Below are 115343 nucleotides of genomic sequence, written 5' to 3' on the forward strand. Positions count from 1 at the left end.
AACCAGCTGAACTACCAGACCTCAACCCTTCTCCTCAGAAGGTGTGCAAATATAGCGTTTGTTTACGTATCTGCAAAGATTTTTTGAAAAAAAACTAATCTACTTGACCGTCTTTCATCTTCTCTGCATTCTCCGCAAACTGCAATGCATCGATAATACCTTGAATATCACCGTCCATAATTGCCGGTAAGTTGTACATCGTCATTCCAATACGGTGCTCCGTTACGCGACCTTGTGGGTAGTTATAGGTACGAATTTTTGCCGAACGGTCTCCAGTAGATACCAAAGTTTTTCTTTTTGCAGCGATGTCGCCGTTCTTTTTGTTCAACTCGAGCTCGTAAAGTTTGTTCCGCAACATCTCCATCGCTAACTCACGGTTGGCTAATTGGGAACGTTCTACCTGACAAACCACAACGATACCACTTGGTTTATGCGTCAACTGCACTTTTGTTTCAACCTTGTTGACGTTCTGTCCACCAGCACCACCTGAACGGGATGTCTGTAATTCAATATCACCCGGATTGATCTCAACATCGACATCTTCAGCTTCAGGAAGAACTGCAACAGATGCTGCAGAAGTATGTACACGACCCTGTGTCTCCGTATCCGGAACGCGTTGTACACGATGTACACCTGATTCGTATTTCAATTGTCCGTAAACGTCTTCACCGATGACTTTTAAGATCACCTCCTTATAACCGCCAGAAGTTCCTTCGGTAACGTCCATTACTTCGTTGCGCCAGCCTTTGGTTTCGAAATAACGTGTGTACATGCGGTAAAGGTCGCCAGCGAATAAGGCTGCTTCATCACCACCTGATCCACCACGAATTTCGATAATGGCATTTTTCGCATCTTCAGGATCCTTAGGAATCAACATTAAGCGAATTTCTTCTTCTTTTTCTTCTTTTGCTACGTATAAAAGATCCAATTCCTCTTTAGCCATCTCACGAAGTTCTTGATCCTTCTCGTTCATGATGATGTCCTTATTGGTATCAATATTACTCACCATATTTTTGTAAATATGGTACTGATCCACGATTTTGCCCAAATCTTTGTACTCTTTATTCAATTTGGCAAAACGTTTCATATCTTGCATGGTATCAGGGTTGCTCAATTCAGCTTCCACTTCTTCCCATCTTTCTTTTATCGCTTGTAATTTATCTAACATATATCAAAAATGCTTCTTCTAGGAATGTATGACCTAGATTACTATTGAGTGTACAAAAGTAAGGAAATTTTGTTGCTTTTAAACAACCTAGCCTGCTATTAATGAGAGGAAACTGCTTTTAGTCCCACGATGGAAGCAATCAGCGTGAAAATAAAGAATATGCGCCAAAAATCTGCGGGCTCCTTAAAGAAGATGATCCCCATTAAAACGGTACCTACTGCACCTATTCCGGTCCAAACAGCATAAGCTGTGCCTAAGGGAAGTGTCTGTGTAGCTTTGATCAATAAGCCCATACTTGCAAATAAGAATACGACAAAGGCACCGTACCAGAGCCATTGCGCATTTCCGGTCGCATCTTTGGCTTTACCTAAGCAGGTCGTAAAGCCGATTTCACATAATCCACCCAATATTAAAAATACCCAGTTCATATCTTTTTTGATTTTTTGTTTCGATACAAAGATCCGGCTTTAGGGCGATAATAATTTTTACAAATGTTAAAAATTTGTGTGAATATTTGCGCGAATCCGGCTTAGGGTAACCTGACTGACACCGAGATAGGAGGCGATGTAACCAAGTTTGATCCGTTGAATATATTGAGGGTATTTTTGAAGTAACTCGGCATAGCGCTCTTGGGCAGTATTAAAGAGCTTGGACATGGTTCGTTGCTCGGCCTTGATAAATTCAAGTTCAGCCATCTTTCTTCCCCAGTTGGCAATGGCAATATCACTTTCGTAGAGATCAAAAAGTTGCTTTTGGTCTATCTGATAAACAACACTGTCCTCCAAAAGGTCTATATTTTCATAACCTGGGGTATCATGGACATAACTATTCATGGATATGAGCGTTCCACCGGGTGAAACAAAATCCAGGGTAATCTGACGGTTGGCCGTCTCGTAGTAAACGCGGGCTAATCCGGAAGCCAGAAAATAGAGATTTTTTTGAATTTTGTCCTGTTCGATCAGCAGGCTATTTCTTTTCGCTGTGATTTTCTTACTGACCTGCTCCAATTTTACAGCACTTTCAGGCGTTAGAAAGTGGTAACCGTTCAGGCAATCGGATAAAGAAATTAGGATTTGCTCGCCCATTTTTCCAAACGTAAAGTTTCACCATCCCATACTGCATAGGTATGGTAATTGATCCATTCCCCTAAATTTAGAATACGGCTATTGGAGTTGAGTTCAACATCATAAGGAAGATGTCTATGGCCAAAGATATAATAGTCGTGATGTTGGGTTGACTCCAGCTCCTTTGCATAGCCAATCAGCCATTCTTTGTCTTCACCCAAAAACTTTTCGTCCTCATTATTCGAAAGCCTACTATGTTTGGACCAGCGTGTCGCGATTCCGATTCCAAAATTTGGGTGCAACCGCGCAAATAACCATTGGCAGAGACGGCTCCGAAATACTTTCTTGAGTACCTTGTATTTGTAATCACCCGAACCTAATCCATCGCCGTGGTGAATATAAAAGTGTTTTCCGTTGAGTTTTAATTCCAGCTCATTGTCGATGATCTGAACATTTAATTCCTTTTTGAGGTAGTCAAACATCCACATATCGTGGTTTCCTTTAAATAAAGTAATGGGAATGCCGAGATCCGAAATTTCGGCTAATTTACCCAAAAAGCGGATATAGCCTTTCGGGACAACCGTGGCATATTCAAACCAGAAATCAAAAATATCACCAACAAGATAGAGCTGCGCAGCATCTGTTTTGATCTGGTCCAGCCACTGTATAATTTGCAGCTCCCTTTCCCGTGAACGTTCCAAGGGGTAAGATCCAAGATGAAAGTCGGAGGCAAAATAAATTTTTGTTCTTGTTGACATGTGGCCAAAACTAAAAAAAATGGCGGCGAATACAAAATTCGCCGCCACAATATAATTTGCTATGATTTCGATAATTCGGTGATGAGCGCCTTTAGATATTCCGTGGCATCGGGGTCAATGCGCTTCAAAGACTGCTGAAGTTGATCGGGATAAGCACTTTTTATCGCCATGATTGAACTTGCGATAACCATATAAGATTTGTCATTTACAGCGTTCAGAATTAGACTTTTGTATTTTTTATCTTTTGTCTGTGCGAGCTTTTGAATCGCAGAGGCGCGGATGACAGAGGCTTCGGATTTCTCCGCAAGTGTCAAGATTGTTTTTTCTGTTGATTTGCGAACCGTGGGATTGCTTAAATCGAGCCCTTGAATTGCTGTTGCAGCAAGATCCGCATCGGTATCCGCCAATGCTTTTGTTAAGATTTGCTGGCTGATGGTATTTGTCGGATTTTTTGAGGCGTATGCAATCGCACCGACGCGGTTAGCAAATGAAGGTGCATGCTCATATTGATACAGATAGTCGGCATCTGACTTATCGATTTGAATTTGACCAACGAGTGTTTTTTCGGGATCGACATCAATAAATTCAACAGCAGCAGGTAAAGGAATCATAAATTGGGCATTCCGCTTGTTGAGTTGAAAGGTCTGTCTGGTCTTCCCATTTTTCGTATAGATATCGACGGCTAAGGGAAGCTGGAATGTCTGCACGGTTGAATCTTGAATTTGGGCTACATTCAGGATGATACTGTTCTCTCCGTTTCTTGTCGTGATTTTCAAAATTGGATGCCCACCTTGGTAATACCATTGATTGAAGTACGGAGCCCAGTCTTTTCCGGTCACCTCTTCCATCGCTAGACGGAGCTGTTGCGGTTCGCCGGTTTTAAAGGAATTGTCTGTCAAATATTTTTTCAGCGATTGATAGAACGCTTCATCACCCATTTGTTCTTTTAAAGCATAGAGAATCAATGAACCTTTTGCATAGCTGATATTATCAAACATATCTTCTTTATCATGATAATAATAACGGGCTAAAGTCGGACTTTTTCCATTTTTTGTCGATTTGAGATAAGACTGGAGTTTTTCAAATCTAGATTTATCGCCACGATCTTTACCACCATCGTGCTCACGCCAGATAACCTCGCCGAAAGTAGCGAAAGATTCATTCATGGTCAAATTGGACCAAGATTCTGCTGTTACCAAATCGCCAAACCACTGGTGAAACAGTTCATGGGCAATCGTTCCCTCCTGATTATCGTCCAACAATTCGCGTTTTGTCTTTTGTACATGTTCGCCATGTAGGGTTGCACTTGTATTTTCCATGGCGCCTGAGACATAATCGCGACAGACAATCTGTGCATACTTATTCCAAGGGTAAGGAACGCCTAGAGTCTTGCTGTAAAAATCCATCATGGCCGGTGTCTTTCCGAAGATATCTTTGGCATAGGGTGCATACTTCGGTTCAAGGTAGTAGTCAACGGGGATATTGTTGTATTTGTCCTGATAGATTTTAAAATCACCAACGGCCATCATAAATAGATATGGGGCATGTGGTAAATCCATTTTCCAGGTATCTGTACGTGTACCATCACTATTTTTCTGTTGATTGCTCAATGCACCGTTCGATAAACTGACGTAATTGTCAAGAACGGTCATGGAGATTTCAGCCGTCGTCTTTTGGTTGGGGCGATCAATTGTCGGGAACCAGGCTGATGATGCTTCAGTCTCGCCCTGTGTCCATATTTGACGAGGTTTGTTGGGTGTGCGTTCATCTGGATTGATAAAATAAAGCCCCTTAGCATCGTTGATTGCTGCACTGCCCTGCGCCTTCAATAAATTGGGCTTTGCGGTATAATCGAGGTATACTGTATATTGCTCCTTTGCAAGGTAATTCCGGTCGAGCTTAATCAGTAGAGAGTGATCATCATAGGTATATTTCAAGGGAATCATTTGTGTGCCATTGACCAAAGATACCTGTTTAATATCCATGCCTTTTGCGTCAAGGCGGAGGGAGTCTGTTGGGTAGAAATAGGGTTGTAAAGTGACCCATTCTTTGCCATTCAGAAATTGGTTTGTATAGTCAAAACGTACATCGAGTTTGGTGTGGACAAGATCATTGATCTTGGTAGGGGTGGCTCGATATTGCTGATCTATAGGTAATTGTTGTGCTTCGCTTATTCCGATTTGAAGAATGGAAATCGACAAAGAAAGGTATATGACTTTTTTAAACATGGTTATAATATTTTCAAGATTTAAATAAATCTAAAGAAATTTCGGTTGTGATAAAAATATACGCTGCAGAAATGTATCTAACGCTACTATGAGCGGCCCATGTTTTGTTTATTTATTCGCTTTGATTTAGGTAGTTTGGATGCTAACGTAAAGGACAAGCGGGAAGTGATGAATCTAGGCTTTTTAGTTATTATTCGAGGAAGAGAAAAAACTGCCTGAGGTAGGTAAGAGGTCGATAAATTTGTTTATATTCAACTCAAATTGAATTTTCAAATGCTAAGTGAATAAAACTTAGATTGGTTGAAACAAGTATAAGGTTTTATGATAAATAAGAATTTTGGTCTTATCCTAATGATGATAGGTATGGCAGGTACAGCGACGACTGGTTATGGACAACAGTTGACATATCCGACGACAAATAAAGGAACCGTCGTGGATGAATTTTGGGGTGAAAAGATAGCCGATCCTTACCGCTGGTTGGAAGATGATCGTTCAGCTGAAACAAAAAGCTGGGTACAGGCAGAGAATAAAGTGACTTTTGACTACTTGAATGCTATTCCATTCCGTACAAAATTAAAAGATCAATTAACCGAAATATGGAATTATGAAAAAATAGGAACCCCGTTTAAGGAAGGCGAGTACACTTATTTTTTTAAGAATAATGGCTTGCAGCAACATGCTGTCCTCTACCGTAAACTGGGGGAGGGAGGAGCAGAAGAAGTTTTCTTGGACCCAAATACGTTCTCGAAAGATGGGTCGACTTCATTGGCCGATGTTTCGTTTTCAAAGGATGGGAGTTTAGTCGCCTATTCTATTTCTGAAGGGGGATCGGACTGGCGGAAAGTCATTGTACTGAATGCCAAAGATAAGGCGCCTGTGGGAGAAATATTAGTAGATGTCAAATTCTCTGGTATTGCTTGGAAAGGAAACGATGGTTTTTATTACTCGAGTTACGATAAGCCAAAGGGATCTGAACTTTCTGAAAAAACAGACCAACATAAATTATACTACCATAAACTTAAAACAGCTCAGTCTACAGATAAATTGGTTTTTGGCGGTGCTGCAACACCGAGACGTTATGTCGGTGCTTCATTAACAGACGATCAACGTTACCTGATTATTTCAGCTGCAAATACGACAACAGGAAATGAACTTTATTATCAGGATCTCCAGCAACCGAATAGCAAGATTGTCTGCCTACAAGATCATTTTGATGCCAATACAGGTGTCGTTGACAATATTGGGGATAGTTTCTTATTGGAGACAAACTACAAGGCTGCCAACAACCGTTTGGTAAGAGTGGATTTGAAGAATCCTGCAAAGGAGAACTGGAAAGATGTTATTCCAGAAACTGAAAATGTGCTTTCGATCAGCACCGGAGGTGGTTATCTTTTTGCAAATTATTTGAAAGATGCGGTTTCAGTGGTGATTCAATATGATTATACCGGTAAAAAGATTCGGCAAATAGAATTGCCAGGTGTAGGCACAGCGAGTGGTTTTTCGGGCAAGAAAAAGGAAAAAGAAATTTATTTTGGTTTTTCAAATTACATTACGCCTTCTTCAAGTTATAAGTTTGACGTGAATTCTGGTCAGTCTGCACTTTATATCAAACCTAAGGTGAAGTTTGATTCCGATCAGTATGAATCGAAACAGGTTTTCTACACATCCAAAGATGGTACTAAGGTTCCGATGATTATTACGTACAAAAAGGGGATTGTCTTGAATGGGAAAAACCCGACGATTGTGTATGGTTATGGCGGCTTTAATATCAGCTTGACACCTGCCTTTAGTACTTCCGTTGCGGTGTGGTTGGCAAATGGCGGTGTTTATGCTGTTCCGAATTTACGTGGGGGCGGCGAATATGGTCAGAAATGGCATGATGGCGGCAGACAGTTCAATAAGTTGAATGTGTTTAATGATTTTATTGCCGCCGCACATTATCTTCAGGAGAATGGTTATACATCACCCGAGTACACCGCTTTATCGGGGGGATCCAATGGTGGTTTGCTCGTGGGGGCAACAATGACAATAGATCCCAAAGTAGCCAAGGTCGCACTTCCCGAGGTCGGTGTTTTGGACATGTTGCGTTATCATACCTTCACAGCTGGTGCAGGTTGGTCCTATGATTATGGTACAGTCAATGATAGCAAAGAAATGTTTGACTATCTGAAAGCATATTCTCCGGTGCACAATGTGAAAACTGGAGTTTGTTACCCAGCGACGATGGTCTTTACGGGAGATCATGATGATCGGGTGGTACCGGCGCACTCCTATAAGTTTGCTTCCGAACTACAGGCAAAACAAGCTTGTGATAATCCTGTATTGATTCGTATTGAGACAAAAGCTGGTCACGGTGCGGGAAGGTCAACAGAAGTCCTGATCAATAGTACAGTTGATAAATATGCTTTTGCCCTTTGGAATATGGGTATTAAAGAATTAAAATAAGCGGACAGCAGTCAAAGACTCAACATATTGTCTGTCTTGTTCTCCATAAAAAAGCCGCGATCAATAATTTGATTGCGGCTTTTTTTATTCATTGACTATTCGAATATCTTCTTATTGCCAGGTCTTTTCACCCTTTTTCATTTTTTGTAATGTTGCTACATATTCTTCTTTTTGAGTAGCATCGGTAATGAGTGAGATCGCTTTTTCTTGCGTTTTAATTGCTTTTTCTTTTTCTCCGAGGCGATATAATATGTTTGCAAAAGTGTCTAAATACATGGGTGCATCTTTTTCTTTTTCGTTGGATAATTTGCTCCATTCAGCTGCTGCTTTTAGGCACGCTGGGTCATTGCAGTTTTCAAAAATGGACCACGCCATGTTGTTTAGTTCTGCAGCGGTAATGGTTGAACCATATTTTGCAATGTATTTATTGAAGCTATCTCTTAAACCAGGGTAATTTTTGGTATAACCATAATAACGTGGTTGCATTTCGAGACTTGCTTTCTCTGTATTCACAGTCGGATATTTTTGCGCCAATTCTTTTTCTATGCTCGTAAAATCAACTGTTTCCTTTGCACGAATTTTGGTGTTTACTGCATTACTAACCAACAGTTGGGAGAGGAAGTCATTTGCTTTCACTTTTTCACTAACGACATCAAATTTAGCAGGATTGTCTTTGATTAAATTAAAAGCCTTAGAATCGACAACATTCGCCGCTGAAAGTAATAAACTAACATTCTCCTTTGTAAAGATTTGATCCGTAGACAAGGACGCTAATACGACTCCTTCCGCTTTTGCTTGTGTCTCTTGATCATAAGCTTCTTTGGCAGCTATAGCCATACTTTTGGCGATGTTTACATTTGTTGGGTCGGCATTGAATTTTGCCAATAGTGTTTCATATTGTGTATTTGGATCAAGTGATTTTTGTGTTTTCGCTATAAAATCGTCCGCTTCACCACCACCTACGATACGATGCACAAGGGTACCTTTTGAGTCAAAGATCAGAAAAGTTGGGTAGGCTCTAACTTTATATTCTTTGGCAAAACGATCGGCCTCTTCGTACCATGATTTTACATCTTCATTGTCATTCTTAGTTTTATCCATCTGAATTTTTGCATTGACAAATTTAGCATTGAAAAAATCGCCTACTTTGGCTTGTGGGAAGATGGTACTCGACATATATTTACAGGGGCCACACCAGGTTGTAAAACAGTCTACAAAAATGAATTTGTTTTCTTTAGCCGCTTTTTCTTTAATCTGACTCCAATTGAGCCCATGCTCAAATTTGACCCCTTCGCTCTGCGCAAATAGGAGGGTTGGAATTAGAAATAGCATTAAAATCAATTTTTTCATAATGTTGGTATTTTGGATTTTTAATTTAATCGTTCGTATTGGTCGGGATAGGTTTAGTTTTCCCAAGTTTTTATTCCTTTCATCATTTTGTCCAGTGTTTCTTGATAGATAGGACGATCGTCCTCACTGGCCATTTCGATCGCTTTGTTTTGCCACTTTATGGCTTTTTCTTTTTCTCCTTTCTTATAGAGCAGATTTGCATAGGTATCCAAAAATGCACTGCTTGGATCCTCAAGGATGGATTTCTTGCTCCAGCTTAACGCGGATTCAATACATGCAGTATCACTGCTATTATTAAAAATAGTCCAGGCAAAGGTATTTAATTGGTGTGGGGTAAAATCTTCTGACGAAAGGTAATCATTGATGGTATTCTTCATGGCGACGTAATTCTTCACCTGAAGGTAATAGTGTGCTTTTATTTTCTTGAACATCGGGATGAAATCGATGTCTGGATATTTTGCAGCGAGTTCATTCTGATAACTATCCCAGTTGGGTTCATGTTTGGCATCAATCTTAATCTGAAATAATTCGTTGACGACAACATTAGCCAGGGTGCGGTTGGCAATACCTGGTGACTCTAATAGAATATCGATTTTCTCTTTATTGTTGCGAATAAGATTAAAAGCTTTTGAATTGGTGAATTTGGCAGCTGCCAATAAAATATGGACATTTTCTTTTTTGAATAACTCATCCGTACCCAATGAATTCGCTAAGGTATTTTCTGCCTTTCGTGCAGTATTTTCATCGTAAGCGATATTTGCTGCTTTCAGCATCTGCTTGGCCGTATAAATATCTTGGGGTCTTTTCTCGAATTTTTTTAACAGCGTGTAATACTGTGTTTCGGGATTTAGTCCATCCATCACATGTCCGACAAATTCGGGAGCATCACTTGCACCGACAATCCGGTGTACCGCCTGCCCATCGGGATTAAAGATAAGAAATGTGGGAAAGGATTGAATATTGTATTCATTGGAAATAGCACGCGCATCGGCATACCATTTTTTGACATTGGCATTGTCGGACTCTGTCGAATCCATTTGCACTTTTACACTAATGAAGTTCTGATTGATTGGCTGCCCCACCTGCTCTAGGGGAAAGATCTCATTGCTCATATATTGGCATGGGCCACACCAGGTTGCAAATAGCTCTACGAAGATAAACTTGTTCTCAGCTTGTGCCCGTTCCTTTATCTGCTTCCAACTCAACCCTTCTACAAATTTCACTCCCTTAGTCTGGGCTTGAGCCAAATTCCCGAATAAAATTGTAAGGCATAACGCGATTATACTTCTCATACTCACTCAACAAAAGATTCATAATTATGTTTAAGTTATTAAATTAATCTGAAAACAAAAACACCTCTGAAGTATTAATTTCAGAGGTGTTTTCGTGGACTGATAAATCGCTTATTTGATATTTATCTTCGATTTTAAATCTTTTGTTAGACCGTCTTTATGTAACATCAAAGAAGTTGTTTTATATCGTACAAATTCTTTTGATGCATACAAATAACCATGGTAGTCATTTGTTGTACCCCAAGAGTTTTTAACGATGTAATACTCTTTTCCGTTTTGATCTTTTACAAGACCTACGATATGCATACCGTGGTCATCTGTAGTTTGCCAGTTGTCGAAAGCTTTTTGTCTTTCTTCCGGTGTTACTTTTAACTCTGGTTTAGGACCAACAAACATTGTGGACTTTTCTTGATCTGTCATTTCCTCGAAAGGTTTTTCTGGTACATAAGCTACACCATTTTTCCAAGAGAAACCTTTTTCTGATACGTCAGTAGCCCAAGCTACCGTATAACCTTTTTGTAAAGCGTTGTCAATAATGTCCGTTAAATCGTTCATCTTAACATTATAGAAACGGTCGAATGACCAGTTGTCTGGAATCAACAATACGAATTGGCTGTAGTATGGGTGGTCAGTTACCGAAGCAATACCCACGTAATCATCCGGATTGATACCGATTACCTGATCTGCAAAGGTGCGCGGTGTATAGGATTTACCGTTATAGTCAAATTTCTCAGGTACTTCCCCAAGATAAGAATCCATCGCAGCGGTATACGCTTTTTCCCAGTTTGGCGTTAACGTTTTACCCTTTACTACTGCCCCTAACATCGCATCCAACATATTGGTCATTTCACCAAAGTTGTTACGTGTAGTACCGTAGTGAAGACCTGTGTAAGCCGATTGCGGCATTGTACCATATTTACGGAAAGAGTTCAACACATCATGGAATTGACCACCTTCACCCAATGACAATCCGCCATGAAGGCGTACATACGTGCGTGCTTTATCTAAATACGTGTTGCGCGCGGTATAGATTTGTGAGATCTCCACTGGTTTTTTACCCATACGGATCATTTCTGACTCCAGGAAAGAATTACCTGAATAAGACCAACACGTACCAGATGAACCTTGGTTTTTGATGGATGTGTTACCCAGATTGATAACTTCAGTAAATGTAAATCCAGATTTGCTATTGTCATTTTGATTTGCTTTTAGCGCATTGATCAAGTTGTCTTGTGCTTGTACTTGGAATGAAGCTGCGAAAAGTGAAGCAGCTAGTACAATCGTTTTATTCCAATTCATTGTTAGTATTTTGTTAATTTAGTGTGGTGCTAAATTAAATAAATAAAATTTAGTAAGGTAAATTCCTCTGTAAAATAATTGTTCTTAAAAATCTGCTGTTTTTCTGCAATCTTTTGCTGGAGAATAGGATATGCATAAAGCATAATATCACATAAAAATGGTCAGAAATTTCTTTCTGACCATGGTGTTCTGTATCGTTTGTAATTTCGCGCAGATTACCGGAGTTTATCGCCGAATAATGACCGTCGGTACGCTTTCAATAGTCGTTTAATCAGTCGGTTCAGCTTTTTTCGGAAAAAGCAGCGAAGCAATGATACTCAATGCAAGTATGCCGACAATAACGATCAACGAATGCGTTGTTGTAAAACCTACTTCGGCCAACCAATGATGCAGCAGCATTTTTAAACCAATGAAGACCAGCAAAAATGCTAAACCTACTTTGAGGTATTGGAATTTGTGGATGATATTGACCAAAAGGAAGAACATCGACCGCAATCCAAGTATTGCAAAAATATTGGAGAAAAATACAACATAGGGATCTTTGGTAACCGAGAAAATTGCAGGGATAGAATCCACAGCAAAAATCAAATCCGTAAATTCTATGACCAGCAGTACAAGAAATAGCGGTGTCATATATTTCACGCCGTTCTCTACATGGAAGAAGTGTCCACCATCTAATTTGGGGGTTACCTTAAAGTATCGGGAAGCAAATTTAACGACCGGGTGATTCTGTGGATCCACTTCTTCGTCCTGGTTACGGTTGATAAACATTTTGACCCCTGTAAAGACCAAGAAAGCGCCAAAAACATAGAGGATCCAGCCGAATTTAGCAATAAGGGTTGCGCCAAGGAAAATAAACAAGAAACGCATAATGATTGCGCCCAAAATTCCCCACACCAAAACTTTATGGTAATAGCGCTCCGGAATGCCAAAAGAAGTAAATAATAATACCATCACAAAGATATTATCTACGGATAGGGCATATTCCACAACGTAACCGGTGATATATTCCAGACCAAGGTTTTTGTTGTAGAGCTCGAGACTCGCCGCTAAATCACCGGGAATGATTTTAATATCGTGGTGGTGTTTGGTAATGATTTCTTGAAGGTGGTCCAAGTCATGGATATTGTGCAATTCAAATCCATAGTGACGGAGAAGCCAATAGAAACCCAAGGAGAATAAGACCCAGATGGCGCTCATGATGCTAGCCATCTTTAGGCTAACAGGTTTGTCGCCTTTGGAGAATAAGCCTAGATCTATTGCTAGCATAAGTGCAATAAAGATGAGGAATCCGCCAAAAAACATTAATTCGTGACTCATTTTATTTTTTTCTTTCTGTTGTATATTTTACCAGTTGCTCCAACCCCGATTTGTATTCACTGTCGGGAAAGTCTTCCAAGATCCGGAAAGCATCTTGTTGGTATTCCAGCATCTTATTTGTAGCGTATTCGAGCCCACCACTCTGGCGGACAAAGTCGATGACTTCAGCCACTTTGTGTGTGTCTTCATTATGGTTTTTAATCAAATTAATGATCCTTCGCTTTTCACTTGAAGTCACTTGATTCAAGGCATAGATTAACGGTAAGGTCATTTTCTTCTCTTTGATGTCATTGCCGAGTGGTTTGCCAACGTCATCTAAACCAAAGTCGAATAAATCGTCCTTGATTTGAAATGCAATTCCGATCTTTTCACCAAATTGATGGAGCTTGTCGATTGTCTCCTGATCTGCATTCGAAGAAGCCGATCCACAGGCACAGCAAGAGGCAATCAGCGAAGCTGTTTTCTTTCGAATGACCTCAAAATAAATAGACTCTTCGATATCCAGTTTACGGGCCTTTTCGATTTGAAGCAATTCACCTTCGCTCATCTGATCAACAGCTTCCGATACAATTTTTAGTAAGTGATAATCCTGATGTTTTACAGAAAGGAGCAGGCCCCTTGACAGCAGAAAATCACCCACCAAAACAGCAATTTTATTTTTCCACAAAGCATTGATGGAAAAAAAACCTCTGCGTTCGTAGGAGTTGTCTACCACATCATCATGTACGAGTGATGCGGTATGCAGCAATTCTACGAGAGCAGCTCCTCTGTAGGTGGATTCATTGATTCCGTTGCATATCCCAGCAGAAAAGAACACAAACATGGGCCGCATTTGTTTGCCTTTACGTTTGATCAGGTATTGTGTAATGCGATCCAACAAGGGGACGGAGCTTTTCATTGAAGCTTTGAATTTTTTTTCAAAAGCCTCAAGTTCATGGGCAATAGGACGTTGGATCTCTCTTAATTTTGACATGAATTGGGGTGAAATACCAAAATAGTTAAAGCTTAAAGATAGTGATTTTGTTACAACTCTTCGACTGCTTTCTCAAGATTTTTGTACCATTCCTCACCATAGGTTCGGATGAGAGGATCCTTTAAAAATTTAAATACAGGGACCTGTAATTCTTTACCAAATGAGCATGCATCTTTACAGATATGCCAACGGTCATAGTGAAGTACGTCGAATTCGGGGTAATGTGTTGTCCTGATAGGATAGAGGTGACACGAAACGGGTTTTCGCCAATGCACCTCGCCAAGTTCGTAAGCTTTTTCGATAGCGCATTTTGTAATGCCATTTTCCCAGGTCACATAGGCACATTCTTTATTCCCATCAACACAAGTGGTCGTTAGATCGCCATCAATATCGACAACATACTTCCCTTGCTCTTCAATCGCTTCAATACCTTTCTCGGTCATATAGGGCTTTACTTTGGGATAAATCTCCTCCAATATAGCCTTTTCACTCTCCAATAAAGGTGCGCCTGAATCGCCTTCAATACAACAAATTCCTTTACATTTTGATAAATTACACACAAAGTCATTGTTGATTAGATCTTCGTGCACCAATACATTTCCTACTTCAATCATTCTAATTATTTTGAGTAGCTTGCTTTCTGTCCCAATTTGTATTTTAATCCACTGGCTTCGAGTAATTCCAGTGTTACCGAACCGATTAGAATATCTACATTGGCTTTGACCGGAATACGGTTGCCATCATTGGTTACCCACAGATAAAGCTTGCTATTTTTTTTAAAGATACGTCCTGGTTTAATCTCAGGACTGAATTTGAGACATTCTAAAGTGCCTAATTCCGTTTTTATTTTTTCTATTCCAATATATTGTATGCCTAAGGTGGCAATCTCATCATTCAAAAAATAAGTCAGCTTAAAAGATTCTCCTGGTTTAACAGTCGACAGATCTAGATTTCGGGCGAAATAATAGGAAGAAAGCAAGTCGAAAGTCTGATCTACCTTCGAATTGAAAGTCCCCTTGTTGCCTACAACACTATTTGTCTCCTGGTTGAAGCGCACCTTATCGTTCCGTCTATATCCTCCTTCACGAATGTTTTCCGTATAGTAATACGGTAAAAATGTCTTGCTATTGATATACGAGTTGTATTCATTTCTCACCGTATATATGGCAAAGGCGCCAGCTGTTTTGCCGGCAGCGTATAGATGAAAGGAAGGGTTTCCGGCTCCATCCTTGGTATCCTCAACGGTTAATGTCCCTGTTGCGGCTGAAATAAAGCCATAACGGAGTTTATATTTTAATTTCTCGCCACCTTTAAATGCCGATTCTTTTAAATGCGGTAAATCTTGAGCGAAAGCAGTACTTACGATAACGGATAAGTAAAGGAGCAAAGTCGATATAAGTTTCATGTACGTAAGTTTACGAAATTTGTTTGAAAAAGAAATGTTAATTTCATTCAAATAAATTTAACTTTTGGAGTTAATGAGACCTTCATGGACGATGACATATACTTATGTTGAGCTGAGTTATTTAGGCTGTGTCCGCTTAAATACGGGGACCGTAGAACAGGGTTCACCATACATAATACTCTTTGCTACCTTACTCAATTTTACCGTAAACTGCACAAAGGTAGACTCCGGAATAAAAATATCACCACAACCTTTCACAACCACACGTTGATCTCGAAATTGTTCCATGTCAATCTGTTCGATTGCCGCAGCATACTGCATACGCAACAACTCCTCTGAATCCCCAAAAATAACTGTCTTCGCATAGGGTTCCAATTTGTTGGCTAATAACATATAAGCCCAGGTCGGAACAATAGCATCGGCAGTACACGTAATTGCGACATGTTTACCTTCGTATTGCGACCAGTCGTGTGTCTTAATGAATTCTCGGAAATCCTTTTCTTTAAGAATCAAGCCATGGAAGAGATTATCCTTAATATCATAGACTACATTGTCTGCTTTAGGATGGTAGTTGGCCAGGTCAACTGTGACTAACCCACTTTGCGCAACTTTGTTGACAATAGCTGTTTGAATATCCATATTTACATCAAAAAAAAAGCCGGACGATAATTCGTCCGGCTACAAATTTACTTAAAAATCTTTTAAAAGAATTTCACTCTATTGTCAATGATTTCAGCTTTGTCTTGTAAAGCGCGGAAAATAGATCCCCAAGCGCGTTGTGCTTTAGCTGCAAGCATTTGTTTCTTTTGTCCGTTGATATCCGAAATCGCGGCAGGATTGGTAAAACCATTTACTTGTACAACATATACACCGGTATTGCCTTCAATCGCTTTGGAAGGTTTGTTTGGCTGTAGCCCAAAAACAGTACCAACCACTTTGTTTTCTAATGCAACACCAGGAATAACTGGATTTGCGAAGACAACATTTTCAACGTGAATAGCTGCTTTACCAACTTTTTGTGCTACTTGATCAATAGAAGATGTACCTGCTAAAGCCTTGTCAAATTTATCTTTCAAGATTCTAGCTTTAACCATATTTCTTACTGCAGGTTCGATATCTTTCTTAACAGCATCCAAGGAAAGAGTTCCTTTAGGCTGTATGTCGACCAAGTTTGCTAAGATATAAGAGGTTTCAGTTTCGAAAACTTTATCTGAAATATCGCCTTTTTTAGCTTCGAAAGCCCATTTGATTAAATCACGTGGAGCTTCGGCGCCATCTAATACATTGTCCATCGCTGTTACGCGTGAGGCTGTTTTTGCTTCCAGACCAATTTTTTTCGCTTCTTGAGCAAAGTTCTGTGCTGTAGCTGCAGATAAGAATGCTGTTGCTTTGCTATGTGCATTGTTCAACGTTTCTTTTCCGCTGTTGATCACTTTGTCAATGATAGCAACTTTTGCATATTTTGAACTTCCTGATTGTTTTTCAATTTTAATGACATGGACACCATATTGTGATTTTACAACTTTGATATCGCCTGTTTTACTTTCGAAGATGGCTGTCTCAAGATCTGGAGCCATACGGCCTCTTGTTAAAGTACCCAGCTCGCCACCGTTGGTTTTGCTCTCTGGATCTTTGCTGAATTGAACCGCCAATGCCGCAAAATTGTCTCCTTTTTGAATCAATCCTTTGATCGAATCTGCTTTCGCCAATGCTTTATCCATTCCACCTTCGGCAGCAGGATCCAATAGTATGTGTGATGCTTTCACAGAATCAGGGCTTACGATCGTCGAAACAACTTTTGCAATTTCATACGCATTGTTGTTTAAGAAAGGTCCCACAGTTGTTCCGGCCGCAACATTGAAGACAACGGAATCCAATGAAGGACTCAACTGTCCTTTTTTCACATAAGTAAACGGAAATTTGTTGTCTGAATTGATCGAAGCAAATAAAGAGTCATCTTTAGCAACGATTAAATCTTGTTTCAATTTATTGATCGTCTCTTTTACGGCCAATGAATCTTTTGCAAGAGGTTTTGCATCCACCATTACGTATTGGATCGCACGTGTTTCCTCTTGTGTTTTGAACATACTTTTATGCTCATTATAATATTCTTGGTAATCTGCATCAGTCAATTTGGCATCAGCATCCTTAACAGAAGCGTAATCCAAAAGAATGTATTTGAAGTCTGCTAGTTTATTACGCTCTTGGTATTCTTCGTTTGCTTCCAAAGAAGTAACATATACGCTATTAGAAAGCAATTCGCCATATTTGCTGCTTAAACGCTCATCTCTAACGCCTTTCAGTAGTTCCTCCCATTGTTCAGCCACTTGTTGGTTACCTGATGTGTTCATTTGGGTGATAAAAGCACGCAGTTGACTCGGGTCAAATTGTCCTGTTTGTGGGTTGGTAAACGCTTGAACGATTTGAGGTGAAGGGTTGTTACCTTGCACTAAATCATTTAATTCGTCTTTACCGACAGTCAAACCGATTTTTTCAATTTCCTTTTTCAAGATTTCTCTTGATAAAAATTGATTCCATACTTGTTGAACAGCGTAGGTCCGCATTTGAGGGGTCACTGCACCGCCCATTTGTTGTTTGAACATTTCCTCTGTTTGTTCAACTTGCTTACTGAACTCAGGATATTCAATTTCAGTTCCGTTGACTTCCCCTACACGATTTTGATGTCTCGCCCAAAAAGGAGCTCCCCCTCGAACGACATCGCCTAGTAAAAATGCTAAAATTGCGATAGCCATAGCTGCGGTCAAGATGACACCAGCTTTGTTACGCAAAAAGCCCATTAATCCCATAGTCTGCTTATTGTGTTTATATTGTGTAAATACTTGTATTTCGTTAATTTATGCATAGCATAGCAAAATGCGGTGCAAGATACAATTTTTATAAAAAAAAACGGAATATTTTCCTGAATGTAACAAAACAAATTTGAAAACTATTTGTATAAAGTGGAGTTTTTTGTGCTCTTTTAGTTCAAATGATTCGTTTTGAACAACTTAATCGTATAAATAAACTGCCTGGAGGTATTGTCTCGGATCTATACCTGCTGTTAAGCTAAACCTGAATCTGGTTTATGGCCTGCAAATAGTTATTTACCTAAGGAAGGGAAGAGACTGTTGTTGGTGATCACCGTATAACCAGTTGCATTGGCTATATTGACGTGTTTAAAATCCTTGTCCGAAGTAAATGATGAACCTTGTAAGTTACCGCGATTATCCCGAAAGAATGCCGTAATGGGAACATGATTATAAAAGGTCATGTTGCTGTTGCTATCGGCTTTACTTTCGTCATAGATGATCTCTTCTGTTTTGATGACAGAACCGTCAGCCATAGTAACCACCACATTTTTGGTAAATACGGTGGTCTTTTCTTTTTCCCGCCGAATAGCATGGTCGGAAGTAATTCGCTGAGTTTCCTTTAAATTGTCGTCGTAAAAGATGATTTTTATGCTTTTTGGAAATTCGTATACTTCGGTGCTATCGTGTTTGATACGCATTTCAGGGGCTGTAAGATTCGCTTTTACCCGTGTGGAATCGCTATAAATAATATCGACATGACGCGAAATGTCGACCGCCTCTTCCTTTTTCATATTGGCAATGCGGTCTACCTCTTTTAGATCCGGTTCGCAAGAGGTCAATGAGAGCGCCCCTTGTAAAAATAAGATTACTAGGGGCGATATATTTTGGAATATGGATGAAGCAAATGTCTTGCGTACCATCGTATTAATTAATCTAAAGGCGGTTTTCTAAACCAGCGGTCATTGAGGGTAAAGCCGATATTAAAGTTAATATAGCGTTCACGTAGGAGACTGTTGCTGATTTTGCCCATTTGGCCAAATTCTGCAGAGAAGTTTATTTTAGAGAAAGCTCCTGAAAATTGATTTCTTGCCAACGGCAGTCCCACACCTACAGTAACCGCCATATCGTTGATATTCTGGTCGCTTAAGAAATATTGTGTTTTATTATACCTGAAACCAACTCTATAGTCTACTTGGTTCAGATATTTAAGCGAAGTAACATCTGGTGTAATCTGACCACCAATCGCTACGCCATAATTCTTCCGTAGTTCGTTTTCACCCGCTCTGGTCTGAAATCTTGACCAATCGGCATATTTAAAATCGGCCCCGATTAACCATCGGTTGTTACGTGCAAGGGTAATACCTACATTATGTCGCAACGGAAGCGTCAAATGCCTGCTGCTACGGTCCGAAACATAGGTGCTATCCAACGGGATATTTTGGTTGTCTGGATCCGTTGAAGGTGTAACCCGTGTATTAAAAATTGTTGCTCTTTCTTTGATATCATTATTGAGCGACCCTGAATAACCAACGATCAACGAGTATTCTCTATTTAAAGGTTGTTCGTATTGCAGACCATAATCAAAGATAATCCCTTGGATTTCGCGCTTATTTTGTTGTTGTGTATTTAATGCTCCGGATGAAGGCAAAAACTCTACACGGCTATAATCATTTAGGGTTCCAAATAGATAAGACATATTGGCACCAATACTCAGACCTTTTACAATGCGTACCCCCCAACCTGCATAGGCTTTAGTTAAACCACCTTCGCCCGTGAAAACTTTCGTATAGGGATCAGAATTGACTGTTCCCGTTGAAGATGTCCGATAGCCTATATCTGAATAGGGAAGGATACCCAAGCTGATACCACCAAATCGTTTCATTGGGAATGTCATGGTGATGTGGCTAAAGGCAAAGTCAGCGGTATTATCCGATCTTGTTGTCGAATTTAACTGCGTGTAGTTCCCGTATAAACCAGCATCAAAGGTCGTAAACTGTGTAGCAGAATAAGATGCAGGGTTGCTTGGGTTGGTATTATACACGCCATTGATTCTCCGGACAGCGGTATTGACACCTCCCATCCCTCTATATTGTGGCAATAAATCTTCACGCATCTGACCAAGTCCAAATTGAGAATAAGGTGATGCGGATGTCGTTTTTTGTGCAAATGCGGTAGTAGAACTAGCTAAAATTCCACCTGCTAACAACAGTTGGAGTGATTTATTTCTTAGAGAGCTTGTAAAGCGTTTCTGCATGGTCAATCTATAAAATTGAGAAACTAATGTTTATTTAGTTTTAGTGAAATTTTCGAGTTATCTGACTCTTATATTAAATGTTCTTTGCTTTTAATCGCATACAAAACTATTCAATTTTTGCGAGCTTGTTAAGCCGATTTTGTTAAAAAAGGTTAAACACTTATTGTACAGTCGTTTAGAAAAACTGAAAGTAGATTATGGTCAGTGTTATGATGGCATATACAACTTCAAAAAACCATTTCTTTTTGGCATAAGTGAAATAATAAGCCATATAAATAGCGATGGAGGGGGCACAAAGTAAAAAATGGGCCTCCGTTAGTTTTTTATTCCAGTAAAAAGAAACTATCGCAAGGCATAACATAAAAAACAACAGTTGAAATGACTTGCGAATATGCACGACACTTTTGAAAAAATTGTCTTTCAATACCAAGAGGAAGAGTATTAACGTAAAGATTACTGGGACGAGTACCAGATAATCGACTAACTGAATGCGAATAGCAGTAGGGAATTTGTAGGTAAACGGTAGCCAAATGGTATAAAACTGCTCCATTTTACCCATCCAAAGGTAGATAACCGCTAAGATGAAATAGACCGTTGCTAGGCCAAGTAAAGGTGTAATCCACTCGCGCCAGTTGAATGGCCTAAAAATGAGTAGGCCTATCCATAGTAAGGCGAACATACTCAGAAAAGGGAAGTAGATCAGACTTCCTATCCCTACAATCATACCGAGATCAAACATTTCGGCTTTAACATCTGTCTGCCGATAGAGGGAGAGCAATTTGCTTAACATCCATATCGAAATGAAATTACAGATCAGTGTGGGTGAAAGTACCAAAAATGGTAAAAACAGGCTGGCCAGTGTCATGTACATCAAAGCAACCAAGAAACTGGGTTTACCCAGCAGGTTAAAATGGCTTATGATGCGATTGAGTATCGTTGCCTGAGAAATCGTCAGGATCAGTGTGATAAAAACATTGGTCGAAGGAGAGAGGTTGATTAAGTTATTTTCTCCCAAAAGATTCCCCAAGGCAGGCTCAAAGATTACAGAATCAAGTTTGTCCGGAAGGTGAAGAAATATGCCTAAGCATAAAACAAAACCCACGATGGATAGAAATAAAATATTGATGGGTGAATAATTTCTAAACTGACTTATAATCATCGTATGCAATCAATAAAATGCTATTTATTCTTTTTTTCCAATTTGCTGATACGGCGATCGAGCAAGAAAAGGAAGAAAGCCAAACCCAGAAAAATGACCAACATGACCAATACAACAACGTAGATCTTACCTTCGCTACGTAATCCAGTCGCCATCTCGACATCATCCTGTGCAAATGTGCTCAAAGTTGATAAGAGTAGTAAGGCGATTGACAATGTTATTTTTTTCATTTGTTTAAAATATTATTCGTGTCGTTTTCATTGTTATGTATGATTCGATACACGCTATTTGATTTATGTAATATTCTGTTTTTTACTGATTGGGTTTTACCGGATTTCTTTATTTTAGAAATAAAGTACGGTATTAGCCGTTCAATATTATGCGTTCAAGTCTTTCTTTTCGAGCAGGCGTACCCTATAGCGAAGTGAACAAATCCAAGCTGCAATCATTGGCCAGCCGATCATCGCGGCATAAAATGTAGGGCGTAGCTCGCTGCTCATTTTTAAATCGCCAAAGGCTGCGTTTCCTCCACTTCCAGGGTGAAGAGAGTCTGTCATCTTTGGTAGAATATAAAGTAACACGATGATAATCGGAAATGCAAAGATATTGTACACAGCCGATATTTTGGCTCTTTTTTGTTCTTCTTCCAGCGCATTGCGGAGCACCAAATAGGCTAGATACATCAGTGTTGCTATGGCAGAGCCATTAAGCTTCGGGTCGTTTGGCCAAGGCTCTCCCCAGGTGATGTTTGCCCAAAGCATACCTGTTGCAAGTCCAAGAAAACAAAATGTTATTCCGGTATTAACGGCTTCAATGGCCATTAAATCATACTCCTGTTTGCCCGTATTGAGGTATTTGATACTATAAATAACAGACACCAGGTACATAACGAACATAGCCGACCACATTGGGACATGAAAATAAACGTTGCGTATGCTTTCGTGAAGGATGAATAGGCGGGGAACAGGTCCCAAAAGACCATTGATAATGACCGCACAGATAATCATTACCGCTAATATTTTCCACCATTTTTTTCTCATGGATAAATTGAATTTAGTTTGTTCTCAATTCTGACACTTAATCTCGCCAAAGGTACGGAAATAACAATAAAGAAATAGTGATGGTGATTACATTAATTGCAAGTAATACGATTATTTCTTTGCTGCTGGAAGCCCTTTCCACGCCTTCTATTGCATTGCGGGATAGCTTGATTAATACGATTAACAGTGGGATGATGGCGGGGAAACTCAAGATGGCCATTAAGGTGCTGTTGTTGCCAGCTTTGGAGCTGATCCCGGAGATCATGGTAAAGACTGTGGCGAAACTGATGCTGCCTAAGATGACCGAAATGAAGTAAAGTGTTGGATCACCGACAGGGTTTCTGAATATCGTCGAATAGACAAAATATGCAATGATCGCCAGCAGGGTCATCATCATCATATTGTAAATGACTTTCGCTAAAATGATCGCTCTGGGATCAACCAGTGAATAGTAGTAAAGTTGCCGGTTTGGGTTTTCTTGGACGAAGCTTTTGTTGATTGCATTGATCGAAGCGAAGAGCATAATGATCCAAAATAATGCATTCCATGTAGCCGTATCAACTGATTTGAACGCTTGATAGCAGACGAAAACAGTTGATACGACATATAGTAGAATTCCGTTAATAGCATATTTTGAACGCCATTCCAGAATGATGTCTTTAAGAATTAAAGTTTTTACCTGTTGCAGCAAAGTCATATGCAGCAAAGATACAAATGTATTTTGACCACGGGAGTGATCAAAACCATCAATTCTTAAAAAAGCTGTTTTTTTACTTATGCGTTAGAAATTTTGGATTTTGCAGCATCAGTTGTATTGTCGATTTTGCTTGCCAAATTTTGAGCGGCATTGTTAGCGTGGTCCAAAGTTTCTCTGCCGGCTTCTTTTGCTTTGTTTTTCAGTGCATCTGCATCATCCGATGCTTTGCTGAAAGCTGCTTGTGCTTTTGATTTCAAATTGTCTAATTCAGCCGAAGCTTTGTTCGCTAGTTTTTGTGCCTTTTTAGCTTCTTTTTTTGAAAGATCTTTCAATGACTTAGTTAAGCTTTTAATGCCGTCATTTGCACGATCTAATTGTTTTTTCCCATCATCAGTTCCTAAAAGATACCATGCAGCAGCTCCCGCAGCTAATCCTACCAAAGCAAATGCCACTAATCCATTTTTGCTATTTTTCATAATTCTTCTATTTTGTTATATATTCAAATGATAATCAAGTATGATACCAAATGAACAATCCCAGGGTGAATTTGTTTAAAAAGAATCAATAATTAACAAAATTTTACATATCAATTTTCTGCTGCTTTGATTGCAGATTATAGAGGTGCTGATAAAGACCGCTTTCTTTTTGGAGCAGTTCAAAGTGCGTACCGCTCTCAGACACGATTCCATTTTCGACAACGATAATTTTATCGGCATCAATAATGGTCGATAGTCGGTGTGCAATAATGATCGAGGTGCGTCCACGCATTAATTCTTCCAACGCCTCCTGCACTTGTCTTTCTGATTCTGAGTCTAGGGAAGAAGTGGCTTCGTCCAAGATAAGGATTGCAGGATCTTTTAATAGTGCACGCGCAATGGCGATTCGTTGGCGCTGACCACCAGAGAGTTTAACGCCACGTTCACCAACTAAGGTGTCATAGCTTTCGGGGAAATTTAATATAAATTGATGTGCGTTGGCACGTTTTGCAGCCGCTATTATTTCATCTTCCGTGGCATCGAGCTTACCATAGGCTATATTTTCACGTATTGTTCCGCCAAACAGCAAAACATCTTGCGGCACGATAGCGACCTGGTTGCGGATATCGCAAAGTTCAAAATCGGATGCCGGTTTGTCATCGTAATATACTTCCCCTTTATTGGCTGTGTAGAATTGTAGAATCAATGAAGCTATTGTTGATTTCCCGGTGCCACTTGGGCCAACTATAGCGATTTTATCACCCGCATTGGCTGTAAAGTTGATGTCTTTCAGGATTTCAATATCGGGACGGCTTGGGTAGGCAAAGGAAACATGATTGAAGCTTAGTTTACCGGTCATGGTTTTGTGGACTTCCTTGCAAGTTGGTTTCACATTAAGGTTTTCTTGTGGCTCATCCAAAATTTCCAAAATCCGTTCACTCGCTCCCAAGGAACGTTGGATATTGGCATATAGCTCAGGAAAACTGCCCATGGAACCTGCTACAAACATCGAATATAGAATGTAGGTCGTTAGGTCGCCTACTGTCATTTCATGGATAGAAACTAATGCCGCTCCATACCAGATGACAGCGATCACAGCTCCGAAAATACAGAAGATAATAAAAGAAGCAAAAGCACCTCGAAAGGTAGCTCCTTTGACCGCTAATTTCACGACCGAATCCATCTGATTACTGTAACGGTTGAATTCGAAATATTCATTCACAAAGGCTTTTACATTGCTTATCCCTAACAATGTTTCCTGAACGATACTATTTGACTCGGCCATTTTATCCTGTGCCTGTCTGGACAATTCGCGAATGAATTTTCCGAAAATAATAGCAGCCACAACAATGATCGGTAATATACAAAGGTTCATGAGCGCAAGTTTGGGTGATACCCAAACCAATAAGAACACACCAAAGCAAAGGCTAATCAACTGTCTTAAGATTTCAGCCAATGTTGTTGTTAGTGTATCCTGGATTTGTGAAAGGTCTGCAGACAAGCGGCTGTTTAATTCCCCAACACGACGATTGGCGAAAAATTCAATTGGCAAAGAAATCAGCTTAAGATAAGTATCCTTGCGGAGTGCAGCCAATGTACGCTCTGCAATCTCAACAAAGATTCGGATCCGAAAAAAAGATACGACCGATAAAAAAGAGAGAATAATGAAAGCTATTCCGCCGATATAATAGACCTGTGGTGTAAGCCACGGATAGGTTTGTTTGCCTTGGGCTGCGTCAATCATAGCGCCGAGTAAGGCTGGAAACGCCAGCATGGCCAAGCTTGATAAAACCAAGAAAAACATGCCAATCCCAAATTTAAACCGATAGGGTTTTAAATAGGTCAATATTTTTGCCGCTCTCAAAAGGAGCTCCTTATTCAATTTTGGTTTTGGTAGATCTTCTTCTTGTTTATTACCGCTGTTGAATCCTCTTGCCATATCCGCTACTTCAAATTTTGTTGCGAGGACAAATGTAAAGAGATTAAAAATATTTTGCTATCATACTTTAGTCAATTTTTGAACAGAATCGTACTTTTTCTTATTTAAACAGCAATTTTAAGCGGCTTGTCGTTATGCAGATGCTTATGGCTGTGGCGCTTTATTTTAAATTTTGTTGTTTCGAAGCTGTTTGTTGCGCTTTAAATTTATAACATAAATATCCTAATACGGCGATAATAAGTAAAGCGATGTAGAGCAGTATATTGCCTATACCTTCGCTGCCGGATGTTTTGTCAATCTGTGTTCGCAGCTTTTCGTTTTCTTTTTGAAGTTTGCTTATAGTGCCAATATAGGCTGAGACCTGTTTGTCATAATCAGTCGCCAATTGTTGGAACTTATCCTTTTCAAAATCTTTGATTTTCAGTAGTTTTTGGGTCTCCAAGAAAATATTATTGTCGGTGATAACAATATCTTTAAGGATATCAATGCTTTTTTGCATGTCGCCCTTTGATTTGAAAAGTCCAAAAAGTCCTGTTTTTTGTGTGAGGCTCGTATCGTAGGCCCCGAATTTCTGTTGACGGGCATCGAGTAGGTCATTTACACGGCTTCGTTGTACCTCAAAAGAGCTGGAGTCCGGGTTGTTTTGCGACTTGGCCTGTCCATAGAAGCAAAATAGAACGGTGACTAGAAGTAAGAATCTTAAGAATTTCATCATGTATTTGGACGATCTATTTATCAAATGTTTAGTTTAAACTAACGTTCATGGTAAAATTTTATTTTGCCACGAAGCTACGCTTGCAATTTTAGCTCTATGGTCAGTTAGACCACGAAAAAATGAAGCGAATGGACCACAGATGAATTTATGAAATTAATCTTTAAATTCTATACGAATTACATTGGAATCGTCATCATGAAGTCCGAGTAGCTGACTTGCATTCCCTTTATTGATGGCGATTTCAAGATAGTTGGAAATACCGAATAGACAAAGTTTCTCGCCTTCTCCCACTTCGTTGTAGTGCCAAGAAAGATTGGTAATGGTTTCATTACGTTTGAAATAGAGGACAAAGTGCCTTCCTTTTTGAACTTTATTGAATAGATCTTTTGAGATATTGGTAATAGCATTGCCGAAAGCATCCACATAAATGACGTTCCCTCGGATCATGTCTTTGTCAAAGATAGGCTGCAACGTTACTTTTTCGATGAGCTGTTGCATTGGAGTTCCGATTTCTTTCAGTTTGCCTCCTTTGGCAATATGACAGGCAGATTTAGAAAGGATGTCTGCGAGCGGAAAGTGAAGATACCGGAGGTCTTGCATTAAGTTGAGCTCATAGAGTTCCTGAGGTTCATTGCCATTCAGCAATAGACTGAAAATACCATTGTCGGCCCCGACGAAATAATGATCGTTGTATTTCATGCCGATATATTTCGACTCTTCATGAAACAGGGTGTTAATTCCGATAATGTGTACGGTTCCTTTAGGAAAATAATGATAAGCGTTACCTAATACAAAGGCCGCCCGAGGAATATTGAATGCTGGAATTTCGTGGGTAATATCAACAATATTGGCATCAGACAACTGCGATAAAAGACTACCTTTTAGCGCGGCTTGATAAAAATCTTTGTGTCCTAAGTCTGTTGTTAATGTAATTACTGCCATTATAATCTAATCCTAGATCGAATTGCTGTCGAATTCCCTTAAATATACCTTTAAATTTATCTAAATAGTGGACAAAATTACTATTTATCAGATGATTTATAAAGCTAATTGGATAACTTATTTTGAATCTGTCTTTTTTCGATTGATATACACAAACATAGCGAAGATTTTATGTATAATGAAATCTTCAGGCCCCTTATGTGGGCTGCCCCGATAAGCTACCAAATCATCGTTGTTTGTACGCTGTATCTTCTTGGTTGTTTCGTTAGAATACGTTAATTTTGAATAGTATTATACAGGGACGATATTGTGTAATGGCTACAATCTAATTAATTCTAAATAGGATAAAATTTGAACGAATTACTAATTGCATTAGATGGTCTGAATTTGCCCATATTATGGGGAGCAGACAATGAGCACTTCGATTATTTGAAGAAGCAATTCCCAAAACTGCGGATTGTAGCTCGCGGAAGTGAAATGAAGGTGTTGGGAGACGCGAAGGAATTAGATCTGTTTGAGCAATCGTTTAAGGAAATCGTGGCTCATCTGGAAAAATTTAACAACATTACTTTATTGGATTTTGAAAATCTCCTTGGAGCAAATGCAGGTTCCGCTGCCCAGCAGGAAAAGGAACTTGCGGCCAAACATGCAGCCTTTGGATCTGAACCGATCGTGTATGGGCCGAATGGTCTTATTGTACGTGCACGTACGGCCAACCAGCGGAAGATGGTGGATAGTATTTCGAAAAATGATATCTTATTTGCGATCGGACCAGCAGGTACGGGAAAGACCTATACAGCGGTTGCGTTAGCTGTTCGGGCACTTCGCAATAAAGAAATCAAAAGGATCATTCTAACAAGACCCGCCGTAGAGGCCGGCGAAAACCTCGGTTTTTTACCTGGCGACTTAAAAGATAAGGTAGACCCTTATTTGAGACCGCTCTACGATGCATTGGACGATATGATTCCAGCAGAGAAGCTAAAAGGTTATCTGGAAAATCGGACTATTGAGGTCGCTCCTTTAGCATTTATGCGCGGGCGAACACTTGATAACTGCTTTGTGATTCTGGATGAAGCTCAGAATGCAACAGATATGCAGCTGAAGATGTTTTTGACACGTATGGGGCCAACTGCAAAATTTATCGTTACAGGTGATATGACCCAAGTAGATTTACCGAAAAAAAATCAATCTGGATTGTCTACTTCGATTCGTTTATTGGAGAATATCGAAGGAATAGACATTATCCACCTCAGTGGTGGAGATGTGGTTCGCCATAAATTGGTTCGCCGCATCCTAGAAGCGTATGGTGATATTTAATTAAATAAACGCGCTGCATCTATGAATGCCATTAAACGCGGTCATAGATGAACAATTTCTTACATTTGAATTTTACTTTGAACATGAATGCTATAAAAGAAACAAATTTCAATTTCGACAATCAAACTGCTTTTTACCGCGGAAAAGTACGTGATGTATATACGATTGCCAATACTTATTTGGCGATGGTTGCCTCAGATCGTATTTCGGCATTTGATGTGGTGCTTCCACGTCCTATACCCTATAAAGGGCAGGTATTGAATCAAATTGCAGCCAAATTTTTAAAGGCTACGGCTGATATTATTCCAAATTGGGTCGTATCTGTTCCGGACCCAAGTGTAACTATCGGTCAAATGTGTGAGCCGTTTAAAGTAGAAATGGTTATCCGGGGCTACTTGTCGGGACATGCTTGGCGTGAATATGCTGCAGGCAAACGTGAAGTATGTGGTGAGGTATTGCCAGAAGGACTGAAAGAAAATGACAAATTGCCTGAGCCAATCATTACACCGACAACCAAGGCTGCTGTTGGACACGATGAAGATATCTCACGTGCCGATATCTTGAAAAAAGGTATCGTAAGCGAGGAAGATTATGTTCAATTGGAGCAATATACCAAAGCGTTGTTCCAAAGAGGTACTGAAATTGCTGCGCAAAGAGGACTAATTTTGGTGGATACAAAATATGAGTTTGGAAAAAAGGATGGAAAAATTGTGTTGATCGACGAGATTCATACGCCAGATTCTTCGCGTTATTTTTATTCAGAAGGCTATCAGGAACGCCAGGAAAAAGGGGAGCCACAAAAGCAGTTGTCGAAGGAGTTCGTTCGTAAATGGTTAATTGAAAATGGCTTTCAAGGGAAAGACGGTCAGGTCGTTCCGGAGATGACCGATGAGATTGTAGCTTCCATTTCTGAACGTTATATTGAGCTATACGAGCATATTGTAGGAGAGAAATTTGTGTATCCCGATCAGGAAAATGTGCTGGAACGTGTGGAAAGAAATGTGGCAAAGGCCTTAAAAACGCTAAATTATTAGTACATTGTATCCTCAAACAAAGGAGATAGACTAATGAAGTATACCATTGATAAGCACGATCGCTATATTGTCATAGAACCTCATGTCGATGTGATTGACGCGGATAATGCCGCTAAACTCAAAGGGGAGTTTTTGTTGCGGAATACGATTGGACAACGGAATATTGTTTTGGATATGATCCACGTTAAGCAGACGGACGAGGTCGGTATCCGTTTAGGCGTGCTTGCCCATCGTTTATGTCAGTCTGTTGGTGGCATATTTATTTTGGTTAATCTTTGTCCAACATTAATGGATATGGTTCGTGTATCGCATTTGGATAAATCGCTGAAAATAGCGCCATCTTTAAAGGTTGCGGAGGATTTAATCTTTGCGCACGAATTGGAATCTGAGTATCGGGGGACAATTGAGGATTAATATGAAGTTTGAAGTTCTGATATTAGGAAATAGCTCGGCAACGCCGATGTTTGATCGTCATCCGACTAGCCAAGTGTTGAACTTTAATGAGCAATTGTTTTTGATCGACTGCGGAGAAGGCACACAGATGCAACTCAGCCGATATGGCATCAAAAGCAATCGTATAGGACATATATTTATTAGCCATCTACATGGAGATCATTATTTGGGCTTGGTGGGGCTGCTTTCATCGATGCACCTTGTCGGCCGAAAAAGTGATCTCCATTTGTATGGACCACCTGCGTTAAAGGAAATTTTAGACGTGCAGTTTTTGCATTCCGAGACTATCTTACGCTATAATCTTGTTTTTCATTCGATTTCACCCGAACAGCCAGGCGTTATTTTTGAAAACAGAACATTAAAAGTAAGTGCTTTTCCATTAAAGCACCGTATTGCCTGTACTGGCTTTCGTTTTGATGAGGGACCTCGTGCGCGAACATTGCTGGGCGATGTCGTACAAGAATTAAATATACCTACCGCCTATTTTCCGATGATCAAAAAAGGATTTGATTACGTCGATGAAAGCGGTAAAGTATATCATGCAGACGACCTGAGTCTTCCTGCTCCCTTATCGCGCAGTTATGTGTATTGTTCGGATACTGTACGGACGCCAGAATATCTGCCTTATGTGCAAAAGGCTAATCTGATGTATCATGAGTCTACATTCTTGCACGATATGGTCGATCGCGCAAAAGAGACGTTTCACACAACAGCGCTGGAAGCTGGAGAGATCGCCCAGGAAACTCTCGCAAAGAAGTTGCTATTAGGTCATTATTCAGCTCGATACAGAGACTTAAATCCTCTATTGGAAGAAGCGAGAACTGTATTCCCGAATACGGAACTTTCTGTGGAAGGTAGATGGTTTTCCGTTTAGTTTTTTTGAATTTTCTTTCACACCCCAACAAAGAATGGATTTAGATCGATGAAATAGCGATAAAGGAGAAGTAATCAGGACCCTAAAACGAATAGATACAAGCAAACTACCAGGTAGAAAAGGCTGATCAAAGTAACTTAAGATCCAATAGCCGCCTATGAATAATTGCTTATTATATTGCATATGATGAACAATTTATCTAAGTTTACGGCTCTAATTTTTTTATAATGGATAATCCATTCAACTTAAACAACCTACTACGGGAAAATATTAAGAAGCTCGTACCTTATTCATCTGCAAGAGATGAATTTAAAGGGGAGGCATCCATATTGATTGATGCCAATGAAAATCCTTTTGGATCGCCCTTAAACCATGATTACAACCGATATCCAGACCCTCTCCAACATCAAGTTAAAGCAAAACTTTCTAAAATAAAAGGTGTACCATCAGAGAATATCTTTTTGGGAAATGGAAGTGATGAAGCTATTGATATTTTATACCGCGCATTTTGTACCCCTGGTGTTGACAATGTCATACTAGTTCCGCCAACCTATGGGATGTATGAAGTTTCTGCGAACATCAATGATGTTGCTTTCAAAAAGGTAAACCTTACCGCTGATTACCAGCTGGATCTGGATGGTATTGCCAATGCAATAGATGCCCATACGAAATTGATTTTTATCTGTTCTCCAAATAATCCAACCGGAAACTCAATTCGTCGTCAGGATATTGAAACGATCTTGAATAATTTTCAGGGGCTTGTTGTTGTGGATGAGGCTTATATTAATTTTTCTGCTGTCAAGTCGTTTACGCAAGAACTGGCTGAATACCCCAATCTAGTGGTATTGCAGACTTTGTCTAAAGCTTGGGGGCTGGCAGCCCTACGCCTGGGTATGGCTTTTGCCAGTAAAGAGATTATTGCTGTTTACAATAAAATAAAACCGCCATACAACATTAATCAGGCTACACAAGATATTGTGTTGGAAGCCTTAGATCAGGTTGATCAAGTCAATGACTGGATCAAGGAGACGGTAGCGGAGCGCGAGAAACTCGTGCGTGAATTGCTTGAACTGGACTATGTACAGAATATTACACCTTCTGATGCCAACTTTATTTTGGTCAAGATGGATCAACCTCGGGAGGTTTACGATTACCTCGTCCAATATGGAATCATCGTTAGGGATCGATCTAAAGTCGAACTGTGTGAAGGTTGTCTACGGATCACAGTCGGCACGCCGGCTGAAAATAAAACATTGTTAGAAAAACTTAATCAAATCAATAAATAATACTATGCCTGATAACTTAAAACGTGTACTGTTTATAGACCGCGACGGAACATTGATTTTGGAACCTGAAGACGAACAAATCGATTCTTTTGCCAAATTAAAATTCTATCCTGGTGCTTTGCAGTATCTACCACGTATCGCAAAGGAGCTGGATTTCGAATTGATCTTGGTTTCCAACCAAGATGGTTTAGGAACGTCTTCCCATCCGGAGGAGAATTTCTGGCCAGTTCATCATTTTGTGATTGATACGTTTGCAGGAGAAGGCGTAGTGTTTGCCGAGGAACATATTGATAAAACGTTTCCACACGAGAATGCGGAAACCCGAAAACCTGGGGTTGGTATGCTTGGGGCCTATTTTGATACATCGAAATACGATTTGAGTCAATCCTTCGTCATCGGTGATCGTGTGAATGATGTTAAATTAGCACAAAACCTCGGCGCAAAGGCAATTTGGCTACGTGCTAACGATCAATTAGGTGCTTTGGAAAACCTTGCGATAGATTCAGCTGTTATAGCTTTAGAGACAACAGATTGGAAGACGGTGTATGAATTCCTTAAATTGGGCACACGCACTGCCGAACATCATCGGAAAACCAATGAAACTGATATTTTTATTCAGTTGAATTTGGACGGTTCAGGGAAGTCGGACATCGAAACGGGATTGCCGTTTTTTGATCATATGTTGGATCAATTGGCTAGACACGGAGCACTTGATTTGACCATTAAGGCGAAAGGGGATCTTCATATCGACGAACATCATACCATCGAAGATACAGGTATCGCACTTGGGGAGGTCTTTTTGAAGGCTTTAGGGGACAAACGCGGAATTGAGCGCTATTCCTATACGTTGCCAATGGATGATTGTTTGGCTCAGGTTGCATTGGATTTTGGTGGTCGTAACTGGATTGTGTGGGATGCGGAATTTAAACGCGAGAAGATCGGCGATATGCCTACGGAAATGTTTTTCCACTTCTTTAAGTCGTTTTCAGATGCTTCACGATCGAATTTAAACATTAAAGCTGAAGGTGATAACGAGCACCATAAGATCGAAGCGATCTTTAAAGCTTTTGCTAAATCTATCAAGAAAGCAGTGAGACGCGATGCCGACCATATGCAATTGCCTAGTACAAAAGGAGTATTGTAAGATGATAGGAATTATTAATTATGGTGCGGGGAATATTTTCTCTTTGACAGCGGCACTGGATCGTGTTGGGCTTACCTATGGTATGGTCAATACAGCCGATGAGATCGATCAATACGATCGTATCATCATTCCTGGAGTGGGGCATGCTGGAGCAGCAATGGACAAGCTACAGGAATCTGGGCTGATACCCTCTATCAAAAAGCTGCAAAAGCCTGTCTTGGGTATTTGTGTTGGCATGCAACTGCTGACCGATTTTTCAGAGGAGGGGAACGCCGAAATGTTAAAGCTATTTCCTTTGAAAACGTTACATTTCGATGCCGGGAAAGCAGGTAAAGTGCCACATATGGGCTGGAACAGTGTCTCCGTACAAGCAAATAATCCTTTATTTGCGAATATTGAAGATCAGACTTACTTTTATTTTGTCCACTCGTATTTTATCGAATACGATGCAACTTATACCGCGGCAAAATGTGTCTATGGACAGCCTTTTTCGGCTGCTATTTCTAAAGACAATTTCTTTGGCGTACAATTTCATCCAGAGAAATCTGGAAAAGCAGGAGAGCAGCTGCTGCTCAATTTTTCAACTATTCAAATTGACTAAAAATATTCGACTATGTATATCATTCCAGCAATAGACGTTTTGGACAAAAAAGTTGTCCGTTTGAGAGAGGGTAACTACAATGACGTTACAACGTATGCGATTAGTTTAGAAGAGCAAATCGAAACCTACCGCGCAAATGGTACGGAGCTCGTCCATATCATTGATTTAAATGGTGCAAAAGGAGACTTCAGCAATCAGGCCTATTTATTTGATATCATCCAAAAGACGGATATGAAAATTCAGTATGGCGGTGGTGTTAGAAGCATAGAGAAGGTTAAAGAATTGGTCGACGCTGGTATTTATCGTGTTATTGTCGGAACACAGGCAATCACAAATCCTTCATTCTTGGAGGAACTGGCTACATTGAACGAAGGTAAAGTAAAATATGCAGACCATATCGTTATCGCAATTGACGTATTGGATGAAGTTATCAAATACTCCGGATGGTTGGAAAGCTCGCCAATCAAATTAATCGAATATATTGATAAATGCTTGGTTTTAGGATTCTTTAGGTTCTTATGTACCGATATTAGTAAAGATGGTAAATTGGGCGGTGCAGGCGTTGAATTGTACCAAAAGTTGTTGAGCCATTCTCCAATTATCAAACTAATTGCGTCTGGCGGAATCAGTTCAATGGACGATATTCAGAAACTTCAGGAATTGGGCGGAGTAGAGTCTGTTGTCGTTGGTAAAGCAATCTATGAAAATAGAATCTCGATCGATGAAATCAAAGATTGGAATTTAAAATCGCTAATCAGATTTTAAAATGCTGGCAAAACGTATAATTCCCTGTTTGGATGTTAAAGATGGGCGTACAGTAAAAGGAGTCAATTTTGTGGATCTGCGCGATGCTGGTGATCCCGTTGAATTGGCCTATGAGTATTCTCAACAAGGGGCAGATGAACTTGTTTTTCTGGATATTACAGCGACACATGAGGGGCGTAAAACGACAATTGATTTAGTCAAAGCGGTCGCTCGTCAAGTGAATATACCCTTTACAATAGGCGGTGGTATCAATGAAATCAAAGATGCTGACATCTTATTGAATGCCGGCGCGGATAAAATTTCCATCAACTCCGCTGCGGTACGTAACCCTGGTCTTATCAATGAAATGGCCTCGGCTTTTGGAGCACAATTTGTTGTCGTTGCTGTAGATACCCGGTCTATTGAAGGTCGAAATTTTGTTCATCTAAGTGGGGGACGCATTAAGACGGAATTGAACACAGCGGATTGGATCCTTGAAGCGCAGGAACGTGGAGCGGGAGAGATCCTGCTGACGTCAATGGATCATGATGGCACAAAGAATGGTTTTGACAATGGTTTTTTAAGAACAATAAATGACCAGATTCATATTCCACTGATTGCTTCTGGCGGAGCTGGTAATCAACAGCATTTTGTGGATGTTTTTCAACAAGCTAACGTGGATGCTGCCCTGGCGGCATCGGTCTTCCATTATGGTGAAATATTGATCCCCGATCTTAAAGCTACCTTACGTCAAAATGGAATTGTCGTAAGATAGGAAACAAGATTAAAGATCGATGATCAAAGAGCAGTAAGTCATAAACTTGCTGAATGAAATCATGACGAGTTAAAAGAGAGCTCATGGCTCTTCGAAAATAATTAAAAATTGAAATACTAAAATCATGTTAGATTTTGCAAAAAGTGACGGCCTCGTTCCAGTGATTGTGCAGGACTTCCAAACGTTGGAAGTATTGATGTTAGGCTATATGAACGAGAAAGCTTGGGAGAAGACACAAGCAGAAAAACGTGTTACGTTTTTCTCCCGCAGCAAAAATCGCCTTTGGACAAAAGGAGAGGAGAGTGGAAACTTTTTGAATGTAAAAAGCATCCATGTTGATTGTGATAAGGATACTGTTTTGATCAAAGCAGAACCAATGGGACCTACCTGTCATACAGGGAGCAGGAGCTGTTTTAATACAGACTTCAACCAAAACTTTCTGTTGGAGCTAGAGCGTATCGTCAACCATCGCTATGAACATCCTTCGGACGAATCTTATGTCAATCGTCTGCGTTCTCGCGGTATCAATAAGATTGCGCAAAAAGTTGGCGAGGAAGCCGTAGAAACAGTCATTGCAGCATTGACAGAAACAGATACAGATTTTATCAATGAAACTTCAGACTTATTGTTTCATTTGATCGTATTGTTGCGTGAGAAAGGATTTTCTTTGGAGACAATTGCGAAAAACCTCGAGAGCAGACATCAATAGGTCGCTGATGGGGCATCTTACCTCGTGCTCCTAGCTCCCTTAAAATCGGATGATACCATTCTCGTCGAATAAAATCCGAAACCGGGAGAAGGCTTTAAGCTAAGATGACAAAATAATCTGAGAAGTGCAGTATATTTGTGGATATACTGCACTTCTTGTTTTACCGGCTAACAATATGTATTGCTGTATTGGTCTTTACGAGATCACAGTTCGGTCAGTGGAGAATTTGGTCCTATAGCATAAAAAAATAGGCGTAAAACAGGCGATCCGAATAGAGAAGGCATTCTAGCGAAATTACTATGGATATTACATTAAAATCAACATTATCAGGACATCAAAACCCTATTTTTTGTGTAGAGAAGGGCTATTATAGGCATACATTTTTTACGGCTGGTAATGATAAAGGCGTTGTCGAATGGGATATTGAGCGGAATGCATTTAAGCGTATTCTCTGTGCAGTAAGTTCATCGGTTTACGCTTTACGTTTGATAACGGGTACACCGATTCTGGTCATAGGGTTGCGCGAGGGCAAGTTACTTTTTGTAGATGTCGAAGGGCAAAAGCTTGTAGCAAGCATACAACTGAGCAGCAAAGCTATTTTTGCATTGGCTTATATGTCCTGGAAAAATGAGCTTCTGGCAGTAGGTGAAGAGGGAACATTGTACGTTATTGATCTGGCAACTTATAAAAGTATTTATGAGAAGCGAATATCACCAACAACAATTCGAGCAATTGCAATTGATGAAGGACTTGGACGAATAGCATTGGGCGATAAAGATGGAAAGGTTTATGTGTTGGACAGTACTGACTTTCATGTTATAACTGATTCAAAATTGCATAGTATGCCCGCTACGTCGCTGGCATTTATCCATAATAAATTGCTAAGCGGTGGAAGGGATGCGCAATTGGTGATTTCAGACCCCAATCAATTGACAACTAATTTTTCCTTTGTACCTCATCTTTTTACCGTATATGGAATATATCCGCATCCTGAAGCGGCAATTTTTGCTACTGTCAGTCGCGACAAATCGTTGAAATTTTGGTCCACAGCCGATTTTGCACTATTGAAAAATATGAGTCGCGAGAAGATGCAAGATGGCCATCATTTATCTGTAAATGCAGGGGCATGGTCCGAAAATGGGCAATATTTCTTTAGCGTGAGCGATGACAAATTAGTGAAAGTCTGGGAATTTCATGTATAAAAGATCGGTCTGGAAGTACGGACTAATTTAGGCGCATAAAAAGTGAAGATCATTTGTAGCGAATTCATAATTATATCGTTAACTATGGTAATTATAAATTTAATTGACCTCATAGTTATATTTTATGAAAAGAATTTGGCTTATCCTATTAGGCTGTATAGCGCTTTCGAGCTGCGATAAAATCGAAAGTAAAGGAATGTATCTGGCGAGCGTGCCCATATTCGAAACAATGGAAAGTATACGGGCTAAAGCTAATCCTGTAAGCAGCCCTACGACAATTGTTCAAACTGGAAAGATCTATCTTTATCAAGATTACCTATTTATTAATGAACCAGGGAAAGGAGTTCATATCTTTAATAATGCCAACCCATCAAAACCCCTCGCGATGGCTTTCTTAAGTATTCCTGGCAATGTGGATCTTGCGGTTCTAGATGGAAAGCTGTATGCGGATAGTTTTACAGATCTGTTGACCTTCGATCTTGAAAACCCTGCATCTCCCAAATTATTGACACGGAATAAGGATGTGTTTAAGATGTTGCTTCAAATGGATTACTTCAATAACACTGCCGATCGCATCATTACAGGATTCAGAGATAGTCTGGTAAGCTATAGCCAAAAAGATAAATATTCACCCTATGACCGAAAAGAACTTCTCTATAATGAAACCAATTCAGGCTCAGGACAGGGCGGATCCATGGCGCGATTTACCATTGCCAATAAACATCTATATGCCGTGGACCAAACGACGTTGCACCTTTTTGACGTGCAGAATGCGAGTAAACCTGCCTATGTAAAGGATATCAAAATAGGCCCCGGTATTGAAACAATTTTTCCCTTTAAAAACAACCTGTTTATCGGCTCCAATACAGGCATGGTGATTTATGATATCACGATGGCATCTGCTCCCGTAGAATTGTCTCGTTATGCACATATTCGTGCCTGTGATCCTGTGGTTGTCAATGAGAAATATGCTTTTGTAACTTTACGTGCAGGCGTGGTATGTGGCGGACAGCAGAATTTGTTGGAAGTTATCGATATCCAAGATCTGAGAAAACCGACGTTGAAAAATACCTTCACTTTGGAGAACCCCTATGGCCTGGCGCTATCAGACCAAACCTTATATGTCTGTGATGGAAAATTCGGATTGAAGTCATTCGATGCCAGTGATGTAAGCCAAATAGGCAATAAGCTTTTAGAAACTCACAAAGATCTGATGAGCATAGATGTTATCGCTGGACCAAAATCGCTGATCGTTGTAGGAGAAAAAGGTGTGCATCAATATGATTATAGCAATAAGGCTAAATTGAAGGAATTAAGCATTATTCCTGTTATTAAATCCAATTAAGAAACCAATTCAAGCGCTTCATTATTCTGATATGAAAAGACTTTCGATTGCCATTTTGGCTCTTCTCGGGTATCTATCTGTTGATGCCCAAACAAAAAAATATACAAATCATAATGAATTTTCGGTTATTACTTATGGTCCTGCCTTTCTCGAATCTGGATTTGGCGTGCATACATTCCATGGTTTGCAGCTCCATGAACATATCGCTTTGGGGTTAAATACAGGGGTTGATCGGTATCCTGTAAACAATGAAGGATCAAAATGGTTTTTACCCCTCTCAGCCAAAGTAAATTATGTGGAATTCCCTGACAGAAAACGTAGTTTTTTTGCAGGATTGGATTTAGGCTATAGTTTTGCTTTCTTGAATAAAAACCTGATCGGGAGTAATTTAAAATATGAATATCAGGGCGGCTTGTTGGTAAATCCACAGCTGGGTTGGCGCTTTAAATTTAAGAATTCAGCGAAATATTGGTCTTTGGCAACAGGATATCGGTATCAGCACTATGGCCGGAAGGATACGTATACTCGACCCTCAGCAAGTTTACCAGACACTAGTATAGGGTATGGAACAACACAAATGGATAAAAAATATGACCTGCACCGTTTTACTTTACAGGTCGGATTTGGTTTTTAGGTATCGATCAGATGTTTTTTTATTAACAGGTATCGATTGCTTGAATTGTAAAAAATAGCGTAAGTATACGGTTTGTTTTTCAAATCTAGTCCGATACTTATGCTATTTCATTTGTTAGTTGTGGAGCTTATTTATTCGCTGTCTAAAAGCTGTAATATCTGTTTAAGGTATTGCTCATCGACTTCATCAAAACTATTTAATTCACTGCTGTCAACGTCCAGCACACCGATAATCTGTCCCTGTTTTAAAACGGGCAGCACTATTTCGGACCGCGAGAGCGAACTACAGGCAATGTGTCCCGGAAATTGCTCCACATCAGGAACAATCAATGTTTTTTCCTCTGCCCAAGCTCCCCCACATACGCCACGGCCTTTTTTGATACGCGTGCATGCAACCGGACCCTGAAAAGGGCCTAATACCAGCTCGTCTCCATCAACAAGATAGAAACCAACCCAGAAAAAATTGAATTGTTCTTTCAGTGCAGCAGCGATGTTAGCCAAATTGGCAATTTGATTAGGCTCGCCTTGTAAAAGTCCTCCAATCTGAGGAAGTAAATTTTGATATTGTTCTTCTTTGCTACCTTTAGCTATTTGTAAATCCTCTGCCATAAAAATCTATGTGAAAAAATAATCAAGCATTTGCCATCAGGACGACCATGCCAAACATGTTTTGCCTGTCCGGAAAGCTTTACGACATATTAAGCTCCAATCTGCATGAAATAAAAAAGCGCTAATACGCTGTTCAAAGTTAACAGAATATTAGCGCTTTCGCATCAGGCAAATGTTATTATTTCTTGGTGTTGATAATGTTCACCCGAATGTAGTTGCTTCTTTTGCCGGAAGGCGTTACAACTACGGCTTTGAAAACACGTTCCTTACTATTAGGAACCGTAATTTTCACTGGACCTGTATATTCTAAATCCAATTCTGAAGGATCATAGTTGTCCAATGTGTAATAAATTTTGGCTCCTTCAACAGATGGTTTCAAGCCTCTGATCGTATATTCCGAAGCATATACGGTGGTATCTGTGATGCCATATACTTCCGGTACACGATAGAATGTATTGGTTTGGTCAAGTTTAGCCAGCTGATTTGCTGCACGCTGTTCTGAGAAATTTTTCCAGTTCTTTTTCTCTGGCTGTGTCCAAGCAATTTCAGAAAGTGCTAATACGCGCGGTAGCACTGTAAATTCGACCTTATTGGATGATCCAATATACTCTGTCCAAATATTTGCTTGTACGCCTAAAACGTGCTTCTTGTTGTTTTCAGCAATTTTGCTAGGCATTGGGTCTGACGAATATACTTTGCTCAATGTGGAAAGTCCGCCGATACTTAAAGGTTCTCTGTTTTGATCAGGACCTTGTTTGTGATCGAAATATAGGCCATAGCTATTTGCCGTAATGATCACATCGTGACCTTGATTGGCGGCATCAATTGCACCTTGATCACCTCTCCAGCTCATGACAGTCGCATTAGGCGCTAAACCGCCCTCTAAGATTTCATCCCATCCAATGATACGTTTACCTTTGCTATTGATGTATTTTTCCATACGTTGGATAAAATAGCTCTGTAACTCATGTTCATCTTTGAGGTTGTTATCTTTGATTCTTTTTTGACAGAATGGACATGTTTTCCATTTTGTTTTTGGACACTCATCACCACCGATGTGGATATATTCGCTCGGAAATAGAGGAATGACTTCATCAATGACATCTTCCAATAATTTGAATGTCTCTTCTTTCCCGGCACAGAAAACATCGTCAAAAACGCCCCAAGTCTGAGCAGCCGTGTAAGGTCCGGGCTTGTCACCACAGCCCAATTCTGGATAAGCCGAAAGCGCTGCTAAAGCATGTCCGGGCATTTCGATTTCGGGTATAACCGTTACATATTTAGCTTTTGCATAGGCAACGACCTCTTTGATTTGGTCCTGGGTATAGAAACCACCATAAGGTGTATTGTCATAATCGCCATCTGTCTTGTAATTACCCAGTAGCGTTTGCTTGCGGTAACCGCCAATCTGCGTCAATTTTGGATGTGATTTGATTTCTATACGCCAGCCTTGGTCGTCTGTCAAATGCCAATGAAACGTGTTTAGCTTGTAAGATGCCAGAATATCAATGTATTTTTTTACAAACTCTACGGGAAAGAAGTGTCGGCCAACATCGAGATGTAATCCACGGTAGGCAAAGCGAGGTTCATCCTGGACGGAAGCTTGTTGAATTTCGATGCTGGCCTTTTTATCTACAGGTAGCATTTGGATCAACGATTGCATACCATAAAATAGGCCGGCAGCTTTTCCGTTAATTGTGGCACGGTCTGAACTAATGTTAAGTTCATACGCTTCAGCATTCGGGGATTTTGCGTTTTTGGAGGAGAAATAGATGCTATTGCTGCTCGCTGATTTCACTAGGGATAAATTGAGATTGTAGTTGCTTTTTAGGAAATCCTGAAACAATGTAGCAACTTTTTTGTCCTCTTCGCTATCAAAGGCGATTTTGGTGTTTGGGGTGATTTTGAATGTACCATTTTTAATTTGAACCTGTTGCGGTAATGGCACAATGTTCAAGGTAGCGTCTTTCTTTTCTTGCGCAAATACTGCTGCTCCTACACTTAGAGCCAGCGCAAGTGAAAATAGTTTCTTCATGCGTGAGATTATAACTGAAATAAGAAGTCCTAAAAATAGGTGAATAAATACGTTTTAGCAAAGAGAAAATGTAACAAATAGGGTATGAAAACACTGTTGAAAGTGTTTTTGGGCACTTAGAAGTATGTTGGGTAATAGTCTGTTTGGGGTAGATCAATCGTTTGTTTAGCCTGTTAAAGCTGACTTTTACTTTGAGGAATACGATCTAAATTCACGTAAAAAATTTGTGCTTTTTAACTGTTTTTTCTTTTTATGGACGGATGATCTACCTACAAATATCATTTGCTGTGCAGGAGGCTGATTTCGATGATTGCATCGATAGAGGAGATAATAACGTTGGGGCATCTTCTGACAACAGTTTATCTTTACTCTGTTATTACTTCTTAATTTATAGGTAGATGGAACGTATCTTATAGGGGTTTATCCGAACAAAGTCCGAATGAGGTCCCTATTAAGTCCCTATCAGCTCCTTATTATTTCTCATTACTTTCTTTGATTGATTCAAATTTGAAGCGTCGTTAATAAGGCTCGATTTATTTCAAAACTGAGGTTCGGGAAATGACCATACGGAAAACCAATAGTTATTTCACTATCTCCAAGAGTGGATGGGTTACACCATCAATTAAAGTATAAATGCGTTCATTATATTCTACGCTTTTCAAAACGCACTTGTATTTCTATCGTTTTTATATACTTGGTCCGATGCAAAATAATTTATTGAAAAATCGTCAAAAATAACTTCTCTGAGATCTTCAGTCGCTTTAATTTCTTTTAATTTTCAAAGACCAGATTGAAGTCTGTCGCGTCAAATTCGTTTTTATTAAGGGCCATTAGATCTTTTATATTTTCACGTATAGAAATATAAGTAAGACTTTTTTGAAAATGTTCATTGATGGTGGTAAAGATATAATTTATCACCCCCATTTAATATTTTTTCAACTCATCACTCAAATCTCTAGCAAATTCTATTAAGTTAACAATAAAACCTGCTTTTGAATTGACTGTAAAAACATTAATTAAGTATTTATTTTGCTCAATAAAATCTATCACCTCATTCTCAAATTCATTTAAAGTGATCTCCTTTACTTGGTAATTATTCCATTCCCGTACACTTGATAATAGTGCATATTCCCTAAAAGGCCATAATGAAAAGACATAATTTCCTTCTACCTCGGAAAGCGCATATTCGTTATTGCCATTAACTAAAGTATACATCCGCTCTGTATCAGCTACTCTTTTCAAAAAGTACATATATCTATCAAATGGCTTCAATTGAATTACCGAATTGATTTCTTTGTCCGTTAACACCATACTCAACTCATTAAAATGTAATAGTTAAACTTATAAAATATGTCATTTAATTTAAGCCTTTACTCATTCATAGACGCATGTCATTCAAAAAATTGCTTTACATTGTAATTTGCGATAGTATTTGCCAATTGCAATGGGCTCACACCTGCATTATTTTTACTATCCCGATTAGCTCCATGTTCCATTAATAATCTGATCATATCGCCTTTTCCTTGTGAAGCAAATGTTGCACGAAATAAAGCTGTATTTCCGTAATTATCTCTAATTTCAAGATTTGCACCATGTTCAATAAGTATTTTTGCAATTCCAACTTGATAGTTTTGTGCGCAATAATGTAATGGTGTCCATCCTAAATTATCCTGTACGTTCACTTCAAATCCTCTTTTTATAAAGAAATTTACTAAAGCAGAATTATCATCAAGCACAGCATGGAATAATATTGTCCTTCCTTCGCTATCATTTTTTTTAACGTCCAACCCAAGTCTAAATAATTTTTCAATATCAGTAAATCGGTTTTGATGTATTAGCCTGATAGCTTCTTCGAAATCTTGCGCATCCATATTTATTCAATATCTTTAAAAATTAATTCCCGAATATTATTATAAGTTTCTAGATAAAAGCCATCGGAAAAAGATTCATAGTAACGGTAATAGTCCTCATCCAACTTTTTGATATTTTTATTTCCGACAAAGTGAGCCAATATAAGTCCTTTCATTCCTTTAAAAATTGGTCCAGTCAAGAATGTACTATTCACATCTTTATTGACGGCTTTTTCAATTTCGTTTAAATTGCTAAAAGTCTCAAAAAACTTAAGTGCAACATCTTTAAAAATAGAAACTAGAATATCAATACCTGTTTCGAAAAAGTTCTATATATCTTTTATCTTCATTTATCTATATCCTCTCTTTTAACTCTTGTTGTTCTTGGAGTAGTATTACCAATCACGCATCATGTTTTCTATAACCGAAACACTCATATAGCGAAACGATCACGTTCTCAACTCCGTCAATCATGTTCTTGCGTCTGAGAACGACGATGGGATTGAATGTACCATTGCGATCTCGGGGAACCTGAATTTCCAGATCTCCCTGATCCCCACGAAGTGCCCGTTGTGGGAGTTGCCCTTACCACTGCGCTCATGCTTTTCATAGCCAAGGTGGCTGTCCATTTCTCCTTCAAGCGTCTGCGATACTGCACGTACCTGTAATTCGCGGAAAAATGATTGCAGCTCTAACCCGTCTTTAAAACTCTTTAAGAACTCCTTGTCGTTTAATAGTGGCTCTTTGTCAATCACACTTTATGTGACGGTGTCTTTTTGTCATATTAAAGAGTATTCCATATTGGCACACATATTAGCCACTATTAACACATTTATTAAAAGTGGAGAGCATTGTTGCTTTGTAGATATTAAAAAGCTCCTATAATCTTTTTAGGGCGAGCTTGATCATATCCTCTACGGAAAGATTGCTTTCGGCCTTTAGAATGGTGTTTAACACCTTTTCTGCCGCGGCTTTGTTGAATCCGAGCATCACTAGTGCTGACAATGCTTCGTCCGGAACTGATTGGGATTGGATAGGTGATGCCAGAGCTTCGAAGCCCTGTTTTTTTAATTTATCCTGAAGCTCCAATATAAGACGTTGTGCTGTTTTAGGGCCGATTCCTTTAATCTTTTGAATGAGGGCAACCTGGCCATTGACGATGGCAGACTGGATCTCATCGGGTGTGTTTGACGATAGGATCATACGGCCTGTATTGGGGCCAATACCGGAAACAGAAATCAAATTTTCGAATAATTTTTTCTCGCCTTCTGTCGCAAAGCCATACAGCGTGTGTGAGTCTTCCCGAACTTGAAGTGAAATAAATAGTTTACAATTTTCCTGATCCTTGATTTGGGAAAAGGTATAGAGCGAGATGTGGACATAATAACCAATCCCACTCACATCGATAACAACGTGAGTGGGGGCTTTATATGCTAATTTTCCATTGAAATATTCGTACATAGTATACGAATATAGGAAGATTTTAAGCTATTCTATAAATTTTTAAGATGTGCTTGTACATCTACTACGGCAATGGTAACCATATTGACGATTTCGCGCACAGAGCTATCCAATTGCAATACGTGAATCGGTTTGTTCATACCCAAAAGGATTGGACCTACAGCCTCAGCTTCACCAACTTCTTGCAATAATTTATAAGCGATATTTCCGGATTCTAAATTAGGAAATACGAGTGTATTTGCAGATTTTCCGTTTAAGCAGCTGAAAGGGAAGTTTGCTGTCAACATTTCGCTGTTTAAGGCGAAGTTCGCTTGTAGATCACCATCAGCAACAATCTCTGGATGTTGATCGTGTAAGATCTGCGCTGCTGCTCTCACTTTTGTTGGTGTTTTTCCTTCACTTGAACCAAAATTAGAGTAAGATAGTAATGCAATACGTGGCTGAATGTTCATGCGTCTCACAGCTTTATCCAATAACAGGGTAATGTCTGCTAGTTCTTGTGCTGTAGGGTCTTCATTTACGGTTGTATCACCCATGAAGATTGGTCCTTTTTTTGTTAACATCATATACATACCTGCGACACGGCTGCCTGGTTTAGCACCGATTACATGTAATGCCGGACGGATTGTATTTGCATAATTTTTGGTCATACCGGAAATTAGGGTATCAGCTTCGCCAAATTCCACTAAAGAGGCACCAAAATAGTTGCGGTCGTACATCAACTTACGGGCATCGTATTTCGATATACCACGGCGTTGTCTTTTGATGTAAAGATGCTCAATAAATTTCTTCGAACGCTCCGTTTCGTTGTCGACTTCAGCAACTGGGTCGATAATTTCAAGACCGTCCAGTTCAAAAGCATATTCTTTGATTAAACGTTCGATTTTATCTCTTCTACCTAAAAGAATTGGAATCGCGATGCCTTCTTCTTTAACAATCTGTGCCGCACGCAACGTTTTGTAATTGTCTGCTTCTGCAAAGACAACACGTTTGGGATCTCTTTTAGCAGCCATAGTCAAATTGCGCATAATCGCATCATCTTTCCCAAGACGTTTACGTAGGGCATCGCTGTATTGATCCCAATCTTCGATTACGGTTTTTGCTACACCCGATGCGATGGCAGCTTTTGCAACAGCCATGGAAACTTCAGTGATCAAACGCGGATCGGTAGGTTTTGGAATGATATATTCTTCCGAGAATTTTAAATTGCTCGTGTTATAGGCTTGATTTACTTCTTCTGGAACAGGTTGTTTTGCCAAGTCTGCAATTGCACGCACTGCGGCAATTTTCATTTCCTCGTTAATTGCTGTTGCACGTACATCCAAAGCACCACGGAAGATATATGGGAAACCCAATACATTGTTTACTTGGTTAGGATAATCTGAACGACCTGTACCCATGATAATATCGTTACGTGTTGCCATCGCCAAATCGTAAGCAATTTCAGGATTTGGATTTGCCATTGCCAATACAATTGGGTTTGGAGCCATCGATAACAACATCTCTGCCGACATGACGTCTGCTGCCGATAGACCGATAAATACATCCGAATCTTTTACAGCATCTGCCAGGGTGCGAATATCGCGATCTGTTGCATATTGTGCTTTCATGCTGTCTAGATTTTCTCTATCAGTACGGATTACACCTTTGCTGTCCAGCATCACAATATTTTCTTTGCTAGCACCTACTGAAATATACATTGCTGTACACGACATTGCAGCTGCTCCAGCACCATTGACGACGATTTTTACTTTTGAAATATCTTTACCGATAATTTCACAGGCATTGATCAATGCCGCACCTGAGATGATTGCCGTACCATGTTGGTCATCGTGCATCACTGGGATGTTCATTTCTTCTTTTAGACGGCGTTCGATTTCAAAACATTCCGGTGCTTTGATATCTTCCAGGTTGATCCCTCCAAAAGTAGGCTCCAATGCTTTGACAATGTTGACAAACTCATCGACATTTTTGGTGTCCACTTCGATGTCAAATACATCAATGTCGGCAAAAATTTTGAATAATAAACCCTTACCTTCCATGACTGGTTTACCAGCTTGGGCGCCGATATCGCCTAAGCCCAATACTGCTGTACCATTACTGATAACAGCAACAAGGTTTCCTTTTGCGGTATATTTATAAGCATCTTCTTTGTTCTCAGCAATAGCCAAACATGGCTCCGCTACACCTGGAGAATATGCTAATGATAAGTCTCTTTGCGAATTTGTTGGTTTGGTCGGAACAACAGCTATTTTACCAGGTCTACCCATTGCGTGGTAGTTTAACGCTGCCTGTTTACGATTAGTGTTACTCATTACGATTTTATTAATTTAAGGCTACAAATCTATCATTCTTTTTGATAATTGGAAATATTTGCCAATATCTTATTATAATTAGACAATAATATGTTACTTCAGGACATCAAGCAGTTTAAACATTTGCTGACGCATGTTGGAGGCCGACCCAGCATAGTTGTTAACCAATAAAGTGTAGGTAAATGACTGTCCTGTTTTATTGGTATGTACACCTGTATAACCAAGTACGCCACCAATTGTTCCGCTTTTCATCTTCATATTGTTATAGGTGGGAAGACTTTCATAGAAAGCAGGGTACCAACTTTGTTTTTGTGCATACTGCATAATCTTATTCATCGCTGACGTGGTCACACGATTTTGAGGCGATAGTCCCGAACCATCCATGCTATTGAGTTCACTAGGTTTTAGGCCTAATTTGGCATTCCAATATTTCTGTATATAATAGGCGCCATCGTCTGTGCCTGTTTTACCCGCTGTTGTGTAAGCGATCGCTTTCAATAGGGCTTCTCCATAGAGATTGATGCTCTTTTGGTTAAACCAGTAGACAATTTTATCTAAGGTTGGGGATAGGTGGATATCCAGGGTTTGTTTTTTTGAAACATCAACTGAATCCATCTTTGTTCCGGTAGCAGGCCGTTCGCTGGCAATAATACCGTTGTTGTTTAAGACTTCGTTTAATTGATAAGCCAGATCGTAAGCTGGATCGGGAGAGGAGAGCTCAATTGTTTTCTTGAGATCCTGCCCATACGAACCACGCACAAATATCTTGGTTGAATAGGGGGCAGCATAGGCGTATACGTTGTCGCCGCTTCCTGATTTACCAGTGGTCGTTTCATTGATAATTTCCAGGTAGGGAACTTGAGCTGTATAACTAAGGATCTCTGCTTTGGCGCCAATTTTATTACTTGGGGTAAAATTGATGCCAAAAGCGTTCTCACACCAATTGAGCGAAGAAATCCCCGCGCCGTAGTAGTTACCCATGTCAGTCCAGATCCAGCCACCCGGAAGCTGGTTCCCATTATAAAGCCGATCATCGGCAATGATAGCGCCATTAATACTTTTGATACCGGCATTTTGGATCGCTGTAAGCCACTTGTTCAGTATCGTTGTTGCCTGAGTCTCGGGATAGCGAGCGCTGCCCAGGGTAGGGTCTCCCGTACCTGTCACAATAATACTTCCGTTTAACACACCGTTCTCGTCGATTTCACCTGTATAATACAGGGTTGTTTTGAACTGAAAATTCTTGCCCAGGAAGTCCAAGGCCGTCGCCGAAGTGATTACCTTCATGGTGGACGCGGTTGCTAGTCCGATATTTTCATTTGCCGCGAATACAGTCTGGCCTGTTTTTCCGTCGAAAACTATCAGTGAGCTCAAACCATTCCTGAGGCTTTCTTGGTTTTGAAACTGGGTAAAAGCATCCTGGATTTTACTGCGAAGATCCTGCGCGAATAATGGAGTAGTAGCGGTCGTTAACGCGTAAGTAGAAAAAGCAATGGTACTTAGCAGAAATTGGTTCATATATAATATTTTTTTATCGTCCTATGGTATATCCCAGTTTATCTTCAATGAGTTTGCAAACACGGTTATCTCGATTCGTGATATTCCATCAGATTTATCATGATGACTTGAACGCAGCCTATTTAAGGGAAAAGCGTTCGCTGTACTTCGTTTGTTTTATTTGGCTTAAAGTTAGGCATTCGACCCTAAAAAATCCTAACTTGCATAAAATTGTATAGACGACATGAAGCATATCGAAAAATTAGCTGCCATTCGTGAGGCGATGAAGGTTCAAGGAATCGATGGATATATTATTCCATCTTCAGATCCTCATATTAGTGAATATCTACCGGAACGTTATAAATGCATTGCCTGGGCGTCTGGTTTTACCGGGTCAGCAGGTACGTTGGCAATCACACAAGATTTTGCCGGCCTTTGGACCGATTCTCGCTATTTTGTCCAAGCAGCGGAGCAATTGGCAGGAACAGGTTTTGAATTGGTGAAATTGAAAGTGCAGGGCGCAGCGGAGTATGCAGATTGGTTGGGCGAGCAGTTGGGGGCTGGTGCTAAGGTTGCTTTTGACGGCAATCTTGCTTCTTTATTGGTGGCTCAATCTGTTAAGAATACTTTGGAGCCTTTGGAGATTAAAGTAGATGGTCATGTTGACCTGTTGTCATCATTATGGGAAGGACGACCAGAGCTGCCGAAGGCACAGGCCTACCTGCTGGACGAACATATTACGGGACAGTCAACGGTTTCTAAAATTGAAGCTGTCCGCGCGGAGATGAAAAGGAACAGAACGGAGGCTCATCTGATTTCATCTTTGGATGATCTGGCCTGGTTATTAAACATCCGTGGTCAAGATGTACCTTGTAATCCTGTTGTTTTGGGATTTGTATTGATCACTGCCGACAAGGCAACGCTTTATATCGAACCTTCGAAGTTGACGGCTCAGGCAACTGAAGAACTTAAAGACTATGGAGTGGGTGTTTCGGCTTATGAAGATATTTTTAAAGCGATTCCTACATTGGATGTTGCTTCAATTTTAATTGATCCTAAACGTACGTGTTTTGCTGTTTACGACAGCATACCTAAAGAGGTTAAGATTGTCGAAAAAATAAACCCCTCAACAAGTTTAAAAGCGATTAAGAATAAGGTTGAAGTTGAAAATAACCGCCATACGTTTGTAAAAGACGGTATAGCGTTAACGCGTTTCTTCAAATGGTTGGAAGAGAACGTCTCTTCTGGCGATCTTTCTGAATTATCGATTGCTGACAAATTACGTGGATTTCGCGAAAGTCAAGAGGGCTTTGTCGATGTCTCATTCACGACAATTGCGGGATATTTGGATCATGGTGCCCTACCGCATTATTCGGCTAATGAAAAATCGAATTATACACTACAGCCTAAAGGTTTACTATTGGTTGATTCTGGGGGGCAATATACTACAGGTACGACGGATATTACAAGGGTGGTATCGCTTGGAGGTCTTACGCAGGAGGAAAAAGAGGATTATACGCTTGTACTCAAGGGAACAATAGAAGGTTCTCAGGCCATCTTCCCGACTGGAACGCGGGGTTATCAGATCGATGCAATTACGCGTCGTCCATTGTGGGAAACATTACGCAATTATGGGCACGGTACGGGACATGGTGTCGGTTTCTTCTTGAATGTCCATGAAGGTCCACAAGTGTTCAATGCAGCAGCAATAGATGTTGCTGTTGAACCAGGTATGATTACTTCGATAGAGCCTGGATTGTATCGCGTAGGCAAACATGGTATTCGCATTGAGAACCTCGTGTTGACCCGTAAAGCAGGTTCTTCCGAATTTGGAGACTTCCTTGACTTTGAGACATTAACCGTATGTTATATCGCAACCGATCTAATCGAAAAATCCTTATTGGATAAGAAACATATTGCCTGGCTAAATAACTATAACCAGTGGGTATTTGATCAATTATCGACTCATCTTACGGTTGAGGAAAAGAATTGGTTGGCAGACAAGTGTCAGGCGATTTAATCGTTCAAAAAGTATAACGACAGCGGGTGTCCGCTTTCCACAACCATAAGTTGTCAAAATAAATGGCCCTCAATAATAAGTGAAATTCTTTTTGAGGGCTTTTTTAATCGTTTTCTTTCAAGATCTGGTAGATAGACTCTTTCCCAAAAGGTTTCAGGATGAAGCCACTTATAAAAGGGTAGTTTGCAAGTTGCTCCTGGTCGCTTTTACTCGTTGAGGAACTGACAATAAAGATCTTGGTGTGCTTGATAAAGTCGGTGCGGTTTTCAAGTGTATCCATTAATTCCCAGCCCGTCATGAAAGGCATATTGATATCCACAAACAGTATGGGTTTTATCGGCGATTGCGTAATATCATTTTTGTCTAAAAAGTCTAATGCATCCAAGGCATTTTTAAAAGCATGAAAGGCAATTTCATATTCGGTAAACCCCTGTAGCATATGGCCGAAAATGGTACGTAAAATAGCATTATCATCAATAAGAATGATCGTTCTTTTAGTTTCAAGGTTCATGGTCTTTCAGATTTATGTTTTTTTTTCATCGTGCCAATAAATCCGTTTTCGCTGTTGATTGACAGTGCTGTTTTCTTGCACTTATGAGGTCATCCGGTCAGAATTCCAAACGGCCAATTTCAGCCGAAAATTTCGAGCACTATTCTTCTTTATTGTTGTATCAGCGTATTGGTATATATTTTTTCCAGGAACTTGACATAAAATGTGCTTCCAGTATTGATTTCACTTTGTACATCGATCTTTCCACCCAATGATTCGATCTGATATCTAATGAGAAACAGTCCGACACCTTTACTCTCAAATCCACGGTGGAAAACCTTTTTGAACATAAATAACTCAGATTTGTACTTTGGCAGGTTAATGCCCAACCCATTGTCTTTCACCGTTAATAATGTTCCTTCTGGCTCAAGATGGGTATGTATTTCGATTTTTGGGGTTCTATTTGTTGCTGTAAATCGAAGTGCATTACTCAGCAGATTACTTAAGATACTTTCTAGATAGATCTTAGGATAATAGATATCTTTCACATTAAATTCAACCGAAATAGTCGCATTTTTTTGCTGTATTTCCTCAATAAATTGCTGTTGTACCTTTTTGAATATGTCTAAAAAATCGCATTTTTCGTAAATCAGTGAATTGTTTGACCTGATATCAAGTATTCCGCCAAGATCATGCAATGTTTCATTCAGGTCATTACTGCTCACATGCAAAAGGTTCATAAAATTAGCCTTTATTTTTTCATCATCCGTTACCTTGATTTCGTCAATAAGCATCTGTATATTGCTGAGCGGGCCCTTGAGATCATGAGCGAGGATGTTCGCAAATTCTTCCAGTTGTCGTATTTTGGTTTCAAGATCTATTTTGACTAGATCCGATTCAATCTTTTGTCTTTTTAGGATTTCGATATTCTTTTTTGATTCTGAGATATCCTGAACCTGGACGATCAGAAATTGTGCGGCATTGGCATTATCAAAAACTGCAGCAACCGTTACAGAACACCATACAAAATGCCCTAATTTATGTAGATAGCGTTTTTGAAGCGTAAATGCTTCGATTTCACCCCTGACAAGTTTTGCTCTAAGTTCAACGTCTTTGTCTATATCGTCTGGGTGTGTTCTATCCGTAAACTTTGTTTTGGACATTTCTTCATGAGAATAACCAAGAATTTTGGTTAACATCTTATTAGATTCTATACAATAACCTTCGAGGCTCGTCAAAGAGATTCCCAGGCCAGATAAATAAAATGCTTGATTAAACTTGTGTTCATTGAATTTACTCTTTTCATTGGACTCGACTTGTTTTGTAATATCCGAGATAACCAAGGCTACGCGGTTTTGCGCCCTATGTATCGGCTTTATCTGTAGACGGTACCATTTGTCTTTGTGCTCTTTTAAGTTGGATTGAAAGTCCATTTTAAGTTCGCGGTCCAATTTTAATGAATTTTGTATCAATTGGACGGTAGGGATAGCTAGATCAGGAGGAAAAAGTTCAGTTAGACTCTTGTTCAAAAATTCTTCTGGCCTATAAAACAGGAGTTCGGGATTATTGGTCCAATAGTTTTTAAATATCCCCGTATCTGTTACCTCAAATACGATGTCATTTAATGAGGCGACAAGTAGTTGAAGTTGTTCCTGTTTATCCTTCAGTATGTGAATTTTATTGACCAGTTTGGATACATCGATAAACGAAATCAGAAGACCTTTTTTATTGTCTTCGACAATAAAATGTATATTGAATTGGTACCAGCTGAATCCTTGGTCTTCTTTTCGTCCTAGGATAATTTCGTCTTGGTTTTGGTTTTTTGAAAGAGCGATGAAAAATGGTGTTTCTGTGGGCGGTAGTATCGAAAGATCATCTGCGGTATAAAATGTTGTTAGCTCATGTATCTTATTGATCTCTTTTGTGGTTTTAAGGGCAAAAAGCTCCTGCGCACGTTTGTTAAACTGTAGAATAGTACCGTCTTCTGCGGTCGTGATTAATCCTTCCAACCTTGTATTTACAGTTTGGTCAGAAAGCACAGATAAGGAGTCCCGTTGCAGATGCATTATCCAACAATGTTTAGGGTTAATTTTCTCATTTATAAGCATTAAGTGGCTTGTTAGCCCCTATTTGCAAAATTGGTAACTTTTACCCCAAAATAATAAATAAATATTAAAATATGTAACTTTTTGTATAAATTACTAGCAAGCAGATTGTTATGTGTGCATAGTAATCTGCTTGCTGGTATTTTACATCTTCTGTACCTAGGAACTTATGTTTAATTCTTACTTTTTTCGAGCCAAATCCAGTTAAACCAAAGTGGCTGTAATTCTTTACTTTTAAAGGTTACGACATATTTTCCGGGCTTATCGAATTTAAATTTACCGATACGGTTTTCGACAAATTCTTCTGTATAGTTGTTTTCATTGGGCTCTACCACCATTTTGTTTGTAGGGGCAAAGCTTCCTTTCAACTGCTGGTTGGCAGTACTGACTTCAAAAACACTGTTTTGTTTATTGGGATTATGCGCTGAGAGATCGAGTGAGTAGACGCCCGCTTCAGGGATGGTTACCTCCCAATCAATCTTCGTATCACCCGTCAGGATCGCATGCGTTGGATTTTTGCCGTTATAGCGTACAATTTTGAGTCCTTGGTTGAGGCTATTGGTTGATTTCAGGGAAAAGCCACCAAAGGTTGATTCCGGGACTGTATTTTTGTCCAATTCTAGCGGGCTGTTAAAAGTCAATTTAACTTCTGAAACATAGTGGTCAGGTTGCGCGTCAGGTAATTGGATATGGATTAGACTGAGGCTTTGATCAAATTTTAGCGCCGTAGATACACTTCCCTTCATCAGTGAAACCTGTTCTGGGGTCGATTTGATTCCTGTAATCCGAAGTGTATGATCTAAGGGCCAATTAAAGACGTGCGCATATACGACTGTTTTTTGCCCTTCTTTTTTGGTTGTGAAATAACCCCAATCGAAGTGGTTGTTTTTGAGATCAAGGCCGGTACTGCCATAGATGCCCGCTCCATAGCTGTTTAGCCAATCTCCAACTTCGTGCAGACGACTGATACTTTCGTAGGGAACTGTTCCGTTGGCACGTGGCCCGATATTTAAGGTGAAGCCCCCGTTGAGACTTACATTGGAGATTAATGACTGGAAAATTTGACTGGTCGATTTCCATTCATTCTCCTGACCGTTGTAACCCCATGAATGCGCGATGGTGCCCGGTGTCTCCCATGGATGGTTAATGTAATTGCTGCCAAATTGGTTATCTCCTAATGTCTCAAAATCCACATTCTCCGCATCCGTAGGAAGACCTAGTCGTGAATTAATCAGGCAATTAGGCTGTAGTTCACGGATCAGTTTGACAACCTGTAGTAATTGTTCTTTTTTAATGATCGACTTTTGATAAGGGATCCACATGTCGAACCATATCAAGGCAATGTCGCCATAGTTGGTCATCAGTTCGCGAAGTTGAGGGATAACTTTTTCCTGCCAATATTGATTGTATTGGGCATCGGTAACATGTCCCGACAGCTCCTGTTGATGATTCCAGCCGTATGGATGTTCCCAGTCTATCCAATGGGAATAATAAAAGCCTAATTTCATGCCGTGCTTTCTACAGGCCTCTGCGATATCTTTGATGACATCCCGATTGGAACCACTCAATTTTGGGAGACTATAATCACCAACTTTTGTGTCCCAAAGGGCAACACCATCATGATGTTTGGCGGTGATGATGATATATTTCATCCCAGCCTCTTTTGCTAGAAGAACCCATTGCTCAGGATCTATTTTACTCCAGTCGAAACGTTTTGCCAAGGTACCGTACTCTTCTTTGGAAACGCGGTTGCGATATCTTAACCACTCGGCATAGTTATTCATATAACGTAAAGGTTCGCCCTTCCACATGCCTTCAGCCGCACTGTATAGTCCCCAATGAATGAACATGCCAAAGCGGGCATCTTTAAACCAGGAGGCTTTTTCAGAAGTTTGTGCAAATAGTTTGGCCGAAATACTGAATAGCAATAATGACAAAATCAGTAGTCGCTTGATTGATGGTATCATAAAGGTTGTTCTGTTTTTTGACTCACAAGATAGGCAAAAAATCGAATATCGATCCTTAAATTGGATTTTGGAGTGGTTGTAAACTATGGAATGTAGTCAGTGAAAAAGTGAAAACCCCTCGTATTTAAACTAAGGGGTTTCATGTTGTGAAAACTTTAAAACGATTATTTCAAGTTATAGGCTTGGATAATCTTTTTAAAAACGGCTGTATTGTTGTAAATGCCCATAAAATTTTGCGCACCCGGTCCATAAGCAAAGACAGGTACCATAATATTGGTGTGGTCATCGCTACTGAAATTGCCCCTAACGGTTCCCTTTTTATAATTGGCATCCAATAGGGAGAGTCCGCCAGTTTCGTGATCTGCCGTGACAATGACTAGTGTTTCACCATCTTGGTCCGCAAATTTTAGGGCTTCCCCGACAAGCCGGTCAAAGTCATGTTGCTCGGTAACAACATAGGGAAGATCGTTGGCATGGGCTCCATAGTCAATTTGTGCACCCTCGGCCATGATAAAGAAGCCATTTTTATTTTTAGACAAAAGCTGAATCGTTTTTGAGAGGGAATTTTTTAACATTTCTCCGCGTCCATCGAGTATTCTCCTTGTCGCCGAATCAGCGAGGAGCACCAACTGTTTGCCCGATGTCGCTTTTTCAAAATCACCTAAATTTTGCTGAAGCTTATACCCTTTTTCGGTCAGTTGCTTCATCAGCGTGTTATCCTTGTTGTTGAGGAAGCTTTCGCGACGGGATCCAACTAGGATATCCACGTGGCTATTCTTGAAATCTGCCGCAATTTCCTGCGACATTGTTCGATCGATCTGATGTGCGTAAAATGCAGCCGGAGTAGCATCTGTAATATCTCCTGCACTGATGATCCCACTTTTGATCCCGTGTTGAGCAAGTGTGTCGGGAATAGCGCTCAACAATTTACCGTCGGCATCCACGCCAATGTAACGGTTATTGGTTTTATGTCCAGTAGCCAAAGCTGTCCCACCTGCAGCGGAGTCGGTAAAATCCGAATTGGATGCTTCGGTGCGTGAAAGGCCAATATGTTTCATATTAATAATATTGGACTGACCAAAATTGGCACTTAAACCCGCTTGTATTTGGGCCAATCCCATGCCATCACCAATGAGTAAAATAACGTTCTTGACCTTGCTCGTTGCACCATCATTTTTATAGGTTGGCTGATAGGGAACGTAGGCCTTTGGATTTGCATATTCGACTTTGGCGTTGTTTAAATAGAAATTCTTAAGCGCAGTAGGATGGTCTGTATTGATCCAGTCTACCCCCATGTGACCAAGCTCTTTCCAACTATTGGGGCTGTCTTTTGTTGCCCAGAAACGAAAAGGTTTACCCAATTTATGCGCCTTGTCTATCACAGATTTCATCTTTTCAAGGTCGGGTGGAGTAGGGGTCCCTTTGCCATTCCAGACAGAATACTGCTTAATATCCTGACTGATCATCCCAATATGTTTGAGCTGTGCCGGTGTATAATCTTTTTCCGGCCGGCCATCAAAATAAATCATCGATGGGTAATTGTCGAACTTTTCGGGCGGCGGGATTTCACCGCTGACGACAATTTTAATGGCGGAAGGATTTTTCTGCTGGTCGAATATAGATTCGTTTCCCTTCAAATCGGCCAACAATTTAGACAGTACCTGTTCGTAATTTTCCTTAATATCAATCACAAGCTGCAAGGTCTGCTCTGGTTTGGCATAAGGTTTATTGCCGTTTTCCTTAAAGAAAGCAATTAAAGGGTCGATGTAAAGTTTTTTTAACGTCTTCCCTGGTTTGATCTCACTGCTTTCATGGGCAACGTAAAGCTCTCCATTGCGATAGAAGACGTCCGCTTCGATCGAGCCCATTCCAGCATAGTAAGCCTCCAACAGCGGGATTTGTTGTTTGTAATCATTGTGGCTGTGACCTGCATTTGCAGTCAGTTTCTGTTGTGCAGAAACTGACTGAATGCTTAGGCCGGCAAATAGCAGCCACATTAATTTATTGTTTTTTACCATCCTGGATTTTGTTTAATGACACCGGAACTGTTGTCGATCTCGCGTTGTGGAACAGCCCACACGTCATGTACTTGCGGATTGAAATTTCTAGCTGGCCAAATGACCGTACCATCGAAATCGTGTAAAGGTTTGGCATAGGTAGCTTGTGCATCACCCCATCTAACTAAATCACGGTGACGGTCTGCCCATTCCCCAGCAAGCTCATTGCGGCGCTCACGTTTTAAATCTACAAGGGTCATTCCGCTTTTTGTGACTAAACCGGCCCGCTTCCTAATCTTATTTAATTCAGTATCGCCAGCACCGGAACCATTTAAGTTAATGGCGGCTTCAGCCTTGATCAATAGTACTTCGGCATAGCGCATCAATGGAACATTTAAATCTGTAGTGCCATTATCTCCATTTGGATTGACATGTGTTGGAATAGGGTCTTTATAAGAAAACGGCTCCATGTATTTCTTGAATTGGTAATTGGATGTAGCGCCGCCGTCTTTTGTGAAAGTGCGTTCATTGCCGAAAAACTGAAATTTGTCCCCAGGTTTCAAGATTGTTGCTTCACGGCGTAGATCGCCAGATTCAAAAGAATCATACAGTTCTTTTGTCGGTAGATAATAGCCCCAGCCATTGTAGATTCCCCAGGCCTTGTTGGTGAGCATAACTCCAGGAAGCTTACTTCCCCATCCAGTACCGCCACCATTTGGCGTACAGACCACCGACCAGATATATTCTTTGGACCAGTTGTTGGCAGCTTTAAACACATCGACAAAATTAGGCAGTAAATCATGTTTGCCCGAATTGATCACCATATCTGCATATTTGGCCGCATTGGTATAGTCCTTTTTGTACAGGTATACTTTTGATAAATAGGCCCATGCCGCAGTTTTGTGCGCTTTACCGTAATCTGAGGTATTCATGTCTGAGAAATAGGGAAGGTTCTCCGCAGCTTTTAGAAATAAAGAAGCAATGTAATCATAGTTCTCGTTGACATTGTTAGCACGGGGTACGGGTACGGCTGCATCGGTTTCAGGTTTAACGATCGGAATTCCAGCTTTGTCATTACCATAGTTTGCAGCCAATTGAAAATAAACCAGACCTGCATTGAAATAGGCATCGCCAATGATCTGTTTTTTTCGCGCTTCATCCATGGTTATATTGGGAACATTGATAATAATATCGTTAGCTCTTTTTATAATCGCATAGCGCATGCTCCATTGCGATTCGGTATAACCACCACCGATATAATTGCGGTTGAAATTTTTGATATTATCGGCTTCCGGTTTGTTACGCCCTGTTACCATGTCGTCACTGGCATTAATAAACCAAAACATTCCGCGGCCATAATAATCCTCTTCATTGTATTTTTCATACATACCAGCCTCCGCTTTGATGGCATCCTGTTCGGTTTTCCAAAAATTCTGCGCGGAAGGAGAACCTTCAGGCGATATATCCAACTGTTTTTCGCACGATGCAAAAAGTGCTACTGCTGCTATTGCAAGGTATTTGATATTCGTTTTCATCGTTTTATTTTTTTTATGACTGATAAAACCTGCTTAAAATCGTCCGTCTGTGAATGACAACTTTTATTTTTCGGTTTCATCCTTTTTATTTTTCTCGTTTTAATAATCGATAAGATCTTAAACTCAATAATCCTTGTATGAGGTCACCTTCGTTTAGATCCCATTGGCATTCTGCTAAGATTAAAAATTGACATTTAGGCCGAAAATAAAGCTTCGGGCTTGTGGGTAGCGTCCGACATCAAGTCCATTGTTATCCATACCAATTTCCGGATCAAAACCAGTGTATTTTGTAAACGTAAATAAGTTGTTCGTAGTCGCATAGACTCTCACATTTCCAAGTTTATATCTGTCAGTCAAAGATTTTGGAAGTGTATAACCTAACGTGACATTTCGGATACGAAGGAAAGAACCATCTTCGATATAGAAATCTGATGCATTAAAGTTTCCGTTGGCGTCTGAGCTTGAGATAATAGGCACTTTCCCATTCGGGTTTTCTGGTGACCATGCATCGAGGATTCCTGCTAATTTGTTGTACGAAGGACCGCTCGCACTGTAGGTTGTTCTTTTGATGGCATTAAACAATTTGTTTCCTTGTACACCTTGTGCAAAAATATTGAGATCAAAGTTTTTGTAATTCGCATTGAAGCTCAGACCGTAAGAAAAATCAGGATAAGCACTTCCGGCGTAATAGCGATCTTCAGGTCCGATCGAACCATTCCCATCGATGTCTACAAATTTGAAATCGCCCGCTTTTGCATTGGGTTGAATTTTTTGTCCATTGGCATTTTTGTAGTTATCAGCTTCTGCCTGACTCTGGAAGATACCATCGGTCTTTAATACGTAGTAACTGTAAAGAGGTTGGCCAACAGTAATTGTCAACGGAGCTAGCTCATTTCTAAAATTAGTACCTACTGCGATATTGTTCAATCCAGGGGCCAATTCTTGAACGTTGTTGGTCAATTTGGTTAGGGTTGCATTAATAGAGTACGAAAAATCTTTATTTTTAGCACTACTATACGTTAGTCCTAGTTCAATACCTTTATCTTTTACTATACCACCGTTAATCGTTTGTGTGCTTAAACCCGCTGTTCCCGGAAGAGGTTTGGTTAAGATCATCTTATTGGTTTCTTTGACAAAATAATCCGCTACCAAGCTCAATCCATTCAAAATTCCAAGATCTAAACCTATATTTGTTTGTTTACTTTCAGCCCATCGCATATCCATATTGGGTAATACATTTTGAGCATATCCATTTTGTAATTTTGGATTTTCACCGAAATAGGCATCGGCGCGAATAAGAAGAGGGTTAACATCCAGTGGATTTAGGTTGGCTAGACCACCCAATTTACCGTAACTTGCTCTTATTTTAAGCTCGTTTAACCATTCTACAGATTTCAAGAAATCTTCTTTGTGTAGAGCCCATCCAGCAGATGTTGAATAATAGTAGCGCGCTCTATTTTCTTTTAATGGAATGATGGATGAAGCATCTCTTCGACCAATTAAGGATAGTAAGTATTTTTCATTGTAATTATAGTTTGCCCGTAAGAAAAGAGACGAAAGTGCTGTGGCTCCATAACCACTTTCCGACGGTTGTATTGTGTTCGCGTTATTCAGGTATCTGTATTGCTTGGATTCGTCGTCAAAGCCGGTTCCTGAAGCATTCAAATAACTACTTTTGGTTTTTTGAAAACTATAACCTCCGGTCAAATCAAGTTGATGATGGTCAAATTTGGTTTTATAATTTAGGACTTGTTCGGCAAGGATATCATTTGCGTCACTCGCTCTTTCCACCAGACTATTGCTCAAAACGGGTTTACCTATTTCAGGACGTTTTGGTGTAAAGCTTTTATATCTAATGTTCGATTTTGTAATGCTTAAGTTGGATCTAAAAGTTAAGCCTTTTGCCAATTGGATGTTGGCGTATGGATTCACAACCAGGACATTGACCGGATTGTTTATATTGATGCGCATTAATTCTGCAACAGGGTTGATGATATCACCATAGTCACCAGGGAAAGGACCCGGAAGACCCGCAAAACTGCCATCGGCATTATAAGGTGTTCCATTGGTTGGATAATAAATGGCCGACAATAGCGCTCCTGTATAGTCGCTGCTTGTATTAGCACCATTTCCGTTGGTACTGCTATAGGAAAGATTTTCACCTATTTTTAACCATGGTGTAACTTGATGCTCTGAGTTTATCCTGAAGTTGTAACGCTGCGTTTTCGTATTGAGTACAATACCTTCTGCTTTGCGGTAATTGAAACTTAAGTAAAAATTTGATTTTTCATTTCCGCCATTAATTGCACCATTGTAATCTTGCAATGTCGCGTTTCTAAATACCTCATCCATCCAGTTTGTTTTGGTTACTAAACCTTCTGGATATTTAGCCGGATCGAAAGCTGGTAAAATGGTTGTCCCACCATTTTTTGCAGCTGTTGCAGCGACCTCGGCACGTTGTTCGGCGTTTAAAGGTTTTAATTTACGCCATGCACTTTGCTGGCCGATCTTGGCATCAACATTAATTTGCATCTGTCCTTTTTTTCCTTTTTTTGTGGTGATCAATACCACACCACCAGAAGCTCTCGCACCATAGATAGCTGCAGAAGCATCCTTTAATACGGAAATAGACTCAATGTCGTTGGGATTTAATTGTGGAGTACCTAAGAAAATCGAACCGTCAATAACGTAGAGTACATTTTCACCATTGATACCACCAGCACCCCGAATATTGATACGTGGGGGCGATGTCGGATCGCCACCTTCGTTTGTCACAATGACACCCGGAGATTTTCCGGCTAATACTTCACCGACACTGTTTACCGAGCGTGAGGATAATTTATCAAGGGATACCACACCTATAGCTCCTGTTAATGTTTCTTTTTTCTGGGTTCCATAACCAACAACAACAACTTCGGATAGGGTCGAACGTTCTTCGCTTAGCGTTACATTGATAACTTCATTTTCACCAACAGAAACATCTTTAGAATGAAATCCGACCATCGAAAAAGAAAGGACGGCTTGTGGTCCAGCCTCAATTCGAAATGCACCCTTTGTATCTGTTGTGGTTCCTACCTGCGTACCCACTACTTTTACAGAAACACCTACAATTGCAGCCCCTGTTGTATCTCTTACAAAACCTGTCACGATGCGGTCTGCCTTGAGGTTTGCTTGCGTGTTCAGGATCACATAGTCCTCCTTTTCTACCGCATTGATTCCGAGTTTATTCAACAGTGAGCGAACAGGCTCGGTTTTAAAGCTACCGCTTAAGACGGTGTTGCGTTCTTGCAATAGGTCAGGGTTGTAAACAAAATGAAGGCCCGAAAGACTCTCGATTTTGTGGAGGATGACATCGAGTTTTTCGCCCTTGCTTATTTTGATGTTTACGCTGCTTTTGTCCAGACGTTGGGCCATGCTTGGGGAGGCCATCAACGAACTGCAGAATACCGAAGTAATCGAAAATGCGATGCAGGGATACTTCATGATCCGATAAAAAGAGAATTCTCTTTTGAATGCAGGTGTTTTCATTTTTTTGTAATGATTAGGTAATGAATTACGCATGGTGACTAAGATGTTTTAGGTAAATTTTTAGACATTATTTGTGGACTTTAAATATTTTATCCTTTTCAATCGTACTGTACTTGAGGTGATGTAGGCTGCAGATGATATCCAGTATTTCTGCCGGATTTTGTGTGCTATTGAATGTGGCTGTTGTTTTTAAAGGCGAAAGTGAAGTGTCTTTTAAGATAATTTCGATGTTGTAGACATATTCCAGTCTTTTTACCACCTCCTTAAGTGGTGTTCCATCAAACGCAATGGCTACGGCTGTATTTTTTTCTACTAGGTTGCGCGATGATTGTTTGGTCTCTTTATCATAGCGTAGACTTTGGTTTTTGGTTAATATGCCGAGGATCTTATCATTTTGCTCCACAGCAACCTTACCCGTAGCGACGGTGACTTCGACTTGATCGGAAGCCTGATAGGCTTTTATCCGAAAAGAAGTTCCTAATACTTTAACTGCTAGCTTCGATGCAAGCTGTACCTGAAATGGATGCTTCTCGTCGTGGGCAATGTCAAAGAAGGCTTCCCCCTCAGTAAGTGCTATTTCACGGATATTGCCCTTGAATTTACTTGGATAGCTGATTTTTGAAGATGGTTCGAGGATAATTTCCGAACCATCTGCCAAGACAATCTTTTTATGTTCCCCTGCAAGGGTTGTTGTGACGATCTGCGCAGATGCTGTGATAGGTTGATTATTTACTTTCCAATAAAGAAGTCCTATGGAAGCAATCATTAAAATAGCGGCTGCTATTTTGAATACAGGTGAATACAGCAGGGAAGGTCGTTTACTTCCCTTTTCTGAAATACTGGACTGAATATTGGCCAATAATTGTTCGCGCAGTGCAGCTTTTCGTTCCTGCGGAACTTTTTTTGCAGCGTTATCCAGTTGGGCGTACCAATCTTCGACTTGCTTAATCTCGGCGGCGGTAGCCTCTCCATTTAAATATTTTTGCAGTAACTGCTTTGCTTTTTCTTCCCTCATTTGAATACATGTCACTTCAAATGGGAAATGGTACTAGTCGAAAATATTAGGAGTATATTAAATTATTGTTAACACTCAAAAAAAATGGAGGAACTGCCTAAGAGAGGCTTTTTTTGAGCAGTTTCATGGCCGAGGTAATTTGGTTCTTGACAGTTTGTCCGGAGACATTTAGCTCGCTCGCAATTTCCTTGATAGACTTTTCTTGCTTTCGGCTCATGGTGACGACCAGTCGCATACGTTCGGGAAGCAGCATCAAAGCTTCTTCAACTTTTTGCTGCGCGTCTTTTAGGATCAGTAGGTCGTCCGCTGAATCCGCATATCGTTGGTTCATTAAAGTCGCTAGTTCGGCTTTATGTCCATCTTTAACTGTCGTATTCCGAAAATGGTTGATTACTTTGAATTTGACAGCCCCATGTAGATAGGCTGCAAGACCACCAGATATGATGACCTGCTCACGGTGTTCCCACAGCGAAATGAAGATTTCCTGGGTAATGTCCTGAGCCACATTTTCGTCGCCTATTTTCTTAAAAGCTGCATCAAATATGGCTTCCCAGTACAGATTAAAAATCTGTTCCATGGCAAAGTGGTCACCTCGCTTTAATGATGCTATCAATAATTCGCTCACAAGATCAGTTTTAATTGGACAAAGCTAATAACTCAGTATTCCTTTAAAGTTAATAAATCTTAAAGAGTATATTTTGTCTGTTATAAATTAATCTTGGGAATTATTGCTGAGATTGAGCGGTATATTTTTATTCTTTATATTCCTTGCCCGTAGCAATGTCAATAAAATAGCCGTCGTCCCGATTGCGCTCATTTTTATGTTGTACCCACCCGTTGGGATTGATGGTCATGTAGCTTTTGTTGCCGATTCGTTGTTTTGTCTTGTTGTTGTATAAAGTATAGCGACCATCTTTATGCTCCTGTAATGCAAAGATTTGTCGTTTACCATCTAAGGTTTCAATATGTTCGAAATCGGGGTTTATATCCCAAGTCTTTGTACTTGAATTCCATAGGCCTTTTGTAGGTTCTAGATCACCTCGTTTTACATCAATTAAATGAAGATCTTCTGATGAATCGATGTACTTTATTTTTCCGGTCTTCCAATTCTTTTCCAGGGCATTCGAGGTGAGTAACATGTGTTTGTCTGGCCAGACCAAATTACCCACCTGATCCAGGATATAGAAGTTCGGGGCTTTGATGGTGTCCAATAAGTTGCCATCTTTATCCATATATAACCAATCATAAGCCCAGATGGCATGATCGTAGTTAAATCTGCCTAGAATAAAATAGGGCGAATTAGTCACCGAATAAACTAAGGATATTTCAATACCGTGTATTGTAAGTTATAGCCTGTTGGCGTGTAATATTAACCGTTGATTGGACAGATGATATCGGGAAGGAGCAGCGCTAATTTTGGGGTTGAGCCGATTAAATTGGTTAATCGGCTCAAATTTTGCTTATTGTTGAGCCGATTAGTGTGATCACTTTTTAGTAACCGGAACCAAAATAACCTCCCCTTTGTTGGTTTGATACCAGTATTTGTTGCCCAGGTCATCTTCGAAATCATGGTTTACCCGCGGCTTATCAACCTTTCTGAAGCTTTTTACATCAGGGCCATTGAATATTTTATTTCCAATGAAAATGTGGTTCGCGTCTTTTGCTACAGCGAACTTGAGAACCTCGAAGGTTTTCGGATCTGCTTCAGCAAATAATCGTTGCTCGTAATAGACATGATTTTTGTCGCGCGACCAAAGGACTTTTCCATTTGCCCCTTCCAATAGCTCGAAACTTTCGGCATCGACCGCTGTATATTCAAATTGCTTACCCGAGATAATCACCAATTGGTCAATGATTACTGTCTTATCATTAAGGAATTTTATGTTGTTTGACGAAGGAAGTTCGATCTCCAGGATACCGATGTTTTGATAAGGCTCGTAGTAGAGCAGTATTCGGTCATTCAGTAGTAGATAGGCTTTATTGAGAGCCTTAACGTTCTCTGTTTTATAGTGGAGCGGAAGAATCGCTTTGTCTGTTACTACGAAAAGCTGATTTTTATCTTTTACAAAATTACTGTTAACTACGTTGAATGAAGCATAGTCGACGTTCAGCGGTTGATACCTATAAAAGTAATGTGCTTTATCTTTAGCTAGTGCTGGAAGTTGATGATATAACGTTGTATAAGTCGCAGGATCGGCACCTTCGATAATGGTGAGCTGATTTTGGCTACACGATGAAGTAGCCGAAGCAAAACCTTCAAACTTGAATACATGCTCCTGATCGATTGGAATGTTGTTTTTCAGTTGAAAGGTCTTTACATCGACCAGCTCTTGGGGGCATCCCATAAAATAGACGCGATCTTTATCGCGGGCATAGGCCTCTTTGATCACAGCAAAACTTGCCACATCGGCAACCATCTTTCTCGAACCTCGTTCAAAATCGTTTCCGCCCGGTATGAAATAAATCGCACCGCTCTTTTTGTAGTAATCTTCAGACAAAGGACTCACTTGCTCTTTGCAGGACAAGAGCAGACCAGTCAAAGCACTTATTATTCCCATTTTTAAGATATTTTTCATACTCGCCAACGATATACCTTATCGCAATTATTGATTATTCATTGATGTAACGCACCGCAAAATCGATCCAGTCTGTAATGGATTCATCCAGATAGATGTCTGGCTGTATACCTATATTGTCAATTGGATATTGGGGTAGTCGGGTAGATCGATAGGTCGGCAAAAGCAGCCGATAATTGTCGCAACCAAATTTGAACTCACGTATAGAACCATAATCAAGTGCCCCCATACTCGGTGTTCCCATGATTTTTACTTTTTTGCTCTGGCGGGAACTGAATAAAAAATTCTCGGCAGCACTGGCTACATTTCTATTGGCTAAGATAAGGACCTGTTGTGGGCTCTTTTTATTAAGGACAATCGTATCTATGATGACTTTCTTGTCACCATACAGCACAAATTTTCCCATATTCTCTCTGTATTCGCGAAGATCTTCATCAATTTTTTTCACTTCATTCAGAGAATCTTGCTTGATATTTTTGATGGCATAATCACGCAACCCATTGACTAAGGTTTGTGTCGCAAAAAACTCAACACTCATAATCCGAATAGGGTTAGTTAAGATATAGGGCAACAGCGGCTGGTATACATCGTCCGTTCCACCACCGTTGTTTCGTACATCTATAATAAGCCCTTTACTGCTTTCGATCTTTTCTTTGTTTTTTTCGATCAGTTCTTTGAAAGGCGCTATGTTCTCGTACCCGAAGCTTGAGATTTTAATATAAAATATATCGGAACTGATGGATTTTGCACTTATTTCCTCTTCTGGTTCTACCTGTGGGTTTTCGGGACTTGTCTGTGAAGCGTTTTTCTTTTTGGAAAGATCATCTAAGACAATGTGTTCATCGTGGAAGAAGTCAAGATACTCCTGCAAAAGTTGCATGCAGGTCCAATTTGAAATCAGCAAGCTTTTCTTCGTCAATATATTTTTTTTAGCTTCATACAGATCCTTATTCTGCTTCGTCTTTTCTGGAAAACCAGGGTACTCGCCCTCTATTTTTATAATTAACTGCTTAAGTGCCTGTGAACAGTTGCAGGTGGTTTGACCATATATTGGTCGAACAAAGAAAACAAGACAAAAGATGAGGAATAATTTGGTATTGGTCATGGATATGGTATGTTAGAATTGATGCAAATTAAAAAAATACCCTGTTTAGTATGAATTAAAAATAATCAAATAATTGATAGATCTATTGGCTGTTTACAATTCGTCGAACATATTTATAATTCGTGAAAGTATAAAATAAATTGTAATCTGTTCATTATAGGGCTGTATCATCGATGTACCTCTTTAATGATAAATAATATTTTGATTTTGTTTTGTTTGTTTATATATTTGTATATATAAACTATATCATTGTATTCTATTTTGTTTCTCTTTTAATGGGGGAACAAAGTGTTTTCTCTGTCTACATTGCCAGCGACGTGAGACACTTTTTCGCTTAATGAATGATTCGAGTACATGTTGATTTTAATGCTGGTATTTCCTAACGCACCAAGGGGCAAACGTCTATTTTGTATCGTGTCGAGCCCTATGTAGTCTCCTTGGTTATATACTATGTTTTTTTACAAATTAAGTATTGATTATTTGCAATAATGATCTGTAACAGTCTGATCTGTTGGGGTAATTTATTGTGCCAAATTTTTAACCTTAAATCATTTAGTATGGAAATTAATAGCCAATTAATTATCGATCGGCTTTCTCAGCGTATGGATCTCGATCGCGTTTATCTTTTTAAATATCAGTTTCTCGGTCAGGATCATTATCACTTGCTTCTTGCGCTCAAGCATGTGAGTGGGCTTTCACCGAAGGTATTAAAGCCTATTGTGGAATTATGTTTAATGGACCAGCAGAATATTTCCTTTGAGCTGGTGCCAATTGCTGAAATGCTCAGTAAAGTCAAAGTGGGTAGTCTGTATTATTCTTATGCCTCCCTACCTGAAAACACCGTTCACCAGGCTAGTAGCAAAAAGAACCCACCCCTTCAAGCGAAAGAACTAAAAAGTGTTCTAGAAATAGCTGATGAATATTACAAAAAGCTCTTGCCTATTTCAGTGGGATTCCTACATGGGGCTGAAACATTTGGTCAGCAGGGGAACTATCAAAGGGCTGTATTTATGTTACATCAAAGTATGGAAAATCATTTGCGTTTTTTACAGCTAATGATTGACGGAAAAGCCAATAATGTACATCATGTTAGCAACAGAATTAAAAGCCTCAATGAACATTTTTCCATGTTAAGGGAATCTCTTGTCGGAAAGGATGAGGAAGAAAAGAAACGTTTTAGATTATTGGACAGTGCCTTTGATGCGGTGAAACAAAATAAGGACCTCGAAATCTCCGCCTTTGATGCCTCTTGGCTTTATGAGCATTGCAAATTTGTTCTTCATACGATTGAACAGCTGTACTTGAGTTTTATGGAGGGCCTTAAAACGGGCTATGAAAAATTGTTGGCAATAGCGGAACAAAAAGTCGCGAATAAAAACGTCGAAGTTGCAGCAGGTAATCAGGCGGCGAAAGAGACTGCATTATCGAATGCCACGGCCTCGCAGTTTTATGCATTTCCTTGGCCGGAGCGGTATGAGGAAGATATACTTCATGTGCTGGCTCAGATTCGTCAGGAGAATAATCCCGAACAAATGATGCTGCTCAATTATTACGTCAGCGATGCGCATGGAAAAGGACTTTTTCATTTTCCTGCGGTGGAAAATGAAAAGGCAGAAATCTACCTTGCAGTAATAAAAAAGAAAATAGGTCACTGTCATTTTCGAAAAATCGTTTATGGTCGAGTTACTGCAGTTGTAGCTTTTATGAGCACAGATTTCCTGGCAACAAAACTGGATCTGGGCAGCCGTTTCTCCCATACCATCTGGAATGAATCTGTTGTTGTTTACCGTCGTCCGAGTTATAAACCGACGTATTCGGTTAACCCGGTCAATTGGCACGATACACTATTGAAGACATCGATTTCATGGACACGCAATTCAAAACTCATGCAAGATCTGCTAGGTGTATTTGCTTTTGAAGGACTTGCTAGTTCACAATTGGCTGTATTATTCTTAAATCAATTGACGTCAATTGGACTATACAGTTACCTCTACCTACGGATCGGTTATGCCCCAATGAATGTGACGATAGCCAATCTTGTGGACTGGACCTGTATCTGTGATAAAAAGGTGCAGGAGTTTTTTACAGCCAGAGGTGATGTAGAGGAAATATTGAATGCAGAGTTATTAAAACAGATGAAAGGGCGGGTCTATGAGCTTCCTTCACAATTAGCTCAGCTTGATATGGATTACTTTAGGTCAAAAGCGAGAGAAATTACAGATTTCTTTGTCGATCTCTGTGATCAGAGCATACGGTATATGGAGCTGAAATCGGAGGTTAAGTGCAATAAGCAATAAAGAAGAATTTATGGGAAATAGTGTTGAAAATCTGGGGCTAGCAATAGATGTTGCTCCGATTAAACCCGACAAAGAGAAGAATAGCTTTATTATTCCTTGGGAAAACCGGGAGGATCTTTATATTTCATCAGACTACTTTCTTAAGCTCTATAAAGGAGAAATACCACTGGAAGATTTCCGCCTTTACAGTTACAGCGTTAGGATAATCAAAGTCAACAAGTTTAAATTGCCATTTTCTCTAAGAAGAGACGGAAAATATAAAAACAAATATTTCGAAATTGATCTCGAGATCAAAGAAATCGGATTGAAGGTTAAGTGTGATTGTAAAAAGCGTCATGATAGTCTGTGTGATTATGTAATTATTGCACTTTATCGTAAGTTTTTACTCAGTAATAAATTCTTACATGATTTATATGCAAAAGACATTGCCATCCTGCCCGAAAGTCAGCATAAGTTCTTTCAATTGGGTATTTCTAGGCTTTATTACCGCAATGATAAGGTTTGTATTGAAAACCATAATCAATTTGGTCAGGTATATAATTATTTCGACCACCGGGAGCTTGAATCGGAATTGCTAGATACAGCATCTGAAAACCGATGGCTGGGACAGCCTGGGGCGCCTTGTCCGGATCTTATGTATGTCGTTCCTAGAGAGCGTCAGGTGGACGGACTACCTTTTTTAATACCTTTTGAAAAAGACAGTAAGATAAATTATTTAGGAGAATTTGGTAATGAGTTGGTGAATTTTGCTGATAGCGATGTTTTAAAAATCGATCTATGTCATAAGATTTTAGCCTTTTCCAAAAATCCTCAAAGACAATTAGGGGATAGCGAGAAAGATGACCTGCGAAATGACTTTGATCATGTGGAGAAGGATTTTATCATCAGTGCTTGGCGTAAACTTTTGGAAGGAAAATCGGAAAGATTACGTGTTGCCTTTGTCGATAGAAATAATTTTAAAACGACAATTGAAAACTTCAAATATCCATCCAAATATCGTACAACTTATCGGAATGTGATTTTGGCGGGCGATGATCTTAGCCTGAAATTTCATTTGAAAGAAAACAGTGATCATCTGCTTCTATCGTTAATTCTTGTCTACAAAGGAGAGGAGTTGAAAGACTATACATCCGAATGTAGGTCCAATTTCTTCTTTATCAATCTAAATGAAGATGAGTGTCTTTTTGTTGATAATCTACAAAAGGAGTTTCTATTACGTTTCTTTCACAGTATTTCTACTAAAATAACGGTGTTAAAGAGGGACTATGAAGACTTCTTTACGCGTATGTTGATTCCATTGTCAACATCCTTTCATATAGATCTTGAACCTTTAAACAAGGATACAGTTTTTATTTCTAATACCGCTCATCATGTACCTCAATTTAAGGTTGTGGTGGAGAAAGAAGGCGATGATCATTTAAATTTCGAATTGAAAGCTATGCTGAATGAAAAGGAAGAATATGTAATTCCATATGGAGGAAACTTGATTCTAAAATCGGAAAATGGAACCTGCCTATATACTGAGCGAGATCTTGTTGGCGAGAATGAATTTAATACCTTTATTGAAGCACAGTTGCCAAATTTGAAAAGTTGCAGCAATAGGATGGTTAAGCGCTTGAAATGGCAGGCGCATGGCAACAGAAATAGACTGTATGAATTTATAAAAAAATGTAAGAGCAAGGGATACAAAACTATGCTGAACAATATTTCAAGGGGAACCTATTTGCTGCCACACCAGCTGAAATGGGAAGTATTGGATATTCGTCAGGACAATAATGTATTTTCCATTTACATGATTTTCAAGTTTGGAACAACGACCTATTTACCGGGAGAGTTTGAAAAAAAGATCGTATACGATTACAGTAGCATTCAATTGGCGGATCAATCTTTCGGATATATCAAAGCTTCAGATAAAGCATTATTTGATGTGCTGTTTAATTATGCGGTGGTTGAAACCGACTGTCTTAAACTCACTTCAGCCCAATTGCTATCTTTCCAAACGCGGCTGGATCGAATTGATCCTCGTATTATTCAAAATAGCCTAGCTGAACGTCGAAAGAAACTGTTGAATACGGATGAAATAGCCCTGTTGGATGTTCCGAAAGAGATCCAGGCAGAGTTGCGCCCTTACCAACAGGCAGGATTTAGCTGGATGGTATTCTTAAGCGATTTTCAATGGGGCGGTATCTTGGCTGATGATATGGGATTAGGGAAAACCTTACAGGCAATAACGCTTTTGGAATATTTCTATCAAAATAATCCAAAAGCAGCCCCCTCAATTATTATTGTACCCAATTCCCTGCTATTCAATTGGCTGGCAGAATTTAAGAAATTTTCCCCAAATCGTCGGACAGCTATTTATCATGGACAAAAAAGGAGGGAAATCACGGAAATAGAGAACGAGTCCATCTTGATTACGACCTATGGAACAGTTATGATTGAGCTTGATTTTCTTAAATCCCAGTCCTTTAGTTACGTGATTTTAGATGAATCGCAGGCGATAAAAAATCGTAATTCAAAAAGATTCAAATCGCTCACTGAGCTAAAATCCTGCTATCGCATAGCGATGACAGGAACTCCGATTGAAAATGGAGTGGAGGATATCTATGCACAAATGAGTATGGTCAACCCGGGTTTTTTTGGAACTTATGGCAATTTTAATAACACCTATAGGGGGATCAAAGATGAAAATACAGCGCAAGCAACTATCCTTGGCCTCCAAAAGATGATCCAACCTTTTATTCTTCGACGTACAAAAAAACAGGTTGCTTTGGACCTTCCTGAAAAGACCGAAACAATTCTGTATATGGATATGCTTCCGGAGCAAAGAAAAATATACGATAAGGTCAGAAAAATATTCAAGGGAGAGATTGAAAATAATCTGAATAGCGCTGACTCCACGAAATCCAAATTTTTGGCGATTGAGGCGCTGCAGAAACTACGGCAGCTTTGCAACTCGCCCATTCTGATAAAAGATGGCGGCTTCGGTCATGAATCTATTAAATTGGATTTTATTGATGAGATCATGGATGAAGTAGCACCAAATCATAAAATTCTGCTCTTTTCAGCGTATACGTCTATGCTAAAGCTCGTGGCTCAACGCGTCAAAAATAAGGGAATAGCTTATGCTTACCTTGATGGTAAGATAAATCAAGATCAGCGGCAAAATGTGGTCGAAAGATTTCAGAACGAGGACGAATGCCGTGTGTTTCTCATCAGCCTTAAAGCGGGAGGAACAGGATTAAATCTAACGGCTGCCGATTATGTTTATATTTTGGATCCCTGGTGGAATCCTGCTGCCGAAGCACAGGCAATAGATCGTTGTTATCGAATCGGACAGGAAAAGCATGTGATGGCTTATAAGATTGTTTGTCGGGATTCCGTAGAGGAGCACATCTTAGCCCTTCAGGAAAGTAAAAAAAGAATATCCGAAGGACTGATTTTAGATGAAGCCAATCTAATGAAATCGATCAGTAAAGATGAACTGCTTAAATTATTTGAATAACCAATTGTACACTATAATGATCAAAAAAGTATCTACACCAAAAGCATCCTATGGGGGAATGATGTTTTCGCAAGATTTTCAACTATGGTACACCTATCTAAAACGGAGGATAGAAAAGGGCTGGAGACCTGAAGAACTGTCGTTCTTGCTCGGTAGGCCTGATCACGCGTATTTAGACTTTGAAAAAATGTATCAGGTGCGAAGTTTTTTGGCTCAGGAATCGATCTTATTGGATCGAATATACATGAGCTCATGTATAGAACCGATGAAATTTCACCGTGAACAATACGAAGTTTCCGAAGAACGTCTCGTCCGTCTTCATATCGAAGAGGATGAGGTGACATGGAATTATGCTATAGAACTTTCTTGGCGGTTTGAGACAGGCGAAAAGCATCCTTCGGCCCCGAAATTGCAATTTGAGGAATGGAAAGCTGAAAAAGATATCCAGCTTGAATCGGATGCGATGTTACATGTGCGGCAAAAGATTGAAGGGCTATTGGATCTGGAATTCTTTGTGCATGGCGCAGTTCCTTGGCAACTGTTTCGGAAAGTTAAGGAAACGGGGCAGGTTCATCTCCAGATTTATCCAAGGCATTTGAAAAATGTGCTGTATGGACTCATTCAGCAAAATAGGTTAGTCGTCAGAAATGTGGAAGGAAGGTATTCTTTTTATTCGGTTGATCGAAAGACGGGATATGAGAAATTTAATTAATGATGGTGAGAGATAAAACAACACATACAGCATAATGCTATGTTAAGTTTAATCAACCTTGTAAAATACGACGATCAAAATGTGTAGGCCCAGCTCGTCACTAGCAAGGTAACTATGGTGATTATAACATGCAATCAAAATGAATTGCTATATTTAATCATGCATGCAAAGCCTGAACAACGAAAAACATCATTAGTACCAGTATTATGTAAAGTTTTTATTGGTACTATTGGTGTTTTTGCTATTTTGACAGCTTGTTTCTATCATAATCAACTTGATGTTGACGGCAACTTGACAATAGGATTTCCCTGGACATTTTATAGGGAAGGAAGCGGCTATAGCCCAGATCTTAATGAGCAGGTCGGATACCATGAATTTGAACCTCTAAAATTGATCGGCAATATTCTTTTTGCTGCAACCTTATATCTTCTGACTTTATTGATTTCTAGCTTTGTTAGCGGGAAGCTTAGGAATAAATCTTAGGTATATTGTTACCTTTTTGTTAAGCTTTCATAGTTTGCTAACCCGGTTTAGTTAAAAACTGTTAATGTTTTGTTGACCCTACCTTCATATAGCATTTGTAATCTTGTACCCATAAATCAAATGCGCTACTTATGAAATTTAAAGCCAACAATGTCTTTTGGTTGTTATGTGCCATTGCAGCGAGCTCACCCGCTGTTCAAGCCAAACCGTTCACACTAACCACGTCACAATTTACGTATGCACAGGGGATCGTCAAAGGCCGTGTTGTCGACGCCCAAGGAAATGCTGTCGCAGGAGCAACCGTTCAAAATTTGAAAAGTAAAAAATCTGTTCAGTCTGACGAAAAAGGAAATTTTCAGATCGAAGCCGAAATGGGTGATAACCTGAGTATTTCTTTTATTGGGTATAGCAGACTTGTGCAAGCTATTACCCAATCCAATGGGCAGATCTTTTCTCTAAAGACCGATGAAAACACATTGGAAGAAGTGACCATCTCTATCGGTTATCAGCGGATCAGAAAGTCGGATGTCACTGGCGCAATCGCTAGCGTTAAGGCCGAGGAACTCAATCTGAGCGCACCAAAATTATCCCAGGCATTGGTTGGTAAAGTAGCAGGTGTACAGGTGATGCAGACAAGTGGCGCTCCTTACGATGGGACCAAAATGCGCGTCCGCGGAATGGGATCGATCAATGCTGGTTCGGATCCATTGTACGTTATCGATGGATATCCAGCAGGAAACAATTTAAATATCAACCCCAATGATATTGAGTCTATCGATGTGTTAAAGGATGCCGCTTCTGCAGCGATCTATGGATCTCGTGGTGCTGGCGGTGTTGTATTGATTACAACCAAGCGTGGCAAGGAAGGTAAGAGTAATGTGGACTACGAAGTATTGGGGGGCTTTGGTCAGCTTTCCAAGAAAATCGATGTTTTAAATTCGGAACAGTTTATTGATCTCCTGATTGATGGTCGTAACAATTCGTATAAAGACCTTTTGGCTACGAAAGGGATTGCCTGGAGCGATAGTAGACGCTTTGATGATAATAAAACGCGTATTGCTAATGTTGGAAATGCCGGCTCGGTGAGTATTCCTGAAGACTACTATGACTTCGCATCTGGTACGGCAAAAAAAGCAAAATATGATACGGATTGGCAAGATGCCTTATACCGTAATGCACCTTTTCAACGTCATAATCTATCAACCTATGGCGGTAACGAAAAAAACCGCTATTTCCTAAGTGGATCTTATCAGAATCAACAAGGGATCATGCTCGGGACGGATCAAAAGGTCTTTAATTTCCGCGCCAATATCGATAGCAAAGTCAGCAAGAGATTGACCGTTGGTGCAAATGTTTCATTTACATATAATGACAACAACGAGGTGACGACAGGCCGTTACGACAGAAGTCCGTCTATGGCGGCTTTAATCTATCTGCCTACCCTCCCTGTTTTTAACGAAGATGGAACCTATGCCAAATACCTGATGGCTGATCTTTCGGCGAACAATTACGGTATCCAGAACCCTGAAAATCCACTGGCTTATGTCACTGAGATTAAAAACAACCGTCGTGGAAAAAGGGGGTTATACAATGCCTTTGCTGATTTTTCCATTATGGATGGCCTAAATCTGAAAATAAACGGTGGATTGTCTACTTACGACGAGAAGTATGATTATTTCCGTCCTACAAGTCTTTCTGATGGGAATAACAAACCGTTTTCACCGCAAGCGGTATCTGCAGCCTATGCAGATGCCAAGACAAAAAATGAATTGGACAAATTGCTGGAAGCAACGTTAAACTATAACAAGACTTTTGGTGGTAAACATCAGGTATCCGCTTTATTGGGCTATTCGGCTCAACGAACAGATTACGATTATCAAGGTGTGAGAGCCAACGGTTTTAATAATAATGCAATTGGGGAAATTACAGATAAAGGAGCCGATCCTTCTAATTTCCAATTGCTAAAAGACGATACGTTCAAACGCATTACAACGCTCCAGTCATATTTTAGCCGTGTAAGCTATAGCTTTGATTCCAAATATTTCCTTTCAGCTTCCATTCGTACCGATGGATCATCACGTTTCGGGCCAAATAATAAATGGGGAACCTTCCCATCGGTTTCAGGTGGTTGGACCCTCTCCAAGGAGGAGTTTTATACGGATTGGTTAGGACAACAGTCAACGGTCAAACTAAGAGCGAGCTGGGGACGTAGTGGAAATAATAATATTGGTGATTATCGCGCATTATCCGTTATCAACTCACCAGCGGGTGTGATCCTTGGCGATAAAGTGGAGACTTCCTATACAGCAGGTGATCTGTTCGATCCAAAATTGGGTTGGGAATCAACTTCGCAATACAACGCCGGTCTTGATCTCGGTTTGTTGAAAGGCCGCCTCAACATTATGACCAACTTCTACCTGAGCCGTTCCTTCAATTTATTATTCAATCAGCCACTCTCCGCTGTATCTGGATCAACAACGATCTTGACCAATCTGCCAAATTCGAAGGTGCAGAACAAAGGTTTTGATGTGCAGGTTGATGCCACACTGATTCGCAAAAATGAATTTGAATTAGGATTCAGTGGAAATATCAATGTCAACAGAAATAAAGTGCTCGATCTTGGTGGGGCCTCTACCATCTTGACAAATGGTGCTGAACGCTCCTACTTAACGCATATTACACAAGAAGGAAGTCCAATTGGTATGTTCTATGGTTTCAAAGTTCTGGGTGTTGCAACAGAGGAAAACTATAAAACTGTCGCACCTTCTGCGGCTTCAACAACTCCGCTACAACCTGGAGATCTTTATTTTGAAGATGTAGATGGCAATGGTATCGTCAATGATGCCGATAAACGTGTGATCGGCAATCCGCATCCTAATTTCACTTATGGCTTTGCCGTTAACGCACGCTATAAGGCATTTGATCTACGGGCATCATTTAATGGCTCCCAAGGGAATAAAGTGCTGGATGGTTATGATTATTACCTCTACAATATGGAAGGTTCCGGTAACCAATATGCGGATGTCGCACAACGCTACCGTTCGGCTCAAAATCCGGGAAATGGTAAAGTCTACCGTGCATCGCGTGGCGGTACGCAAAGTAACAGTACACGTCTTTCCGATTTTTATCTGCAGGACGGTTCATTTTTGCGTATGACAAATATTGCTTTGGGTTACAATCTTCCCAAAAGTCTAGCAGAAAAACTAACACTTTCTGGTGTAAGGGTCTACGCGACCGTGGACAATCCATTTACGATTTCTAAATACAAAGGCTACAATCCGGAACCGGATTATAATCAACGCGGCAACCTGACTCCAGGGGTGGATTATGGGCTTTATCCATTGGTGCGATCGTATAACCTTGGTGTGAAAGTAACGTTCTAATAGCAGGATCGAGGAGCTGTTGTGCATAGGAATATTAAGGACAGCCCCGTGTTAATAGCTCCAGTATTGTAAAAATAGTCCTACAGACTGCTCTTTGCAGTTCCGTGGGCTGATGAAAAATAAAAAAATAACAGGATGAAAAAAAGATATATATTACCCTTTGTTTTGTTGGCATTGTCTTCATGTACCAAAGATTTTTTAAATCAGAAAAATCCCAATGCCGTTACGATCGATGATTACTTCAAGTCAGAAAATGATGTGCTCTTGGCGGTTAACGGTCTTTACCAGTCCCTTCGTTCGGGAAGTACGATCGGTGAATCCAGTACATTGTATAATGAGGAACGTTCGGATAATAGTGGACGTAATGATAACCAATCCAACGCCGGGGAGCCATTCCAATTCAATGACTTTTCGTTGCTGCCAAGTAATACCTATCTAAAGACGCATTGGTCGGCTATGTATGCGGCAATCAGCCGCTGTAATGTGCTTCTGTCACATGTCGACGATGTGAGCTTTACAAGTGCAGAATTAAAAGGCCGCTATATTGCGGAAGCGAAATTCGTTCGTGCATTGTTATATTTCCATCTGGTACGTAAATTCGGAGATATTCCATTATCTACGGTACAGGTGACCAGTAAAGAGCAAGCAAATGAATTGGCTTTTCGGCAAAAAGAGTCGGTTGTGTACGAACAGATCATTAAGGATTTGACAGAGGCATTGTCCAGCAATCTTCCCAATACACAGAAAGATTACGTCATTGGCAGAGCATCTAAATCGGCTATTAATGCAATTTTGGGACAAGTATACTTAACGTTGGGAGCAACGCAGACGTCGGGGAGTGCAGAAAATTTTGCGAAGGCAGAACAGTACCTCAATGCGGCCTACCAAATGCGAACTTTTGGCAAACTGAACGAAATCCCCTATGCGGATGTTTTCGATGTGACCAAGAAAAATAGCTGTAAAGAACTTGTTTTTCAGATTCAGTACAAACAAGGTGACCAAAACTATAGCTCGAGTATTGCCCGTAATTACCAGGCGAGAGGAGAGACCATCAACTCACGCTATAACTCTACAGGTGCTGGTGAGGTAGCAAAACTAGATCTGATTAAAGATTATGAGCAAGACGATATCCGAAAAGGATTCTCTGTAAAGTTTGCCGCCAATACGCAAGTTAACGATTGGTTTGTAACCAAATTTAGAGATAATAGTGACGCTGCGGGTACCAATGGTTGGGGCGGAAACGACTGGATATTGATCCGTTACGCCGATGTGATGCTGTTGTTGGCAGAAGCAAAATATCACTTGGGCAAAGATGCGGAAGCTATTGCGCTTTTGGATCAGGTACGTGAACGTGCAGGATTGCCTTCGTATGCTGCTTCCATGTTGAATACGGCTTATCGTAGTAAATATCCAACCTTAAAGGAGGCCATATTGCATGAACGCCGTGTAGAACTGGCATTTGAAAACCAACGTTGGTTTGATTTGATCCGTAATTATAATGCACAAGAACTGGTGACTTATTTCAAAACGAAGAGCCAGGCTGATTATGGAAATGCTAAAATCTCCAATATCTCGACAAAAGATCGATACTATCCAATTCCTTTTGATGAATATAAGCTGGATCCGGCACGTATGTATCAAAACCCTGGATATTAATCTGCAATTGAATAGCTATGATAAAAAATATCAGAAAGATCTTGTTACTTACCTTGGGAATATGCTGCCTGCATATTTCCAAAGGTCAAGTAAACAATATGCCTGTTGGTCCACAGGATTGGCTGATCAAGAAGAATTATTATGCATCCTATTTGCTCTTAAAAGATCCAGTCCTTATACAGGAGCTCGTGAACTCCAAGCCGATCGCACAGGTGTTGGAAAAACGGTTCGAACGTTTTAACAACAGCGCCAGTTGTCCTGATCTCATGTGCTATTTGAATGCCTTCAAATGGCAGGATAACGAAATTGACCTGTTGGCAGAACAATTGGCGGAGCAAATTGGTCATAACAAGAAATTGGACCAGCTTGTTCAGGCTAATCTTATTCCATCAATGACCTATGGTGTGTTGCATCATGAGACGGCAAAGGCCTATTTTACGAAAGCCTTGAAACAGGATTTAAAGGCAATGAATTATGTGGTGGACGTCTATGGAGGAGGTAAAAGTCCCAATTACCCCAAAATAGATTCGATCTCTTTCGATGTAAAACGTGCGGCCTACCTTCATCTTTTGGACGATGTTCGCCAAGACATACGCAAGGATATTCCAACACATAAAACGGCATTTTTTTTGACCATGATGACTGCGGTACGCTTGTTGGAAATTAATGAGCGATGGGACGCGGCACAACTAGAGCCGCTGATTGAACTTGAAAACAAGAAAGCTTACGAAGCGGTCAAAAATACCGATTTCGCAAGCTATCCCTATAGTCTGTTGCTGACCTTAGGTGCAGGCCCCGAGGTGTATGGACAGCCTATTAGTCCAGGTGGAATGTTACGTGCGCGGATGGCAGCCCGAAGCTACTTTGAAAAATTGGCCCCTTTTATTGTGTTGTCTGGCGGTAAAGTACATCCCTATAAGACTCACTTTATTGAGGCAATAGAAATGAAAAAGTATCTGATCGAGGTTATGGGAGTACCTGAAGCGGCAATATTGATTGATCCACATGCGCGACATACGACCACAAATTTGCGTAATACAGCACGTATCCTGTTAAATTATGGTTTTCCGAAAGATAAATACGCCATCGTTAACAGTAGTAAAGTGCATATTGATGCGGTGGAAAAGATGGGCGATCGTTGTATGCGTGAATTGGGGTATATTCCCTATATATTGGGTAAACGAATTTCAGATGTGATCATCGAGTTCAAGGCAAAAGAAGAGGCCTATACGATCGATCCTGATGAACCCTTAGACCCTTAGCCAACGAACTAGGCCGATTGCTAATCTATTAACTGAGCAGATCGGCTTTGTCTATGGCTTATGGGAAGGCATGAAAAAGGTCCGTAGCATTGCAAGCTACGGACCTTTTTTATTTTAAAATAATGGACTTTCCTTCTTTAGCCGAGCGTTTTGCCGCTTCCAGGATTTCGACCACAGTGATATTATTATTGATCGATCCGAGATCATTTTCTGGTGGCATGGCATCTTTCAGAACCTGTTCGAGATAGGCAATATGGTTCTCAAAATAGGGGATCGTAGTCGGTATAGGTGTGGGTGGATCATTCTGCTGTTTGTATTTTAGAAGCTCTTTATCGTTTTTAGCGTAGAGCTGAGCTTTTGTGCCAAAAACCTGCAGATCTTTAACACTGTATGGCCAAGCCCAAGAAGCTTGAATAATGCCCGTGCTGCCGTCACGGTAGCTTAGTATGATTGTAGCGTTGTCATCGACTTTTGGATAAACCTCAGGCTTGAGCTGTTGTGTAAAGGCTGTCACTGAAATTGGCCTTTCTCCATTTTTGAGCCAGGTCATCAGATTGGCGCCATAACAGCCAAAATCCATCACTGCACCGCCACCATTTTTTTTCGGATCAGTAAGCCAGTCGAGGAAGTAATTGCTACAGCCAATTTCTTTAGGTCCTTCGTGCCCGTCTTTTACAAGTATACGTGTGATTTTTCCAATTTCACCCTTGTCGACCAGCTGCTTCAACTGTTGATTACTTTTATACCAGGTCGTTTCGTAATTTACCAAAAAGGGTGTTTCGAACTGTTTGGACAAAAATGCAATACGTTTTGCGTCAGAAAGAGTCGTCGCAAGAGGCTTTTCTACCATCACTGGGATCTTAAGCGGGAGACAGGTCTCTGCGACGTCGATATGCTCATTGGTTGGATTGTAGGCCAGCACCGCATCCGGCTTGACCTGTTTCAATAAGCTGGGTAAGTCATGGTAGAAGATTGCGTCAGGTAAATTATACTGCCTTCGTATTTTGTTTGATAAGGTTTGATTCGGTTCAGCAATACCGATAATATCGACTTTTTTATCCTTATATAAATTTAAAAGCAAGAATACGTGATCATGGTTGAGCCCTGCAACAGCCACTTTAAGTCGTTCACTGGCCAGTGCGGTTTGCTGGAAGAATAGGAGCAGGAAAACTAGGCGGATAAGATGCTTCATATGTTAAGTTTAGTCATTATAAATATACCGATTTGTTCTGAGGATATCCCTTGTAAACCCAGGTTACTTTGCGGTGCGATCGGATGATATCGGCAACAATGTCAAAATAGGTTTCTCCACGGCCAGCTTTTAGCTCATCGAGTTTCTTTTGAAAATGCGTTTGATTGAATGGTGATTGTGCGCCAAGCTTTCCCTGATAATAGGCCAAAGTTGTTTCAAGGCCCAATGACGTCCTGCTATGTGCAATATCCTTCCAAACAATGCAATGTGAAGCTGCGTCTTTGAAGGTCCCAAATCCACCGTAAAGCAGGTCGTCAAAACCGTCTAGGCTTCCTATCTTCCAGCTTTCGCTGGACATGTAGACGGCATTGATTTCATCGTAAAAACTTGCAATATCGTTAATGTTACAGCCATCAACCACAGCCACGCCGAGATCGGGATTGCTCCCCACAAGTTGCTTAAAATCCGTCCATAGATCCTTCGCAGGAAATATTAAGTCATCCTCTTTATCTTGCCATTTGTTTAACAATTGAACGAGTTCGGTTCTAATGGTACTGGGATGATAGGTCAATGAAGACAAAAATGACCTTAACGCAGTGCTATCCGAATCACTGACCAAAAAATGCGCAAGTGTACCGACCAATTTTTTTTCATCTGTTTTCATCACTGACCTTTATTTTTAATCTTCTGATAATAGTCTAACGAAATCGTTTGCGGTTTTTTAACAAAAAATCCTATACATTTAACGATACATTTAAGGATAAATCTAATGTTATGTTCTACCGATTTACGTGCTATAGTATATTAACCCTTGTGAATATACTCTTTACGTTTGGGATTCCTGTATTTGGGCAGCAACATCCTAACGTTATTGTCATCTTGAGCGACGATGGAGGTTATGATGATTTTGGTTGTTACGGCGGGAAGGAGGTCTACACCCCAAATATTGATGCACTTGCACAAAATGGGGTGCGTTTTCAGTCGGCATATGCCTCAGCGTCGGTGTGCGCCCCTTCTCGCGCGGGATTACTTACTGGCCGATATCAACAGCGTTTTGGTTTTGAACATAATATTTCCAAACGTCCAACAGCGGGTGTCGCACCAGAGGACATCGGGATGGATACACAGGTAGCCACCATCGCCGACTTTATGAAGTATAACGGCTATAAAACTGTGGCCATTGGCAAATGGCATCAGGGGGATGGTCCACAATTCAATCCGCTTAAACGTGGATTTGATCATTTCTATGGTTTTATTGGCGGCGACCGTCCTTACTTCCCAATCCAGGGAGCCGTTAAGCCAACGCAGCTGCTTTATGACGATCAACGTGTAGTCCCCGAAGATTCGATTCGTTATTTGACAGAAACATTGACTGATAAAGCAATTTCGTATGTTCATCAGTATAGAAGCCAGCCTTTTTTTATGTATTTAGCATTCAATGCTGTGCATACACCCGTCGAAGCACCCCTGAAGACCATTGAAAAGTATAAAAATGTAGCCGATCCATTGCGACGGGCTTATCTGGCTATGTTGGACAATATGGATGAAAATATTGGACGTCTGGTCAACCATTTAAAGCAAGAAGGACTTTATGAAAACACCTTAATCATTTTTATGAATGATAATGGTGCGGCAACAAATAATGGTGCAGACAATGGGCAATTGCGTGGTTTAAAGGGATCAAAATGGGAAGGTGGAATTCGGGTTCCCCTTATTATGCAGTGGCCAGCCAAGCTACCGAAAGGGATAACATCCGATGCCATGGTATCGGGTATGGATATTTTACCCACGAGCATCGAGGCAATAAAAGGTAAGAAAATCCCTAGGCAGCAAATCGATGGCATCAGTTTGCTATCTTCCTATAAGGATGTGAAAAATGGGCACGACTATTTATTCTGGCGTCGAGGGATTGCACGTGCTGTGCGACATAGAGAGTGGAAACTGATTGTGGTTAAAGATGATCCGATATTATTGTTCAATCTTAGGGATGACCTTCGGGAACAGCACAATCTGGCCACGAAGTATCCTGAGCGTGTAAAGGAGATGCTGCATAAACTGACGGAATGGGAAAAGGGACTGGAGAATCCAAAATGGCTAAGCTCTGTATTGGACAATGATCAAAATCAACTGATGAAACACCGGATGGATGTCGTCGGACGAGCCGCAGAACGACAATATCCTTAAGTAAAGAATACTAAAAACAGATGAAAGGACTAATCCTATTTTTATTGTCCTTTGCCTTAGTTATGGCAAAGGCGCAGAACAGCGATATGTTTGTGCGTATTAAAAAGCATATATACGATGATGAATTAAGTGGCCCATTGCCCGGTGCAGATAAAACACGAAGCCTATGTAATCAACTGCGTGCGGACGGTATCTGGGCAGATATCGATTACAGCAGTAAGTCAATATCGCTTTGGCCTCCGGGAGAACATTTGGATCGATTAAGGACACTTATTGTTGCCTATGTGTCTCCGCAAAGTGCATCTTATCAGCAAAAATTACTTTACGATAAAATCCTGCTTGCGGCACAATATTGGGCGAATAATCGTTTTGAATCTTCGAATTGGTGGCATAACGAAATCGCTTCTCCAAAGGCCATCGGTGTTTGTCTGATCCTGATGAAATTTGGAAAGGAAAAAATTCCTACTACACTAGAGACTCCACTTGTTGAGCTGATGAAGCGTGGTGATCCTTACACAAAAACAGGAGCGAATAAAAGTGATATTGCCATGCACTATTTTTATCGTGCATTGATCTTGGAAGATGAAAATCTTTTAGCTGCTGCTATGGAGCAGCTGCTTTTTCCGATACAGCTTGTGAATGGCAAGGAAGGACTGCAATATGATTTCTCTTACTTACAACATGGCCCTCAATTATACATTGCAGGCTATGGGGAGGAATTTCTGAAGGGGATCTCAAAAGTTATGGCTTATGTGCGCGAGACACCGTATGCTGTTGATCAGAAAAAACTGGATCTTTTTGAACGTTTTCTCACAGAAACATATTTACCAATTATACGTTCGCGTTATATCGATTTTAATGTACATGGCCGTGGGATCTCACGCCCCAATATCTTGGAAAAGACACAGGAGACTGCCATATTAAAACAAATGAAGCTGATCGATCCAGCTAAAAATGCTGTTTGGAATAAAGCGCTGGCAAAATTGGATAGTGTGCAGCCTTTTGACGCCGAAAATATCGAGGCCCACCGTCATTACTGGAAAGGTGACTACACCACTCATTTACGTAAGCAATTTCATTTTAATGTTCGATTGGCCAGTAGCCGTACCAATAAATCGGAGTCTGGAAATGGAGAAAATATGCTTGGTCGTAATATGTCAGATGGTGCGACCAATATTCAGGTGTTTGGACCGGAATATTATAACATTATGCCTGTATGGGAATGGGATAAAATTCCTGGAACGACAACGCGCGATTATCCGGGCGACCTGGAGCTGAAAGAACAATGGGGAGCACTTGCTGCAAATAACTTTGCAGGCGGCGTAAGCAACGATAAGACAGGGGCTTCAGCTATGTCGGTCGATTACGACGGGGTCAAGGCTCAAAAAGCCTGGTTCTTTTTCGATCGGGAAATTGTTTGTTTGGGGGCTGGGATTCATTGTGCAGCGCCAGAAGCTGTGGTAACAACCTTAAACCAAACCTGGCTTAATGGACCCGTTGTCTGGAATGGAAAGGAAACGTCGATGCTCGATTCAGTACAGCGAATTGTCAAAAAAGGCGAATTTATAACCCATAATAATGTCCTGTATTATTTTCCAACAGCGATGAACGTTGGATTGACAACAAAGGATCAGGTCGGCTCCTGGTATCGTATCAACCGTTCCCGTTCCAAAGATGCTGTACATGGAAAGGTCTTCAAGCTCTGGTTTGATCATGCTGTTGCTCCGAACAATGCGAGCTATGCCTATATTGTTTTGCCTGGCACCAAAACTGTTGATAAAAAAGTAATGCAGCGCATAAAAATTTGGCAGAATACTCCGGATATACAGGCCGTGGAGCATAAAGGGAGCGGGATTCTACAGCTGGTTTGTTATCAAGCGGGAACGTACCAAGTTGGCGATTGGTCTATTAAGCTCGATCAACCTGCTATCATGCAACTGAACCTGCTGGAACCTAAAAAGATTCAGCTTGATATAGCAGACCCACTGCAAAAAGCCAAAATAGTGAAGGTTCAGCTTGTCAATAAACAGCTTCGAGTAAATCAATCTTTGGAGCTTTCGCTTCCACAGGGCGAGTACGCTGGAAGTACTGTAAGCAACCGAATCACTATCGGGAAGAAATAATCCGAATACAATTGGAAAGCTTATAAAAATACCAAGGGGAGATGTTAAATATCTCCCCTTGGTATTTTTTATTTTTTGAGTTGTTCCAACCGTGTCAAACCTTCCAGATAATAATAATCTGCATAGGTCAGCGGAACATCGATTTCCGAATGATGGGGTAAGCTTCCGACGCTATGTTGCAGTAAGAAACCACCATTGGTCGCATATTTGGCAAAATAGGTGCTTCCTGATAATGTTTGCAGGCTTTCCTGAGCAAATGTCAAATAGGATTTGCTTTCGGTGCCCGTGGTCAATGTTGAGAGTTCAATCAGTGCAGACGCAACAATGGCTGCAGCTGAGGCATCGCGCGGAACAAAATTCAATTTCAAGGAGGAAAAATCGGCATCCGATTTATAGCCTGGCTTTCCGGCATTAAAGTCCCAATACGGAATTTTATCTTTTGGAAGATTCGGATGGGTCATGTAAAACTTTGCCGCCGCTTTTGCTGTTTTAAGAAATTCTGGTTTTTTGGTCTCCCGGTATATCATGGTAAATCCATAAATAGCCCAAGCTTGACCGCGTGCCCAGGTTGAATTGTCTGCATAGCCTTGGTTGGTCTGTTGATGGATTGCATTTCCTTTGGCATCGTAGTCCACCACATGATAGGTGCTATAATCTTTACGGAAATGATTTTTCATGGTTTGGGTGGCATGACTGATGGCCGCATCCTTGTACTTGGCATCTCCAGTCAAGTCGGACACATAACACAGCATTTCCAGGTTCATCATGTTGTCGATAATGACTGGATATTTCCATAGGGTCTTGCCGTCCCAAGATTTTTTTTCGTTCCATGATTTGATGACGCCCACCTGCGGATTATAACGCTTGAGCGCAGTATTAGCGGAATGGATGAGGATATCCTTGTAAGCGGCAACCTTTTTGGGATCGTTGAGGTATTTGATGGCATTGCCATAGGAACAATACATCACAAAACCAATATCATGATGTTGATCAAGGTCTTTGGCTTTTTCAAGCGCCTCCGTCCATTTGATCGCTACGGCTTCGGTTTCTTTGTTATGGGTATGGTTGTAGATATACCACAGTGATCCTGGGAAGAAACCGCCGGTCCAATCCCATTCGTCTGTGCCTACCAATTGTCCCGAAGGGCTCAATGTACGCGGGAACTTGTGCTGCTTTTCTGCTGCTTGTTCCAAGAACTGATATTGCTTTTCTGCTGCTTTAAAACTTGTGTCAATAAAGCTTGGTTTTTGATCCGTAAAGCTCAATGCGATCAGACTAGAAGCGATAACAAAAAGCGCTTTTAGACCAGGTTTTCTTTTTTTCATAACGGCTTATATTCTTAGTAAGTTACATAATAATTTCGATTCCTTTTATTTTATAGCCTCTTGGCGAATCGTAAAGGTGTATTTTCCAGTAGATTTGATGCTTTTAGCTGTGAGCTTGATGCGATACAGTTCCTTACCCCAGACTTGACTCAAACGCGGGTCATCCTGAGGAATGACATCGTAGCTCGCTGTGAACTGACCCGCATCAAAGTGCAAGGTGGCGTGCCCATTATTGAGGAGGATTTCCCCTTTGCCAATTTTTGGTTCCTGAGCAACCAGAAAATGAATGATATTGGCCTGCTTAGGACCTGTGATTTTAAACTCATCCTGAATGTCCAGCCCATTTTGTACGAGGGTATAACTTCTATTCCAGTGCTCAACATTGGCCGACTTCGGATATGCTTTTCCAATATCAAGCTGGAATCTATTTTGTGCAGGCAGAAATGCCACATGTTCAGCTTTATATTCCTTTCCAAAAGATTGGTCGGCTCCATTGATCATCGGAACATTATGGTAAGCACTCTGCATCGTCCAGATACTGTATCTGTCATCGCTAAATGTTTTCTTTGTATAGGTGCCAACACCGGCATCAATAAACAGTGGTTGTTGGTCCTGGTATAAGATAAAACTCCCGACATCGTTATGGTTGTGACTTTCATTATTGAAACCACCTTTGGCGGCAAAGAAAAACGGACCCTTTTTTAGATATATAAATTGTGTTTCCGGATACCACTTCGCATTATTTTGAGGGAGCGCAGCGGTAACGTTCTCTAATTCCGGATAGCATCTCAGGTCCTCGAAGGCACGGAAAATATCCCTTGAAGGTTTGAAATTTGCAGTTTTGTCGCCGGTATTTTCCATATATCGGGCAAATTGCATCATCTCACTACTATTGACATCCTGTCCATAACGGTAGATCAATAGCGGATCGCCACCCCCTTTGGCCGAAGCATCGGCAAAATTAACGACCCATTTATCGCCGCCAATATAAGATTGTGCGATGTACTCGCCCATATCGCGAATTACAGGTTTATCAAAAATATTGATCTTACCCTTGGTGGCCAGCGAAAGTATTTTCAGATAATCGTACAGCTTACCCGCAGCATGTCCCCAATAGGAGGGGCCCTCTTCGCAGGCACCGTCTGTCTTAACATAGTTGATAAAGCGATCCACAGAAGACATCGTCTTATAAATCCCCGCCAGTTGAATATCGGGATTGTCTTCAATCAAAAGCAAGGCCGTAAGGACATTAAAGTTACACCATGGATTCCAGTTGTTGACCAGCTGTGTTTCCTTGAGTTCAAATGCCTGCCACCACATATCGTTGCGGTCTAGGTAGGGCTGTATAATGCGTTGTTGAATCTGTTGTTTAAGACGGATACTGATTTCGGGGTTTATTGTATTGAATGTATCGCGAAAGAAATAATGAACCCAGGAGAGGAGGGAGCCTACATCACCGGCCATCAGATCGACCACTTGTGTTCGTTCTTGCGGCAATGATCGCTTACTGGACTGAAAGGCCCCAAGGTGTGCCGAGAGCGACCATGTTGCCATTTCCGTCAATTGCCAACTACCATTTAGGATTTGGTCAACAAAGCGCCCCTGTCCTTCTGCAAGCTCCGCCAACAGTAGGTTGGTCAGTGCAGTACAATTTTCATTCATGGGTTTTTCCATGATGCTGCGGTTGCCTGAACGCTCATATTCGAGATAATCTGTTGCTTTAACGACTTGCCATTGGTAGCTAAGGGCCTCATTTCCCTTTTTGATTATACGGTCTTTAAAAGGAGCCATCAGCTTATCCCAGGCCGCCCGATCCGAATAAGCCGGATAGGGGACCCACGATTTGTCATTTCCTAGACTCGCTTTCAGGTTATCCTGCTTAAAGGCGCCAGTCAGGAGGTTCAGATCTTTCCCAAGCAGTCTTTGGGAAGAAAAACTGCTCAGGAAAAGAAATAGAATTACATACATTCTCATGATTACCAATCTTGATTTTGTGGTAGTAATGCCGGGTTCATTTCAATCTCTTGTCCTGGTATTGGCCAAAGCTTATGACGGCTTTGGTAACCCCGGGTGACGAGATTGTCTCCGGTAATACTTTTTTCGATGTAGTCTTTGGAAACGCTTTCTAAGAGGTTCCAGCGCTTAAGATCAAAATAACGCCATCCTTCACCTGCTAGTTCTACGGCCCGTTCGTGCTGGATACGTTTACTCATATCTGCTTTACTACCGACTGCCAAAAATGAACTGCCACTATTTAGCGCCGGCATTTTTGAACGGGTACGTACTTTGTTAAGCTCAGTAATCGCTTTGTCCAATTGATTGGACTCGTTGTACGCTTCGGAAAGCATCAAAAGTACATCGCCCAAGCGTATGATAGGGAAATTGATCGGTGTATGTGCGCGATCGGTAATGGCGCCTTTTAGGTTCCCTTCAGGAACAAATTTCCGCCATAAGTAGGTGTACCAACCCCGATTGTTGCGGATCTGACCAAAGTTTTCGTTGACTCCGGTTGCCAAAATCAACTGCATATCTCTTTCTTTATTGGCATTCCATCCTAAGTAATGTGAATAAGGTACGATAAGTGTTTGATTCATACGAGGGTCGCGGTTGGCATAGATCTGACGTAATTTCGCCGTATCAGGTACTTTGGTTAGCGTTCCACCTGATTGTGTCGACTCCATCGCCTGTTTTTTAACCGCATTATCCGTTGTATAGTTGGGGAAATAATCATTCCAGTTAAAGGGGCTTCCATCGCGGTTTTCGTAACGGTCTGCAAGGCGTGTGCTCGGCATACAGTTGTTCCAGTCACTACCAAAGGTTGAACGCGTTCCCATATAGAAGGCCATGGGCATACCATAAGGGAAACCCGTACCACCCATATTCTGAATGGCAAAAATCATCTCCGGCGATTGATCGCCATCCATGGTGAATAACGCGGAATAGCTTGTATTTAAACTGTAACCATAGGTGTTGGTCTTGTTGTAAACAATCTCTTCAAAATCCCGGATTGCTCCAGCCCAATCTTTATTGTAAAGGGCTACTTTCCCTCTCAAAGCATACGCAGCTCCTTTGGTGACCCGGCCATAATACTTGGCATCATAGCTTACCGGCAATTTCTCAATTGCATAGTTCAGGTCATTGAGGATAAACTTATTGACATCTTCTACAGAAGAGCGACTATTTTTAAGATCAGCGAAATCTTTGTTCAAGTCGACAGTTTCATCGTATATTGGTAAGGCGCCATAGAGATTGGTGAGCTGGAAGTACATCAGCGCACGTAAGAACTTCGCTTCCGCAATAAAGCCCTCCTGTTTGGCCTTGTCTATGGTCATGGGCTGGATATGCGCGATTGCATGATTACAGCGTTGGATCAGATCGTAGGCTGCTTGCCATCTATCCACAATAATAGATGAACGGTCGGTGAACGTTCCGCTGATCACCTCGCCCAAGCCCGGAGGATCATAGCCCAGGCCAATATCGGTAAGTCCATCGTAAGAAAATTGTAAGCCGAAGGTGGCTTCTTTTTTTAAGTCATTATAACAGCCCAGTACGCCAGCTAAGGCCTGGTCTTCATTTTGCCAGAATGTGCTAGCACTTACCTGACTATATGGTGTCGTGTCAAGCTTATAACAAGATGATAAAGCAATGCATCCGGCTATGAGTAGTGAAATCTTTTTCATGAGGTTTAATTAATTAAAAGCTCTTTTCAACTTTTGTTCATAATTTATCTGTTACAGGTCGGGAACATATCCTCTGTCGCACACCTTTCTCCTTAAAAGGATAAACTCACACCAAAAACAGCCTGTTTCATGGTTGGATAGTTGGTGCCGCTAACCTCCGGATCGAAACCCTTATATTTGGTTATGGTCCAGAAATTTTCAAGCGATGCAAAAACACGTAGATTTTGCACCTGTATCCGCTTCGTAATATCGTTTGGAACTGTATAGCCCAGCTGGATATTTTTTACACGGACGAATGCCTTATTCTGTAACCAGAAATCGCTGTTTTTGGTATTTCTTGTATCTGTATAAGGCAGCAATCGTGGGAATTTAGCATCTGTAGCACCTTCAGTCCATCGGCCATCAGCAATTTCCTGATTGATCTGGTAGCCCCAGCGAACAGTAGGTGTGTAATAGCCATCCGTCCAGACCACTTTGTTGCCCGCGTTACCTTGCAAGAAGACCGAGAAATCAAATCCTTTATAATCGAATCCCATGTTAAAACCATAGGTCATGCGAGGCGCTGTACCATGGCCTACCGGAACCCTGTCATTGTCGTTGATGACGCCATCACCATTGGTGTCTTTATACAAAAGATCTCCTTTTTTAGGTGTACCATAGGATGCGAATGGATTGACTTTTTGATTGGTATTCGGATCGATTGGCGCATTATCGATCATCTGCTGTACGAGCTGCATATCAGCATCCGTCTGTAATATGCGATCGGTTAACAGGATATATTGGGTATTGATGGCATAACCTTCTTGAAGCAAATTGGAACCACTGATAGACTTGTCATTGCCTTTAAACTTGACTACTTTATTGTCAATAAAGGTAAAGTTGCCGCCAATATTGAATTTAAAGTTATCGCCAATTTTATCGCGGTAAGTTAAATTCAGCTCGACACCATTATTACGTACTTTGGCCGCATTGGTGCGTGGTATTGTTGCATTTCCGACAACCAACGGAGCGGGAAGATTGATTAAGATATTGTCCGTTACTTTGTTAAAGACATCGATCGAGCCGCCCAGTTTGTAATTGAATAGGTCAAAATCCAAACCAGCATTCAGGATATAGGTATTTTCCCAGGTCAAGAAAGGATTACTCAGCACTGTTTGCGCAAAGCCCACATAGAGCTGGTTATTTAATACATAGTTTGTGGGATTATAAAGCGCCAAATATTCATAATTGTTAATGTCGGCGTTTCTGCGGAAAGAGTCATCAGTGGTTCCATTATTACCCAAGGCACCATACGATGCGCGGAATTTCAGGTTGGGCATCCATTTGATGTCATAGAAGTCTTCTGAGGAAACCTTCCAGCCAAAGGAAGCCGAAGGGAACGTTCCCCATCTGCTTTTTCCGCTCATGAAACGCGATGAACCGTCTGTACGCAGATTGGCTTCCAAGAGATATTTGTCATCCCAGGACAGGTTGATCCGGCCAAAAAACGACCGCATAGCCCAGTCGGTCATATTGCCAGAAGCTGAGGCATCCATTGTCGCCGCGTTGAGAACAGTCAGGGATGGATCTACAAGATCGAGTTTGGATGCTGCAAACCAACCGTCCTTAAAATACTCCTGGCTGGCACCAACCATGACTTCATAGTTCAGTTTCTCAAACAGTTTGTTCTTATATTTAGCAATTCCGTCCATGTAATAGCGGTACGATTTGATCGATTCGTTGGTTACCGAAGAACGTCCTGTGCCAGCTGTTGCAACTGTATTGGTTAGAAAGTTCCAGCGGTCATTAAACACGGGTTGCGAATAGACGAAATCATCATCATAGGTATACGTGTAAGAACCCTCAATGGAAAGGCCTTCTATCGGTTTCAGTTTTCCGTAGAATCGTGATACAAAGCGGTTTTTGTTGATGTTACCTTTCTGCGCATACAAACGGTGGAGTACGTTGTTGGACTGTGGGTCGTCTTCCGGATTATTTGGTGAACCAAATCTGCCATCTGGCGCACGCAGTACCATGCCCGGAGTGCTTGCTGCAGCAAAGGTAAATACATCATTGATGATATTGGTGCCGATATCGGTTTTGGAAACGACCCCATTGATGTTGGCTCCCAAGGTTAACCAGGGTTTCACATCCGCTTCTAGATTGATACGGCCGGTATGACGTTTGTACGTTGCCTGTTCAATGATTCCAGGGTTGTCGAGAAGACCATAGGAGCCAAAGAACTTGATTTTGTCACTACCACCCGTAAAGGAAAGGTTATGGTTTTGGCTGATTTTGTTCTGGAAAAGCTCCGAAACCCAGTCTGTGTTGGGGTATTTCAATGGATCCTGACCCGCGTTCTGACGCCAGAGATCGATTTTTTCCTGCGAAAATATGGGCTTGGCATTTGGATCGCCGTTGCGATAGCCTTCATTGATCAGCTCCATATAGTTAGCATAGTGGGAAACCATTCCAATGGTGTTGGATGGTTTTTGACTTGAGAAATAATTGTTGTAAATAACTTTAAATTGCTCTGATTTACCTTTTTTCGTAGTAATGAGGATAACGCCATTTGCGGCTCTTGAACCATAAATTGACGCTGAGGCAGCATCTTTCAACACCGATATGCTTTCTACATCTTGTGGGTTGATTAGGTTCATGTCGCCAATAACGCCGTCGATCACGACAAGTGGGTTGGCATTATTGAGTGTTCCCTGTCCACGAACACGCAGTGTTCCCCCATCACTTCCCGGTCTACCTGAGCCCTGATTAACATATAATCCCGGCGCCTGCCCAGCTAGGCCAGCTGACAAGGAGGTTACAGGTCTGCTTTCTACCACCTCAGACATCTGGATGGAAGAGACCGAACCGGTTACATTCTCTTTTTTCTGTGTACCAAAACCGACAACAACAACCTCGTCAAGTCCCTTGGATTCATTTTCCAAGGTGATTGTAAGGGGGCTGCCGGCTTGCGCCTTAGTCTCGATACTTTTATAACCGACGCTGGTGAAAATTAATATTGCATCGTTCTGTTGACTTTTGAGTTCGAATGAACCACTTGCATTGGTCGATGTTGCTAGATTCGTTCCTTTAATCTGAACGGTGACATTGGCAATGCCTTTGCCGTCTTTGTCTACAACCTTACCCCGAATGGTTGTCTGCTGCATGGCCAGTGAAAGCTTGCTGTTTGTTTTAACAGGTGCAAATGGAGTCGCTTGTGTTGTCAGGCTAGATACGACCAACAAGCAGGATAATGGTATTGCCGGATACATCCAACGATTCTTCGAAACGGATGCGTTTTTGATCTTGATCATAGGCTTTTAGATTTAATTGGTCTGAAAAATAAATTTTCTATGAAGTGAATTTACAGTATTGGCAGAAAACAATAAGCACGTTTTCTCGCAATCGTTTTCGTAACAGCGCGCCGAAAAACCGAAAGATTTTTGGTTAATATTTGTTTAAAAATGTATGACTGCCGGGAGTATTTTGGATCATTAGTTCAAAAGTCGGTGTAGCGTTTAAAAGTAATTATCGTTAAATAAGGAAATTATGTAAACCTATTTCTTTCGTATGATGAATATCAAAAAAACCGCGTTATTGTTGTGTCTGTCACTTGGAGCATATACAGGCTATGCGCAGACAAAATGGAATGTAAAAGCTGGAGTTGCCTTTTCAAATGTGGATGCTAAAAATAAAGCGGGCGATAAGGCTAGCACGGCCGCGGTTGCAGGCCTGTATTTGGGGCTCGGTCCCACATTACAGCTCAGTGAGTATTTCTCTTTAGAACCGGCCTTTATATTCGCTAAACGTGGATTTGAACGAAATGAGGGAAATGTTATAGGCTGGGGTAAGGATTTTAAAGCACATACGTCTTATATCGAAATGCCTATCGATGTTGTTTTTAATGCTACGATTGGTGCAGGTAAACTGGAGGTCGGTATAGGCCCTTATATCGGTTATGGATTAGGTGGGAAATGGAAAACCTCAGGCCCTGTCCACTTAGGTGATATTGCCATTGGTGAGGAGGGCGATATTAAATTTACGAACGATGCCAGTGAAGGTGAATATGGAAGCTATAATCTTGGGAGACCTTTTGATTACGGCGCTCGTGCAAAAGTGAATTATCTTTTTAGGGAACATTATCTTGTCGGCATAGAAGTTCAGAAAGGAATTGCCAATTTGGAATCCAAATGGGGGGATTATAAATCTGGAGATGCTATACGTAACCGCTCTTTGGGTATTTCAGTTGGCTATCGGTTTTAGTGACTTGAAAACGGCGAATAATTAGTTGACGTTGTAGGAAGCATGAGCGCGTCTCATCAATCCAGTCGTTTGCCTTCAGCGCCTGCTGTCTGGAGACAAACGACTGGAAATAAATCTTTCCGTTGTACTTGCTACTCTTGCGAATTAGAATTCAATCCGGTAGTTAATGGTTGGAATAATACCAGTCCATTTTTGGGGTTCAATGATGCGTTTGCTGAAATTATAGTGCATGCCTACCGTGTTCTCTCTATTAAGTAGATTCTGAATATCCAAAATAAACAGATGGCTTACTTTTTTGCGATTAACCCGATAGCTCGATGAGAAATCAACACGTACGTAGGGATCGGCAGTCAGGGTATTGATGCGATCTTGGTCAATAACTTCTTCGTCTAAACGAAGCGATTCTTCTTCCAGAACAGGGGAATATTTTCTTCCGCCGGCATAAATAAATTTGGCATTCAGACCGAACAGATTATTTTTATTCTTTCCCACGGTCCATTCTTTCCCCATCAGCAAATTTCCTACATAACGTGTGTTGAATGTGGTATTGTACTCTTTACCATTAAGCGCCTTGAACTTCGAATCAAAAAGGGAGGTTGTTGCCATGAAATAATAGCCCTTGCTCAAAGACTTCTCAAGCGTGAGCTCAATGCCGTAGTTTTTACCGGTACCTTTATTGATAAGCTGACGGTAGCTTGATGTACCAATGGCTGCAATATCCGATACATTGAGTAAGGAGAAGTTGATGTCGGAATCGGTCGATACTGGGACATCATAAAGATGTTGATAATATATTTCTGTCTTAAATCGGAGTGTTCTGCTGAGGTTCTTTTCATAGCCAATAACAGCCTGGGCAGATTTGGTTGGCGAGAGAGCCTTGTTTGGTTCAAGGCTTGTTTGAATTCCGCTTTTTGCAAAATAATAAACCAAGGGCTCCAGTCGGTTATATAAGCCGGTTCCGAAGGAGATCGTTTGGTCTGCAGCAACATGCCAATTGAGGCCAAGCCGTGGCTCGATAGACCAGCTCTTGCTCAGTGCAAAGTAATTTGTATGTACGCCGGTGTTGAGCGTCAATTTTTCGTTTAATACTGTTTTTAACTGTGCAAAAGCATCATAAGTACTTGTATTTCCAGTCTCATTAATCCGCTCTGTCAATGCCGCTAGCTCGGTGTCGTAGGACAGCGCATAGAGGTCATAATGTAATAAACTTGCATTTAAGCCCGCTCTAATTGTGTTTTTATTGTTGGCACGATAGTTTAATGTACCTGCATAACGAAGAGCCGTATTCGTAAATTTGTCCTTGTGATATAGGCTGGAAATATAGTCCCGTGTTAATGTATCGGTTCGGTTGGAATTACGGCTAAGGGACATGGAAACAATGTTTGTAAAATATAATCTGTCGTTCGCAATGTACTGATGTTTTACTCCGGCACTTCCGGCATTAAATTTTACATCCAGATCCTGGGCATCTGTCCGTTCCTCCCATTTTTCGTAATTACGTTCAGCAGTTTGTTGGAGTTTTCCTAAGCCGCCTATACCGAATAAGGAAAAAGTTCCAGCCTTTTTTGTGGGAAATACAAAATTAAAAGAAAGATCCTGATATTTTGGGACGCCTGTGTCTGAAACTTTTACACCAACTTTTTCCAGGAGGCTCAAGGAAGAATAGCGGTAACTAATTAAATAGGAGGCGTCACTTCCTTTTTTGAAAGGCCCCTCTAACGTTGCTCCTACGCCCAGGACTCCGACGTTGAACGTGTATTCGCGTTTGTCTGTATTTCCTTTACGAAACCTCAGGTCAAAAACACCAGCCGTTGCATTGCTGTATTCCGCTGCAAGTCCACCGGTATAGAAATCAGACTTTCCCAATACCATGGTATTGAGCATACTGATTCCGCCGCCCGCAGCGCCTTCGGCCCCAAAATGATTGGGATTTACAATTTCGATACCTTCAAGTCGCCATTGTAAGCTTTTGGGGGAATTTCCGCGAACAATAATTTCATTGTCATCGCCGCCGGCAGCGACACCTGGAAAACTCTGTGCCATACGGGCAGGATCAAAAAAAGCTCCTGCATAACGATTTGTTTCCTCAGGAGAAAAGGAACGTCCACTCGTCATTGCCATCTGATTGAGTGGTTGCTTTCCAGCATTGGCGTAAACGACAGCCTCACCCAATGCATTAATTTGCGGCTCCATTTCCACACTGACCATATTCTCCCTGCCACTGGTGATCAGTAATTCCGTAAATTCTTCTGGTTTATATCCGGCCATGCGGACTTGAAGCTGTTGACGCCCAACCGGAACTTGCTGCAGGCGAAATATACCCTGTGTGTCTGTACTTACAGACTTTGTCCCGTCACTGGATGAAATAACAATTGTGGCACCTGTAAGCGGTAATCTGGTATTTTTATCTATCACGGTTCCTTTGACGGTTTCGGTCACAACCTGATTTTTTTGCTTAGGCGATGCTGGTTGCTGGGCTGATGTAATCCCTGCTTGAAGCAATAATCCAATGAGTAAGATTGGCGATAGTTTCATAAAAGATTAGTTTTTATCTTTATGACAGCTGGCATTCAATTTACCCTTAGCTTATTACTTGATTTTTTATTTTTCACTCCACTGGATGCTTGATCCAACGTTAGTTTGCCTATCATTACAGGAAATTTTATACGCTTTTTCTATAAGTAGTTGTTAACATAAAGTCTATTGATTATAAGTTAATTAACATTGTTGTTAACATTTTGGGTTGCCGTTTTTGGACTGAATGCGTAATTGGAAAAAAGCAGGAGATCCTCGATGTTTTTAACAAAAGATCTGCTCTGTATTAGAAAGTTAACATGTTTATTAACAATTATTGCGTGGATGTATGCCTATCCTCGCTAGTGGCGCGAAGTGCTTTCCGGCTCTTAGTCTATTTTTATCTGTTTAGTTAATAATAATTAATTTATTGTAGCGATATTGGTAGGATGATCGTCATACAGCTATAACTAATGGAAACCGCAATGAATAAATTATTTACGGGAAGTTTTGCTATCCTCTTTTTACTGACGAGCTGCAGTAAGGAAAATGAAGTGACTGTACCTATGGATGTTCAAAAACAGCTGGAAAGTTTTGAATGGAGCCCTATCATGTCTGTGAAAGGTACGGCAAATGAGCAGCATAAGTATAAACTGAAAGATTGTGAAAAGGATAATGTGTATACGTTCACATTTGCTGAATCAGCGAATAAGTTCACTGTCAATCGTGGTAAGGAACTATGTGGGGATGATAAGCTAACATTTGAAAGTTTGATTTTTGCTGAACAACAGCATCGCGCTTTTATCTATGATAAAGAGAAGAAAAGTATCAAGTTTGCTGATGATGATCCTTCCCAAAGTTATGAGGTACAGCTTGATGGTGATCAGCTTATATTAATTTCACGCAATAATAATCCTGCAGCATACGTGATACCATTTGAATACTATTTTCAAGGTAAGCGAACGGCTGCAACAAAATAAGTAGTATATTTCCTTTAACATTCAACAGGAAGACGGCTAGCCGTCTTCCTGTTTTTATTCAATTCTGTTTTGATGAAGTTGCAATTGAATATTCCACATTACTTTTTTCTTTGTCTACCTGTTTTGTTGTGGCCCAACGTGCAAGAATGAATTTCGTGGATATTTGCCATTTGCTCTCCTCTACTTCAATACATAAAGTAGACCCTTTGTTAGGTTATTTAGATGAACGCTGTTCAAACCAATGCCGCCGCCCTATGATTATTAAAAGAATCAGGAATCAAAATTTAACTTGATTATTTAGGCTAAATCGTTAATTTAGTGGTTTGGAAACCGGTTGCATAGATGGCGTGAACTAATAAAACCGGATCCAATTAATGAAGAAAACTAGATAAATAATAATCCACTTATGAAAGTCCGTATATTACTGATGGCGGCAATGACGACATTGCTCTGCCCACAACTTCAAGCCCAGCAATTGCCCTATAAGAATAGTGCCTTACCAATTGAAAAACGGGTAAGTGATCTATTGGGAAGAATGACTGTGGAAGAGAAAGTCGGGCAATTGAGCAAATTGCTGGGCTGGGACATGTATAGCAAGAACGGAAAGCAGGTTACAATCAGCAATAAATTGCGAAAGGCGGTAAAAGAACAGCATATCGGATTATTATGGGCAACCTTACGTGCCGATCCCTGGACACAAAAAACCTTGCTGAATGGTTTGAGCCCTGTAGAAGCTGCGCGCGCTACCAATGCGATCCAACGTTATATGGTGGATAGCACGCGCCTTGGAATTCCATTGTTATTGTCTGAAGAGGCGCCACATGGACATATGGCTATTGGTGCAACGGTATTTCCTACCGCAATTGGGCAGGCGAGTACATGGAACCCGCAGTTGATTCAGGACATGGCTTCAACAATCGCCATGGAGACTTATGCCGTGGGTGGTAAAAACGGTTACGGTCCTGTATTAGATTTAGCACGAGATCCACGTTGGTCGCGTACTGAAGAGACCTATGGGGAGGATCCCTATCTTATTGGACAAATGGGAAGCGCAATGATCCGTGGTTTTCAAGGGGAAAAGATCGGTGAGCGGGATAAAATAATAGGTACTCTAAAGCATTTTGTTGCCTATGCGGCTCCGGATGGCGGTCACAATGGTGAGTCCGTGTCGTTTGGCGAGCGAAGCCTGAGACAGTATTTTCTCCCGCCTTTTGAGCGTGCTGTGAAATCGGGAGCTGGGTCGGTTATGACGGCATATAATAGCATTGATGGTATTCCTTGTTCTGCCAATTCCTGGCTGTTGAATGATATTCTACGGAAAGACTGGAGATTTACGGGATTTGTCGTATCGGATCTACTGAGTATATCAGGGCTCAATGGCGGGCATGCAACAGCAGCGACTGCAGAAGAAGCGGCTTCACAAAGTATACATGCCGGATTGGATGTCGATCTAAGCGGGACTGGTTATGGTTCAAATCTGCTTAAGGCTGTCCAACAGGGGCTCGTTGAACCTGCTGTTCTCGATACAGCAGTGGCCCGTGTACTGCGAATGAAGTTCAATCTTGGTCTTTTTGATCATCCTTATGTGGATGAAAAAATGGTAGCGCAAAAAGTCGCTACGACGCAAAATAAAACGGTGGCAAGACAAGTGGCACGCGAGTCGATTGTTTTGCTTAAAAACGATCAGCACATTTTACCCTTAAGTAAATCGTTGAAACGAATCGCCGTTATAGGGCCAAATGCCGATAATCCTTATAATCAGCTGGGCGATTATACTGCTCCACAGGCCGATGGTAAAGTGCAGACTTTGCTGACCGGAATCCGGGCGGCAGTGGATAAAAATACCAAGATCGATTATGTCAAAGGATGTGCGATCCGTGATACCAGCAATTCCGATATTGCTGCCGCTGTCGCTGCTGCAAAGCAGGCCGATGCAGTGGTTTTAGTCCTCGGAGGTTCAAGCGCACGTGATTTTAAAACGTCGTATCAAGCAACTGGAGCGGCCAATGTTGATCCCAACACGGTAAGTGATATGGAAAGCGGAGAAGGATTTGACCGCGTTTCCCTGGATATGATGGGCGATCAGATCAAGTTGCTGAAAGCGATACAGGCGACTGGAAAACCTCTTGTACTTGTTACGGTTATGGGAAGACCATTGAACTTAAATTGGGCAGCTGAACATGTGCCTGCGATCGTGAATGCCTGGTACCCCGGACAGGAGGGAGGCTTGGCAGTTGCCGATGTATTGTTCGGTGACTATAATCCCGCTGGAAGATTACCGATTTCGGTACCTCGTTCGGTCGGCCAGCTTCCTGTACATTACAACCATACAAAACCCAAACATCACGATTATGTGGAGATGTCGGCTAAGCCATTGTATGCATTTGGTTATGGGTTGAGTTATAGTAGCTTCGATTACTCCAATTTACAGATCTCTTTGAAGGAGAATGGCAATGATTTTGCTTGCACAGTGTCATTCGATGTCGTCAATAACGGTAAATTGGCTGGCGATGAAGTCGCTCAGTTGTATGTTGTGGATGAAGTAAGTTCGGTAGTGACACCGGTTATGCAATTGAAGCGATTTGAACGCAAAAACATTGCCGCAGGAAAGAAAGAACGTTATTCGTTTCAATTGACTAAGGAAGACCTCAAACTTTGGAGTTCAAGCAACGCATGGAAGACAGAAAAGGGAAAATTTAAATTCTTGGTTGGAGCATCTTCTGATGATATCCGACTGAAGGGCGAAATGGAATTAACGAGAGATTATTAATCCTAAACCGCAAACAATACTATAGGGCTGCCCAATTTTGGACAGTCCTTTTTTTTATTTGAGCACAATATGTTTGATACTTTTCCTGTTCCAGGTATAGGTGATGTGGATAAGACCATTTGTGTCCTGAATAATTGTCGGATAAGAATACTCATCGTTCTTTACCCCATCTTCAAGGGTTAGAACATCTTTCCACTGTAAGCCATCCTTTGATATGGCGACATGCAGTTTTGTGCGTCCTTCCCACCAGTCGTTGCCAGCGATAGCCGGATTGAAGACGATCATCAATAAACCATTATTTAAACGGATGGCGTCGGTGGCAGAATTGGGATTGAGCAGGTTTGTGGATTGCCAGGGGCCCCAGGTAAGGCCTTCATCTGCTGAGAATGCTGCCATCACTTTATTTTCTTTACTTCGACAGAGCACCTGAATGCGTCCATCTGCGTGTTGGATCACACTGGGCTGAATAACCTGGATACTGGTATCTGGGCGTATTGCGCTGACGGACCAAGAGCGGCCATGATCGCGGCTGATTTCCAGGTGTGCTTTCCAGATTTCTGTTTTGGATTCCGTGCTGGAGGGGGAGAGCAGCAGTCCGTTTGTCAAGGTGAGCGGTTTATTCTTGATAGGCCCCAATATACCTTCAGGTAACTGCTGCGGTGCTGACCAGCTGGTTCCCTTATCAATCGAATGTTTGACATAGCCTTTCCATTCTCTGGGGTTGGGGCCTATTTTATAATACAAAGATAAGGTGTCACTGTGCGGGTATTGATAGAAAACAGGATTCCATGTTGGAAAGCGGTTGTCACCAAGGATACCGTCTGCAATCTGTACAGGACGCTGCCATTGTCCATGACTATACAGTGAACTCCATATGACAACATCAGGGTTAGATTCATGAGTACCACCAAACCAGGCTGCCAATAAACTGTCTTTTCCGATAACTTGAATCGTGGAGGCATGACATTGCTGGAATGGAACCTGACCTGTTTTAAAAATTTGCTCTGACACCAGGATCTGAGGTTTATACGTTGCACATGAGGATACAAAAAGAAGGATAAATAATGGAAATAGGTTGATTTTTTTCATTGGAATTTAAGGTTCTAAAACCCCTATAGTTTGTTGATGACTTATTTTCTTATTCCTGAGCAGCTTTGGGGATGTTAAATGTTCAGGCGATCATCGGTAAACAATGACCTTGTTAAATGATAAAATTCCGTTGGATCGTATCCAACGGAATTTTATATTATTTGCCTTGCAATTGAATTGCAGTAGCATAGCTAAAACGTGTACTAGGACTTCTCAAGGTAATTTGGTTACCACGTTGAGACCAGTCCAATTTACCTTTATGACCTAGAATAGCAATCTTTTTTACGTTAAAATTGTCGGGTACTTGAAAGACGTATTCATTGGGCTGCTGGTAAGTGTCACCTTCAGAAAGATGGAATACATTGACCACTTTACTGTCTTTGCTTCTGGTGTAGTAATAGTCACCTTGGTGATACGGAGCAATGGTACGTGTTGCAAACACTGCAGTTTGATTGATTTTCATCCAGGCTGCCAGCTCGTTCAAGCGATCGTATGCAGCCTGATCGTAATCTCCTGTAGGGCCAGGGGCTATGTTCAATAAGTAGTTTCCGCCGCGGGAAATAATTTTTACCAATGTTTCAACAATCTTTTTGGTTGGTTTGTATTGGTCGTTGGGCACATAACTGAACGAATTACCCATGGTGATGCAGCTTTCCCATGGAATATCCAACGGATGTTCAGGAATCGCTTGTTCGGGAGTGACATAATTTTCCCAGTTTCCAGGTACCGTACGGTCAACGACGATAATGCCAGGTTGATTTTTCCTTGCCATGCCACCGATGCGGTCCATGTCAATATTTTGATCCATTTTGATCGTCTGTTGCCAGTCAACAGATTTGTCAACCGTTTCTAAGGGGCGGACCTGGCCACCATCCAGCCAAAGGATATCGACTTTGCCATATTCGGAAGTCAGCTCGTTGATTTGATTGTAGGTAAAGTCTTTGAATTTTTGCCAGCGATCCGGATATTTTTTAGGATCGTAATTTACATTTCTGTCTTTTGGCGGAAAGTAGGACCACCAGTAGTAATCGGAGTGCCAGTCCGGTTTGGAGAAATAGGCGCCAATTTTGAAGCCGTCATTGCGAAATGTGTTAAAGATTTCTTTGGTTACATTGGCCTTTGGATTTGTCGAAAATGGCGTTTTGGAGGAGGTGATTTTATAATCCGATTCTTTGGTATCGAACATGGCAAATCCATCGTGATGTTTGGTTGTAAAGACGACATATTTCATGCCGGCAGCTTTAGCGGCATCGGCCCATTTCTGTGGATTGAAATCTGTAGGATTAAAGGTAGTCTGTAGATTTTCGTAGTTCTTGAGGTATTCAAAATAAGTTTTACCATGTTCGGGTTTGCGTTGCGTCCAGCCTTCATCTTCGGGACAGATACTCCAGCTTTCGACGATTCCCCATTGACTATAGGTACCCCAGTGCATGAAAAGACCAAACTTCATATCTTGCCATTGTTCGAGATTTTCAATCACTAGAGGATCTGTCGGTTTTTGATAGCCATTAGATACGTTATGTGCTTGGCCAAACGCTAATGTTGCACTTGAAGCAATCAGCGCGGTGGATATAATGGTTTTTAGTTTTTGCATGGATAAAGATAGTGAAAATGATAAAAAGAAGGCCACCTTAGGTGGCCTTCTTGTAGATAGATGTAGCTTTTGCGTTAATTTACGTCCCAGAAGAGTTTGGTGTCAAGCTTATCTTTGCTTTTTACAGCGTCATAATTTGCGCCATTTAAATTCACTTCTGTTGCGGGGATATTCCATCTCGCAGGGACAGTTTTTTGAATATCAGATACTTCTGTTCTAAAAGTAAATACAGGGTAATTTAATCTTCTTACTTCCGCCCAGGATTGTAAAGGTTGAATAACATTGAAATGTAGCCATTTTTGAGTAGCGATTAATTGAATGTTATTTGTTCCCCAACCAATATTTGAAATATAGGTATTAATCTGATCTTCTGTTGGTTGAGTTGCGGCAGTAGTCGTATTATCTTTGCTCAATGCTCTGATTGCAGGGAATAGTGCGATGGATTGTTTTATACCCTGTTCGAAGGCTGATTTTGCAGCAGCATTATTTCCAGTCCTGTTGTAATACTCAGCAAGTAAATAATTGACTTCCGATGCCGTGATCAGTAACCCTGGGAAATATTCATTTCTCGAGTAAGTAGAACGATTATAGATGGCAATCTTACTTGGATTAGCTGGTGTTCCGGAAATCAAAGCAGTTTGTTCTGCACTCGTTAGAGACTGATCTAGCCCAATATAAGCCCCATTTGCACCTTGTCCAGGTTCAAAAATAAATGGTAATCTCGGGTCTGCCTTTGACACCATGTTGTCGATCATTACTTTCCCGGCAATATTGGCGTTCCAGCTTTCTAAACCATCTCTAAATCCTCTCGCATTGATATCAGATCCTGAATTGAAGACACTGATGTCGATATTATCTGCATTGGTGAGAGTTAAAGGATAAGTTGATTGATTTCCAACAATGTCGGCCAGCTCTTGGTTTGCTCTTGCTGTAAAAGTAGAGGCAGCACTGACGCGAGTCAACATACGTAGGCGAAGGGAATTACAATATTTTTTCCATAGTGTAATATCACCTTTGTTTATTAAATCCTGGGTTTTAAAAGACGTGGAAACACCTGAAGTTAGTGCTGGCAACGTATTAAGCTCGGTACTGATGGATTTTAGGTCATCCAGCATAGCTTTATATATTTCTTCTGCAGTATCATATTTAGCATACGAGCTCGGATAATTTCCGCCATTGGTACTCAACATGCCTGCTTGCGACCAAGGGATGTCTCCATGTAAATCAACAACTTGTTGCGTTTGATCATAAAAGAAAATTTTCGCTGCAAGGTAAAATATGCGTAGCTGAGTTCGCTCTGCTTCTGGCAAAGCTGTGTATACTTTTTCAAATTCTCGATATTGTGCAAGACCTGCATAATAAGTATTCCAACGATCCTGGATAGAAGCACCTCCAGGTATCAATTGATTATTCTCGTTTGCCCATCCCGTAGCTTGAACATAGCGATTAGCAGTCGATCGGAGGATAACAAAGTAATTCCAGTAACTTGGTACAACCAGTTCTCTGTAGGAATAGGTAATTCCTGCGAACTGTTTGTCGGCTGACACTTCACTTATTTTTCCTGGATCTCTATATAACTCATCAAAAGATGATTTACTACAAGAGGTTATTGCTGTAATACCCGCGGCACATAGACCAGCAAGTAAGATGTGTTTTTTGATTTTCATAATTTTAGAAACTTGCGCGTAACATTAAACCATAAGTTCTTGTTGCTGGACCTGAACCAGCATTGGTAATTTGTTGTGACCAGTGTGAACCACCTGTCATTTGTTCAGGATCGAGGTGTTTGGCGGTTCTGTAGATGAAGAACAAGTTTCTTCCAAAGGCCGATAAACTGATGTTTTTCGCTTTTAACTTGCGAGCGAAATCTTTCGGAAGTCTATAAGCGAGCGAAAGTTCACGCATCTTGATATAGTTGTTTTTCTCTACATAAAGTTCATAACGAGAGTTTCCGCCATATTGTGGGCCACCCCAGTTATAGGTTGAATTGAAGTAGGTCGCTTGGGAGATGATATTCGCGTTTTTAGTACCATCTAATAAAACCCCGTCCAATAACATACCATCATGATAAACCGTTTCTCCATTAGGTCCAGTGGAACCAGTAGTAGCAATTCCTTTTCCTCCAGACAAGTAGTAACTCAATCCACCATGTTCGGCGTCCATACCCTCTAAGGTTTCTTCTAGCAAACCTCTACTTTTCATCCAGTTGATACCGGTAGGCATAATATGTCCTCCCCAGCGGAAGTCAATTAGAGCGTCCAAAGTGAAATTTTTGTAACTAAAGGAGTTGATGAACCCACCAATTGCTTTAGGCATGGCATTACCAACTTTTTTGTACGTTGTGTTGTCCAATTGATATAAACCATTTGCGTCAACAATCATTCGTCCTTGATCATCTGTTTTTACCGGCCGAGCGTAGATATCACCCAATGGTTCTCCAACTCTCGAAATAATCTTAGCTGCATCACCATCAATAAATCGGTGCTCTAATTCGGTCGCACCGCCTGCTAATTGCTCGACCTTGTTTCTGTTGAACGCAAGGTTAACGGTTGTATTCCACTTGAAGTTTTCACTTTGAACTGGTGTACCGTTAACAACAAATTCCCATCCTTTGTTACGTAATGTACCTACGTTTGCAACAATAGAGCTAGCACCTGTCGTCATTGGTAAAGAGAAATCTAAGATCTGATCTTTGATCTGGCCATTGTAATAAGTAATGTCAAATCCTAATCGGCCTTTTAACAATCTAGTTTCTAAACCAAATTCGATCTCATGCTTGGTCTCAGGTTTAATGCGCTCATTTCCGAAGCCGGAGGTTGGAACCTGTGTATAAATCACAGATCCTGTTCCTTGATCGCCCAGTGTTTTTTGAGAGAAGCTCAAGGCGCTTTGGAAAATATTAGGATAATTTCCCACAATTCCCCATGAGCCTCTTAATTTCGCATAATCGAAGATTTCCGGAAGTTTAAACGCATCAGATAAGATTAAACTTGAATTGACCGATGGATAATACAAAACATTGTTATCTGGGTGCATCTGTGAAATAAGCTCACGACGTAATGTCCCTTCTACATACCAATAGTCTTTAAAACTAAAATTTAAAGTTCCAAAAGTTGCATCTCTTAATGACCAAACCCTAGCTTGTGAGCTTCTGGAATCATTAACGGAGGCTGATAGATCATACCAATTGCGTTGAGATAATCCACCGTTAGTCCAGCCACTAACCGAAAAGTCCTGATTTTTTGTCGCAGTATAGCCTACTGCAGCTCCTAACTTAATGTCCTTATTAATTTGTTTTTTATAGGAGGCAAGAAGGTCGGTGTAATAAATGTTTTGATTTTGATTTTTTGTCGTAAATCCTGATTCGGTGTCAAAACCGTAAAGTAATGGGAAGCGATTAGGGCTGCGATCTTCAAATCGTGCTGATGTAACGTCAGCAGAGAATCTAGCGCGAACAGATAAATCGTCTGTTATTTGATAAGTATTCGTAAATGAACCAATTAGACGGTTTGAATATTCATCACTTGTTTTAGCTCGAGTATTCCAATAGTAATCTAATACATCGACTTTATATCCGTTGTGTATTAGATTTTCACCTGGGGTAAGACTTTGATTCGTTCCAGTTACATATTTATACCCTAGGCTCGTTTGATAGCGATCTGCATACCAGTCTGGGTTATCAAACGTGGAAATCATCCCCGTAAAATTGTTAATCAAGCGATCCGTCATAAATGGTCTGTTATGCGTATGCTGATTGATATAATTAACGACAACATCGGTTGTTAGTTTATTCCACAATTTAAATGTTGAGTTAAAATTGACAATGTTCTTTTTGTTATATGAATCGAACGACGTCATCTGATTATCTTGACGAGTAAGGGAGAAACGAACATTTGACGTTTCTGTTGCGTGGCCTAACGCGAGATTAAGGGATGTATTGTTGGGATTGTTGAAAAACTTTCCGTAAGCATTCTGAGCTTCATAAGGACGCACCTTACCATCCCATGTTACCGTTGGTAGTCCATCAAATTTAGGCCCGAAGTTTACCGTTGCGGGTAGAACACCTCTTGTAACTCCATCAACAGCCCTATCAGCGCCATAATAGAAAAATTTATCTTCAGCCTGTCCTCCATTTGCATAAGCTAAGCTATAGCCTGGCCCCCGTACATTTTGGAATTTGGGTAGGTATGCAATTTGATCATGCGTATAGTTTGCATTAAAATCAATTGAAAAGCCTGTCCCCCCCTTATTTGATTTTGTTGTGATAAGGACAACACCATTCATCGCTTCAGATCCATATAATGCAGCAGCTGAAGCTCCTTTTAAAATGGATACTGTTTCGATATCCTCAGGGTTTAAATCCTCAAGGCCATTACCGCGAGCACGTTGGTCGCCCCAATAATTGGAGTTATCAAATTTATTTTGGCGCATAGGTACCCCATCAATAATGACTAACGGTTGTGAACCTCCTGTGATAGAGTTAATACCACGAATATTGATATTTACCCCTGAGGTTGCTCCCCCTGGAGCAGTTGTGATGCGTACGCCCGGTGCTTTACCATATAATGCCCCCGCAAAGTTTGGTGAACCGGTTTTTGTTAGTTCTTTGGAATCAATCGTACTCATGGCATAACCAAGCTCTCTCGGGGCTTTTTTGATACCCATGGCAGTAACAACAACTTCTTCCAGGTTGGATTGGTCGCTGGTTAAGCTTACGTTGATTGTTTTGTTGGAACCAACCACAACTTCTTGGGATTTGTAGCCCACCATGGAGATGCGCAAAGTTTCACCTGTTGAAGCTTGGATTGTGAAAGATCCATTGCCGCCAGTTTGGGTGCCTCTGCTGGTTCCTTTTACGGAGACAGTGGCGCCAGAAATTGGTCCATTAGCATCTGAAACTATTCCAGAAATGCTTTGCTGCGCGTAGAGCGATGTAGCACTGAAAAGTGTACATAGCGCCAATCCTGCAGTTTTTTTGTAAAATAGACTCATGTTTTAGGTGTTTGTGTAAAACGTTAGTTAATTATGTTAGTAATATATTTTTCGATGACTAAGGCAGTTGTCCCCTTTTGTTGCGCCCTTTTATGCAGTGTGGAAATTGCCAATGTTGTCTTCCTTGAAATCTTCGGAATGCTATATTCATTAATGGCTACTTGAATATGAGGCGCCAAAATGTCCCCGATTTCGGCTCCCCGGCCACTGATGATTATTTTATCCGGATTGAGGATGTGTATTAACGTCGAAATTCCCTTGCCAAGTAAATAGCCAACTTTCCCAATGTTGTTGATTGCTACCTGATCTCCGATTTGGACAGCTTCAATTAATGCGTCGATTTTATTGATGTGTTCATGGGCTAGTTTATCATAAATGGAATATTCTCCATTCTTTATATCCCGCTCGGTATTTCGAATGGCTGCACTAATGGAAGCTTCGACTTCAAGACAGCCGCGTTTGCCACATGAGCATAAGGTTAATGTATCGGAAAGTGGAATATGGCTGAATTCGCCGGCATAACCTGATGTTCCCTTGAAGATATCATCATTGATGAGTATTCCTAAGCCTACACCCCAGTTTAGATTGATCACGAGCGAGTGGGATGAATCTTTTGCTTCACCAAATTTCCGTTCCGCTAGGGCGATACAACGTGAGTCATTGTCAATGATGGCCGGAACCTTAAATTTTTGCTCAAATAGTTTTCGAATGTTATATAAGGGCGAATCTTCATTGTACGATTCATTGAGACCTGTTTCCGAATCAACAAAACCAGGCATACTAATTCCAATACCGATTACTTGTGTAATGTTGATCTGGTTGGAAATGATGAAATTGTTCAATGCTTCCAGAATGGACTCCGTTGCCTTCTTATCTCTAAGGTCGATTGGAATATTATTTTGCGACGAAATTGTTTCAGCCTTGAGATTTGAGGAAGATATGGATGTATAGAATTGATCAATAGACACGCTAATAATACTTTGCTGTAAATTTTCATTAAGCATGTATTGTATAGCTTTTCTTCCACCTGTGGATGCTGCATAACCTTTTTCGACAACAACATTTCGTGTCAAAAGATCATTGATCTGCTTGGTGACAGAGGGGATGCTTTTCGATAAAGAGTTTGCAATGTCTGCAATCGGTTGCATCGGCCTGTAATACAAAATTCTCAAAATTTCGCCGCCCATAATTTAGTTCAATTGTATTAGTATAACTATTGGTTTTCTCTAAGTTTCATAATGGCTGATAAAAATCATTTCATCGCGCCTTGGTTTTTCATAGTAACTTGCTTATAGATCATCAATATGTTTAGATTCTCATAAGCATTGTATGTTAAAGATAAACACACTTTGTGTTAAGTTCAAAATTCTTTTTAAAATTTTTAAAAAGAATTTGATGATAATGTGTTTTTGCTCAAAAGAAGGCTCTTTTTTTTATCGATTAAAGAAAGGTTGGGTCAGTATTGTAACGAAATTGCTATAATATTAAAAGGTTTTTTGGGGAGAAGCTCCGAATGGTATCTCGAAATTATCCGTTTTTTTAGGGGAGATTGTAATATTATAACCGACTCTATCTTCGATTATTTATGATATAGCAAAACAAAAAGAGCCTGGTATTACCAGGCTCTTTCAAAATCTCAGGACAATTGCTCGCGAGATTTCATTCGTTTAATGTGTGATCATCTATTTGACGTCCCAGAAGATTTTAGTTGTTCTTGTATCATTTGCTTTAACAGCATCGTAATTAGAACTATTATTTGAAATCTCTTGGGTAGGATATAATAAACGTTTAGGAGGATTTGCGTAATTAGCCAATCCAGCCACAGGATATGTCAATATTGGATATCCTGTACGTCTCAATTCAGCCCAAGCTTGTTGTGCCTGTAAAAAACCATAATGTAACCATTTTTGAGTCCATATTAATTCTAGGTTCTTTGCTTGAGTTGTTGAAAAGCTGATAGTCGATTTGTCTACAAAGTCATTGATGACGTCATCGGTAGGTTTTTTCTCTGTTTTCAGTCCTGAAGTATTTAAATTATTTAAATAATAATAGAAAGAAACGGATTGTTTAACAGCGACATCATAAGCATCTTTAGCCGCATTACTTGCTCCCCATCTTAATAGCGCTTCAGCTTTATTGAAATTGGTTTCAGAAGCAGTAATGACAATTCCTGGCAAAGCATTGTTGTCGAAGATAGTTGCCGAATCCAACACAGCGTAGTCTTGATAATTCTTCTCCATATCCGCCGAAGTAAAGGTAATTGGCATTGCTCTATACTCTTTGTTCTGAACGAACTTACCGTTTATTGTTTTTCCAAATTTGTCATAAAGTACAGGGATACGTGGATCTTTCGCTGGCAACATTACTTTGTTCAACATATGATCTGTTGCGAATTGATTGGGACCTTCAATCAAGGCCTGTCTCAACGTTCCTGTATAGTTGGTTAGAGGCTGCAATAAGATGTCTTCATTTCTAGGGTTGTAGTTTGCCGTTGCGCCACCATCTGCCAATGGATATTGTGTGGGGTTATTCAGCATTTCGAGTACTTCAGTTCTTGCTTTTGCCTCATCAACAAAAGAAATACGCATCAATAGACGCAGGCGAAGTGAATTGGCATACCTACGCCATTTTGCAACATTACCGCTATTTAAGATATCGTATTTTGAAAAATCAGGATTGGTAGTTGCTGTTGATAAGTACGTGTTGATATTTTTCAATTCGCTGATGAACTGATTGTATAATTCTTTTTGCGCATCAAACTTTGGCTTAATAATCGTACTTGTTGTTGGTAGACTACCGGCTTCACTGAAAGGGATATCTCCAAAGTTGTCAACAAGTTTAGATGCTTCGTCAAACAAAACAATTTTGCCAGTCTGGATAAAGATCTCTTTACTTGCTTTCTCCGCTTCAGGAAGTTCAGCATATGCTTTTTCCATGCTTCTTGTAATACCTAGTACACCAGGGGCATAAAAATCCGTCCAATATGCATAAGAGTAGCTATCGTTCGGCTGATACATGGTATTTGACGGATAAAAAGACGCTGTCTGCGTATATACTGCCTGATTGGACAGGATAAATGTACGGTAGTGGTAATAAGCTGGTCTTACACGATCATTATTTAGCATTTCGGCAAAGAACGCCGGAATATTTGCTTTTGTCGATGCATCTGGGTTTTGAAACTTGTCGTCAAGTTGTGATTTACAGCCGACCATCGTCGATAGGGCCGAAACCAAAGTTAATATAGAAAGAAAAGTTTTTTTCATGATTCTCGTGGGTAAAAAATTAAAAATTAGCATTCAATGAAAAACCGAAACTTCGGGTAGCAGCAGATGAACCAACGTCTACACCTTGTGCCCACCATTTGTTTCCTACTGGAGCTTCAGGATCAAGATTTTTCAATGTGCGGTAGAAGTAGAATAGATTCCTGCCCAACAAAGAAACCTTTAAATTGTTAATTTTAAGTCTTTTGGTGAAGCTGTCCGGAATACGGTAACCAACAGACAATTCTCTTAATTTGATAAAGTTGTTGTCGTATACAGCACCTTTTTCAGTCCAAGAATCTGCACCCCATCCGAAAGTGTTCATGTAGTACTCTGCAGCACTCAAATGCACATCGTTTGCTTTTCCTGTATTGGCGTTAACCCCTTGCAAAGTCACCCCATTTTCGCGGTATGGTAAGGTGTTTTCATATAGACCCGCACTCATGCCGTATTTGAGGTTTTCGGATACCATTTTACCTCCAAAACGATAATCAGCAGTAAAGTCTAACATAAAGTTTTTATAGGTAAATGTATTGGTCCAGCCCCCGATCGCTTTTGGCATAATGTTGCCAGCATATTTGTACTTGGTTTTGTCGATTACATAAAGTCCATCGTCCGAAATCAAGTTATTGCCGTTTTGATCTTTTGCAATGTCATAAACGTAAATATTTCCTAATTTCTCACCCTCTTTTGCGGTAATCTTCAAAGAGTTTTCATCGGCAGAGTAGAATACCAATTCTTCAACACCTGGTGCTAGGGTTTTAACAGTCGACTTATTAAATGAATAGTTCAGTCTAGAATTCCAGGTAAAGTTTTCATTTTGAATTGGCGTACCGTTGATGGAAAGCTCCAAACCGTTATTGGCAATTTTTCCGATATTCAAAATTTGGGAAGTTGCCCCTGTAGAGGCTGGTGTTGTAAGTCCTAAGATCTGATCATCGATATAATTGTTATAGTAACTAACATCTAATCCTAATCTATTTTTTAGAAACTTCAATTCCATACCTACCTCAACCTCATATTTACGCTCAGGACGTAGATTGAGATTTCCATAATTGTTTCTGTAGGTCAATGATGGAACAGCGCCATTGATTGTCAATAATGGATTCTGGTTATAAGCGATATTTGCTTCGTAGATTGCAGCATCATTACCAACAATACCGTAGGAAGCACGAAGTTTACCGTAGGAGAACTTATCCGACTTGATATCGAAAGCATCGCTGAAAATAAAGCTACCGCTAACGGAGCCATAGCGATAATTATTGTTCGATGAAGGTAGTGTAGAAGAGTATTCAGAACGATAAGTACCGTCTAAGTAAGCAAATCCTTTATAGCCAATATTCAAGGAACCGAAGTAGGCATATTTTAGCATTTCCTTTCTGCTATTTGAAGTTGTTGCCTGCGCGTAACTGTTGCTTAAGCTAAACCAGTTTTCGGTAACAAGACCACCTGCTGTACTTGAAGATTGATCATCATAACGTTCTGATCTCGATTGGAAGCCCACGCTCGCTGAATAGTCAAAATCTGCATTGATTTTGTTGCTATAGGTTGCCATTACATCACCATACAGAATTGAATAGACTCCTTTTGAAGTAGCAAAGCCTCCGGAACTGCTGGTAGTTGAATTGTAAGCTGTTGCGTATTCGTTGTATTGCTTGTTGATGCTCGTTGCAGAAGTTAAGTCATTACCGATTCTTCCGCGGAGTTTCAAGTGATTTACAACATCCCAGTTTAATGTGGCACTTGTCAAAATCCTATTTTCGGTCTCATCATAACTGTTTTTGTATTGATTCCAAAAATAATCTAAGAGGTTGGAAGCCCGCATCGTGTATTTGAAATCTTCAGGACGTCCTGTTCCAAATTTGGAATATTTGTAGCCATCAGTGGTTTGATACGCATTTTTCATTGCAGACATATCTTCTGTTCTGCTGAAAAATCCGTCAAAACTTCCAAGTACCTGACCCAACAGATAGGTTCTGTTATGGGTGTTGGTATTGATAAAGTTAGCGACGATATCGGTTGATAATTTGTCGCTAAGTTTTAGCGTGCTATTGAGATTGAAGGTATTTCTGTTCTGTTTACTACCAGGGCTTGTACTTTTATAGTCCATTCTGGTCGCACTCAAACGGTAGTTAATTTTCTCCGTTTGGTTTGAGATACCGACGTTAATATTGGAATTGTAGCCTTTGTCAAATACGTCGTAGTAGTTGTTTTCACGTGCTTTGTATTGACGTACCTGTCCGTCCCACCACATAACATCTTCGCCAGTGAATTTTGGACCAAAACTTCCGTAGGATCTATAGTATGGTCTTCTTCCTGATGGAGAATTAGCATCTGTAAACCAACCTTCGGCAGATGCGCCGTTAGCGATGTTTGTCGCGGCATCGTAGCCAGGTCCATAAATATTTTGGAACTTCGGTAAAAAGGCTGCTCTTTCGATTGATCCATTATAGTTGAAGTCAATTCCTAGACCTCTACCTTTTGTGCCTTTCTTTGTTGTAATAACAATTACCCCACTTGCAGCGTCCGAGCCGTACAATGCAC

At 40.6% G+C, this 115343-nt stretch carries 84 protein-coding genes and 1 pseudogene (1 of these 85 cut by a window edge); 27 read left to right on the forward strand and 58 right to left on the reverse strand.

The features are described 5' to 3' along the window. Positions 1–94 precede the first annotated feature (94 nt). The 5 genes from prfA to B3297_RS04185 form a co-directional block, all read right to left on the reverse strand. A complete protein-coding gene (gene prfA / locus B3297_RS04165) occupies positions 95–1168 on the reverse strand; it encodes a peptide chain release factor 1 (RefSeq protein WP_070563288.1) in 1074 nt (357 codons plus the stop codon). A 98-nt stretch (positions 1169–1266) separates the two neighbouring features. Beyond that, a complete protein-coding gene (locus B3297_RS04170; protein ID WP_070563291.1) occupies positions 1267–1596 on the reverse strand; it encodes a DMT family transporter in 330 nt (109 codons plus the stop codon). Positions 1597–1662: 66 nt separating this feature from the next. After that, positions 1663–2253 (reverse strand): Crp/Fnr family transcriptional regulator, encoded by a 591-nt coding sequence (locus B3297_RS04175; RefSeq protein ID WP_083295835.1) that lies wholly within the window; start codon positions 2251–2253, stop codon positions 1663–1665. Continuing rightward, the gene (locus tag B3297_RS04180) at positions 2235–2990 is read right to left on the reverse strand and encodes a UDP-2,3-diacylglucosamine diphosphatase (RefSeq protein WP_070563293.1); all 756 of its coding nucleotides are present in this window, start codon (positions 2988–2990) and stop codon (positions 2235–2237) included. The genes B3297_RS04175 and B3297_RS04180 overlap by 19 nt, the downstream gene beginning before the upstream one ends. A 59-nt stretch (positions 2991–3049) precedes the next feature. Further along, positions 3050–5218 carry a M1 family aminopeptidase gene (locus B3297_RS04185; RefSeq protein ID WP_286778467.1) on the reverse strand — a complete coding sequence of 723 codons (2169 nt, stop codon included), beginning with the start codon at positions 5216–5218 and terminating at the stop codon, positions 3050–3052. Positions 5219–5539: 321 nt separating this feature from the next. Between B3297_RS04185 and B3297_RS04190 the strand changes: the two genes are divergently transcribed. Then, on the forward strand, positions 5540–7663 hold the full coding sequence (locus B3297_RS04190) for a prolyl oligopeptidase family serine peptidase (RefSeq protein ID WP_286778468.1): 2124 nt from the start codon (positions 5540–5542) through the stop codon (positions 7661–7663). Between the two features lie 111 nt (positions 7664–7774). On the opposite strand, the gene B3297_RS04195 is transcribed toward B3297_RS04190, so the two are convergent. The 19 genes from B3297_RS04195 to B3297_RS04285 all read right to left on the reverse strand — a co-directional run bounded on the left by B3297_RS04195 (position 7775) and on the right by B3297_RS04285 (position 27334). Beyond that, the gene (locus tag B3297_RS04195; RefSeq protein ID WP_286767610.1) at positions 7775–9013 is read right to left on the reverse strand and encodes a thioredoxin family protein; all 1239 of its coding nucleotides are present in this window, start codon (positions 9011–9013) and stop codon (positions 7775–7777) included. A gap of 53 nt (positions 9014–9066) precedes the next feature. Then, on the reverse strand, positions 9067–10305 hold the full coding sequence (locus B3297_RS04200; protein WP_070563305.1) for a thioredoxin family protein: 1239 nt from the start codon (positions 10303–10305) through the stop codon (positions 9067–9069). 111 nt (positions 10306–10416) lie between these two features. Further along, on the reverse strand, positions 10417–11604 hold the full coding sequence (locus B3297_RS04205; protein WP_286752243.1) for an aminopeptidase C: 1188 nt from the start codon (positions 11602–11604) through the stop codon (positions 10417–10419). A 267-nt stretch (positions 11605–11871) separates the two neighbouring features. After that, positions 11872–12924 carry a TerC family protein gene (locus tag B3297_RS04210; protein WP_115047120.1) on the reverse strand — a complete coding sequence of 351 codons (1053 nt, stop codon included), beginning with the start codon at positions 12922–12924 and terminating at the stop codon, positions 11872–11874. Between the two features lies 1 nt (position 12925). Next, on the reverse strand, positions 12926–13897 hold the full coding sequence (locus B3297_RS04215; RefSeq protein WP_070563314.1) for a polyprenyl synthetase family protein: 972 nt from the start codon (positions 13895–13897) through the stop codon (positions 12926–12928). A 50-nt stretch (positions 13898–13947) separates the two neighbouring features. Next, positions 13948–14511, reverse strand: a complete 564-nt coding sequence (locus B3297_RS04220; protein ID WP_070563316.1) for a DUF3109 family protein — start codon at positions 14509–14511, stop codon at positions 13948–13950. Positions 14512–14516: 5 nt separating this feature from the next. Then, complete coding sequence (locus B3297_RS04225) at positions 14517–15302, reverse strand: DUF3108 domain-containing protein (protein ID WP_070563318.1); 786 nt, start codon at positions 15300–15302, stop codon at positions 14517–14519. Between the two features lie 117 nt (positions 15303–15419). Then, on the reverse strand, positions 15420–15941 hold the full coding sequence (locus B3297_RS04230; RefSeq protein ID WP_286778469.1) for a DUF2480 family protein: 522 nt from the start codon (positions 15939–15941) through the stop codon (positions 15420–15422). Positions 15942–16003: 62 nt separating this feature from the next. After that, positions 16004–18109, reverse strand: coding sequence for a peptidylprolyl isomerase (locus B3297_RS04235; protein WP_182983334.1), 2106 nt, complete (start codon positions 18107–18109; stop codon positions 16004–16006). A 293-nt stretch (positions 18110–18402) separates the two neighbouring features. After that, positions 18403–19032 carry an LPS export ABC transporter periplasmic protein LptC gene (gene lptC, locus B3297_RS04240; RefSeq protein WP_286778470.1) on the reverse strand — a complete coding sequence of 210 codons (630 nt, stop codon included), beginning with the start codon at positions 19030–19032 and terminating at the stop codon, positions 18403–18405. Between the two features lie 8 nt (positions 19033–19040). Beyond that, the gene (locus tag B3297_RS04245) at positions 19041–20366 is read right to left on the reverse strand and encodes a membrane protein (protein WP_046672330.1); all 1326 of its coding nucleotides are present in this window, start codon (positions 20364–20366) and stop codon (positions 19041–19043) included. Positions 20367–20541: 175 nt separating this feature from the next. Next, positions 20542–21525 (reverse strand): DUF6427 family protein, encoded by a 984-nt coding sequence (locus tag B3297_RS04250; protein WP_286778471.1) that lies wholly within the window; start codon positions 21523–21525, stop codon positions 20542–20544. A 20-nt stretch (positions 21526–21545) separates the two neighbouring features. After that, the gene (locus B3297_RS04255) at positions 21546–21755 is read right to left on the reverse strand and encodes a CcmD family protein (protein ID WP_046672332.1); all 210 of its coding nucleotides are present in this window, start codon (positions 21753–21755) and stop codon (positions 21546–21548) included. A 147-nt stretch (positions 21756–21902) separates the two neighbouring features. Continuing rightward, entirely contained in the window at positions 21903–22565 is a 663-nt protein-coding gene (gene ccsA, locus B3297_RS04260) for a cytochrome c biogenesis protein (RefSeq protein ID WP_046672333.1), read from the reverse strand. 37 nt (positions 22566–22602) lie between these two features. Continuing rightward, positions 22603–23262 (reverse strand): heme exporter protein CcmB, encoded by a 660-nt coding sequence (locus B3297_RS04265; protein ID WP_070563333.1) that lies wholly within the window; start codon positions 23260–23262, stop codon positions 22603–22605. A 77-nt stretch (positions 23263–23339) separates the two neighbouring features. Then, a complete protein-coding gene (locus B3297_RS04270) occupies positions 23340–23738 on the reverse strand; it encodes a hypothetical protein (RefSeq protein WP_286778472.1) in 399 nt (132 codons plus the stop codon). Between the two features lie 103 nt (positions 23739–23841). Further along, entirely contained in the window at positions 23842–25677 is a 1836-nt protein-coding gene (locus B3297_RS04275) for an ABC transporter ATP-binding protein (RefSeq protein ID WP_286778473.1), read from the reverse strand. A gap of 160 nt (positions 25678–25837) precedes the next feature. Next, on the reverse strand, positions 25838–26392 hold the full coding sequence (locus B3297_RS04280; protein ID WP_286778474.1) for a hypothetical protein: 555 nt from the start codon (positions 26390–26392) through the stop codon (positions 25838–25840). A 153-nt stretch (positions 26393–26545) separates the two neighbouring features. Then, positions 26546–27334, reverse strand: coding sequence for an SAM hydrolase/SAM-dependent halogenase family protein (locus tag B3297_RS04285; RefSeq protein ID WP_286778475.1), 789 nt, complete (start codon positions 27332–27334; stop codon positions 26546–26548). Positions 27335–27685: 351 nt separating this feature from the next. Between B3297_RS04285 and B3297_RS04290 the strand changes: the two genes are divergently transcribed. The 13 genes from B3297_RS04290 (at position 27686) to B3297_RS04350 (ending at position 39452) form a co-directional block, all read left to right on the forward strand. Next, complete coding sequence (locus tag B3297_RS04290) at positions 27686–28651, forward strand: PhoH family protein (protein WP_286778476.1); 966 nt, start codon at positions 27686–27688, stop codon at positions 28649–28651. A gap of 83 nt (positions 28652–28734) precedes the next feature. Next, a complete protein-coding gene (locus B3297_RS04295) occupies positions 28735–29685 on the forward strand; it encodes a phosphoribosylaminoimidazolesuccinocarboxamide synthase (RefSeq protein ID WP_286778554.1) in 951 nt (316 codons plus the stop codon). Between the two features lie 33 nt (positions 29686–29718). Further along, on the forward strand, positions 29719–30099 hold the full coding sequence (locus tag B3297_RS04300) for an STAS domain-containing protein (RefSeq protein ID WP_075990983.1): 381 nt from the start codon (positions 29719–29721) through the stop codon (positions 30097–30099). Between the two features lies 1 nt (position 30100). Further along, a complete protein-coding gene (locus B3297_RS04305; RefSeq protein WP_286778477.1) occupies positions 30101–31012 on the forward strand; it encodes a ribonuclease Z in 912 nt (303 codons plus the stop codon). 227 nt (positions 31013–31239) lie between these two features. Next, a complete protein-coding gene (gene hisC / locus B3297_RS04310; protein WP_286778478.1) occupies positions 31240–32298 on the forward strand; it encodes a histidinol-phosphate transaminase in 1059 nt (352 codons plus the stop codon). A 4-nt stretch (positions 32299–32302) separates the two neighbouring features. Next, a complete protein-coding gene (hisB, locus tag B3297_RS04315) occupies positions 32303–33442 on the forward strand; it encodes a bifunctional histidinol-phosphatase/imidazoleglycerol-phosphate dehydratase HisB (protein ID WP_286778479.1) in 1140 nt (379 codons plus the stop codon). A gap of 1 nt (position 33443) precedes the next feature. Then, on the forward strand, positions 33444–34043 hold the full coding sequence (gene hisH / locus B3297_RS04320; RefSeq protein WP_286778480.1) for an imidazole glycerol phosphate synthase subunit HisH: 600 nt from the start codon (positions 33444–33446) through the stop codon (positions 34041–34043). 12 nt (positions 34044–34055) lie between these two features. After that, the gene (locus tag B3297_RS04325; RefSeq protein ID WP_286778481.1) at positions 34056–34808 is read left to right on the forward strand and encodes a HisA/HisF-related TIM barrel protein; all 753 of its coding nucleotides are present in this window, start codon (positions 34056–34058) and stop codon (positions 34806–34808) included. A gap of 1 nt (position 34809) precedes the next feature. After that, positions 34810–35562 carry an imidazole glycerol phosphate synthase subunit HisF gene (gene hisF, locus B3297_RS04330; RefSeq protein WP_286778482.1) on the forward strand — a complete coding sequence of 251 codons (753 nt, stop codon included), beginning with the start codon at positions 34810–34812 and terminating at the stop codon, positions 35560–35562. Between the two features lie 124 nt (positions 35563–35686). Then, the gene (gene hisIE / locus B3297_RS04335) at positions 35687–36271 is read left to right on the forward strand and encodes a bifunctional phosphoribosyl-AMP cyclohydrolase/phosphoribosyl-ATP diphosphatase HisIE (RefSeq protein ID WP_286778483.1); all 585 of its coding nucleotides are present in this window, start codon (positions 35687–35689) and stop codon (positions 36269–36271) included. 299 nt (positions 36272–36570) lie between these two features. Next, positions 36571–37473, forward strand: a complete 903-nt coding sequence (locus tag B3297_RS04340; protein ID WP_286778484.1) for a WD40 repeat domain-containing protein — start codon at positions 36571–36573, stop codon at positions 37471–37473. A gap of 124 nt (positions 37474–37597) precedes the next feature. After that, a complete protein-coding gene (locus B3297_RS04345) occupies positions 37598–38818 on the forward strand; it encodes an LVIVD repeat-containing protein (protein ID WP_286778485.1) in 1221 nt (406 codons plus the stop codon). Positions 38819–38849: 31 nt separating this feature from the next. Next, positions 38850–39452: a hypothetical protein gene (locus B3297_RS04350; RefSeq protein ID WP_286778486.1), complete on the forward strand. Its 603-nt coding sequence runs from the start codon at positions 38850–38852 to the stop codon at positions 39450–39452. A 131-nt stretch (positions 39453–39583) separates the two neighbouring features. On the opposite strand, the gene B3297_RS04355 is transcribed toward B3297_RS04350, so the two are convergent. From B3297_RS04355 to dacB, 9 genes and pseudogenes are all read right to left on the reverse strand, one after another. Next, positions 39584–40060, reverse strand: coding sequence for a GAF domain-containing protein (locus B3297_RS04355; RefSeq protein ID WP_286778487.1), 477 nt, complete (start codon positions 40058–40060; stop codon positions 39584–39586). Between the two features lie 178 nt (positions 40061–40238). Continuing rightward, entirely contained in the window at positions 40239–42095 is a 1857-nt protein-coding gene (locus B3297_RS04360) for a beta-N-acetylhexosaminidase (protein ID WP_286778488.1), read from the reverse strand. Positions 42096–43019: 924 nt separating this feature from the next. Continuing rightward, entirely contained in the window at positions 43020–43406 is a 387-nt protein-coding gene (locus B3297_RS04365; RefSeq protein ID WP_286778489.1) for a DUF2750 domain-containing protein, read from the reverse strand. Positions 43407–43486: 80 nt separating this feature from the next. Continuing rightward, positions 43487–43966 (reverse strand): ankyrin repeat domain-containing protein, encoded by a 480-nt coding sequence (locus tag B3297_RS04370; protein WP_286778490.1) that lies wholly within the window; start codon positions 43964–43966, stop codon positions 43487–43489. Between the two features lie 2 nt (positions 43967–43968). Further along, positions 43969–44160, reverse strand: a complete 192-nt coding sequence (locus B3297_RS04375; RefSeq protein ID WP_286778491.1) for a hypothetical protein — start codon at positions 44158–44160, stop codon at positions 43969–43971. Between the two features lie 187 nt (positions 44161–44347). Continuing rightward, positions 44348–44506, reverse strand: a pseudogene (locus tag B3297_RS24810) (transposase); the annotation flags it as partial. A gap of 318 nt (positions 44507–44824) precedes the next feature. Then, the gene (ruvA, locus tag B3297_RS04380; protein WP_286778492.1) at positions 44825–45406 is read right to left on the reverse strand and encodes a Holliday junction branch migration protein RuvA; all 582 of its coding nucleotides are present in this window, start codon (positions 45404–45406) and stop codon (positions 44825–44827) included. 32 nt (positions 45407–45438) lie between these two features. Further along, positions 45439–47721 carry an NADP-dependent malic enzyme gene (locus tag B3297_RS04385; protein ID WP_286778493.1) on the reverse strand — a complete coding sequence of 761 codons (2283 nt, stop codon included), beginning with the start codon at positions 47719–47721 and terminating at the stop codon, positions 45439–45441. A gap of 93 nt (positions 47722–47814) precedes the next feature. Further along, a complete protein-coding gene (dacB, locus tag B3297_RS04390) occupies positions 47815–49239 on the reverse strand; it encodes a D-alanyl-D-alanine carboxypeptidase/D-alanyl-D-alanine endopeptidase (RefSeq protein ID WP_286778494.1) in 1425 nt (474 codons plus the stop codon). 223 nt (positions 49240–49462) lie between these two features. Between dacB and B3297_RS04395 the strand changes: the two genes are divergently transcribed. Continuing rightward, positions 49463–51238, forward strand: coding sequence for an aminopeptidase P family protein (locus B3297_RS04395; protein ID WP_286778495.1), 1776 nt, complete (start codon positions 49463–49465; stop codon positions 51236–51238). A gap of 103 nt (positions 51239–51341) precedes the next feature. Here the strand turns inward: B3297_RS04395 and B3297_RS04400 are convergent, their stop codons facing one another. The 11 genes from B3297_RS04400 to B3297_RS04450 all read right to left on the reverse strand — a co-directional run bounded on the left by B3297_RS04400 (position 51342) and on the right by B3297_RS04450 (position 67556). Beyond that, on the reverse strand, positions 51342–51749 hold the full coding sequence (locus B3297_RS04400; protein WP_286778496.1) for a response regulator: 408 nt from the start codon (positions 51747–51749) through the stop codon (positions 51342–51344). A gap of 149 nt (positions 51750–51898) precedes the next feature. Beyond that, positions 51899–53794 (reverse strand): sensor histidine kinase, encoded by a 1896-nt coding sequence (locus B3297_RS04405; RefSeq protein ID WP_286778497.1) that lies wholly within the window; start codon positions 53792–53794, stop codon positions 51899–51901. A 212-nt stretch (positions 53795–54006) separates the two neighbouring features. After that, entirely contained in the window at positions 54007–55800 is a 1794-nt protein-coding gene (locus tag B3297_RS04410; RefSeq protein WP_286778498.1) for an alpha-L-fucosidase, read from the reverse strand. 164 nt (positions 55801–55964) lie between these two features. Beyond that, complete coding sequence (locus B3297_RS04415) at positions 55965–57797, reverse strand: alkaline phosphatase (RefSeq protein WP_286778499.1); 1833 nt, start codon at positions 57795–57797, stop codon at positions 55965–55967. 14 nt (positions 57798–57811) lie between these two features. Beyond that, positions 57812–59332: a RagB/SusD family nutrient uptake outer membrane protein gene (locus B3297_RS04420; protein WP_286778500.1), complete on the reverse strand. Its 1521-nt coding sequence runs from the start codon at positions 59330–59332 to the stop codon at positions 57812–57814. A 180-nt stretch (positions 59333–59512) separates the two neighbouring features. Next, a complete protein-coding gene (locus B3297_RS04425) occupies positions 59513–62860 on the reverse strand; it encodes a SusC/RagA family TonB-linked outer membrane protein (RefSeq protein WP_286778501.1) in 3348 nt (1115 codons plus the stop codon). Positions 62861–62927: 67 nt separating this feature from the next. Further along, on the reverse strand, positions 62928–63875 hold the full coding sequence (locus tag B3297_RS04430; RefSeq protein ID WP_201639765.1) for a FecR family protein: 948 nt from the start codon (positions 63873–63875) through the stop codon (positions 62928–62930). A 97-nt stretch (positions 63876–63972) separates the two neighbouring features. Continuing rightward, complete coding sequence (locus B3297_RS04435; protein ID WP_201639764.1) at positions 63973–64500, reverse strand: RNA polymerase sigma-70 factor; 528 nt, start codon at positions 64498–64500, stop codon at positions 63973–63975. A 127-nt stretch (positions 64501–64627) separates the two neighbouring features. Beyond that, positions 64628–65182: a hypothetical protein gene (locus B3297_RS04440; RefSeq protein WP_286778502.1), complete on the reverse strand. Its 555-nt coding sequence runs from the start codon at positions 65180–65182 to the stop codon at positions 64628–64630. Between the two features lie 177 nt (positions 65183–65359). Further along, on the reverse strand, positions 65360–66433 hold the full coding sequence (locus B3297_RS04445; protein WP_286778503.1) for a DKNYY domain-containing protein: 1074 nt from the start codon (positions 66431–66433) through the stop codon (positions 65360–65362). A 52-nt stretch (positions 66434–66485) separates the two neighbouring features. Continuing rightward, a complete protein-coding gene (locus B3297_RS04450) occupies positions 66486–67556 on the reverse strand; it encodes a S41 family peptidase (RefSeq protein WP_286778504.1) in 1071 nt (356 codons plus the stop codon). Between the two features lie 557 nt (positions 67557–68113). Between B3297_RS04450 and B3297_RS04455 the strand changes: the two genes are divergently transcribed. From B3297_RS04455 to B3297_RS04485, 7 genes are all read left to right on the forward strand, one after another. Continuing rightward, positions 68114–69853, forward strand: coding sequence for a hypothetical protein (locus tag B3297_RS04455; RefSeq protein ID WP_286778505.1), 1740 nt, complete (start codon positions 68114–68116; stop codon positions 69851–69853). Positions 69854–69863: 10 nt separating this feature from the next. After that, positions 69864–73358, forward strand: a complete 3495-nt coding sequence (locus B3297_RS04460; RefSeq protein ID WP_286778506.1) for a DEAD/DEAH box helicase — start codon at positions 69864–69866, stop codon at positions 73356–73358. A 16-nt stretch (positions 73359–73374) separates the two neighbouring features. Then, positions 73375–74070, forward strand: a complete 696-nt coding sequence (locus B3297_RS04465) for a hypothetical protein (protein WP_286778507.1) — start codon at positions 73375–73377, stop codon at positions 74068–74070. Positions 74071–74229: 159 nt separating this feature from the next. Beyond that, positions 74230–74553 (forward strand): hypothetical protein, encoded by a 324-nt coding sequence (locus tag B3297_RS04470; protein ID WP_286778508.1) that lies wholly within the window; start codon positions 74230–74232, stop codon positions 74551–74553. Between the two features lie 131 nt (positions 74554–74684). Next, entirely contained in the window at positions 74685–77936 is a 3252-nt protein-coding gene (locus tag B3297_RS04475) for a SusC/RagA family TonB-linked outer membrane protein (RefSeq protein ID WP_286778509.1), read from the forward strand. Between the two features lie 135 nt (positions 77937–78071). Further along, entirely contained in the window at positions 78072–79592 is a 1521-nt protein-coding gene (locus B3297_RS04480) for a RagB/SusD family nutrient uptake outer membrane protein (protein ID WP_286727333.1), read from the forward strand. 17 nt (positions 79593–79609) lie between these two features. Continuing rightward, a complete protein-coding gene (locus tag B3297_RS04485) occupies positions 79610–80854 on the forward strand; it encodes a YdcF family protein (protein WP_286778510.1) in 1245 nt (414 codons plus the stop codon). 109 nt (positions 80855–80963) lie between these two features. Here the strand turns inward: B3297_RS04485 and B3297_RS04490 are convergent, their stop codons facing one another. Both B3297_RS04490 and B3297_RS04495 read right to left on the reverse strand, forming a co-directional pair. Further along, positions 80964–82046 (reverse strand): Gfo/Idh/MocA family protein, encoded by a 1083-nt coding sequence (locus tag B3297_RS04490; RefSeq protein ID WP_286709384.1) that lies wholly within the window; start codon positions 82044–82046, stop codon positions 80964–80966. Positions 82047–82062: 16 nt separating this feature from the next. Continuing rightward, the gene (locus B3297_RS04495) at positions 82063–82710 is read right to left on the reverse strand and encodes a hypothetical protein (RefSeq protein WP_286709385.1); all 648 of its coding nucleotides are present in this window, start codon (positions 82708–82710) and stop codon (positions 82063–82065) included. A 110-nt stretch (positions 82711–82820) separates the two neighbouring features. Here B3297_RS04495 and B3297_RS04500 point away from each other — a divergent pair, with 110 nt between their 5' ends. Both B3297_RS04500 and B3297_RS04505 read left to right on the forward strand, forming a co-directional pair. After that, a complete protein-coding gene (locus B3297_RS04500) occupies positions 82821–84230 on the forward strand; it encodes a sulfatase-like hydrolase/transferase (RefSeq protein ID WP_286778511.1) in 1410 nt (469 codons plus the stop codon). A gap of 20 nt (positions 84231–84250) precedes the next feature. Beyond that, positions 84251–86353: a polysaccharide lyase 8 family protein gene (locus tag B3297_RS04505; protein ID WP_286778512.1), complete on the forward strand. Its 2103-nt coding sequence runs from the start codon at positions 84251–84253 to the stop codon at positions 86351–86353. A 68-nt stretch (positions 86354–86421) separates the two neighbouring features. Here B3297_RS04505 and B3297_RS04510 read toward each other — a convergent pair whose 3' ends face one another. From B3297_RS04510 to B3297_RS04525, 4 genes are all read right to left on the reverse strand, one after another. Then, on the reverse strand, positions 86422–87678 hold the full coding sequence (locus tag B3297_RS04510; RefSeq protein WP_286778513.1) for a glycoside hydrolase family 88 protein: 1257 nt from the start codon (positions 87676–87678) through the stop codon (positions 86422–86424). Between the two features lie 45 nt (positions 87679–87723). Then, on the reverse strand, positions 87724–89652 hold the full coding sequence (locus B3297_RS04515; protein WP_201639750.1) for a heparinase II/III domain-containing protein: 1929 nt from the start codon (positions 89650–89652) through the stop codon (positions 87724–87726). Between the two features lie 2 nt (positions 89653–89654). After that, positions 89655–91358 carry a RagB/SusD family nutrient uptake outer membrane protein gene (locus B3297_RS04520; protein WP_286778514.1) on the reverse strand — a complete coding sequence of 568 codons (1704 nt, stop codon included), beginning with the start codon at positions 91356–91358 and terminating at the stop codon, positions 89655–89657. A gap of 92 nt (positions 91359–91450) precedes the next feature. Then, complete coding sequence (locus tag B3297_RS04525) at positions 91451–94651, reverse strand: SusC/RagA family TonB-linked outer membrane protein (protein WP_286778515.1); 3201 nt, start codon at positions 94649–94651, stop codon at positions 91451–91453. 256 nt (positions 94652–94907) lie between these two features. On the opposite strand from B3297_RS04525, the gene B3297_RS04530 reads away from it, so the two are divergent. Next, positions 94908–95600, forward strand: coding sequence for an outer membrane beta-barrel protein (locus tag B3297_RS04530; RefSeq protein ID WP_201639747.1), 693 nt, complete (start codon positions 94908–94910; stop codon positions 95598–95600). Positions 95601–95744: 144 nt separating this feature from the next. On the opposite strand, the gene B3297_RS04535 is transcribed toward B3297_RS04530, so the two are convergent. Further along, positions 95745–98135: a TonB-dependent receptor gene (locus B3297_RS04535; protein WP_286778516.1), complete on the reverse strand. Its 2391-nt coding sequence runs from the start codon at positions 98133–98135 to the stop codon at positions 95745–95747. A gap of 464 nt (positions 98136–98599) precedes the next feature. Between B3297_RS04535 and B3297_RS04540 the strand changes: the two genes are divergently transcribed. Together B3297_RS04540 and B3297_RS04545 are read left to right on the forward strand one after the other, a co-directional pair. Next, the gene (locus tag B3297_RS04540) at positions 98600–99094 is read left to right on the forward strand and encodes a hypothetical protein (protein WP_286778517.1); all 495 of its coding nucleotides are present in this window, start codon (positions 98600–98602) and stop codon (positions 99092–99094) included. Between the two features lie 406 nt (positions 99095–99500). Continuing rightward, entirely contained in the window at positions 99501–101864 is a 2364-nt protein-coding gene (locus B3297_RS04545; RefSeq protein WP_201639744.1) for a glycoside hydrolase family 3 N-terminal domain-containing protein, read from the forward strand. A gap of 54 nt (positions 101865–101918) precedes the next feature. Here the strand turns inward: B3297_RS04545 and B3297_RS04550 are convergent, their stop codons facing one another. From B3297_RS04550 to B3297_RS04580, 7 genes are all read right to left on the reverse strand, one after another. Beyond that, on the reverse strand, positions 101919–102953 hold the full coding sequence (locus tag B3297_RS04550; protein WP_286709397.1) for a sialidase family protein: 1035 nt from the start codon (positions 102951–102953) through the stop codon (positions 101919–101921). Between the two features lie 157 nt (positions 102954–103110). Further along, positions 103111–104547 carry an alpha-L-fucosidase gene (locus B3297_RS04555; protein WP_286778518.1) on the reverse strand — a complete coding sequence of 479 codons (1437 nt, stop codon included), beginning with the start codon at positions 104545–104547 and terminating at the stop codon, positions 103111–103113. Positions 104548–104621: 74 nt separating this feature from the next. After that, positions 104622–106214 (reverse strand): SusD/RagB family nutrient-binding outer membrane lipoprotein, encoded by a 1593-nt coding sequence (locus tag B3297_RS04560; RefSeq protein ID WP_286752300.1) that lies wholly within the window; start codon positions 106212–106214, stop codon positions 104622–104624. Positions 106215–106218: 4 nt separating this feature from the next. Further along, the gene (locus B3297_RS04565; RefSeq protein WP_286778519.1) at positions 106219–109539 is read right to left on the reverse strand and encodes a SusC/RagA family TonB-linked outer membrane protein; all 3321 of its coding nucleotides are present in this window, start codon (positions 109537–109539) and stop codon (positions 106219–106221) included. 23 nt (positions 109540–109562) lie between these two features. Then, positions 109563–110726, reverse strand: coding sequence for an ROK family protein (locus B3297_RS04570; protein WP_046674150.1), 1164 nt, complete (start codon positions 110724–110726; stop codon positions 109563–109565). Between the two features lie 495 nt (positions 110727–111221). Continuing rightward, positions 111222–112802 (reverse strand): SusD/RagB family nutrient-binding outer membrane lipoprotein, encoded by a 1581-nt coding sequence (locus tag B3297_RS04575; protein WP_286778520.1) that lies wholly within the window; start codon positions 112800–112802, stop codon positions 111222–111224. Positions 112803–112821: 19 nt separating this feature from the next. Further along, a protein-coding gene (locus B3297_RS04580; RefSeq protein ID WP_075991032.1) for a SusC/RagA family TonB-linked outer membrane protein crosses the window boundary here: on the reverse strand, positions 112822–115343 show its 3' portion. 703 nt of this gene lie beyond the right edge of the window; the window shows 2522 of its 3225 coding nt (coding positions 704–3225); the start codon falls outside the window, past its right edge; its stop codon occupies positions 112822–112824.

It is taken from the genome of Sphingobacterium sp. UBA3519 (assembly GCF_002377215.1).
GTDB lineage: Bacteria > Bacteroidota > Bacteroidia > Sphingobacteriales > Sphingobacteriaceae > Sphingobacterium > Sphingobacterium multivorum.

Excerpts from the sequence above, each read along its gene's own strand:
- B3297_RS04490 (WP_286709384.1), bottom strand. The coding sequence starts at position 82,046 with ATGAAGCATCTTATCCGCCTAGTTTTCCTGCTCCTATTCTTCCAGCAA.
- B3297_RS04340 (WP_286778484.1), top strand. The coding sequence starts at position 36,571 with ATGGATATTACATTAAAATCAACATTATCAGGACATCAAAACCCTATT.
- B3297_RS04570 (WP_046674150.1), bottom strand. The coding sequence starts at position 110,726 with ATGGGCGGCGAAATTTTGAGAATTTTGTATTACAGGCCGATGCAACCG.
- B3297_RS04285 (WP_286778475.1), bottom strand. The coding sequence starts at position 27,334 with ATGGCAGTAATTACATTAACAACAGACTTAGGACACAAAGATTTTTAT.
- B3297_RS04200 (WP_070563305.1), bottom strand. The coding sequence starts at position 10,305 with ATGAGAAGTATAATCGCGTTATGCCTTACAATTTTATTCGGGAATTTG.
- B3297_RS04555 (WP_286778518.1), bottom strand. The coding sequence starts at position 104,547 with ATGCAAAAACTAAAAACCATTATATCCACCGCGCTGATTGCTTCAAGT.
- B3297_RS04180 (WP_070563293.1), bottom strand. The coding sequence starts at position 2,990 with ATGTCAACAAGAACAAAAATTTATTTTGCCTCCGACTTTCATCTTGGA.
- B3297_RS04235 (WP_182983334.1), bottom strand. The coding sequence starts at position 18,109 with ATGGGATTAATGGGCTTTTTGCGTAACAAAGCTGGTGTCATCTTGACC.
- B3297_RS04370 (WP_286778490.1), bottom strand. The coding sequence starts at position 43,966 with ATGGATGCGCAAGATTTCGAAGAAGCTATCAGGCTAATACATCAAAAC.
- hisH (WP_286778480.1), top strand. The coding sequence starts at position 33,444 with ATGATAGGAATTATTAATTATGGTGCGGGGAATATTTTCTCTTTGACA.
- B3297_RS04525 (WP_286778515.1), bottom strand. The coding sequence starts at position 94,651 with ATGATCAAGATCAAAAACGCATCCGTTTCGAAGAATCGTTGGATGTAT.
- B3297_RS04295 (WP_286778554.1), top strand. The coding sequence starts at position 28,735 with ATGAATGCTATAAAAGAAACAAATTTCAATTTCGACAATCAAACTGCT.
- B3297_RS04475 (WP_286778509.1), top strand. The coding sequence starts at position 74,685 with ATGAAATTTAAAGCCAACAATGTCTTTTGGTTGTTATGTGCCATTGCA.
- B3297_RS04280 (WP_286778474.1), bottom strand. The coding sequence starts at position 26,392 with ATGATGAAATTCTTAAGATTCTTACTTCTAGTCACCGTTCTATTTTGC.
- B3297_RS04500 (WP_286778511.1), top strand. The coding sequence starts at position 82,821 with ATGTTCTACCGATTTACGTGCTATAGTATATTAACCCTTGTGAATATA.
- B3297_RS04205 (WP_286752243.1), bottom strand. The coding sequence starts at position 11,604 with ATGAATTGGAATAAAACGATTGTACTAGCTGCTTCACTTTTCGCAGCT.
- B3297_RS04230 (WP_286778469.1), bottom strand. The coding sequence starts at position 15,941 with ATGGATATTCAAACAGCTATTGTCAACAAAGTTGCGCAAAGTGGGTTA.
- B3297_RS04325 (WP_286778481.1), top strand. The coding sequence starts at position 34,056 with ATGTATATCATTCCAGCAATAGACGTTTTGGACAAAAAAGTTGTCCGT.
- lptC (WP_286778470.1), bottom strand. The coding sequence starts at position 19,032 with ATGGTACGCAAGACATTTGCTTCATCCATATTCCAAAATATATCGCCC.
- B3297_RS04255 (WP_046672332.1), bottom strand. The coding sequence starts at position 21,755 with ATGAAAAAAATAACATTGTCAATCGCCTTACTACTCTTATCAACTTTG.
- B3297_RS04305 (WP_286778477.1), top strand. The coding sequence starts at position 30,101 with ATGAAGTTTGAAGTTCTGATATTAGGAAATAGCTCGGCAACGCCGATG.
- B3297_RS04360 (WP_286778488.1), bottom strand. The coding sequence starts at position 42,095 with ATGAAGAAACTATTTTCACTTGCGCTGGCTCTAAGTGTAGGAGCAGCA.
- hisC (WP_286778478.1), top strand. The coding sequence starts at position 31,240 with ATGGATAATCCATTCAACTTAAACAACCTACTACGGGAAAATATTAAG.
- B3297_RS04530 (WP_201639747.1), top strand. The coding sequence starts at position 94,908 with ATGATGAATATCAAAAAAACCGCGTTATTGTTGTGTCTGTCACTTGGA.
- B3297_RS04415 (WP_286778499.1), bottom strand. The coding sequence starts at position 57,797 with ATGTGGCTGCTATTTGCCGGCCTAAGCATTCAGTCAGTTTCTGCACAA.
- hisIE (WP_286778483.1), top strand. The coding sequence starts at position 35,687 with ATGTTAGATTTTGCAAAAAGTGACGGCCTCGTTCCAGTGATTGTGCAG.
- B3297_RS04270 (WP_286778472.1), bottom strand. The coding sequence starts at position 23,738 with ATGAAAAATAGCAAAAATGGATTAGTGGCATTTGCTTTGGTAGGATTA.
- B3297_RS04225 (WP_070563318.1), bottom strand. The coding sequence starts at position 15,302 with ATGAAACTTATATCGACTTTGCTCCTTTACTTATCCGTTATCGTAAGT.
- B3297_RS04425 (WP_286778501.1), bottom strand. The coding sequence starts at position 62,860 with ATGAAAACACCTGCATTCAAAAGAGAATTCTCTTTTTATCGGATCATG.
- B3297_RS04395 (WP_286778495.1), top strand. The coding sequence starts at position 49,463 with ATGAAGCATATCGAAAAATTAGCTGCCATTCGTGAGGCGATGAAGGTT.
- B3297_RS04265 (WP_070563333.1), bottom strand. The coding sequence starts at position 23,262 with ATGACTTTGCTGCAACAGGTAAAAACTTTAATTCTTAAAGACATCATT.
- B3297_RS04175 (WP_083295835.1), bottom strand. The coding sequence starts at position 2,253 with ATGGGCGAGCAAATCCTAATTTCTTTATCCGATTGCCTGAACGGTTAC.
- B3297_RS04520 (WP_286778514.1), bottom strand. The coding sequence starts at position 91,358 with ATGAAAAAGATTTCACTACTCATAGCCGGATGCATTGCTTTATCATCT.
- B3297_RS04275 (WP_286778473.1), bottom strand. The coding sequence starts at position 25,677 with ATGGCAAGAGGATTCAACAGCGGTAATAAACAAGAAGAAGATCTACCA.
- B3297_RS04300 (WP_075990983.1), top strand. The coding sequence starts at position 29,719 with ATGAAGTATACCATTGATAAGCACGATCGCTATATTGTCATAGAACCT.
- B3297_RS04455 (WP_286778505.1), top strand. The coding sequence starts at position 68,114 with ATGGAAATTAATAGCCAATTAATTATCGATCGGCTTTCTCAGCGTATG.
- B3297_RS04215 (WP_070563314.1), bottom strand. The coding sequence starts at position 13,897 with ATGTCAAAATTAAGAGAGATCCAACGTCCTATTGCCCATGAACTTGAG.
- B3297_RS04485 (WP_286778510.1), top strand. The coding sequence starts at position 79,610 with ATGATAAAAAATATCAGAAAGATCTTGTTACTTACCTTGGGAATATGC.
- B3297_RS04535 (WP_286778516.1), bottom strand. The coding sequence starts at position 98,135 with ATGAAACTATCGCCAATCTTACTCATTGGATTATTGCTTCAAGCAGGG.
- B3297_RS04400 (WP_286778496.1), bottom strand. The coding sequence starts at position 51,749 with ATGAACCTTGAAACTAAAAGAACGATCATTCTTATTGATGATAATGCT.
- B3297_RS04510 (WP_286778513.1), bottom strand. The coding sequence starts at position 87,678 with ATGAAAAAAAGAAAACCTGGTCTAAAAGCGCTTTTTGTTATCGCTTCT.
- B3297_RS04405 (WP_286778497.1), bottom strand. The coding sequence starts at position 53,794 with ATGCATCTGCAACGGGACTCCTTATCTGTGCTTTCTGACCAAACTGTA.
- ruvA (WP_286778492.1), bottom strand. The coding sequence starts at position 45,406 with ATGTACGAATATTTCAATGGAAAATTAGCATATAAAGCCCCCACTCAC.
- B3297_RS04185 (WP_286778467.1), bottom strand. The coding sequence starts at position 5,218 with ATGTTTAAAAAAGTCATATACCTTTCTTTGTCGATTTCCATTCTTCAA.
- B3297_RS04220 (WP_070563316.1), bottom strand. The coding sequence starts at position 14,511 with ATGATTGAAGTAGGAAATGTATTGGTGCACGAAGATCTAATCAACAAT.
- B3297_RS04550 (WP_286709397.1), bottom strand. The coding sequence starts at position 102,953 with ATGAAAAAAATCAACCTATTTCCATTATTTATCCTTCTTTTTGTATCC.
- B3297_RS04450 (WP_286778504.1), bottom strand. The coding sequence starts at position 67,556 with ATGACCAATACCAAATTATTCCTCATCTTTTGTCTTGTTTTCTTTGTT.
- B3297_RS04250 (WP_286778471.1), bottom strand. The coding sequence starts at position 21,525 with ATGATTATAAGTCAGTTTAGAAATTATTCACCCATCAATATTTTATTT.
- B3297_RS04410 (WP_286778498.1), bottom strand. The coding sequence starts at position 55,800 with ATGATACCATCAATCAAGCGACTACTGATTTTGTCATTATTGCTATTC.
- B3297_RS04350 (WP_286778486.1), top strand. The coding sequence starts at position 38,850 with ATGAAAAGACTTTCGATTGCCATTTTGGCTCTTCTCGGGTATCTATCT.
- B3297_RS04470 (WP_286778508.1), top strand. The coding sequence starts at position 74,230 with ATGCATGCAAAGCCTGAACAACGAAAAACATCATTAGTACCAGTATTA.
- dacB (WP_286778494.1), bottom strand. The coding sequence starts at position 49,239 with ATGAACCAATTTCTGCTAAGTACCATTGCTTTTTCTACTTACGCGTTA.
- B3297_RS04575 (WP_286778520.1), bottom strand. The coding sequence starts at position 112,802 with ATGAAAAAAACTTTTCTTTCTATATTAACTTTGGTTTCGGCCCTATCG.
- B3297_RS04365 (WP_286778489.1), bottom strand. The coding sequence starts at position 43,406 with ATGGTGTTAACGGACAAAGAAATCAATTCGGTAATTCAATTGAAGCCA.
- B3297_RS04190 (WP_286778468.1), top strand. The coding sequence starts at position 5,540 with ATGATAAATAAGAATTTTGGTCTTATCCTAATGATGATAGGTATGGCA.
- hisB (WP_286778479.1), top strand. The coding sequence starts at position 32,303 with ATGCCTGATAACTTAAAACGTGTACTGTTTATAGACCGCGACGGAACA.
- B3297_RS04445 (WP_286778503.1), bottom strand. The coding sequence starts at position 66,433 with ATGGGAATAATAAGTGCTTTGACTGGTCTGCTCTTGTCCTGCAAAGAG.
- B3297_RS04505 (WP_286778512.1), top strand. The coding sequence starts at position 84,251 with ATGAAAGGACTAATCCTATTTTTATTGTCCTTTGCCTTAGTTATGGCA.
- B3297_RS04545 (WP_201639744.1), top strand. The coding sequence starts at position 99,501 with ATGAAAGTCCGTATATTACTGATGGCGGCAATGACGACATTGCTCTGC.
- hisF (WP_286778482.1), top strand. The coding sequence starts at position 34,810 with ATGCTGGCAAAACGTATAATTCCCTGTTTGGATGTTAAAGATGGGCGT.
- B3297_RS04460 (WP_286778506.1), top strand. The coding sequence starts at position 69,864 with ATGGGAAATAGTGTTGAAAATCTGGGGCTAGCAATAGATGTTGCTCCG.
- B3297_RS04480 (WP_286727333.1), top strand. The coding sequence starts at position 78,072 with ATGAAAAAAAGATATATATTACCCTTTGTTTTGTTGGCATTGTCTTCA.
- B3297_RS04245 (WP_046672330.1), bottom strand. The coding sequence starts at position 20,366 with ATGCAGAAACGCTTTACAAGCTCTCTAAGAAATAAATCACTCCAACTG.
- B3297_RS04345 (WP_286778485.1), top strand. The coding sequence starts at position 37,598 with ATGAAAAGAATTTGGCTTATCCTATTAGGCTGTATAGCGCTTTCGAGC.
- B3297_RS04515 (WP_201639750.1), bottom strand. The coding sequence starts at position 89,652 with ATGAGAATGTATGTAATTCTATTTCTTTTCCTGAGCAGTTTTTCTTCC.
- B3297_RS04465 (WP_286778507.1), top strand. The coding sequence starts at position 73,375 with ATGATCAAAAAAGTATCTACACCAAAAGCATCCTATGGGGGAATGATG.
- B3297_RS04560 (WP_286752300.1), bottom strand. The coding sequence starts at position 106,214 with ATGAAAATCAAAAAACACATCTTACTTGCTGGTCTATGTGCCGCGGGT.
- B3297_RS04430 (WP_201639765.1), bottom strand. The coding sequence starts at position 63,875 with ATGAGGGAAGAAAAAGCAAAGCAGTTACTGCAAAAATATTTAAATGGA.
- B3297_RS04385 (WP_286778493.1), bottom strand. The coding sequence starts at position 47,721 with ATGAGTAACACTAATCGTAAACAGGCAGCGTTAAACTACCACGCAATG.
- B3297_RS04210 (WP_115047120.1), bottom strand. The coding sequence starts at position 12,924 with ATGAGTCACGAATTAATGTTTTTTGGCGGATTCCTCATCTTTATTGCA.
- B3297_RS04420 (WP_286778500.1), bottom strand. The coding sequence starts at position 59,332 with ATGAAAACGAATATCAAATACCTTGCAATAGCAGCAGTAGCACTTTTT.
- prfA (WP_070563288.1), bottom strand. The coding sequence starts at position 1,168 with ATGTTAGATAAATTACAAGCGATAAAAGAAAGATGGGAAGAAGTGGAA.
- B3297_RS04495 (WP_286709385.1), bottom strand. The coding sequence starts at position 82,710 with ATGAAAACAGATGAAAAAAAATTGGTCGGTACACTTGCGCATTTTTTG.
- B3297_RS04540 (WP_286778517.1), top strand. The coding sequence starts at position 98,600 with ATGAATAAATTATTTACGGGAAGTTTTGCTATCCTCTTTTTACTGACG.
- B3297_RS04565 (WP_286778519.1), bottom strand. The coding sequence starts at position 109,539 with ATGAGTCTATTTTACAAAAAAACTGCAGGATTGGCGCTATGTACACTT.
- B3297_RS04195 (WP_286767610.1), bottom strand. The coding sequence starts at position 9,013 with ATGAAAAAATTGATTTTAATGCTATTTCTAATTCCAACCCTCCTATTT.
- ccsA (WP_046672333.1), bottom strand. The coding sequence starts at position 22,565 with ATGAGAAAAAAATGGTGGAAAATATTAGCGGTAATGATTATCTGTGCG.
- B3297_RS04170 (WP_070563291.1), bottom strand. The coding sequence starts at position 1,596 with ATGAACTGGGTATTTTTAATATTGGGTGGATTATGTGAAATCGGCTTT.
- B3297_RS04355 (WP_286778487.1), bottom strand. The coding sequence starts at position 40,060 with ATGGCAGAGGATTTACAAATAGCTAAAGGTAGCAAAGAAGAACAATAT.